We start from the raw sequence: 115011 nt of genomic DNA, 5'->3' as shown, positions 1-115011 counted from the left end.
GGGCGGTTGGATCCGCAGCTGGCTTGTCTTTGGCTGCGGCCAGTTCCGTCTGCTGCGCGGCTTCAGTGGCCTTCCGCTGCGCTTCGATGCGCGGGTTCATATAGAGAAATTGCCAAGCCAGAACGATGAGCACGGAAAGGCCGATCGCGATCATATAATTGCGTTTGTTATCCATCATACTTTCCTGGAAGGGGGCGCGTTGGACCGCCCTTTTTTCGGTCTGGCTTCTATACGCTCGGTCAGAAGACTTGATAGCTGCGCAAATGGCGCGCTCAGAATGTCTCGCCGAGCGACAATCACATAGTCAAGTCCGGGCTGCATTGCAAACCCTGCTGACAAGCGAACAGCCTCTTTCAAACGCCGGCGCATTCTGTTGCGCTCGACGGCATTGCCATGCTTCTTGGTGACGGTAAAGCCGACGCGTGGCGCGGTGTGCGGTTCTCCACGGTCGAGAACTTCCATAAGGAAGAGTGGTCCTCGCCGTTTTTCGCCTGCGCGAACGGCAAGAAACTGCGGTCGGCTTTTCAGCCGCCCGACAGTTTTTTCGGATGTCTCAGACGTCATGCGCCCGGCTTTCGTAGCGGGCACATCGGGCCTTAGGCCGAAAGACGCTTGCGACCGCGTGCGCGGCGAGCTGTGATGACCTTGCGGCCACCCTTGGTTGCCATGCGTGCACGAAAGCCGTGACGGCGCTTGCGGACAAGCTTGGACGGTTGATAAGTACGCTTCATTTTTTTAATACCGCGGTGTGCGGCCCTTCTTGAAGTTGCATTGCTGCAAGAGCGTGGGTTGCTTGTTCAATCGGCGGTCGGCACGGCAAAAGCCGGCACAGTGGCCGAATGTGCGCGGCTTATACGGATTGAGGCCTCTTGAGTCAATCGGCAAGGCGGTGCGAATGTGCCGCAGGAACCCTGTATAGCCGGGCAATTGGAAATAATGTGGCGATACACTAAACTACGCCCTCAATTTGCCGTGAGTGCATGGCAGCCGAACGATATGATGGTGAACATTGATATGGAGCTGGGAGACTGCGATGCGTGACCACGAGCGCAACGGCGCGATCGCAAACGATGATCTTCCCGGCGGACAACCGAATTGGCTGAAAGGCCTTTCAGCAAAATTGCTGTGGCTGACCGTTGTCTTCGTCATGCTGGCGGAAGTCCTGTTCTTCCTGCCCTCTGTCGCCAATATGCGTCTTATGTGGCTGCATGACCGTCTGAATACGGCTGGCGCGGCAGGGGTCGTGATTGACGGCTTGCAGCCGCTGGAATTGCCCCGCAAGGTGCAGGATGATGCATTGATGGCGACCGGCACCAAAGCCATTGCACTGCGCACCGATGGCGCCTCCAAACTTTTGGCCATGGAGAATATGCCGCCTCAGGTGGATGCCAGCTACGATCTGACCGATGTTCCGCTTCTGGATTCCATGCGCGATGCGCTTGAAACGCTTCTGATTGGCGGAAATCGCATATTGCGCGTCTACGGTCCCGTCGGCGAGGGTGACGTCGAGGTCGAGCTCGTTCTGGAAGAGCGAAGCCTGCGCGATGCGATGCTTGTCTTTGCACGCCGCATCATTCTCATCTCTCTGGTCATTTCCATCATAACCGCCTTGCTCATCTATCTTGCAATCAACCGTATGCTGATCAGGCCGATGCGCAAACTGACGCGTAGCATGCAGACCTTTGCCGAAAACCCTGATGATCCGGCCAGCATCTTGAAGCCGGCGCGCGGCGGCGACGAACTGGCATTCGCCGGCCGCCATCTGGCCTCCATGCAGGAGCAATTGCAGCGCACGCTCAAACAGCAGAAGAACCTGGCGGATCTCGGCCTCGCCGTCTCCAAGATCAATCACGACATGCGCAACATTCTGGCATCTGCCCAATTGATGTCCGACCGTCTGGTGGATGTTGAAGACCCGATGGTGAAGTCCTTCGCGCCCAAGCTTCTGAGAACCATCGACCGCGCGGTCGGTTACACCAGCGAAGTACTCGCCTATGGTCAGGCGACCGAGGCGGAACCCCGGCGGCGCCTGTTTCCTCTGGTCAGTCTCACCCAGGAGGTGCGCGATATTCTGGCGGTCGATCCGGAGAGCGGTGTCGAGATTGTTGAAACCGTCGCCCACGACATCGAAGTGGATGCCGACAGCGAACAACTCTTCCGCATCGTCCACAATATCTGCCGCAATGCGGTACAGGCGCTGGTCAATTTTGCGCCCGGCCAGTTGGACGTCACGCGACGCATGACGATCTCTGCGCGGCGAATCGGCAGCGTGGTCTCGATCACCGTTGACGATAATGGTCCTGGAATGCCGCCGAAGGCACGCGAAAACCTGTTTGCAGCGTTTCGAGGATCGGCCCGGTCTGGCGGAACTGGTCTGGGGCTGGCGATTGCCCGCGAACTGGTGCTTGCCCATGGCGGTACGATCGCTTTGGTGGAAAAACCCGGACCCGGCACCATGTTTCGCATCGAAATTCCGGATCGGCCGGTCGTGCTGGACGATTGGCGTTTTCGCGCCTGAGCGGAAAATAGCCTTTGAATGCAAATGCGGAATCGGATTTCCGATGCGCATCGTCGATTTTTTTTGAATTTCACTTGCATTCAACTCTGTGACGCTTTAGAGGATCGCCACGCCGCCGGAAATGACCGGCTCGGCACGCACCCGTAGCTCAGCTGGATAGAGCACCAGACTACGAATCTGGGGGTCAGGAGTTCGAATCTCTTCGGGTGCGCCATTTCTTTTTTCCAAACCAGAAAAATGACAGCTGTGTTAAGGCGCGCCCGACCTTCGCATCTTATCGATAAGGCGCTTGCGCGGTGAAGATTGGCGCGACACGGGCACCAGGCCTGTGGGGCGATTCTGACTTGATAAAACAGGCTACAAATCGCGGCGCCCCATGAGTCAGGGCGCGCAGAAGGATTTGTAGAGCACTTCAATCACATTGCGTGCCGGCTCGCTCTCTATCCGGTACCAGATTGTCTGGCCATCGCGGCGGCCCGCGATAATGCGGTCCCGGCGCAGCAGCGAGAGGTGTTGCGACACAGTCGAATCACGAATGCCGAGAAATTCAGCCAATTGGCCGACAGATCTCTCGCCTTCGATGAGCTGACACAAGATGAGGAGACGGTGGCGGTTGGCGAGTGCCTTCAGGAGCTCGCTCGCGTCGTCTGCCGCGACTTGCATGGAATCTGGATTGACGTTCATTGATACGAATATGCGTTGATTTGAAGTTCTGGTCAACTGCATGTCAATGACGGACGGATAGGTCGAAGGTACCAGAGGGAGAAATCAGCCTGCAAAAAGGATATCCATGCTCAGCAGTGCTGCCAACAGGCACCACGTCAACCATTTGCGCTCAGCCGGGTTTCCCGAATCGTCTCGCAAGGCTGTGCAGCAACCGCAGCGACCTATATGCTGATCGCTGAATATTGGCATAAAGAGCGACCACTGCCGGGCACCTGCGCCGAATGCAGCGAAAGAAATTGAAATGCGTTTCGCGTCCAATCTAGTCTTCTTGTCCGTGATGAGCCTGGCTGTGTGCGCCTGCGGCGGCCGCCCCGTTGGCGTCATGGAGCCCCTTGGAAGCTCGATCGAGGGAACGTCCAAGGTCCACCTGATTGCGGCAACCACGCGAGCACCGGCTGACGACAAGGCAATCCTCTTCTCAGGCGAACGCGGAAGCGGCCTGATGGCCGACGCAATCACGGTCTCCATTCCGCCAGATGCCAACCGCAAGATCGGCGAAGTCCAGTGGCCAAAGAAATTGCCGCCCGATCCGCAAAAGGAATTCGCGACCCTTTCTGTCAAACCGATGACATCTGAAGCCGATGCCAAAGCCTGGTATAGGCAGAATTCCACCGATACCCGTCGCGTTCTGGTGTTCGTCCATGGTTTCAACAACCGCTACGAAGATGCAGTCTATCGCTTCGCCCAGATCATCCATGACAGTCGCTTCGATGCAGCCCCCGTCCTTTTCACATGGCCCTCGCGTGCCAGCATTTTCGACTACAATTACGACAAGGAAAGCACCAATTACTCGCGCGACGCGCTGGAGGATCTGTTGCGCCAGATCGTTGAGGACAAGTCGGTGAGCGATGTCACAGTCATGGCCCATTCGATGGGAACCTGGCTTGCTGTCGAAGCTTTGCGGCAGATGGCCATCCGCGACGGCTCGCTGTCGCGCAAGATCTCCAACGTGATTCTCGCCGCGCCGGATCTCGATGTCGACGTTTTCGGGCAGCAATATGCGGCAATGGCGGCGGCAGAATATGTGCCTCATTTCACGCTGTTCGTATCCCGAGACGATCGGGCCCTCACGCTCTCCCGGCGCATTTCCGGTAACATTGACCGCCTGGGTCAGATCGATCCGAGCCAGGAGCCTTACCGCAGCCAGCTTGAAAATGCCGGCATTACGGTTCTCGATCTGACAAAGTTGAAATCAGGCGATCGGTTGAACCACGGCAAATTCGCAGAAAGTCCGGAAGTGGTGCGGTTGATTGGCGACCGCCTGATTGCCGGCCAGACAGTAACCGATAGCCAGGTTGGCTTGGGGGATGCCATTGGGGCGGTGACGATTGGAGCTGCCAGCACGGTTGGACAGGCCGCCAGCACCGTCATCAGCACGCCCATCATCATTTTCGACCCTACCACCCGCCGCAATTATGGCCGCCAGTGGGAGAGGCTTGGTGACAGCACAGCGGGCACAATTGGTTCCGTCGGTGACGGCTTGAGCGCCACCGCACAAAAATAGGCGGATCACGACTGCATTTGACAACAAATGCATTGGGCAATGGACGCTGCTCCTATATCAAAAGTGACAGCGAGACACCCTTGCCGGCGCGTGATTGCAAATCCTGTAAACGCGCCTCGGCCAGGCTGTCGGGATGCGCAGCAAATGCAAACGGGAAAGTGCAATATGCGTTGGAAACGGACCATTCAGCTCCTTGATGTTCATTGTGAAGGTGAGATCGGCAAAGTGGCGATCGGCGGCGTGCCAAAAATTCCAGGCGCAACCGTTGCCGAGCAGCTTCACTGGCTGAATACCGACCCCAAGGGACAAGAACTCAGGCGCTTTCTGGTGCTTGAACCGCGGGGTGCGCCGATCGGATCTGTAAACCTGCTCTTGCCGCCGAAACATCCAGACGCTGATGCCGCCTTCATCATCCTGCAGCCAGACCAGGCGCATGCCAGCTCCGGCTCCAATTCGATCTGCGTAACCACGGCATTGTTGGAAAGTGGCATCGTCGAGATGCGGGAGCCGGAAACGGAGGTGGTGCTCGAAACGGCAGCGGGGCTCGTTCGCGCTCTGGCCACCTGCAAGGACGGTCGTTGCGAGCGGGTCAAGCTCACCATGGTGCCATCCTTCGTGCACACCCTGGACCTGGAGCTCGATACACCTGAATGGGGTCGCATCAAGCTCGACATCTGCTATGGCGGCATCTTCTATGCACTGGTGGACGTGTCCCAGATCGGTACGACAATCGACAAGGCCAATGCCCGCCAGCTCGTGGAAGCAGGCATGACCTTGAAGACGATGATCAACAGGACGATCCCGGTCGTCCACCCGACCATTCCGGCTATCGAAGGCGTGGCCTATGTCATGTTTCGCGACATAGACCCTGATGGCGCGGTGCGAACCTGCACCACCATGTGGCCTGGTCGAGTGGATCGTTCTCCGTGTGGCACCGGTAACTCGGCCAACCTCGCAACCTTGTATGCGCGCGGAAAGGTGAAAGTCGGCGAGATACTGAAATCCAGATCGATCATTGGCTCGGAATTCGAGGTTGGCATTTCAGGGACCACCGAAATTGCGGGGAAAACGGCAGTGGTACCAACAATTTGCGGCCGAGGCTTTACGTTCGGTTTGCATCAATTGGCCCTGGACCCCTTCGATCCACTCGCTAATGGTTTCGCCCTGACGGATGTCTGGGGACCCTCTGCTGGCGGAATCGGCGACTAGCGCTTCACCTTGTCAGTTGACGAGCATGACGGCCTGAAGCGAGCTTTCGACGCTGGGCCGCGTGGCTCAACCATGGCTTCAACCGGGCCATAAGTCAGACATTAATAATACACTAATGACGCGACCGAATTCGACAGTTCGGTAAAATTGCATCTATTTGCTTCAGCCAATCTCAGCCTCCCTTTGATATTGATCGTGCCAAGAAGCATGAAAATCGGGGCTTTCCGTGCCGTCGCCACTGGTTGCATAGATCAGTCAACCGTCGACACGATGCGAAGGCCCACTCAACGGAGAGTGGCGATGACGATTTTGATTGTCGAAGATAATGCAACCAATGCAATGATCTTGAAGCGCATTGCGGAAAAGGTGACGGCAGAAGACGTGGTGGTCGAGCCTGATGCTGGTGTCGCTCTCAAACGCTGTCATGGTGAGCAGTTCAGCTTTCTGATTGTGGATCAGATCATGCCCGGCATGTCCGGTGTCCAGTTCATCAAAGCGGTACGCATGATTGGACGCTATGACGACGTGCCAATCGTAATGGTCACAGCCGACCACGAGCCCAAGCTGCGCGACGAAGCGATTGCGGCCGGTGTCAGGGATTTTCTGACGAAGCCCATCGATACAGTGGTCCTGCGCGCTATCCTGTCATCCCACCGGGATTGCGAGGAAACGCTTGTCCGCTCTGCCTGAGTTCAAGCAAGGGATGGTCGCGATGAACAAAATCATAATTGCTGCACTGATATCCGCAACGGTCTGGACGGCGCCATCCCATGCGCTGGACGTCCCCACCGGCGATGTCATTTTGACGGTCAAGGGTGCGGTCGGCGAAACCAATCACGGGTCGCAAGCTGTCTTCGACCGAGAAATGCTGGAGGCTCTCGACGGGCGCGTGGCGAAGATGGAGACGCCTTGGACGACGGGACAGGTCGAGTTTTCAGGTCCCTATCTGCGCGCGGTTCTCAATGCCGCCGGGGCCAAGGGTTCCTACCTCATCATACGCGCTCTCAATGACTATTCGGCGCGAATTCCGATTGCGGACGCGGAAAAGCTGGACACCATTCTGGCCAGTCGGATGTTCGGCAAGGAAATGGTCGTGCGGGACAAGGGGCCTTTGATGTTGGTCTATCCATTTGATCAGGACAAGGCGCTCTACAACGAGAAGTACTTTGCCCGCTCTGTATGGCAGATCAAGGAAATCGAGGTCGCTGAGTGAAAACAATCGCACGAACCAGCGGTGACATCATTCGCAATGCAGGAAAGACCACACTTATCCTGCAAATACTGTCTGCTGTCCTGTTGTTCGTATTGCTGTTGCTGTTCATCGATATTTCCGGCCGCTTCCGCTATCTGCAAGACGGCATCCGCGAAAACGCGACCTGGTCCGTTTATCAGCTCGATCGCGAAGCGCGCACGCTCAATCACACTCTGGCGACTATCCGACACTTGCCGGAACCAACGCCGGTCGCTCTCAAAGAGCTTTCGACGCGCTACGACATTTTCTACTCGCGCACCAAGCTCGTGCAGGAATCGCGCTTCAGCGATTATTTTGCCAAGGACCCAAGCGTGCAGCGTCTGGTTGTCGAAATCAGAGCGCAGGTCTTGGCGCTTCAGCCCTTCTTCGACGGGATTGCGACTGGTCGCCAACCCAAGGCACAGGCTTTGGCCACCGTTCAGGAAGAGCTTGCACAGGTCAGTGCGCGCACCGAAGAGCTTCTTGTCTATACCAATACCCATTTGAGCGAGGATCGCGCCGAAAACAGGACAATGATACTCGAACTTGAAAAGACCTCGGCGATCATGCTTGCCTTGCTTATGAGTTCGGTGGTGTTCTTGGTCGTGACGCTTCGTCGCCAGTTGAAGTCTGTTCGTGCCGCGGGCCTCACTCTGGAGGAGATGGCCGGCGAACTGACGGTGGCATATGAGGCGGCGGATGCGGGAAACCAGGCAAAATCGCAATTCATGGCGACCATGAGCCATGAAATCCGCACACCGCTCAATGCCATCATCGGCATGTCGGAACTGATGGAATTCTACGATTTGCCGAATGAGGCGGCAGAGAGCGCGAAAACCATTCGCGCATCCGGCGAAGCATTGCTGGATGTTATCAATGAGATTCTCGACTATTCCAAGATTGAGCATGGAAAGCTGGAGCTGGAAGAACGCGCGGTCGACATAGGCAGTCTTGCGGAGGCCGCCGTCAGCATCGTCAGGGCGCGTGCCGATGAGCATGGCAACGCGGTCGTGCTGGACATTCCAGATAGTCTCCACGCAAGTTATGTACGAACAGACCCCACCCGCCTGCGCCAGGTGCTTCTCAATCTGTTGAGCAATGCGGTCAAATTCACCAACAAGGGCACCGTTACATTGCGGGTCAGGGAGTTCTATCGCGGCAGCGACCTGATGCTCCGTTTCGAGGTGGAAGATACGGGTATCGGCATCGATGAAACGGGTCTCGACAAGCTGTTCAAGCCATTTTCACAGGTCGATGCCAGCATCAGCCGTCGATACGGTGGTACCGGCCTTGGCCTGACGATTTGCAAGGAGATCATAGAGAAGCTGGGCGGCGAGCTCGGAGTGAGCAGCACAGTCGGAGTCGGCAGCATTTTCTGGTTCGAGCTGTCGGTCGTCGCGACCGACAGGGAGGCCGTCGGACGCGAAATTATGGCCGGTGAGCGCAGGGCCCAGATACCGCGCCGCAAGATCCTTCTCGTGGAAGACAATGCGGTTAACCAGAAAGTTGCGCTGAAATTCCTCGAGCGCCTCGGCCAGGATGTGACAGTCGCGAGCGACGGCGCGGAAGCCGTGGCACTCAGCGAAACGGACGTCTTTGATCTGATCTTTATGGATATGCAAATGCCTGTTCTGGATGGCATTGAAGCAACGCGCCGGATCATCGCTCGAGGCGGACCGTCGAGCAAGGCCGCGATCATTGCCATGACTGCCAACGCCTCCGATGACGATCGCCGTCGCTGTGCCGACGCGGGTATGGTGGCATTCGAGTCCAAGCCCGTGACTATGGATCGCCTCAGAAGCGTGATCGTCACATTCTCAACCGAATTCGGAATGGCAGAAAGATACGTATCTGAGCCATTAAAAGAGGAGGGTAATGCAATAGTTGAGCAGTCATTGGAGCCAGTGCCGCGTTCTCTGGCAGACCTCCCGGAATTTGCAGGCCTCGATGAAATGCGCCAGAACGAACTCGTCGATGCGCTCGGCAAGGACGTCTTCAACGAACTGGTCGAGTCCTTCTTCGCCGATGCCGTGGTCCTGTTGAAGCAACTGGAGCGCGCCCTTGCGTCCAACGATACGGCAACAATCGATCTCGCTTTGCACACCATAAAGGGCGCCGCCATCAATGTCGGCCTGAATGGCATTGCCGGCAAGGCTCATGAACTTCGATCCGTCGAGCCAACGGAATCGGACCTGCGCGAACTGAACGATGAAATTGAAGCGCTCAAATACAAGCTTGTAGCTTGAAAGACACGGAGAAAGTCATGCGTATCCTGGTGGTTGACGATAACAACACCAACCTCAAGCTGCTCACCCGGCTCGTTGCAAAGCTCGACAATTGCGAGGCACTGCCGTTCGATAGCCCGGACGCCGTGCTCTCCGCGCTGCCGGAACTGGATTTCGATGTTGCAATCATCGATTTCCGCTTGCCGGTCTATAATGGCGTCGAGCTCTACACCGAAATTGCGCGCTTTGAGAAATACGCAGACACGCCCGTCATTTTCGTCACCGCAGACACGGACATGACCACCCGTATGGAGGCTCTCAACGCAGGTGCGATCGACTTCCTGACGAAGCCGGTTAATCCGGTTGAGTTTCAGACACGTGTGCAAAATATTGTCAGCCTGACAGAGGCACGTCGTAAGCTGGCCGACCAGTCGGAATGGTTGCGGCGCGAAGTTGATAAGGCCATTTACCAGCTTCGCGAACGTGAGCAGGAGATCATTCACCGATTGACACTCGCTGCCGGTTACAAGGATCCCGGTATGGCGCGTCATACGATGCGCGTTGCTGCCTATTCGGAAGCGATCGCTCGCGAGCTCGGTTTGCCTGAAATTCTATGCACGGATATCCGTCTGGCCGCCCCCATGCATGACATCGGCAAGGTCGCAGTACCGGACACCGTGCTGCTCAAACAGGGCAAGTTGACGGAAGCGGAATATCGCCAGATGCAGACCCACTCGCAGATCGGTGGAGACATTCTTGCGCGTTCCCATAACTCTCTGCTTGAACTGGCCTCCGAAATTGCCGCCACTCACCATGAGCGTTGGGATGGGCAGGGATATCCCAACAGGCTCGCCGGGTCTGACATACCTTTGGTTGGCCGCATCGTGAGTATTGCCGATAGTTTCGACGCTTTGACCACAGAGCGCCCCTATAAGTCGGCATGGTCCTTTGAGCGCACGGTCGCACATATTATCGGACGAGGCGGTTCGCAGTTCGATCCGGATTGTGTTGCCGCATTTCAGCGGGCACTTCCGCGTTTCCAGGACATTATGGAAGAGGATCGTCAGGAGCGATTGCGTGAAATGGCAGCCGGCGAAGCCCGGATTGCCACCGAAAAAGTCGCCTGATCTGCCTTCGGCAGTTTGCCTCTGGGAAATGACATGGTATCGACGGCGGCTGAACACCGCGTCTGGAGCCGTCCACCATGAAAAGCCTGAAGATTCGCCGCCCCGATGATTGGCATCTGCATTTGCGCGATGGTGCCATGCTTGAAGGGGTCGTGGGCGATACCAGTCGCGATTTCGCCCGCGCGATCATCATGCCCAATCTTGTGCCGCCGGTGGTGACAACAGCCGATGCCATCGCCTATCGCGATCGCATCCTGAAGGCCACGCCGAGCGGTGACAGCTTCACGCCGTTGATGACGCTTTATCTGACAGAGCAGACTGATCCCGACGACGTTGAAAAGGGCAAGGCGAGCGGTCTCGTTACTGCCGTCAAGCTCTATCCCGCGGGTGCGACGACCAATTCCCACGGCGGCGTCAGAGACATCGAAAAGGCCATGCCAGTTCTGGAGCGTATGGCGAAGATCGGTCTTCCGCTGTGCGTCCATGGAGAGGTCACGACGCCCGAGATCGACATTTTCGACCGTGAGGCGGTATTCATCGAAACCGTTCTGGATCCTCTCCGCCGGCGCTTGCCGGAACTGAAAGTGACCATGGAACATGTAACCACCGCCGATGGTGTGGATTACATAAGCTCCGCGAGTGGCAACCTTGCCGGTACCATCACCACCCATCACCTCATCATCAACCGCAACGCAATCCTGGTTGGCGGCATCAAGCCGCATTACTACTGCCTGCCAGTCGCCAAGCGCGAGAACCACCGTCTGGCGCTGCGCAAAGCGGCAACATCTGGCGATGTGCGTTTCTTCCTCGGGACAGACTCAGCACCTCATGTCGATCCACTCAAGGAATGTGCCTGCGGTTGCGCCGGCATCTACACTTCGATCAACACGATGAGCTGCCTGGCGCATGTGTTCGAGCAGGAATCGGCACTCGACAAGCTCGAGGCCTTTGCCTCTCTCAACGGTCCGGCCTGGTATGGCTTGCCCGCCAACGAAGAGATGATATCGCTGGTGAAAGGTGACGAACCGGTTTCCTTTCCTGCCAGGATTGAAACTGGAGACGGCACAGTGACAGTGTTCGACCCCATGTTTCCGCTTCATTGGCAGGTCCAGCGCTAAAACCGTAACTTCCTGAAAAGCAGCACCCAGTCTGGTAACGTCCGCCAAGATGGTGTGGATGCTTGTTGTGTTTTGCTTTTTGCTGGCTTGCACCGGTGAACTGCGTTTGCGTCGCTTCGCGATTGTCCGCCAGCGGCACCTTTAAAAAATGACGTATGGCACGCGATGATGCGCCTTGGTGTCCGGATCTCAAAATAGAGGCCGGAAACGGAAGGCGCAACCTTGTAGGGATGTCTGATGCACCCCGCTCTCGCCCGTTTCACGGCACGCTTGTAGCGGCCGCGAAGGTCGCTGCCCTTGGGCTCCTTTTGGATAAATCCAATTCAAAAACCTGCCCGCTCTCGACTATTTTCAATGGCCTGCAGCCCCAATTCTGGGGATCTCCAAGCCTATGATTTCACATGAAAAAACAGAGAATCGTCTCGTCGTGATTCACTGCGGAGGAGGGTGTGTCGTAGCTGCTTCGTAAGTATTAAATAGATCAATATAATTAAAAATATATTAAATCTTAATACAAAATAAAATTGCGGAAATTTACCATGGTTTATGTTTTGTTAATAAGCTATTGTGCAAAGGAAGAAATCTGTGGATAACCAAAAAATAGAGGAAATTACCTCGAGTATATTTTTTGGAGTTCCTGAAAATGAGTCGAATAGTTAATTTTTGCGTCGAAAGACAATTTATAAAAAGTGTTGTTGTCAAAAAAGTCGCCGTTATACTCTTGTCGACGGCTTTCGTGACAGTAGTCTCAGCCGTTCAACCTGCTTTCATCGATAGTTCCGCCTACGCGGCGCAAAACAGCAAGAAGCAGACCGGTGCGGGTCAGCAGGGTCACGGCAACACTCCCCAGCAGGGTAGTTCGAAGAACACCGAAGAGAAGAAGAGCGGTCCAGGCTCATCCGGCCCTGGCCAAGGAGATCACGGCAGCAAGCCCGGCCGGGGCAAGTCGCATGACGAAGGTTCGAAGAGCGGTCAGCCAGGCGAGGGGCACAAGAACGATAAAGGCAAGGGCGACAAGGGCGGCAGTCACAAGTCTGACAAAGGCAAGTTCGGCGGCCACAAGGACGCAAAGTCAGGTCACCACAAAGGCGGAAAGACGCACGAGAAGTGGTCTGGCTCGAAAGACAAGAAGACAGGCGGCAAGCACCATGGCTCCAAGCACCAAGCTGGGAAAGACAAGAAGCATGGCCCTAAATTCGGTCACGACAAGCATGGTTCGAAGCACGACAAAAAGAAGCATGGTCGCAAGGACGGTCACAAGGGCGGCAAGTGGGACCACAAGCATCACGGCAAGCATCATGGGCACAAGCCGCATAAGCCCACCGATCCGGTGACGCCGACCACACCGACCACACCGACCACACCATCCACGCCTTCCACGCCGACTAAGCCATCAAAGCCGGTGCCGTCTGTCTTGGGTGACCTCAACCAGCGTGATCACAACAATGACAACTGCGGCACATTGGTCGAAATCCTGAGGGGAGCGGTCTGCAGCGTCGGTGCATGACGAAGAAATTCTAGGGGAAGATAGGCCCAGCATGGGCCTACCATCTCGGGGGGGCGAGGCGTCGCGTTGGTCACTTGCAGGTATTGCGTATGTGACAATCAACGCGGCGCCTTGCGTTTTCAGTTTACATGCCGCCAGAGTTCATCAATTGCGGTAACAGGCCGGCAAGTCCGATCAGGATCAGATAGATTGCCACGACATAGTTTAACAGACGCGGAACTATCAGGATCAGAATACCGGCGACCAGAGCGATCAGCGGCTGAATGGCGAGATAGGTTTGCATGCAAAGTCTCCTCAGGCTGGATTGATGGGGGAGCCGGGAAGGGTCGGTTCAGCGGACCGGACCTTTTCGAAGGCAGCACGCAACTCGGTTTCCTTCGATGTGTCGAGATTGGTTCGGATGATGCGGCCGCCATGCGCTGACAGCTTGTCGATCACTTTGTCGGATGCTGCCCGATCCGCAAGGATGAACAGGGCGGCCTGTCCAGGCTGCAGCACTCCAGCCACCTCCTTCATGAAATCGTCCTTGATGCCGTAATCGGTCATGGCGCCCGCCAAGGCGCCAGCACCGGCGCCCGCTGCGACACCAATCAACGGGTTAAAGAACAGGATGCCGGCAAGAAGTCCCCAGAACGCCCCGCCGGACGCACCAATGCTCCACATGGACACCATCTGGTGCAGCTTGATCTCGCCCTTATCGTCGGCTTCCGCGACAACCGCATCTTTGATGTCGACAAGATATTCTTTCGCCAGACCGTAAAGGGTCTTGCGGGCCTCCTCGGCCTTTTGGTCATTGGGGTAACCGATAACAATAAGTTCGGACATGGCCGTCTCCATTTCGGTATGTTTTAGGATAGGGGAACTTGATACTGATGTGGTTGGTTCCGCCGTACGGTAAAAGAGCCTCAATATTAATTCTTGTTCATATGGTATGCGAACATTTGCGCACTGCGGCAGGGTGCGCTCCGACGCTGGCCAGTTTCCTCAGTTACTGCTATTGCGCAGGAAAGCAGGAACGAAGCCACAGGAGCGATGCGATGATCCAGACCACTTTTTCCGAGCCCACCGTCATGGCAGAACTGATGGCAAAGATGCTGTGGGAAATCGGGGCGGTGCATTTCGCTGCCGACAAGCCCTATAAGCTGGCCTCCGGCATGGCGAGCCCGGTCTATATCGATTGCCGCAAACTGATTTCCTATCCCCGCATTCGCTCAGCCATCATGGATTTCGCCGCTGCCAAGGTCATGCGCGATGCCGGTTTTGAAAAATTCGATGTGGTCGCCGGTGGCGAAACGGCGGGAATTCCCTTTGCAGCCTTTCTTGCTGAACGTCTCGGCCTGCCGATGATCTACGTGCGCAAAGCGCCCAAGGGTCACGGTCGCAATGCCCAGATTGAAGGCCAAATGCCTGAAGGCGCGCGCGTCCTGGTGATTGAGGATCTGACAACAGCCGGTGGCAGCATGTTCAAGTTCATCGATGCGATCCGGGCAGCCGGTGGCATTGTCGATCATGGCATTGCACTCTTCTACTACGGCATATTTCCCGAAGCCGAGGCACGCTTTGAAGGCGGCAAGGTCACGCTTCATCATATTGCCACCTGGCGGAATGTCTTGGCCGTTGCCCGCGACCAGGAGCTGTTTGACGCCGGAACCTTGGCTGAGGTTGAGGCTTTTCTTGATGCGCCTTTGGCGTGGTCCGGGCGAAACGGCGGCGTCGCGGAACTCGCTTTGTAAGGGTGGAATTCCTGCGCCGCTTGGTTTAAATCGATTGAAAGCGCGATAGTCTTTTGGCTGTCGTCAGAAAACTGGGAGGCCTAAATGATCCTGAGCTGTGGCGAAGCCCTTATCGACATGCTGCCGCGTGAGACAACCAAAGGTGAGGCGGGTTTTGCGCCTTACGCAGGTGGTGCCGTGTTCAATACCGCGATTGCTCTTGGACGACTGGGCATCCCCTCTGGTTTCTTCTGCGGTCTGTCGGACGATATGATGGGAGATATCCTGCGCAAGTCGCTGACAGAAAGCGGCGTCGATCACAGCTACTGTGCCACGTCATCGCGCCCGACCACAATCGCCTTCGTCAAACTCGTCGACGGACAGGCAACCTATGCATTCTATGATGAGAACACGGCGCTGCGCATGATCACTGAGAACGATCTTCCTGCGCTGGGAGACGACTGCGAAGCCTTGCATTTCGGTGCGATCAGTCTCATTCCCGAGCCGTGCGGCTCAACCTATGAGGCGTTGATGGCACGCGAGCACAAAAAGCGCGTGATCTCGCTCGATCCCAACATCCGCCCAGGCTTTATCAAGGACAAGGTGGCCCACATGGCCCGCATCAAGCGCATGAGCGCCATGTCCGATATCGTCAAATTCTCGGATGAGGATCTGGACTGGTTCGAGATGGAAGGCGACGTCGAGACGCTCGCGGCCTACTGGCTAAAGGCTGGTGCCAAGCTTGTAATCATCACGCGCGGTGCCGATGGCGCAACCGGCTATACGGAGCGCTTTAGCACGACGGTGAAGAGCGAACGCGTCGAGGTCGTGGATACCGTTGGGGCAGGAGACACTTTCGATGCCGGCATCCTGGCGTCCTTCAAGCTTCAGGGGCTTCTCACCAAGGAAAAAATTGCGACGCTTGATGAAGATGCCGTCCGCAAGGCGTTTGCCTTCGGTGCCAAGATCGCTGCCGTTACCGTATCGCGCGCCGGTGCCAATCCACCATGGGCGTCAGAAGTCGGTCTTTGAAACGGATCGTAACAGCCCCGATCACTGCCTTGTAGACAACAAGCGTCACCTCATGTGAGGAGACGCTTGCTGGGGCATCTTATCTCAGGTTTTCGCTCCGAGCAGTGCCTTAACAAGTCCGGCTGTCGAGCTGTCATGTCCGTCAGTATTCTGCTTACCCTCAACAACCGGTAACAGCCCTGTCGCCAGTTCCTTGCCCAATTCGACGCCCCACTGGTCGAATGAGTTTATGTTGAACAGCACGCCCTCAACGAAAACACGGTGCTCATAAAGTGCGATCAGTCGACCGAGCGCAAAAGGTGTGAGCTTGTCGTAGACGAATGTGATCGAAGGGCGGTTGCCTTCGAAGACGCGATGCGGCGCGATGTGGTCGGCCTTTGCTTCGGCCATGCCCTTGTCGGTCAATTGTGCCTTGGCCTCTTCAAGCGTACGGCCCTTCATCAGCGCCTGCGATTGCGCCAGGCAATTGGACATCAGCAATTCATGTTGGTGGCGCAATTCGGGCTCGAAACCGTTTGCGGCGATCATGAACTCTGCCGGAATGATATCCGTGCCCTGATGGATCAACTGATAGAATGCATGCTGTCCATTTGTGCCCGGCTCGCCCCAGACCACAGGTCCGGTGGGGCCATCGACCGGCTTGCTGTCAATCGTCACGCTCTTGCCGTTCGATTCCATATCGAGTTGCTGAAGATAGGCCGGAAAACGGGACAAGCGCTGATCGTAAGGCAGGATCGCACGCGTCGGATAGTCAAGCACGACACGGTGATAATAGCCGAGAAGTCCGAGCAGCATCGGCAGGTTTTCGCGCACGGGAGTTTCGACGAAATGCCGGTCCATCGCATGCGCTCCTTCGAGGAAGGAAACGAAGTTTTCAGGCCCGACTGCGAGCATCAGGGGCAGACCTATTGCCGACCAGATTGAATATCGACCGCCCACCCAATCCCAGAAACCGAACACGCGCTCGGAGGCAATACCGAAGGCTGCAACCTTCTCAAGCGCCGTTGAAACGGCGGCAAAATGTGCACCGACCGCGTCTTCTCCCAACGCATCGGCGATAAAGCCACGGGCGGCCTGCGCATTGGTCATGGTTTCGATGGTGGTGAAGGTCTTGGAAGCCACGATAAAGAGTGTTGTTTCAGCATCGAGCAGCTTCAGAGTGTCTGCAATATGAGCGCCATCGATATTGGAGACGAAATGCAGGCGTGGCCCGTCGTGGAAAGGTGCAAGCGCCAGCGTGGCCATGGCCGGCCCCAGGTCCGAGCCGCCAATGCCGATATTCACCACATCGGTGACTTTCTTGCCAGTGGCGCCTTTCAGCGTGCCGCTGCGAATGCCCTTGGCAAAAGTGGTCATCGCCGCAAGCACGGCGTTGACGTCCGGCATCACGTCTTTGCCGTCCACGAATACGGGCGTATTGGACCGATTTCGAAGAGCCGTATGCAGAACGGCACGGTCTTCGGTAAAGTTGATGGCGTCACCGGCAAACATCCGGTCGCGTTTTTCTACAACGCCGCCATTGGCCGCAAGCTTTTCAAGCAGCGCCATGATGTCGTCATTCACGGCGCATTTCGAATAATCCATCAGCAGATCATCGAAACGCACGCTGAAGCGCGAAAATCGCTTGCTATCCGAGTTGAATGCAGCACGGATATCCGTGGCCGCACTCGTATGAACAGTGGATTTTAGCTCTTTGGCGACCGGGTTCATGCGAAGCCCTCCGGGTTTGAAAACGGTTGGGCTAACTATTCTCTTTGATTGTGGCAAATCAAGCCGATGCCGCAAAAAAGGAAATGTGCACCAATGTATCCCTCCTAGCCGCGCAGGTCCTTTCGAAGGATCTTGCCGACATTGGTCTTTGGCAACTCATCCCGGAATTCAATATGCCTTGGGCGTTTGTAATTGGTGAGATGAACTGCACAATGGGCCTTGATCTCGGCTTCTGTAATCGCCTGGTCTTTTTTAACAACGAAAAGTTTGACAGCCTCGCCGGAATGCTCGTCCGGCACGCCGACTGCTGCGCATTCAAGGACGCCGGGATGCATGGCCACGACCTCTTCGATCTCGTTCGGATACACGTTGAAACCCGACACCAAGATCATATCCTTCTTTCGATCGACGATCGTGACATAGCCGCGCTCATCCATAAGGCCCATATCGCCCGACCGGAAGAAGCCGTCATCGCTCATCACGCGGGCTGTTTCTTCAGGTTTCTGCCAATATCCGGCCATTACCTGCGGGCCGCGGATGCAGATTTCACCGATTTCGCCAATGGGCAGCGTTTCTCCTGCTTCACCGCGGATCTCGATGTCGGTGGATGGCAGAGGCAGGCCTATCGTACCTGAGAACTCCTTGCTGTCGAGCCGGTTGACGGTTGCAACCGGTGACGTTTCAGACAATCCGTATCCTTCGGTGATGACACAGCCGGTCTTTTCGAACCAGCGATCAGCAACGGGGCGCTGCACAGCCATGCCGCCGCCAAGCACCAGAAGCATCGAGGAGAAGTCGATGTCGTCGAAGGCTTTATTGTTCATCAGCGCGTTGAAAAGCGTGTTCAGTCCGGGAAACACATGAGCCTTGTGCTGTTTCAATTCGGTAATGAAACCGGGAATGTCGCGCGGATTGGCGATCAGAATGTTATGGGCACCAAGGAGTACGCCCATGAGCGAGTTCACCGTCAAGGCAAAGATGTGATAGAGCGGCAATGCGCAGACAAATGTCAGCACTTCCGGTCTCTGCCGTCTGGTGAATACTTCTTCAAGCCAGATCTTGATCTGCAGGGCGTTTGAAATCAGGTTCCCATGCGTCAGGGCTGCCCCTTTGGAGACGCCTGTGGTGCCACCGGTATATTGAAGAAAGGCCACATCGTCGGCTTGGATAGGCACGCGGTTGAGAGAGCCCTTGCTACCCTTCTCAAGCGCTTGGTTAAAGCTGATATGGCCCGGAATTGACCATTTCGGCACCAGCTTTTTCACATGCCGCACGACCAAGTTGACAATAAGCCCTTTCAGGCCAAGCATGTCGCCCATGGTGGCAACGACCACATGTTTCACGGAGGTTTCTGCGACGACCTGTTGGACGGTATAGGCAAAATTTTCCAGAACGAAAATTGCCGTCGCACCGGAATCGATCAACTGGTGCTTGAGTTCGCGAGGCGTATAGAGCGGATTGACGTTGACGACGATCAGCCCCGCGCGAAGGATGCCGTAGACGATCACCGGGTTTTGCAGAATATTGGGCAGCATGACCGCAACGCGGTCGCCCTTTTCAAGCCCCAGTGCCTGCAGCCAGGCACCGATATGGGCTGACTTTTCTTCCATTTCCTGAAAGGTCAGGTCTTTTCCCATGCTGGAAAAGGCAATGCGCTCAGCATTGATGCGGCAGCCTTCTTCAAAGAATTCTCTGAGCGAAGCATGGGGCAGGGGAGGAATTTCGGGTGCCACGCTCTTGGGATAAGAGGACAGCCAAATTTTCTCTTCGGCACGGCCACTCGGTCGGTTCGACAAGTCAGTCATGAAATTCCTCCACGCTTGGTGTGCCGGCAATCCTGTTCCTCGTCGAGGGACAGTGAAAGCTCCTCCCGGTCAACCCCAGATTATGCCTTTGGTTCGTAGGTTCAACATATTACGTCCAATTTTTACCTTAACGTAAACGTAATGCAATTATTCATCGGCATATCCGGCTGTCAAGGCACCAACTTTTAACGCTACGTTCATTGCCCTTGCCGAGACATAATTGCTGATTTAATTGAACTGGGAGGATAGGGGCCGCGGTATTGCCGCAAACAACTTGATTGCGAGGTAATGGATGTCGGGAAAACCGGTACTGGTAGTCGGCGGAGCAGGTTATATTGGCTCCCACACCTGCCTCCAATTGTCGACCAGAGGCTATCTCCCGATTGTCTATGACAACCTCTCCAACGGCCATGGTGAGTTCGTCCGGTGGGGTCCGTTGGAAGAGGGCGATATTCGGGATCGCGCTCGTCTGGATGAAGTGATTGCAAGATACAAGCCGGAAGCGATCATGCATTTCGCTGCGCTGATCGAGGTGGGCGAGTCGGTAAAGGAACCTGTTTCCTTCTACGAGAACAATGTCATCGGGTCGCTGACGCTATTGTCCGCCGCACAGGCTGCGGGGATCAAGGCGTTTGTTTTCTCTTCGACCTGTGCCACTTATGGGGTGCCCGAGCGCATGCCGCTCGACGAAAACCATGCTCAGGCGCCAATCAATCCATACGGCAAGACCAAATGGATCATCGAGCAGGCGCTCAAGGATTATGATCTCTACACCGGCTTTCGCTCGGTCATCCTCCGATATTTCAACGCCGCAGGCGCCGATTTTGACGGTCGCATCGGTGAGTGGCACACACCGGAAACCCATGCGATTCCCTTGGCTATAGATGCCGCCCTTGGCAGGCGCGATGGCTTCAAGATCTTCGGCACTGACTACGACACGCGTGATGGCACATGCGTGCGCGATTACATTCACGTGATGGATCTAGCCGATGCGCATGTGAGGGCCGTCGACTATCTGCTGGACGGAGGCGATTCGGTCGCACTCAATCTCGGCACTGGCACAGGTACGACAGTCAAGGAACTGCTCGACACGATTGGCGAAGTCTCAGGCAAACCGTTTCCGGTCGCCTATGCCGATCGTCGCCCCGGCGATTCCCCCGCCTTGGTCGCGGATAACGAGAAGGCACGAGAGATTCTTGGTTGGTCTCCGCAGCGAACTCTCGAAGAGATCATCCAGACAGCCTGGGCCTGGCATTCCAAATCCAATTTCCCCATCTGACCCTCAACCTAAATCCGTTTTTCAAGGCGCGCTGAGACTTGGTTTCAGCACGCCAATGTTATAGAGAGCGCCCATCTGGTCGCTTTTGTTTGCCTTGGCTTGCAAAACACTCGGGTTTGAAACGCGACGGATGGCGCGGACACTCTCGGCCGGAGCGAGCTTGCAGTGATTTTGGCATCGAACTGGATTTGGCAATGCGTATAGCGATTATCGGCACCGGCTATGTGGGCCTCGTTTCGGGCGTCTGCTTCTCGGAACTGGGACATCACGTCGTTTGCATCGACAAGGTCGAGGACAAGATCAAAAGTCTGAACGCCGGTGAAGTGCCGATTTTCGAGCCGGGTCTCGATGCCATGATCGCCAGCAATGTCGATGCGGGCCGCCTGTCGTTCACCACCGACCTGGCGCAGCCGGTCGCTGATGCCGATGTCGTTTTCATTGCAGTGGGCACACCATCGCGCAAAAGCGATGGTCATGCCGATCTGAGCTATGTTTTTGCGGCTGCGCGTGAGATCGCAAATGCTGCTCGCGGCTTCACCGTTGTTGTCACCAAGTCCACGGTTCCTGTCGGCACCGGCGACGAACTGGAACGGGTGATAGCTGAAGCCAATCCAGATGCCGATATCGCTGTTGTCTCCAATCCGGAGTTCCTGCGCGAGGGCGCTGCCATCGACGACTTCATGGAGCCTGACCGCGTCGTCATCGGCATGAATGACGAACGTGCGCGCCCGTTGATGCTGGAGATCTACAAGCCGCTGGACGCCGCCCGGCACCCGGTGCTTGTGACCTCGCGCCGCACAGCCGAACTCACCAAATATGCTGCAAACGCGTTTCTGGCGCTGAAACTCGCCTATATCAACGAAATCGCGGATCTGTGCGAGCAGGTCGGTGCCAATGTGCAGGATGTGTCTCGCGGCATGGGCCTGGACAGCCGCATCGGCCAGAAGTTTCTCAATGCAGGCCCGGGCTATGGCGGTTCCTGCTTTCCGAAAGACACACTGGCGCTGGTCAAGACCGCCCAGGACCACATGGCTCCGATCCGCTTGATCGAGACGATCGTCGGCATCAATGAGACCCGCAAGCGCGCAATGGCCCGCAAGGTGGAACTCGCCGTAGGTGGCGACCTGCGTGGCAAGATCGTCGGCATTCTTGGTCTTACCTTCAAGCCAGACACTGACGACATCAGAGAATCTCCGGCGCTCGCCATCATCCAGGCTTTGCTGGACAAGGGCGCGCGTCTGAAAGCCTATGATCCCGAAGGCATGCCGCAGGCTCGGACATTACTGCCAGACCTCGATTACCGCGAAAGCGTAGACGCGGTTTCAGAAGGCGCCGATGCCCTGGTGATCATCACCGAGTGGCAACATTTCAGGAATCTGGATTTCGCAGCTCTCAAGCAGCGCATGAACGCGCCGGTGCTCGTGGATCTTCGCAACGTCTACAATGCCAAAGATATTGAAGCCCAAGGCTTTGCCTATTACAGCGTAGGCCGCGCAGATTGAGCGCGCATGTGGCCAATCGGGTGCCGGATGCTGATACTGCCAGTGATTGAAAAGGATATACCGTGAGCAAGACTGCACTTATTACCGGTGTCACCGGACAGGACGGTGCCTATCTGGCAGAATTGCTGTTGGACAAGGGCTATACCGTGCACGGTATCAAGCGCCGCTCATCTTCCTTCAACACCGGGCGCATCGAGCATATTTATCAGGACCCGCACGAGAAGAACCAGCGCTTCAAGCTTCATTATGGCGATTTGACGGACTCCACCAATCTCATCCGCATCGTCCAGGAATGCCAGCCGGACGAGATCTATAATCTCGCCGCGCAGTCGCATGTCGCGGTGTCCTTTGAGACCCCGGAATATACAGCCAACTCCGATGCGATCGGCGCATTGCGCCTGCTCGAAGCGATCCGCATTCTCAAGCTTGAGAAGAAGACACGATTCTATCAGGCCTCCACATCCGAACTCTACGGCCTTGTGCAGGAAGTGCCGCAGAGCGAGACGACACCTTTCTATCCGCGTAGTCCCTATGCTGCAGCCAAGCTCTATGCCTACTGGATCACGGTCAACTACCGCGAGGCCTATGGAATGCATGCCTCCAACGGCATTCTTTTCAATCATGAGAGCCCGCTGCGCGGTGAAACCTTTGTGACCCGTAAAATCACCCGTGCTGTCGCCGCCATCCAGCTTGGCAAGCAGGAAAAACTCTATCTCGGCAATCTCGATGCCAAGCGCGACTGGGGCCATGCGCGTGAATATGTTCGCGGCATGTGGATGATGACGCAGCAGGATGTCGCCGACGATTATGTGCTGGCCACCGGCGAAACAACTGAAGTTCGCCAATTTGTGCAATGGGCCTTCGAAGATGTGGGTATTCATCTGGAATGGCGCGGCGAGGGCATTGAGGAAAAAGGTTTCGACACGGCCACCGGCGAATGCAGGGTCGAGGTCGATCCACGCTACTTCCGTCCGACTGAAGTGGATCTCTTGATCGGCAATCCCGCCAAGGCGCAGCAGAAGCTCGGCTGGAAACATGAGACAAGTGTTCGCGATCTTTGCCGCGAGATGGTCACAGAAGATCTCAAGGTCATGCAGACCGCCACCGTGATGAAAGAAGCCTGATCATGTATGCACTGACCGGCAAGAAGGTTTGGGTGGCCGGTCATCGCGGCATGGTCGGTGCAGCAATCGTTCGCCGTCTGGCAACCGAAGGCTGTACAGTGTTGACCGCAACGCGGGCCGAACTGGATCTGACCCGTCAGGATGCCGTTGAAGCGTGGATGCAGAAAAACCGGCCTGACGCCGTATTTCTTGCGGCAGCCAAGGTTGGTGGCATCTTGGCCAACGACACCTATCCCGCCGATTTTCTCTACGACAACCTCATTCTTGAAGCCAATATTATCCAGGCGGCCCATAAGGTCGGCGTGGAAAAGCTGCTTTTCCTTGGATCGTCCTGCATTTACCCGAAATTTGCCGACCAGCCGATTACCGAGCATGCTCTTCTGACAGGTTCGCTGGAACCCACCAATGAATGGTATGCGATCGCCAAGATAGCAGGCATCAAACTTTGCCAGGCCTTTCGGCGCCAGCATGGCCGTGACTTCATTTCCGCCATGCCAACCAATCTCTATGGCCCCGGTGATAATTTCGATCTGAAATCCAGCCATGTCATGCCGGCGTTGATCCGCAAGGCTCATGACGCGAAGGCGGCAGGTGCCTCTGAGATCACGGTCTGGGGAACCGGCACCCCAAGGCGTGAATTCCTGCATGTCGATGACTGCGCGGATGCGCTGGTTCATCTCATGAAGACCTATTCCGACGACAGCCATGTCAATGTCGGGTCCGGCGAGGATATCACCATCCTCGACCTGACGAAGCTTGTTTGCGAAGTGGTAGGGTTCACGGGCAAAATCGTCCACGACCTGTCGAAGCCCGATGGCACGCCACGCAAGTTGATGAGTGCAGCGAAACTCCGATCCATGGGCTGGTCGCCAAAGATTGCGCTGAAGGACGGCGTTGCGAGCGCCTATGCATCATTCCTTGCAGGCGAATTCGCAGAGCGAAGTCAGGGTGCTGCCTGATTTAAAGCTGACCGGGCGTCTGGTGCGGCGCCGTGGACTCTTTCTCTCCCTCGAATTCCTTCACGATACCGAAAAAGCTTCGCATGAACCTTTCCATGATGCCGATGGAGCGGTCCACCTCTTCATCGCTGGGCAGGTCCTTGTTCGCGGAAGATCGACGGCTGTTCGCGCCAGGCTTGCCCGCCTCCAGAGCAGCCACGCGATCTTCCAGCATATCCAGCTGTTCCTCATAGGCGGCTCGCTCATCTGCCGCCATCCGGCAGATGAGGTTGCCGTCCTTTTCCTGGCATAATGACATGGCACCGGTGCGTGTATCCAGCCGCACCAGGCCGTTGTCGATGCGTTCAAGCGCAAAGCGGCCGTCCGCCGCGGTCTCCTCCGCAAATGAGGTCATCGGCAAAAGCAGCGTGGAAAAAACAATCGATGATAGGGCTCGCATGGAACGTCTCCTCGGCTGATGATAAAACAGTCTCGTTGCGGCTGGGCGTGGACAGCCGGATCGTTTCTGGTTAAGCGCTGACCATTAAGAATGAGGGATAGCGCCTGATGTCAAAGACAATATACAAGATCGTGCCGCAGGAATTGTGGCAGAAGGCTCGTTCTGAAGGTGTCTTCAAGGGTGCATCCATTGATCTGCAGGATGGCTACATCCATTTTTCCACGGCAAGACAAGCAGTCGAGACCGCCAAACTCCATTTCGCCGGTCAATCGGGTTTGCTGCTGGTCGCTGTCGAGGTGGATCGACTGGGTGACGCGCTACGCTTCGAGCCATCGCGCGGGGGCGATCTCTTCCCGCATCTCTTTGCCGATCTTCCAATGGACGCCATTCTTTGGGAAAAGCCTTTGCCATTGGGTGCTGACGGCAGTCACCAGTTTCCGGAGATGCCGGCATGATGGATCTGTTCAAGTCTGTTGGTCGCAAAGCCCTCTTTCTGTTCGATGCCGAGACGGCACACGGCATGTCAATCGCTGCCTTGAAAACCGGTATGATGCCGTCATGCGCTCCACGCATCGATCAACGTCTGTCCGTCAGTGTCGCCGGCCTCACCTTCGCCAATCCGCTTGGCATGGCAGCTGGCTATGACAAGAATGCAGATGTGCCCGATGCACTGTTGAAGCTCGGCTTTGGGTTTACAGAGGTCGGAACACTGACGCCAAAGCCGCAGTCTGGAAATCCCAAACCACGTATTTTCCGCCTTGTTGACGATGAAGGCGTGATCAACCGCCTTGGCTTCAATAACGAGGGCCACGCAGCTGCTCTTCACCGCCTTCAAGCGCGTGACAAATCCGGGATCGTCGGGGTCAACATTGGTGCCAATAAGGAAAGCGAAGATCGCATTGCCGACTATGTAACCGGAATCCAGGCTTTCTACAGTGTCGCGAGCTACTTCACCGCCAATATTTCATCGCCCAATACGCCCGGCCTGCGGGATCTCCAGGGCCGCGAAAGTCTTGCCGTTCTTCTGAAGGCCGTTCTTGACGCGCGCGATCAAGAAGCCGCAAAGGCCGGCGTCCGCAAACCGGTGTTCTTGAAGGTTGCGCCCGACCTGACCGACGAGGGGCTGGACGACATAGCGGCCGAAGCCCTCAGTCATGACCTTGATGGCCTCATTGTCTCCAACACCACGCTTGCGCGCGAAGGTGTCAGCGACCAGCGGCTCGCATCCGAGGCTGGTGGCCTGTCCGGAAAACCGTTGTTCCACAAGTCGACAGCCGTGCTTGCCCGCATGCGCAAGCGCGTCGGTCCCGACATGCCAATCATCGGTGTGGGCGGTGTCTCGTCCGCCGAGACGGCGCTCGAGAAGATCAAGGCCGGCGCCGATCTCGTACAACTTTATTCCTGCATGGTCTATGAAGGGCCGGGGCTGGCGGCCAGGATCCTGAAGGATATGTCAACCACACTTGACGAGGCCGGAATGACATCGGTCTCGGAATTGCGCGACACAAGGCTCAATCACTGGTTGGCAGAAAAGGTCTGATTGAGCTTGCGCGGCACCCGGATCAGCAAGAAAAGCCCACGCAGCGCGAGGAAAAGGTTGAGTGACAGCCAAAGCCCGTGATTGGCAAACAGCGGCACCAGAATGGCGAGTGCCAGCAGGTAGCCGGCAAAGGCAGCGATCATCATGTTTCGCATGTCCTTCGACCAGGTGGCGCCGATGAATATTCCGTCCATCTGAAAGGCAAGCGCTCCCGTCAATGCAGTGAGTGCTGCCCAGGGCAGATATTCATACGCGGCTATCCTCACGGGCGCGGCGGTCGTCATCAGATCGATCACTGCATCGCCAAACATCAGGAAGAAGCCGGTGGTGATCGCTGCCAGGCCGAAAGACCAGATCCCTGTGAGCTTCAGTGCGCGGTCAAAAGCGGGCCTGTAATTTGCCCCGATGGCCCGTCCGCTGATCTGCTCTGCCGCATTGGCAAATCCGTCCAGATAATAACCGGCGACCAGGAAGATATTCATCAGCACGGCATTGGCCGCCAGGACCACGGGTCCGAAACTGGTGCCGATCCGTGTCATCAGTGTGAATGCCGCCAGCAAGGTGAATGAACGGATCAGAATATCGCGATTGATTGCAAAAAGAGCTTTCAGCTTGGCAGCATCGACGATCTCCGCAAATGAAGGGCGTTGGACTGTACGAAACTGCGACAGTACGATCAAAACCCCCGCGATTGCTGCCACCCCCTCACCGATCAACGTCCCCCATGCCACCCCGGCAATGCCCCAGTCGAGTACGAGGCCAAGATAGATCGATAGCACGATATTGGTTCCGTTGAGCAGTGCTTGCAGTAGCAGCCCAATCGTGCCCTGACCCCGGCCCAGTACGAAGCCAAGAATGGTAAAGTTCGCAAGTGTAAGAGGACCTGCCATGATGCGGATGGAGAAATAGATCGATGTTGCAACTGCAACCGAACCTTCAGGCCCCATCATCCATAGGCCCGCCGACAACAGCAATGGCGAGAGCGCCAGTATGAAAAGCCCTAGCGAAACAGACAGTGCCATGGACCGCCAGAATACGATCTGCTGTTCATGCGCGTCACGTCGCCCGTAAGCCTGCGCCACCAGGGCGGTGGTCGAGGCGCGCAGGAAGTTCAGGCTGGCAAATAAAAGGTCGAACAGGGCCGCACCGATAGCAAGGCCAGCAAGGGCAGCGGCGCTCCCGGATCGCCCGACGACAGCTGTGTCCGTCAGGCCCAGGAGTGGTGTGGTCAGAAATCCGAATGTCATCGGCACCGCGATGGACAGCACAAGCCGATGCGTAACCTCAAAAGCGCCATCGGTGCGCGCGGGCGCTTGGTTGTCCATGCCTGTGACCTGTCCGGTTTGGGTGAGGAGAATCGTTTAGCCGGACAGAACCATTGCCCAATAGGGGCGGTTTGAGGAAGAGGGATTCTGTGCAACTGCCACGCCCAGCCCCCGATAGTTGCCGAGCATGTTCTCCAGATGCTTCGGCGAGCGCCGCCACGCCTCAAACGCGGCCGCCGCATCGGCCTGCCCGACCGCAATGTTCTCGGCTGCGGGAAGGGGAACTCCCGACGCATTCATGCGGCGCGAAAAGCTGTCGCTTAAACCGATCAGGTGGCTCATCTTGCCCGCGCTTGCCATTCGTTTGGCCTGATGAAGGGCGGCAGTCTGTGCCGAGCGATTTGCCGATACAGGGGCAAGTCCCTTGCTGGCGCGCAATGCATTGATGAGATCAAGCGACGCTGCCGTCTCGTCACGGGATGGACCGTCATTGGTGCTCAACAGATCGGTGGTCGTGCAGCCTGCAAGCAGGCCGCCTGCAGCCGTAGCAAACAAAACGATCAGACTCCGACGGTTCATGTTGATGCTCATGCTAACGCCGCGAAGATACGAGCCGCAGAATGATGAACACCGGAATGACCACTGTTGCACCCAGAAGCAGATAATCGCCAAACCGGCCAAGCGCGTCGAAACCGCGATACCACAGCTCTGCAAAGAAGTCGCGGATACCATTGATCAGGTCTATGGGATAAACGCCGAATATCGACATCAGGAAGCCGACAATCAGCGACACCACCAGCAATTTCAACAGGGTGCGGCCTGGCGTATCGCCCAGGAACCGGTTCACGCGCTCGGACATTGGCATTCTCCTTTGCCATCACATAGGCGGCGCAACGCACACGCGCAAGCACCAGGTTCGGAGCTACAAACGAGGGCTCGTGCGAATATGAGCAAAAATGACCCTTGTCTTTTATCTGCGTATCGGTCAAGACCGCGCACCCTCTCGGAATTTTCTCATGCACGCGATGCAATTCTCCTCCGGCGATGTCGTCATCGACCGCCGTTTCGACTACGCTAGAATGTTGGACGACAATGGAGATTCTGCGGCCGCAGCCGATCTCATGGAACAGGCGCTGGAGATGGCGCCCCTATGGACGGCGGGTTGGCTCAATCTGGCGCACTACCGTGAAAAGGCTGGCGATAAGGGCGGAGCCATTGCGGCCCTGCAGCATCTGCTGGCCTTGGATCAAGAGGATATCTTTGCAGCCAAATTGAAGCTCGCCCTGTTGGGTGCAGTTGAGGTGCCGGACCAGCCTCCAACGGCTTATGTCGAAGCCTTGTTCGACGATTACGCGGAACGCTTCGAAGATGCGCTTGTCGAAAAGCTCGATTACAGCATCCCGGAAAAGCTTGGCGCCCTTCTGGAGCGCACGGTTCCGTCCAGTATCCCTTTTGTGCTTGCCGTCGACCTCGGTTGCGGCACCGGTTTGTTGGGTCCGGAAATTCGCGGAAAGGTGGATCGCCTCGAGGGTTTCGATCTCTCCGCCAACATGCTGGCGAAGGCCGAAGAAAAGGCGATATACGATCATCTCGGGCAGGCAGATCTCACTCAAGATGCCGCGCAATCAGGCCTCTTCAATGACGTATTGCCGGAGTTTCGTGCATCTCTTGCCTGCGCCGCAGACGTGATGATTTATCTTGGCAATCTGGAGGCAGCCTTTGAATTGGTGATGCGTCTGACGTCGCCGTGTGCCGTCTTCGCTTTTTCAGTGGAAGACTCGGGTGCGGACGAGGGCTTCGATCTAGCGCCTTCTTTGCGCTATCGGCATTCCAAACCCTATGTCGAGACATTGCTCGGGCAATTCGGCTTTGAAACCTTGGCAACCGAGCGCACGGCCATTCGCAAGGATGGCGGCGAAGACGTGCCTGGCATACTCTTTGTTGCACGAAAACACGCCTGAATGTACGGAAGTTGCGAATTTTCAATAGGTCAACATTGCTGACATATTGCCCTTGCCTTATAATGGAATTGCGCTCATCCTGATGCCAGAATTGGTCGCTTTAACAGGGTTGGAGACGGCGGATATGGCAAATATGAGCGTTGCAGGTCTGTGGAACAAAAACCCGGCCAAGCACACAGCACTCGAAGACATTCAGGGTATCGTTTCCGGTAGTATGATCGCGGCTCTCGGCCTGTTCATGCTCGGCAAGGTCGGCCTCGTGACCAGCGGAACGGCCGGATTGGCATTCCTGCTGCATTATTGGGGTGGCTGGGGATTCGGTCTACTATTCTTCATCTTGAATCTTCCATTCTATATTCTCTCCTACATGCGTGTTGGCTTGGACTTCACAGTGAAGACATTCGTGGCGATCGGCCTGACGTCTGTGCTTGTGGAACTGCAGAACCGCTTTATCGATATTCAGTTTCTGAACCCGGCCTGGGGTGCATTTCTGGGCGGCTTGTTGATCGGTTTCGGCCTGCTTGCACTTTATCGTCATCGGGCAAGTCTGGGCGGCATCGGCATCCTTGCCGTCTTCCTGCAGGATCGCTTCGGCATTCGCGCCGGTCTTGTGCAACTGGCTTTCGATCTCGTCATCATGATGCTGGCATTTGCAGTCGTCAGTCCCGTCATCGTCATGTATTCGATCCTGGGCGCCGTCGTGCTGAACATCTTTCTGGCCATCAATCACCGTTCGGATCGCTATATCGCGCTGCGCTAATGTTGGGTCCAGCGCAAGTGGTGTTGTCGACCAGATGACTTGACGCATTGAGCACTGCGCATCATGAACAGGCAAAGCGTCGGTTCGTCCGCCGCGTTCAATTATCGAAGGGGTATATTGATGGCATCGAAGCTGGGATTTGCAGATCTCTGGTCATCCAAGTCCGACCGTCATTCGGTTGCCGAAGATGCTCAAGGTCTGATCGCCGGCTGTATGATGGCCTCACTTGGCGTCCTGCTTTTATCCAGCGCCGGTCTCCTGACGGGCGGCACCGCAGGTGTGGCCTTTCTTCTGCATTATGCCACAGGCTTTGCTTTCGGTCCGATATTCTTCCTCGTCAATCTGCCCTTTTATTACCTCGCCTTCCGTCGTTTCGGTCTCGGCTTTACCCTGAAAACATTCGCCGCAATCGCTTTCACCTCTTTCCTCACGGAGGCGGTTCCGCGCGCTATCGGCATCAGCCACATCGATCCGCTGGTCGCTGCAGTCTTCGGCGGATTGTTGATCGGAACCGGCTTGCTGGTACTCTTTCGCCATAAGGCAAGCCTTGGCGGCTTCGGCATTCTGGCGCTCTACCTGCAGGACCGGTTAGGTTGGAGAGCCGGCTTTTCGCAGCTCTTCTTTGACAGTCTGGTGCTGATTGGGTCCTTCTTTGTCGCCAGCCCCTTCATCATTTTCTGCTCTGTCATTGGTGCGGTGGTCTTGAACATCACACTCGCCATCAACCACCGCAAGGACCGCTACATCGCGATGTAGTGGCCCTCGCAACGTAAAGTTTTGTAGGTTGCGCCGATAGATGGCGGGTTGTGCAAAATCATTTGCTGGCAATAGAGCTTCTCTTTCGGATCAACTGCACTAACTTGGAGCGGTGAACACTGATGAGGCCCATCTCTCCAATCTCCCTGTCCCCTTCCTCCGCTGGTTCGCGGAAAAGGGGTGGCACCCGCGCGCCCATCAGCTGGAATTGCTGCAACGTGCCGGTCGCGGCGAAAGCACGCTTCTGATTGCCCCAACCGGTGCCGGCAAGACGCTGGCCGGGTTCCTGCCGTCCTTAACCGATCTTGCCCGCCGTGGTCGCAAGAAACCCGGCACCGCCTTCACCGGCATTCACACGCTCTACATCTCCCCGCTAAAGGCGCTCGCGGTCGATATCGAGCGTAACCTCATGAAGCCGGTGGAGGAAATGGGGCTGCCTCTCACAATCGAGAATCGTACCGGCGATACCCCGCAGCACAAACGCCAGCGCCAGAAGCTGGCGCCCCCTGATATTCTGCTCACCACGCCTGAACAGGTGGCGCTCTTGCTCGCCAACGGAGAGGCGCAACGCTTCTTCAAGGACCTGAAATTCGTCATCTTCGACGAGTTGCATTCGCTGGTCACCTCCAAGCGCGGCCAGCTATTGTCATTGGCGCTGGCGCGTCTTCGCCGTCACGCGCCTGACCTGCAAACGATTGGACTGTCGGCGACAGTTGCCGATCCACCGGATCTGCAACGATGGCTGGTCGCGCAGCCTCCTGAAGGCGAGGCGCTGTCCGGTCTCGTGACCGTTGATGGAGGCGCCAAGCCCGATATCACCATCCTTCAGACAGAAGATCGCGTGCCTTGGTCTGGCCACTCAGCCCAATACGCCATGCCGGAGCTTTATGAGGTGCTGAAGGGGTTTCAGACCACGCTGATCTTTGTCAACACGCGCTCTCAGGCAGAGCGGCTGTTTCAGGAGCTGTGGACCATCAACGACGATAATCTGCCCATAGCGCTCCATCATGGCTCGCTGGATGTGGGGCAGCGCCGCAAGGTCGAGGCCGCCATGGCGGAAAACAGGCTGCGCGCCGTCGTTGCCACGTCTACGCTCGATCTCGGAATCGACTGGGGCGATGTCGATCTGGTTGTGCATGTCGGTGCGCCGAAGGGGGCCTCGCGTCTGGCCCAGCGCATCGGTCGCGCCAATCACCGTATGGACGAACCCAGCCGCGCCATTCTCGTACCGGCCAATCGTTTCGAAGTCATGGAATGTCAGGCAGCGCTCGATGCCAATTACCTCGGCGCTCAGGACACGCCGCCGGTGGGCGAGGGCGCGCTTGATGTTTTGGCCCAGCATGTGCTCGGCATGGCCTGCGCCGAACCATTCGGTGCGGATGAACTCTTTGCCGAGGTCACCTCTGCGTCACCCTATTACGCGCTGCCGCGCATCACCTTTGACCGCATTGTCGATTTCGTCGCAACCGGCGGCTATGCGCTTAGAACCTATGAGCGATATGCGCGCATCCGCTTGAACAATGAGGGTCGCTGGCGCGTCTCCAATCCGCAGGTCGCACAACAATACCGGTTGAACCTTGGCACCATCGTCGAGATGCCGATGCTCAATGTCCGGCTGGTCAAGCGTAATCATCTGGGCTCGATCGGTCGCGGCGGCATGACGCTCGGAAAGGTGGAGGAGTATTTCCTCGAGCAGTTGTCGCAAGGCGACACCTTTCTGTTCTCCGGCAAGGTGTTGCGCTTTGAGGGCATCCGCGAAAACGAGTGCCTCGTCTCCAACGTCTTCTCGCAGGATCCGAAGATCCCGGCCTATGCCGGCGGCAAGTTCCCGCTTTCCACCTATCTTGCAGATCAAGTGCGCGCCATGCTGGATGATCCGACCCGCTGGCCGACATTACCCGAGCAGGTGCGCGACTGGCTGTCGATCCAGAAGGAAAAATCCGTTCTCCCCAAACGTGGGGAACTGTTGATCGAAACCTTCCCACGCTCCCAACGCTTCTATCTCGTCGCCTATCCCTTCGAGGGTCGCCTTGCGCACCAGACGCTCGGGATGCTGCTAACCCGTCGTCTCGAGCGCATGGGTGCAAAGCCAGCAGGTTTCGTGGCCACGGATTACTCACTTGCCATCTGGGGGCTGGAAGACATGGGCGCCATGATCGCATCCGGGCGCCTCGGTCTATCGGAACTCTTCGATGAAGACATGCTGGGAGACGATCTGGAGGCCTGGCTGAATGAAAGCTGGATGCTGAAACGCACCTTTCGCACCTGTGCCGTCATTGCCGGGCTGATTGAGAAGCGCCATCCGGGCAAGGAAAAGTCCGGTCGTCAGGTCACAGTCTCCGCCGATCTCATTTACGACGTATTGCGAAGCCATGAGCCCGATCACATCCTGTTGCAGGCGACGCGTGAGGATGCGGCAACGGGCCTGTTGGATATCGGCCGCCTCGGCGATATGCTGTCACGAATCAAGGGTCATATCACCCATAAGCGGCTGGATCACATTTCCCCGCTGGCTGTGCCCATCTTGCTGGAAATCGGCAAGGAGACTGTCATGGGTGACGCACAGGATGCCGTGCTGGCCGAGGCTGCAGAAGATCTGATCGCCGAAGCCATGGCGTGATTGAAGTGATTGAGATTGCCGTATGAAGGACGACGCATGAACCGAATGGCGCTTGCGCAAAAGGAAATTCCCACATCCGGGACCGATAGCGTCGAGATTGTCTTCAATGGCGTGTCGGCGATCTGCGATCCTTTCGGCGCGCTGTTCTTTCCAGAGCAGAGCCTCCTTCTAGTCTCGGACCTGCATCTCGAAAAAGGTGCAGCCTTCGCCCGGAGGGGCCAGCTTTTGCCGCCCTACGACACGCTGGCGACATTGCGCCTTCTGGAGACAGTCATCGCGCGCTACGATCCGCAGATCGTTGTCAGCCTGGGCGACAATTTCCACGACCGCAAGGGCTCAGCGCTTTTACCCGATGTCTTTCGTACAATGATCCAGGCCATGGCCCGCGGACGCGAATGGGTCTGGATCGCTGGCAATCACGATCCCGATGGAACCGTCGATCTGCCGGGAGTCTCGGTTGAGGAACTTGCCTATGCCGGCCTCGTCTTCCGCCATGAGCCATCACGGACTGCGCTGCCCGGCGAGATCTCGGGGCATCTGCATCCGTCAGCCACCGTGCGCCGCAGCGGAAAATCCGTGCGGCGCCCCTGTTTCGCAACGGATGGCGCCCGCTTGATCATGCCATCTTTCGGCGTGTTGACCGGTGGCCTGGATTTGCGCCACAAGGCGTTCACGGGACTGTTTAATCGCCATGGACTGATTGCCCATTTGCTGGGCAGAGACCGGATCTATTCGGTCCGCTTTGCCAACCTTCTGGGGTGAGCTTCAGTCCTTGCGAAACAACAGGCTGGCACCCCAGCCGGTGACAAGCGCTATCATCACGGCCATCAAGCCGTAAAGAAACGGACGCTCGTGGGCCGCTTCCGAGATCGCATCTTCCAACCCGGTCTTGACCACTCTGAGCGGCAGGTCCTTCTGGGTGACGAACTGGCCGCTCTTGAACAGATAAGCGCGCACCACATGGACACCGTTGGGAATATTGGCGGGCAGCCGCAGTGTGGCCCGGAACAGGTTGGAGCTGACAAACCGCACGCCGTTGGACTGGTCCTGATAAAGACCATGCGCCTGCATCAGCCGCCGATAGGCATTGCGGAAGTTGCCGATATTCGCGCCGCCCGAGAAATATCCAGTCGGCGACAGCGCCAGATGATCGATGCCAAGCCCCAGCGAGTTGAGTGTGGAAGCAGGTGCGATATCGTCGACCAGACGCGTACTGGCCAGCGAATAGGATTCCGGAGTCCGCTCGAAGGTCATTGACTGACGGTTGACCCAAATGCCGAAGAACCGCTCCTTGCGTCGCACGGTCGCTTCCGTGCGGGGACCTTCCAGCGTCACGATGATATCGTATTGCCCGATCGCCAGAAGTAGGCTGTCGGTATTCGTCAGTGATCCGAAAACAGTGAGGTCTGCACCGCGAAAGTCGGAAGTGATGGCAATTTCGTTTGTCGACGTTCCTATGTCGAGCTGCTCTTCACCTGCCACCTGTGGTGTCAGCGCAAAAGGCACCTGCGCCATTGCTGGCAGGGAAAGCGGCAGGAGTACCAGCAGGGTGAGAACAGCCATCCGCATCAGTTTGCAAAGCCTCCCACCGCCACGGAGAAGAGATCGTCCGGTGTCAGCACCAGCGCGATTGCCAGCCTTGTTCCGACAGCAAGCACCAGAAGTCCAAGAAGTGCGCGAAGTTGCTCGCCGCGCAGCTTCTGCCCCACACGCACGCCGTATTGCGCACCGACGACGCTTGCCACCATCAGCATCAGGGCCAGTACGATATCGACGGAATAATTGGTTGCTGCTTGAGCAACCGTCGTGAATGCACTCACGAAGATGATCTGGAACAGCGATGTGCCGACCACCACACCGGTCGGTATGCGCAGCAGATAGATCATGGCGGGCACGAGAATGAAGCCGCCGCCGATACCCATCGGGGTGAGTGCGCCGATGCAGAAACCCAGCGCTATGATCGGAAGCACGCTCAGATAGATCTTCGATTTCTTGAAGCGCATCTTGAAGGGCAGGCGGTGCACCCAGCTGTGCTGTCCGGGTCGTCGTGGCGCAGGCGCCTCATTACGGGCTGCACGGCGAAGCGCTCTTACACTTTCCACAAGCATCAAGGTACCGATCGAGCCAAGCAGCACGACATAGAGCAGCGAGATGAACAGATCGATCTGGCCCAGCCGACGAAGCAAAGAAAACAGCCAAACGCCTGCCGAAGCGCCGCATAAGCCGCCCGCCAATAGAACGCATCCGAGTTTGATATCGAGCGTCCCTCGCCGGAAATGCGTCATTGCACCGGACACAGAAGAGGCGACAACCTGATTGGCGCCAGTGGCGACCGCAACGATGGGTGGAATATTGTAGAAAATCAGCAGCGGGGTGATCAGAAATCCGCCGCCGACACCGAACATGCCCGATAGGAAACCGACAGCTGCGCCCATGCCGAGGATGATGAAAATATTCACCGACAATTCTGCAATCGGCAGGTAGATTGTCACTGTGGGACCTCAAGAATGCGACAGTCTCTGCATGAAGCGAGACTTGTCGCGGCATAAATGAACGCCGCCCGTCACGGGCTGGTGGCTGACGCATCCAAGCCATTGGCGATGTTCGGCTTGGAGCTTATTTTTCTTGCGCTCGCAGGTGCGGCAAGTCAATTCGCAACCGCGTAATAGCTGGGCTTTTTACCGCTTTTGTGACGGGCCGTGTTATTTGTTGCGCGCCAAAAGCTCTTTCACCAGGGCATCGTCGATTTCACCCGTCGGTTTCTGGCCAACCGAAGTCTGGAATGCCTTGATCGCGGATACCGTCTTTGCGCCAATGACGCCATCAGCCGTACCGGCATTGAAGCCGTTCTTGTTGAGGATCGCCTGAACGTTCTGGATCGCTTTTTTCATGTCGATGGAGCCGGTCGATGTGCCTTTTCCAACCCACTCGTCAGGCACATTCACGGCATTGGCATCGACATCCAGCGGCTTGGGCTTCCAGGCTTCCACCGCCGCCTTGGCCTTGGAAAGCTGCTCAGGCGTCAGGGCTCTCGCCACTTCTTCCTGTTTTTGCGCCGCGTCCTTGTCGCCATCCTTGGCTGCAATCGCAAACCACTTGTAGGAGTCTTCAAAGCTCTGTGGCACGCCATTGCCGCGCGCATAGAGGATGGCCAGGTTGAACTGGCTGTCCGGTACCCCGTGTTCGGCGGCCTGGATAAACCATTCAGAAGCGCGACCGTAATCCTGCGTGCCTGCCGCGCCGGACGCAAACAGCACGGCAAGATTGTGCATGGCTGCGGCATTGCCCTGTGCTGCAGCCAGTTCGTAATATTCCATGGCCTTGTTGAGGTCCTGCTGGACGCCTGTGCCCTTTTCGTAAAGATTCGCAACGCGGTACTGCGCCGGTGCAAAACCCTTGTCGGCTGACAATCCGTACCAGCGGGCTGCTTCCTTGAGATCGGCGTCAACGCCACGGCCTTCAGTGTAACGCGCGCCGATTTCAAAAAGCGCCAGCGGGTCGCCTTCAGCGGCTGCCTTGGAAAGGGAAGCAGGAGAAATGGCGGCCGGTACTTCATAAGCTGCAGCAGCTGGCGTGGCCTGAGCTGCGTTGGTGCCCTCGTCCGTTACGGCCTCATCCGGCGTCACATTGCGGATCGGCGCGGCATCGGTCCCTGTCGCAGGCGCTGCAGGCGTTTCCAATGTATCCATCGGCGCACCGGGCGTTGAAGCCTCCTCTGTCGACAGCTCCTCATCCAGTGGGGTGAGTGGTGCAAGTGGCGCAACGTTCTCAATCGCAGGGTCGCTGGAAACCGGAGCGTCAGCGGTCACTTCAGGCGTGGCAGCAGCACCGACCGCGGACGCATCATCGGTGACAGGCGATGTGGTTTCGATGGCAGGCGGGTTTTCATTGCCTTGTGTCAGTGTCCGGACCAGAGGCATGGACATGACAGCCAGTAGAACCGCGCCTGCTGCGAGTAGAATGGGCCGGCGATAGCGCGAAAACGCGGAGGCCCCGTCCTTGGCAGCCTTGGATCCACCGCTTGTCGATTGTGTGTTGCCGGCATCCTGCGCTGCCGCCTGCGCCGCGCGGCGGGCCGCAGCAATATAGTCTGTGCGCTCGCCGTCAGCGGGCGCCGCGATGTCGGCGCCATTGCCCATCTTGCTGGCGCGCACACGCTCAAGGATCTTGCGAACGTCAGGTGCGCCGGTACCGGGCTCTAGAAGTTCATTGGCGTCGTCGTCCGGAATAATGCCAACCGGATCGATCGTCGGCGTCGGATCAAGCACCTGACGCGTCGCAGGCTCAGAAGGCTGTTTTTTCTGACCCGGGATGAGCTTCTTGCCAAGGCCGGCCAGAAGGCTCGGCTTGGAGGCTTTGTGCTCGGTGGCATAAGCTGTCACGTCCAGTTCGGCCACGAGATCCGGCTCTGATCGGTCAGCATCATTGCCAAACAACGGCGGCAAGTCGGTCGGCGCGTCCAGAAGGTCATCTTCACCGGTATAGGCAAATTGCTGTGCTGGCGGCGCTTCGCGAACAATATTTGGGGCCGTCTCGGCATAGCGTGCCGGTGGCTCGTCCGCATCATGATGCAGGCTGTCCAGCCGATCAGCGATCTGCAGCAAGGTATCTTGCAGCGAATCGAAGGTCTTTTGCGTGCGATGTTCGTTGTCGCGGCTCAGATCTTCCAGATGACGCAGATTGTCGGCGAGTGCCGTAATGGTTTCAAGCTGTGGTGCAGAGACACCGCCTTGCATGCCATTGCGGGAGAAATTCTCCATCACGGCTTCGGCGGCCTGCCGGGCGGCTTCAATGATGTATTCGTCGCTGGTCGCGACATAGTCTTCGAGCCTGGAAATGCGCTCGGTGACTTCGCCATCCACCGCAGGGGCCGACATCTGCGATACATTGCCGATCAAACCGGAAAGATGAGCGATCTGCTCTTCAAGTCCGCGCAGCGAGACGGTGTCGGCGGCAGGCGCACGTGACGTTTCATCCAGCCGTTCGGCAATCATCGCCAGCCGTTCATCAAGAGTGCGCAAGGCACGGTCATCGATGGCAGGTGCGGGCGCCGGCTGTTCAATTTCGCCGATCATGCGGGCAAGATGGTCCAGGCGGTCGGCAAGACTGTTGCTCACGGTTCCCTGGTCGAGCGCATCGATCTTGCGCGAGATATCCAGCAGATGATCAGTCAGGTCTGGCTGCGGAAACGGCTGTTGCTGTTGCTCGATCAGCTGGGAGAGTTGGTCCAGCCGCTCTTCCAGATTGCTGGCCGTGCGGGCGCTGGCCATCTCTTCGATACGGTTCGAAAGCGCTTCCAGCCGACCGACGATCTCGTCGGTGGGCTCACTCTGCAAAGCGCTTGCCGCTGAGATATGGCCGATTTGAGCACCAATGCTGGCAATCCTGTCTTCCAGCCGTTCGATCACTCTGGGGTCGACGGAAGGTGGCGGTGTACGGTTATTGCTTGCCGCAATCGCGCGGGTAATTTCGTCCAGCCGCAGATCGAGCCCGGCGAACTGCTCTTGAAGCGCGCGCTCGTTCGGATCCATATGGCTGCCGATGTGCTCAAGCGCTGTGGCAACAGCAATCAACTTGTCTTCCAGCGCGCGGATGGCGCGGCTGTCGCCCATCGACGTCAACTGTCCCTTGATCTCTTCCAGCCGGTCGAAAAGCTGGACAATTTCCTGACGCAGCCAGCTCTCATCCTTCTGGCTTTGCCCGAGATCCTCCAGGCGATCCTCGACGCCTGTCCAGCGCTGCTCGATACCGCGTACGGAGTCTTCGCGTGCCAGACCGTCCATCAGCGAGCGCAACTCGTCGAATTCAGCCCGCAGATTGTCGCCCACCGGCGTCTTCTGTTGTCCAAGGTGATCGATGCTCTTTGCAAGCCGAGCAATGTCGGCCCGCATTTCCTCACCAAAATGGCGGTCACCGGCGATACTCTTCAGGCCCTGGATCTCAGCGCGCAGTGTATCGAGTTCGCGGGATACGCCTTGCGAGATGTCGTGTTTCAGATCCTGCCGCAAGCCAAGCAGCGCTTCTGTGATTTCGCTCACAAGCGCTTTTGACTCGACAGCCGCCCGCTCGATCGGGCGTGGTGCCGGCATCGGCGTGCGGTCCCGCAGGCGAACACGGTCGGCTGGCGCAGCAGGTTGCTGGCGGCTCGCCTCCAATGCGCGCTGACGCTCACGGATTTCGGCAAGCGGATCCGCGCGGCGGGAACGCTCCGGCGAAGCCGGTCGGCTGCGCTCTGCAGGTGCCGAATTCTCCGACATACTCCAGTCACGACGTGTCTCAGCCTGCTGGCGTGTGTCACGCGCTGTTGATGACATCAGCCCTTCGATCCTCGCCTCCAGCCCCTCGATGGTCCGGCTCAGCGCGTCCAGTGACGAAGCTTCTGCATGGCGGGGCGGTGTGGATCGAGATCCGTTCATATTCTTGCTCTTGCTCGCTGTGACATTGCCTGGCGCTGATCGGCACCAGGCTGGCGTGCTTTCAGACTTTGCGATGCAAGCTTCACGGGGTCTCAAGCGGTTGCGGTTCACCGGAAAGGCAAGCACTGGCTGCCTGGGGTGGTCGCAAAGATCGACTCGTTTGAATGCATCACGTTTCGATCCCGAGAATTGTCGAAACGTGGTAAACAAGCCGTTAACTGGAATGAATTTTTTTTAACGATTTCTCATGTATCTGTATTTTGACAATGCGGATGAACCTTGGGCGAGGAGAACTGCGGGCCGTAAACAAAAATAGAGGGGAGGAATTGTTTGACGTTTACGCGCACGTCAATATTTTATATAAGCATCGCAGGGAGCCGGTTCGGTCCGGCAAAAGTCTCGGAGGAAGATATCCATGCCTGTTTACAAGGCCCCGGTAAATGATACGCTCTTTGTTTTGAATGATGTGCTCGGTCTCGACCGCTATCACAACCTTCCTGGCTTCGAAGATGCCACCCCGGACATGATCGAAGCGATCATCGGGGAAGCGGCGAAGGTAGCAGAAGAACAACTGTTCCCGATCAACCTTTCCGGTGATCAGGAAGGCTGCAAGCGCAGCGACGATGGCACGGTCAGTGTGCCGTCTGGCTTCAAGGAAGCGTATGACGCCTATTGCCAGGGCGGCTGGATAGGCCTTGCAGTTCCGTCGGAATTCGGCGGCCAGGGCCTGCCCTACACGCTGCATGCCGCGGTTGGCGAATACATGTCGTCCTCCAATATGGCGTTGATGATGTATCCGGGTCTCACCCAGGGCGCTATCGCTGCCATTCTGGTCCACGGTTCTGACGAGCAAAAGGCAACCTATCTGCCGAAGATGGTCGAGGGCACATGGTCTGGCACCATGAACCTCACCGAACCCCATTGTGGCACCGATCTCGGCCTGCTTCGCACCAAGGCGGTCCCGCAGGCAGATGGTTCCTACAAGCTCTCCGGCCAGAAGATCTTTATCTCTGCCGGCGAACACTCCATGACCGACAACATCATTCATCTGGTCTTGGCTCGCATCGAAGGCGCTCCGGAGGGAACCAAGGGTATCTCGCTTTTCATCGTGCCGAAATTTATGGTCGGCGAAGATGGTTCGCTCGGCGAGCGCAATACCGTCACGTGCGGTGCGCTTGAGCACAAGATGGGCATCCACGGCAATGCCACCTGCGTGATGAATTATGACGATGCCACCGGCTACCTGATCGGTGCCGAGAACAAGGGTCTCTCGGCCATGTTCGTGATGATGAACGAGGCGCGTCTCGGTGTCGGCCTGCAAGGTCTTTCAATTTCCGAGGCCGCCTATCAGAGCGCTGTCGTCTATGCTCGCGAGCGTATCCAGGGGCGCTCGCTGTCTGGTGCCAAGGAGCCTGACAAGAAAGCCGATCCGATCGTCGTGCATCCCGATATCCGCCGCACGTTGATGACCATCCGGGCGTTCAATGAGGCTGGTCGCGCCTTCCTGCTCTGGACGGCTCTGCAGTCCGACATTGCGCATCGCTCCACCGACGAGGCAGACCGCCAGACGGCCGACGATCTTCTCGGCCTCATGACACCGATCCTGAAAGGTGTGTTGACCGACAAGGGCTTCGACAATGCAGTGATGGCCCAGCAGGTCTTTGGTGGTCACGGCTACATCGAAGAACACGGGATGAGCCAGTATGTTCGCGATGCCCGCATCGCCATGATCTATGAGGGTGCAAACGGTATTCAGGCGCTTGATCTTGTCGGACGCAAACTTGGCATGCATGGCGGTCGCGCCGTCATGGCCCTGTTCAAGGAAATCGGAGATTTCTGCGAGGAAAACCGCGAAGATGAAGCCTTGGTGCTCTACACCAAGAGCTTGAAGAAGGGCCTGAACGACCTTCAGGCATCCACCATGTGGTTTATGCAGAACGCCATGGCCAAGCCCGACAATGCCGGTGCCGGTTCCACCGACTACATGCATCTCTTCGGTCTCGTCGTCCTCGGCTATATGTGGGCGAAGATGGCAAAATCCGCGAACGCTGCGCTGGCAAACGGTGCTGGCGATGCCGCTTACTACAACAACAAGCTTCTCACCGGAAAATTCTTCATGGAGCGTCTGCTGCCCGAAACGGCACTACGCAAGACGCGCATCGAAGCCGGTGCAGACACCATGATGGACATGGCGGCGGAGGCGTTTTGATCCTCGTTGTCTCCCCGCCGGGGGAGACGAGCAAGAAATGAAATTCCGGCGCCCCGAGCGCTGAAGGGAGAGAAACCAATGACAGACGTCTTCATTTACGATCACGTGCGCACGCCTCGCGGGCGCGGCAAGAAGGATGGTTCGTTGCACGAGGTGCCGTCCGTGCGTCTCGCCGCCAAGACCCTCGAGGCGCTTCGTGACCGCAACGGCCTCGACACCGCAAACGTCGACGACATCATCATGGGTTGCGTCGATCCGGTCATGGATGCCGGCGCTGTGATCCCCAAGGCTGCAGCTTTTGAGGCCGGATATTCCAACAAGGCACCTGGCATGCAGATCTCGCGCTTCTGTGCGTCGGGCCTCGATGCCGTCAATTTCGCTGCCGGCAAGGTCATGGCCGGCTCCGACGAAATCGTTATTGCCGGTGGTGTCGAATCCATGTCGCGCGTTGGCATGGGCATGTCGGGCGGCTCCTGGTACATGGATCCATCGGTCAACTTCCCGGCCTATTTCATGCCGCAGGGCGTCTCTGCCGATTTGATTGCGACCAAATACGGATTTTCCCGCGATGATGTCGATGTCTACGCTGTCGAAAGCCAGAAGCGCGCGGGACATGCCTGGGAAAAGGGCTATTTCGATAAATCGGTGATTCCGGTCAAGGATCAGAACGGCCTGACAATCCTTGCCAAAGACGAGCATATGCGCCCATCCACCGACATGCAGTCGCTGGCTGGCCTCAATCCGTCTTTTCAGATGCCGGGTGAAATGGGCGGCTTCGAAGCTGTCGGCATCATGGCCCATCCGGAAATCGAGAAGATCAACTATGTCCATCACGCCGGTAATTCCTCCGGCATCGTCGATGGCGCAGCTGCCGTCCTGGTCGGCTCCAAGGCCGGCGGCGAAACCATGGGGCTGAAGCCCCGTGCCCGCATCCGCGCGTTCACCAATATCGGCTCCGATCCGGCGCTCATGCTGACGGGGCCCGTCGACGTCACCGAAAAGCTGCTCGCCAAGACCGGCATGAAGATCTCCGACATCGATCTTTTCGAACTCAACGAGGCATTTGCCGCCGTCGTGCTTCGCTTCATGCAGGCCTTTGAAGTCGATCATTCGAAGATGAACGTCAACGGCGGCGCAATCGCCATGGGCCATCCGCTCGGTGCCACCGGCGCGATGATCCTCGGTACCGTGCTTGACGAGCTGGAACGCCGCGATCTGAACACCGCTCTGGTCACGCTCTGCATCGGTGCCGGCATGGGCACCGCGACGGTGATTGAGAGGGTTTGAAGATGAGTTTCAACACCGGCACGATCGAGGATGAGTACACTCATATCACCGAACATTGGTCGCCAAGGGTGATCGCCGATGTCAATGGCCAGAGCCTCAAGCTCGCCAAGGTCAAAGACCAGTTGACCTGGCATTCGCACAGTGAAGAGGACGAACTGTTCCTGATATGGAAGGGTGAACTGACCATCGAATATCGCGACCGCCCATCAGTTCATCTGAAGTCCGGCGATTTTCATGTTGTGCCGAAGGGAGTCGAACACAATCCGGTTGCGTTAGAGGAATGCTGGATCATGCTCTTTGAGCCGTCCGAAACGAAGCATACCGGCGATGTCGTGGTCGAGAAGACCAAGTCACTTGACGCACAGCGCAGCCACTTGTCGGCCTGATCGGAGAGGAAACACAATGACCTACACCAACTTCAAAGTCGAAACCGATGCCGACGGGATTGCGCTCGTCACCTGGGACATGCCCGAGAAATCGATGAACGTCTTTACCGTCGATGTTATGGACGAGATCGAGGCGATCGTTGATGCCACAGTCGCTGACGAAGCCGTCAAGGGCGTCGTCTTCACCTCCGGCAAGAAAACCTTCTCCGGCGGTGCCGACCTCACGATGATCAAGGGAATGTTCTCGATGATTGGTGAGGAAAAGGCGAAGGATCCGGCGGGCGCGGTGCAGAAGCTCTTCGATGCCGCCGGTCGCATGAACTGGCTGTGGCGCAAGATCGAGACCAACGGCAAGCCGTGGGTTTCCGCCATCAACGGCACCTGCATGGGCGGTGCATTTGAGTTGTCTCTCGCCTGCCACGGTCGTGTGGCCTCAAATCATAAATCGGTCAAGATGGCGCTGCCAGAGGTCAAGGTCGGCATTTTTCCAGGCGCTGGCGGTACCCAGCGCGTGCCGCGTCTGGCCGATGCCCAGTCTGCTCTCCAGATGATGACCACCGGCCAGTCGCTCACACCGGCGCGCGCCAAGGCCATGAACCTCGTTCATCAGGTTGTGGAACCCGACCAGCTTATTCCGGCTGCAAAGCAGATGATCAAGGACGGCCTGAAGCCTGTTGCCCCATGGGACGAGAAGGGCTTCAAGGCACCCGGCGGCGGCATCTGGACGCCGCAGGCAGCGCAGCTTTGGCCGGCAGCACCGGCCATCCTGCGTCGCGAAAGTGCCGGCAATTATCCAGCAGCGCTTGCCATTTTGAAATGTGTCTATGAAGGTCTGCAGGTTCCATTCGATACGGGGCTCAGAATCGAACAGCGTTATTTCACCGAAATCCTTCAGACCACCGAAGCCTTCTCGATGATACGTTCGCTGTTCGTGTCCATGCAGGAACTGGCAAAGGGTGCTCGCCGTCCGGCTGGCGTCGAAAAAACCGAATTCAAGCATATCGGCGTCGTCGGCGCGGGCTTCATGGGCGCCTCAATCGCCTATGTGACCGCCGCTGCCGGTATTCCCGTTACCCTGATCGATCGCGACATGGAAGCAGCCGGCAAGGGCAAGACCGTGTCCGAAGGCCTGGTGGCCGGTGCCATTGGTAAGGGGCGCTTAACCAAGGAGGATGGTGAGAAGCTGCTATCTCTCATTACGCCATCAGACGACTATGCCTCTCTCTCCAGTGCCGATCTGGTCATTGAGGCCGTATTCGAAGACCGCAAGGTCAAGAAGGGCGTCATCGAAGCGGTTGAGGCCGTGTTGCCGGAGACGTCGATCTTTGCCTCCAACACCTCCACCCTGCCGATCACGGGCCTTGCCGAAAATTCCAAACGGCCTGAGCAGTTCATCGGCGTGCACTTCTTCTCACCGGTCGAAAAGATGATGCTGACGGAAGTGATCCTCGGGGAACAGACAGGCGACAAGGCTTTGGCGGTTGCGCTCGACTATGTCGCGGCGATCAAGAAGACACCGATCGTCGTCAACGATACCCGTGGCTTTTATGTCAATCGCTGCGTCTTCCGCTATATCAACGAAGCCTATGACATGCTGATCGAGGGAGTGCCTCCGGTCATGATTGAAAATGCCGCCAAGTTCGCCGGCATGCCTGTAGGTCCTCTCTCTCTAAACGACGAGGTGGCGATCGACCTGTCCTACAAGATCATGAAGGCATCCATTGCCGATCTCGGCCCCAAATCGGTCAAGCCTGAACACATGGCGCTGGTCGAAAAAATGGTCGATGTTCTGTGCCGCCTTGGCCGCAAAAACGCCAAGGGCTTCTATGACTACCCGCCCAAGCCGGCGAAAAAGTCGCTTTGGCCAGACCTGAAGGATTTGTATCCGCAGAAGGACCCGGATGAGGTCGATATGACCGTCATCAAGCAGCGTCTGCTTGCCACGATCGCGCTGGAGGCAGCCCGTACTGTCGAAGAAGGCATTGTAACTGACCCGCGAGAAGCCGATGTCGGTTCCATCCTGGGCTTCGGCTTTGCACCTTACACCGGTGGTACGCTGTCTTATATCGACGGAATGGGCGTCAAAACCTTCGTCGAAATGTGCGAAAAGCTGGCCGCCGCTTACGGAGACCACTTCAAGCCGACCCCGCTTCTCGTGGAAATGGCCGCCAATGGCGAAACCTTCTACGAGCGCTTCAACCCCTACGCCGAAGAACAAAAGGCCGCATAAAGCCGGCGCTTTATCCGTCGGGGGGAAACTATGAGATACAGCGCCTCGGCCAATGGTTGAGGCGCTGTTTTTCTATGCGCGTCATGCACGATCTGTCGAATGCGGTCTGCAGCACTGAAGAGGTATCTACGGCTGGCTCAGGAACATGTGAAAAAGCCCGCCTGGTAAGGGCGGGCTTTCCGATCAGTTGAGTTGTCTGTCAGCGGGATCAGAATTCTTCCCAGTCCTGCGCTGCTGCGGCCGAGGCCCCACCGCGTGCCGGTGCCGGGCGGGAGGCCATGGCGGGCCTGCCTGATGCGGCCGGATGGCTTGGCGTGGCCATGGTGCGTGCCACCTGGCTCAAGACCGCAGACTGAGCCGATGCCCTTCCGTCCAGTGTAAACTGAGAGACGAGATCGCGAAGTTTTGCAGCTTCGCTTGCAAGGGCAGCCGATGCGGCGTTGGATTCTTCCACCATTGCCGCATTCTGCTGCGTGGTCTGGTCCATCGCGTTGACGGCCTGGTTGACTTCCAGAAGGCCGGTCGACTGTTCGCGCGCCGATATGGCGATCGAGTCCATATGGGTGTTGATCTCGGAAATGAACGAACCGATGGTTGTCAGCGCCTCGCTGGCCTTGCGCACCAGATCCACACCGCTTGCCACTTCCTCGGATGAGTTATGGATAAGCTGCTTGATTTCCTTGGCTGCAGTCGCGGAGCGCTGGGCCAGTTCACGTACTTCCTGTGCCACAACCGCGAAGCCCTTGCCGGCATCGCCAGCACGCGCAGCTTCCACGCCCGCATTCAGCGCCAGAAGGTTGGTCTGGAAAGCAATCTCGTCGATCACACCGATGATGTTGGAAATCTGCTGCGAGCTGCCTTCGATCTTGCGCATGGCTTCTTCTGCCTGCGCAACCACTGCGGAAGACTCTGTTGCCGAACTGTTGGCGCGGGATGCAACACCGCGCGCTTCTTCTGTTCGTTTGGTCGAGTTGGACACATTCGCCGTGATTTCCTCAACAGCAGCAGCCGTCTCTTCCAGGGAAGCGGCCTGCTGCTCGGTCCTGCGCGACAGATCATCGGTGCTGGCGGCAATTTCGCGTGTTCCGGTTTCCATGGTCGAGATGCTGTCGCTGATCGAGGTCATGGTCGTGCCGAGCTGCTTGACCGACTGATTGAAGTCGTGGCGCAGCGCTTCGAATTCAGACGAGAATGCCTCGTTAAGCTGAATCGACAGATCGCCGGCTGCAAGACGCTTGAGGCCCTGTGCCAGACCTGACGTTGCCTGGCGCAGCCGTTCTGCGGCGTCAGCTTCTGCCTTTTCCTGGGTGGCGACACGGTCGGCTTCCGCATGCTTGCGCGCTTCCTCCGCCTCAGCTTCCAGTCGCTTGTTGGCAACAGCAGCCTCGCGGAACACGCCCATCGATTCAGACATCCTGCCGATTTCGTCCTTGCCACCCTTGTCGATTTGAATGTCGAGGTCCCCATCGGCGAGGCGCGCGGTCGCATCGGCAAGCTTGAAAAGCGGTCGGGAAATCAGCTGGAAGTTCAAGAAGCCCATCAGGCCTGCAACAATCGCAACCACAATTGAGGCGAGTAGTGAGATCACTTCCACGCCATGGAGCGCAGCGCGTTGATCTGTGGCAGCCTGCGAAGCGAATTGTTGAACGTCGGATGTGACGTCACCAATCTTTGTCGCGAAATCGGAGAGCAGCTCATTGCCTTCTCCGGTCACTTCAAGCGTTCTGGCAAGCTCGACAGTTTCTGGGGCGCGCATCAATTCGATCTGTCGACCGGCCACTGAGGTACGCCATTCCTGCACCGGCACAATGGCTTCCTTCAATTTCTCCAGATCCTGAGGTGCCCCGGCTGCATAAAGCGCCTCGAGCTTGGTCATGTGCTCGTCCAGCTTAGCGCCGCTCGCGTCGAAAGCCTTTACGAAATCGCGGTCACCCGTCAGAAGAAAATTCTTCAAGGCCAGATTGCTGGCATTGACCGCATCCGTGAGGACGCCCGTCTCAGCCTGCAGCTCGACATAGGCGAGGTTTTTCTCGACGAATTGAGTGGCAGTGACCGCGCGCGTGTAGATCAGGCCACAGGTTCCGATCGCGATTGTGGCGAGAATGCCGAATGCGGCGAAACCTTTCGTGCTCACGGAGACATTCTTAAGCATGTAGCTCCCTTTCGTATTGTGCTGCATGGCAGCCAAATTTCTATTCCGCGGGGACACCTATTCATGCAGATTGACCGTGCATCGTGAGGTGCGCTCGCTGATGGTCACATTCCCAACGAGGCCCGGCGCTGAAGTTCCGTGAGGTTCATTTCAACCGTGACCGCGCCAATCTTCTTTGCGCCAGTATCGTCGGTTAGAGTGAAGTTTGCCTGAGCACGCCAGATATTGGCCTCGTCGTCCCATTCCGGATCGTCGAGGAAGATGGCATCGTTTGAGACATCGAAAGTCTTCTGGAATTTTGCTTCGTCGCCCTGCCAGAAGTCGCTTGTGATCGAGCTTTGGCCGACATTGAGGCCATTTTGGTCCATCACGAAGATTTCGGCATAAAGTCCGAGCGAACGTCCCTGCATGCGGGCGAGATAGATGGAAAGTGGGTTGGAAAGTGTCGCCGCGATCAAGGGCTTGTCCGAGCTTTCGCGCTCCGTCTTCCATTGCGTGTCAAGCTGGTCAATTTGCGCCTGATCAAGCTTGGTAAGTCGCTTGTTCTGCGCTTCAATCGAAATACGCACGATGTCGGTATCCACCCATTGGCGGATTTTCGAGATCACAGCCGGCGTCATCAAAGCCTTCATATCGGGAGCTGGCGTTTCCGCCGTTGCCACTCCGGCCTGCAACAACAGTGCAGCTGCCGAGAGCGAAATTGTGAATTTACCCATTTTCATCTCCTTGCCTCCCCTCTAAATTTAGAGGGTATTTTTTAAGATTGTATAAATGTAAATTTACGCTTCCATTAGCATCGAGTGACGCACAGTCTGCGCGTCTGCATGCTTGTACCGTTTGGAGGAAGCGGCGCGCCCAAATTGCCAGTTCGCGACACTAACCTACGGTGATGGTACTGGGCTCGCCCTGAGGCTCCTGATCCAGCAAACGACTGGCCGAAACGAAAACATTAGAATATTCTTTATGACGTATATGATAATGAAATCTTAATCGGGCAATCGAGACCGGTTCCCGTCTGGACGCTATCCCCTTATCTGTACCTGCGGAAATGACATTTGCCTCTCTGCAAGAGCTCTTCGCGCTGGAAAACTGCACGCGGGTATGCGGGCATGCATACATCTCTTCCTTGAAATTACGACTTTGGTGTATAGTGCCGCTGAAGGGTTCTGTTCGTGGCCTCTTTTGCGAACTTGGACCCCGGCTCTTGGGAGGGAGCTTTTTCATGACCACACTGACGATTATCATCGCCGATGACCATCCGCTGTTCCGCGGGGCACTTCGGCAAGCCGTGAGCGGAATGGAAGCTCCGCAAACCATTATCGAAGCGGGGGATTTTGAGGCGGCCCGCAAGGCAGCGACCGATCACCCTGATGCTGATGTCTTGCTTCTGGATCTGGCCATGCCCGGCGTGAGTGGCTTCTCGGGACTGATGTCCCTGCGCGCCGAGTTTAACAGTTTGCCCATCGTCATCGTGTCGGCCAGCGATGACCAGACCACCATACGCCGTGCTCTTGAGTTGGGTGCTTCAGGCTTCATCTCCAAGTCGTCCGGCATTGACGACATCAGAGCCGCCATTCAGGTCGTGCTGCAAGGCGATATCTGGACACCGCAATTCTATCACGGCGGTCAGGAGCACGATCCGGATGTCGCAGATCTCATCAGTCGTTTGCGAACCCTCACCCCGCAGCAGGGCAGGGTTCTGTCCATGCTCGGTGAAGGCCTTCTCAACAAGCAGATCGCCTATGAACTTGGCGTTTCAGAAGCCACGATCAAGGCGCATGTGTCGGCCATTCTGCTCAAGTTGAAGGTTGATAGCCGGACCCAGGCGGTCATCCAGCTAGGCAAAATCAACATGGCGATGGTTGCTTAAGAGAAGATCGAGCCAAAAATTGACCTTATAGTGCGGCGTAGAGGATTTTATTCCTTTACTCATCGGGAAGCCTTGGCTAATCTGCGCAAACCTTTTGGAATTGGACTTGATAAAGGTTGTTCGGGTTCTGGGATTTGCGCTGCCATGTTTTCGCACGATAAGATCTGGAATGCCATTGATAGGCTCGCCGAAAGCCGTCAGCTTTCGCCGTCCGGGCTTGCCCGTCGTGCAGGCCTCGATCCAACGGCTTTCAACAAGTCCAAACGGATCGCCTCTGACGGGCGCATGCGTTGGCCATCGACAGAATCGATAGCCAAGGTTCTGGAGGCAACGGGTGCCAGCATTGAACAGTTCATGCAGTTGATTCGGGATGGCGGCCCCGATCCGGTGCCCGGTGGAGCCTTTCCACCGCAACCGGGTTCCATTCCCTTGCTGGGATTTGCTCAGGCCGGCGCTGGAGGCTTTTTCGACGATGGTGGTTTCCCCGCCGGACAGGGCTGGGATCTGGTCGAATTCCCGGCCTCGCCGGAGCGCAAGGTCGGTGTTTATGCCCTGGAAGTCCAGGGCGACAGCATGCTTCCATTATATCGCGATGGTGATGTTTTGATCGTGGAGCCCGCCGCTCAGGTTCGGCGCGGCGACCGTGTGGTGGTCAAGACGACCGGCGGTGAGGTCATGGCAAAGATCCTGTCGCGACAGACCGCAAAGGCAATCGAACTCACCTCGCTCAACCCCGAACATCCACTGCGCCATTTCGAGTTGTCGGATGTCGAGTGGGTCGCCAGAATTATCTGGGCGAGCCAATAGGACTGTTTGCCTATGCACCCGGTCGTCACATTGCTGTGCGGAATGGCAGCCCTGTCGATCATCGCCTTGTTGATTGTCGCCGCGCCGGATTCGCAAACATCTGGTGTCTCGGTGGCAACTGATCGGGAATTGTCAGAAGCCGCGCAACCTGAACCATTTGTCATCGAAAACCGCGCAGTCCGTCTGGTCAGCCCCAAACGCTTTGCGTCTCCACTGGCGACAGATCTTGAAAATCTGGAGCGCGTTGCCCCGAGAGAACCCTTCACGCGACCGCATGAGCGCAAGGAACGGGTCAAGGTCGTCCTGTTGTCGCGGCCGCGCAGTCTGGCAGCCGGCCTGATTTCGGTGAAGGGTCGCAAGGTGCGGTTCCGTGATGTCGAGCCAACGGATGTCGAGCGGCAATGTGCAACTGAGGGCGGTGACGTCTGGCCTTGTGGCATGGTGGCGCTGACCCACCAGCGTATGCTGTTGCGCAGTCGCTCCGTCTCCTGTGAGCACGACGGTGCCGACTGGCAAGGCGTGCTCGTCACGACGTGCAACATTGGCGATATCGATATCGGCGCTTGGCTGGCCAAACACGGTTGGGCCGAGGTTACGCCTGGAACGTCGCTTGAGGAATTGGCAGACGAGGCCAGAACAGCGCGACGTGGGCTCTACGGTAGCGATCCCCGATAGGCATGCGCCATCGGGCCACCTTGAACGGGTGAAATTGAGTGCCTACTCTATTCCCACTGCCTGATGCATGACGAGGATATTGCGAAATGAAAGAACAGATCACCCATCACGATGCGCTGATCTTTGTTATGGTAATGGCGTCTGCCGTCGATAATGCCATGGCCGAGCGTGAGCTTGAGCGCATTGGTCAACTGGTCGAGTCGCTGCCGGTCTTTGCCAGTTTCGACAAGCAGGACCTGATTTCGGCCTCCAGGCGTTGCGCAGAAATTCTGTCCGGGACCGAAGGTCTTGAGATCGCGCTTGAGACCATTCGCGACGCCCTGCCCAAGCGCCTGCGGGACACGGCCTATGCGCTTGCCGTGGACGTCATGGCCATCGATGCGGCGATCTTGCCTGAAGAAATCCGCCTGTTGCAGATGCTGCGCGACCGTCTGGAGCTCGACAAACTGACCTGTGCAGCCATCGAACGCAGCGCGATTGCCCGCTACCGCAGATCCTGACCTGCTGTCGCGTCGGCGCGCTCTCCATACAGCCCATAAGGGAAGTAGCGCAGATAGATGTCCTGCAAGCGACCCTTGCGCGATAGCGTCGAAAGAGCGCTGTCGATTGCCTGCCGCAAGGTAGCGTCGTCGTCGCGGACCATAACGGTCAGTCCTTCGCCCAGAAACCGCTCGGAGAAATAGGGGGCGCCAAACAGTTCGCAGCAGGATTCTGAGGACTTGCTGTTGACCCAGAACGACAATTGCTGAGCATCGGCAAATGCCGCGCCAATCTCGCCTTTGCGCAGGCCATCGAGAAGACTGCCCCGGTTCTCGTACAAGCTGGCTTTCATGCGCGGGAAAAAGGAAGACAGCATTGCTTGATGCGCTGTGCCCTCGACCACGCCGACCGTCTGGCCGTTCAACGCCCTGATATCTTCGCCCTTTCCCTTGGTCGCCTTGTTGCGCACAAACCGCGCCGGCAGCATCATATACGGGCGCGAAAAATCGAACTTGCGTCTGAGTGCCTCGGTGACGGAGATGCCGGCGATCACGGCTTCTCCCTGACCGGATTCCAGCGCCTCTTCCAGGTCCGAAAAGGCGAGTGCCTGGATCTGGCACTTGGCCTCAATGTTCAGTTCAGCACAGATTTCCCGAATAAGATCGACGTGAAATCCAGACAATCGTCCGGTCTGGTCCGCAAAGTTGAAGGGTGGAAAGTCCGTTGAAGTCAGGACCCGAAATCGCACCAGATTAGACAGATCCGGCCTCGGTAGCCGTTCCCGGCTATCGAAAAGCATGGGCATCGGCGCTGTGTCGATCTGGGCTGCCATCGCGGCATGTGTAGCCGCGCCGGGCGTCAGAAGCGTAGCTATTTGAAACAGCCCCCCTGAAACTAGGGATGTATATTTCAACCGCATCACTATCATCCGTTGTGGGGAAATCGGGGACGTCATCTGCCTGGATGACGGTTATCAGAATAGTGCGTTCAGGGGAATATGCTGATCATACGGCAGGTCCTGGAAAGACGCGGCACGGCAGCGATGTCCGTGGTCGCGATGCGCTGGGGGATTCCCTTGAGCCTGTCTACGATCCGTTTGGCGAACAGCATGTATTCAGACGCATCGGTATAGGCAAGCCGACGATTGCCAAGGCGGCCGAACTCGCACGGCGTCGCGGCACGACGATCGAGCAGGAATTGCTATGTGAATTAGGCATTCAGGAAGCGGCCTATTACGAGGCCTTGGCGCGCGATGCCGGCCTTGCCTATGTCGATGCCGTTTCGCCTTCCAATGTCTCCGACATCCGTGGTCTCGATACCCAGTTGATCACGCCGCAATATCTGCGCGTCTTTCATCCCCAGGCTTCGACTGTGACGGCGATTGTGCCGGAAGCACGCAAGATGGACCATCTGATCGGTCGCTTGAGAGAATTGCCCCAACTCGCCGATCTGCTCGTTGTCACCCGTCCCTCCAGCTTGCGCCGTGCGGTCTGGCAGGCAGGTGAGAAGAGACGAGTGGCCGCTGCCGTCTCACACCTGTTCGAGGAGCGTCCCAAATTCTCGGCGCGGATTGTCATGAGCGGGGGGCAGGGTTTCTGGCTAGGGTTGTGCTTGAGCGCTATTGTCACCGCCTCCATGCTGGCAAGCAGCATCGTTTTAAATGTGCTGCATTCCACCTTCTCGCTGCTCTACTTTTCGGCCCTTTGTCTGCGTATTGCGTCGCTTGGCCACGCCATGCGCCAGGTCGGCGCGGCACCGACAAGCGCTGAAGAAGTGTTGCCGACCTATACCGTGATGGTTGCCCTTTACCGCGAAGCGGCCGTTGCCCCGCAGCTGCTGAGGGCACTGGACCGGCTCGACTGGCCGAAGTCGCGGCTGGATATAAAACTGCTTTGCGAGGCGGATGACCTAGAAACCATTGAGGCCCTGAAGGCCCTCAAACCTGGCCGGCAGTATGAGATCGTCGAGGTGCCCGATTTCGGACCGCGCACAAAGCCGAAGGCCTTGAGCTACGCATTGTGCGCCGCGCGCGGTCGCTATATTGTTGTCTATGATGCCGAGGATAGGCCGCATCGCGGCCAATTGAAGGAAGCCCATGCGCGCTTTACTGCGCTGCCTGAGGATCTGGCATGTCTGCAAGCGCCATTGATCATCACAAATGGCAATCGCTGCTTCTTAAGCGCGCTGTTTGCCTTGGAATATGCAGCGCAGTTTCGTGGTCTTCTCCCCTTTCTAGCGCGTCTCCGCATGCCCATCCCCCTGGGCGGGACGTCGAATCATTTCCGCACGGATATTCTGCGCCGCATCGGCGGCTGGGATCCCTTCAATGTGACCGAGGATGCGGACCTCGGCATGCGCCTGCACCGTCTTGGCTACCGTACCGGTGTGCTCAGACATCACACGCTTGAGGATGCGCCGGTAGACCTGTCGGTTTGGATGCGCCAACGTACCCGTTGGTTCAAGGGATGGCTGCAGACATGGCTGGTTGTCACGCGGGACAATCGGGAAGCAAGGGCGGAGATGGGCTGGAAGGGCTTTGTCGTATTTCAGTTGCTGTTCGGTGGTGTGATCGTATCCGCATTGCTCCATCCGGCTCTCGTCGTCGCACTGATCCAATCTTGCATGTTCATGCTTGAAACGCCGAAGCCGCCGATCAGCGCGCTTCAGATTATTCTGATCGTTGTCGATCTTCTCAACGTCATGGGATCTTATGCGGTGTTCATCGCACTCGGTGTCTCACCCATGATGCCGCAGGAAAAACAACGAATCGGCATGCGATGGATTGGTGTCCCGGTCTACTGGATGATGATCACCATCGCTGCCTGGCGCGCCGTGTTTGAACTCAGGCGCAATCCGTTCTTCTGGCACAAGACACCCCATTCGCCGGCAGCACAGGAACAAGTGCGTCGCCAGAGATGGTGGAGCCGGAGATGGAAGCCAAGACTTTGGAGCGGGTGAAGGGAATCGAACCCTCGTATTCAGCTTGGGAAGCTGCTGCTCTACCATTGAGCTACACCCGCGATGAGACTTCATTACCAGCAAGCGACGGCAGCCAGCAAGCGCAAAAACGAAGGCTCAGCCTGCGCGGAAATGCTTGGAGAGCTTCAGGCCCTGCGCCTGATAGTTCGACCCGAGCCCGGTGCCATAAAGCCCTTCCGGCTTTTCCTGCATGTCCTCATAAACCAGCCGGCCGATAATCTGGCCATGCTCGAGAATGAAGGGGACTTCGTGGCTGCGCACTTCCAGTACAGCACGGCTTCCGGCACCGCCGGCGCCCGCATGTCCAAAGCCCGGGTCGAAGAAGCCGGCATAGTGCACGCGGAACTCACCCACCAGCGGGTCGTATGGCGTCATTTCAGCAGCATAAAGGGGAGGCACATGCACAGCCTCGTTGGAAACGAGAATATAGAACTCGTCCGGATCGAGGATCAGTTCGCGGCTGCCGCGGTTATAGATCGGTTCCCAGAAGTCGAGAATGTCGTGGGCGGCTTTCCGGTCAACATCTATCACAGAAGTGTGGTGCTTGCCCCGATAGCCGATCAGACCGTCAGGGCTGGAGCCGGTCAGGTCGATCGAAAGCGCAATGCCACCGCCGGAGACATTGGGCACATCACTGGCAACAAGCGTTTCAGCGGAATGCAGGTCCAGCAATTGCGCTTCTGACAGCAAGGCGTGCCCGACACGAAAGCGGATCTGCGACAGGCGTGAGCCGCGTCGAACGATGATCGGGAATGTCCGCGGCGAAATCTCCAGATAGAGCGGCCCTTTATAGCCGGCCGGCACCTTGTCGAACTCCTGGGCCCGGTCGACCATGACGCGGGTAAAGATGTCCAGGCGACCAGTGGAACTCTTGGGGTTCGCCGACGCCGAAATATCCTCTGGAAGCTCAAGGCTTTCCATCAGCGGAACGATGTAGACGCAGCCGGTTTCCAGCACCGCTCCGTTCTCAAGGTCGATCTCGTGAAGGGTCAGCCGCTCAAGCTTCTCGGCAACGGTGCAGCCGGGGCCCGGCATGAAACTGGCGCGCACGCGGATAGCTTTCGAGCCAAGGCGCAGATCGAGGCTGGCTGGCTGTATCTGGTCGCTGTCGAGTGTGTCCTGGCTTTTCAGCTGACCTTCAGCGAAGAGCGCCTTGATGGCGCGGTCGGCCAGAATGCCTGATTTCCTAGTCATGTCGTCGTTCCTGTTTGGCGAGACAAAATCAAAAGCGGAGAATTGACGCAAGTCACCAACCGGCGTATTAGGCCCTTATCCCGTGGTGATTTGGCCGGTCGGCTTGCAGCCACGTTAAACAAATGGCTAAAAAGACCGGGTATGAAACCGGTCTGCTTTTGCGACCGGTTTTTTTTGTTTGAAAGGCACGTGGCATGAGCAAGAAATGGCGCCCGGCAACGCAACTTGTCCATGGAGGAACACTCCGCTCGCAATACGGTGAGGTATCGGAAGCAATCTTCCTGACCCAGGGCTTCGTCTACGACAATTCCGCCGCCGCAGAGGCGCGCTTCAAGGGCGAGGACGACGGTTTTATCTACGCCCGTTACGGCAGCCCGACCAATGATATGTTTGAAAAGCGCATGTGCATGCTGGAAGGTGCCGAAGATGCGCGCGCCACGGCATCGGGCATGGCCGCAATCACGGCTGCGATCATGTGTCAGCTGAAAACGGGCGACCACATCGTTGCTGCTCGCGCCCTGTTCGGTTCGTGCCGCTGGGTGGTCGAGACGCTCGCCCCTCGCTATGGCATCGACTGCACACTGGTCGATGGTCGCGATCTCGCAAAATGGGAAGAGGCGATCCGCCCCAATACAAAGGTCTTCTTCCTCGAAAGCCCGACCAATCCGACACTGGAAGTGGTTGATATTGCAGCCGTGGCAAGACTGGCCGATCAGGCAGGCGCGACACTGGTTGTCGACAATGTCTTTGCAACTCCGCTGTTCCAGAAGCCTTTGGAACTGGGTGCACATGTCGTCGTCTACTCCGCAACCAAGCATATCGATGGTCAGGGTCGTTGTCTGGGAGGCGTCGTTCTGTCCAACAAGGAATGGATCGACGAAAACCTGCATGACTATTTCCGTCATAGCGGTCCCGCCATGTCTCCGTTCAATGCATGGACATTGCTGAAGGGCATTGAGACGCTGCCTCTGCGGGTAAAGCAGCAGACGGAGAATGCGGCAAGGATCGCCGACCTGCTCGCCGACAGCGGCAAGGTGGCCCGTGTCATTTATCCGGGACGCGCCGATCATCCTCAGGCCAGCATCATTGCAAAGCAGATGACGGGCGGATCGACGCTCGTTGCCTTCGAAATGAAGGGCGGCAAGGATGCGGCCTTCGCCTTGCAGGACGCATTGGACGTGGTGACCATCTCCAACAATCTTGGCGATGCCAAGAGCCTGATCACCCATCCGGCAACCACCACGCACAAGAACCTCAGTGACGAAGCGCGTGCGGAGCTGGGCATAACCGATGGCACCGTCCGGTTGTCCTGCGGTATCGAGGATGGCGACGATCTGCTCGAGGACTTCGCCCGGGCATTGGATGTCGTGAAGGCCTGACCTCTGTCACGCTACCGATAATTGTCGCGTGGATGCCCAGAAATAATCTGTAACAAAGGCTGTGGAGCGTGCATGCGCCACAGCCTTTTATTGACGTTAACGTCAGGCTGTAGAATATGGTTAACGAACTGATTGGAGGTTTGGCGAATGTATCGAGCCCTGACGAGGGACATAGAGGTGAGTGTCGAGCCGTATTATCTGGAGGAGCAATCCGATCCGGGTGACGACCGCTATGTCTGGGGCTATCGTGTCGTCATATCAAACCATTCCGACAAGCCGGTGAGACTGATCAACCGTTACTGGAATATCACCGATCAAAACGGGCAGGTGGACGAGGTTCGCGGCCCGGGGGTCGTCGGTGAACAGCCCCAGCTCGATCCTGGAGCATCCTACGAATACCAGTCGGGATGCCCGCTGGATACGCCATCAGGCATGATGTTCGGTCATTATCAGATGCAGACAGAGGACGGCGAACGTTTCAATGTCGCCATCCCCGCATTTTCGCTCGATAGCCCGGGTCTGGCCCGCGTCCTGAACTAACCGACGTGGCTGTCGAAGCTCAGGCGTTTTCCAGCTCATCGGGCTCGTAGCGATAGGTGGTCGAGCAGAACTCGCAGGTCACCGCAATCCTGCCCTCTTCCTGGCTTGCCTCGATATCTTCGGGTGTAAAGCCCTGGAGTACGCCCTTGATTTTCTCGCGTGAACAGCTGCAACGGTCGTGAACTTCCTGCGGCGGGAAAACCCTCACGCCACGCTCGTGGAACAGACGGAATAGCAGTCTCTCGACGCCGATCAGCGGATCGGTCAACTCGTCGGCATCGACGGTCTCGACCAGCATGCGTGCTTCCGACCATGCATCATCATCAGCAAGATCCAGATCGCGGTCATCGCCGTCTCCACCGTGAAGGTCGGGCTGGCGCATCCGCTCCGGTGCATCGGGTAAAAATTGCACGATGACGCCTCCCGCACGCCAGGCATGGCGAGGGTTTCCGTCCTCGTCCCGGTCATATAGCTCAGCGGCGCCCAGTCGCACACGCGTCGGGATCTGTTCCGACTGGCGGAAATAGACGCCGGCAATGTCTTCCAGCGTTGATCCGTCGAGCGGGACGATGCCCTGGTAAGGGGTCATGTAGTTGCCCTGGTCGATGGTAAAGGCAAGAACGCCGGCACCGAGCAGCTGTTCAGGTGAGCCTTCGCCTTTGGCAACAGCCGCAGCCACGGCGTCGGCATCGAAGCGCGCATAGGCACGAACATTTTCGGGCGTGGAGAAATCCGCAACCAGAAGATCGACTGGACCGTCGCTCTTGGTCTGCACCGTGAACTTGCCCTGAAATTTGAGCGACGTGCCGATGAGAACGGTCAGAACCATCATTTCCGCGAGCAGCCGTGCGACTGCCGGCGGATAATCATGCCGGTCGAGAATGGTGTTTAACAGTGGGCCGAGTTGAACCGCGCGCCCGCGCACGTCGAGCCCTTCGATTTGAAACGGAACAACCCGGTCATCGCCGGCGAAACCGAATTCGCCGAGCTCTGTGGATGTGTCAGACATTGTGGCAGCTCCTTCGCGCAAGCGCGCTTGAGATGGCGGGGCCTTCGCCCCCAGTTACCGCACAAATGGTCAGAATACTGCAAAAGGTCAAGTATCGAGGGGAGGCGGGGCCTCCCCTTTTTCAGGATATCAGAATGCGCCGAGGCACCAGGCAAGGATGGACTTCTGTGCATGCAGGCGATTTTCCGCCTCGTCAAAGACGACCGACTGCGGTCCGTCAATCACGTCGTCTGTCACCTCTTCGCCGCGGTGGGCGGGCAGGCAATGCATGAACAGCGCATCCTTTTGCGCACGCGCCATCAAGGCCTTGTTGACCTGATACGGCTGGAACACGTTGTGGCCACGCGCCTTGTGTTCCAGGTTCATCGAAACCCAGGTATCGGTGATCACGGCATCAACATCCGCAACAGCCCTCTCTGCATCATGGGTCAGCATGATCTCGCCACCATTGTCGCGCGCCCAGTTGAGGATCTTGTCATCGGGTTCTGAGCCCATCGGCACGGCCATGTTCATGCGGTAGCCAAACCGGGCAGAGCCTTCCACGAGCGAATGCAGCACATTATTGCCGTCACCGGTCCATGCGAGCGTTTTGCCAGAGATTGGCCCGCGATGCTCCTCGAAGGTCATGATGTCGGCCATGATCTGGCAAGGATGGGTCATATCCGTCAGGGCGTTGATCACCGGCACTGTGGCATGCTCGGCCATTTCCAGCAGGCGCGAATGGTCGGTGGTGCGGATCATGATGGCGTCGACATAACGCGACAGCACCTTGGCTGTATCGCCAATGGTTTCGGCGCGACCGAGCTGCATTTCGGTGCCGGACAGGAACAGTGTCTCCCCACCGAGTTGGCGCATGCCCACATCGAAGGACACGCGGGTGCGGGTGGACGGTTTCTCGAAAATCATCGCCAGCATCTTGCCGGCTAGAGGCTTGTCGTCCGTGCCGGCCTTGGTCGCGCTTTTGCGCGCCATGGCGTCGTCAAGGATGGAGCGCAGTTCGCTGGCCGAAACGGCCGAGAGATCGAGAAAATGCTTTGGAGATGCCATTCTATCTTACCTGTCAGCCGTGAAGGCTTGTCTTGTGATCCTGTGTGTGGAGTGTTTCGGCAGCCTGTTCCAGGCGAGCCAATCCTTCGCGTGCTTCTTCGGCCGTCGTCGTCAACGGTGGCAGCAGCCGGATGACGTTTTCGCCGGCTGGAACGCCGAGCAGATGCGCCGAGCGCATCGCATGCAAAAGATCAGCGGAAGGCACGCGTGCCTTGACGCCCAGCATCAAGCCTTCGCCGCGCACTTCCTCGATCACATCGGGGAAGCGATCCTTCAGCGCGGCAAGTCCCTGGCGGAACACGAGGGCAACGTCCCGGACATGCTGAAGAAAATCATCTTCCAGAATAACGTCCAGGACAGCGTTGCCGACCGCCATGCCCATTGGATTGCCGCCATAAGTGGATCCGTGTGTGCCGGCCGTCATTCCGGAAGCGGCCTCTTCGGTTGCAAGGCACGCGCCGAGCGGGAACCCGCCGCCAATACCCTTGGCAACCGCCATGATGTCTGGCGTGATGCCCGCCCATTCATGGGCAAACAGCTTGCCGGTACGGCCAACACCGCACTGCACTTCATCAAGCATCAGCAAAAGGCCGTGCTCATCGCAAAGTGCGCGCAATTCCCGCAGGAAGGCGTTGGACGCGAGGCGAATACCGCCTTCGCCCTGCAACGGTTCAAGCAGGATGCCAGCCGTCTCCTCGGTGATCGCAGCCTTCACAGCTTCGATGTCGCCGAACGCAACCTGATCGAAGCCGGGAGCCTTGGGGCCGAAGCCTTCCAGATACTTTTCCTGACCACCAGCCGCAATCGTCGCGATCGTCCGGCCGTGAAACGCGCCCTCAAAGGTAATGATGTGGAAGCGTTCTGGGTTGCCCTTGGCAAAATGGTAACGACGCGCGGTCTTGATCGCGCATTCCAGAGCTTCTGCGCCGGAATTGGTAAAGAACACGCGGTCGGCAAATGTTGCAGCCGTCAGACGCTCGGCAAGCTTTTCCTGGCCCGGAATGTCGTAGAGATTGGAAAGGTGCCAAACCTTGTCCGCCTGCTCTTTTAAGGCGCTCACCAGATGAGGATGCGCATGGCCGAGTGAGTTCACCGCGACGCCGGCGGCAAAGTCGAGATAGCGCTCGCCGTCTTCGGTGATCAGCCAGACACCCTCGCCGCGTTCGAAGCGCAACGGAGCGCGATTATAGGTCTGATAGAGCGGGGAGGCCTCGGCCATTGCGCTTGACTCCTTCGACAGGCACGGAAGATACGGGTTTCGCTGATTGGCGGGTGTTACGAAGTCTAAAAATCAAAAATGCCGCCTTGCGGCGGCTCGCGCACTATCTTCATTTCGGACCCCCATGTCAATAAATCACCGCAATTGCGGGACTTTTTAGCACGGTGCCGTCGCAGCCACGCTTTAGTAGGCGATAGTGGTATTTTAGCCTGTGGACAGCAAGTTGGGGAAAACTATGAAATCGATTCGCGATGATTCCGGCGACTCTTGTCACGGAGTCAGGCTCACACTAGGTTAATGATCAATTACTAGACTGCATGCGGCGGAACTAGTCACCGACAATATCGAGGCATATTTTTTGTTTCGGAGTCTTCCGAGGCAGCGGTGAAGGATTCGGCCTCGGAATGCGCTACAGGCGGAGATATTTGGCATGAATTGGACTGATGAGCGCGTTGAAAGGCTGACGAAGTTGTGGGCCGAAGGTCTCAGCGCAAGCCAGATCGCGGCACAACTAGGCGGCGTCAGTCGAAACGCTGTCATTGGCAAGGTACACCGACTTTGTTTGCCCGGTCGCGCCAAGGCTGGCGGCTCCTCGTCTGCCTCTCGCGCGCCAAAGCGTCCGGCGCCAACGACAGCGCGGCCGCAAAGCTTTCAGCCACGTGTAGCCACGCGCTCGGCCGCCCGTCCTGCCGGCACAACCGTGTCACAGGATGAAATCGATGCTGGTGGCGAAGAGGAGCGTGCAGTCGTTCCGGTGCCATCCAATGTCGTGGTGCCGATTTCGCGTCGTCTTGCCCTCACGGAACTCACCGATCGCACCTGCAAATGGCCGATTGGCGATCCGATGACTGATGAGTTTCATTTCTGCGGCTGCGAGGCATCGGATAACGCACCTTACTGCACCTACCACTCGAAACTGGCTTATCAGCCAGTCAATGACCGCAGGCGCTCATCCGCGCAAAAGCAATCGCTTCCCAGCCGATAAAGATCATGAGATGAGGCCCCGCAAGGGGCCTTTTTTATGTAGTAAGTAAAAAGCCCACCGCCTGGCTGGGCAATGGGCTGAAACAGCGGTAGCAACCGCCAGCATGGGTCGGTAACCTGTCAGGCCTCCATGGAATATCCAGCGCCGCGCACGGTGCGGATCACGTCCTGCATGTTGGAAAAATTAAGCGCCTTGCGTAGCCGGCCGACATGCACGTCCACGGTACGCTCGTCCACATAGATGTCATGCCCCCACACACCGTCCAGAAGCTGTGAACGCGAATAGACACGCCCGGGCGATGCCATCAGGAATTCCAGCAGACGAAACTCGGTCGGTCCAAGTCGAACTTCACGGCTCTTGCGGTGAACACGATGCGTTTCGCGGTCGAGTTCGATGTCGCCGCAACGCAGAACGCTGGACAGCACTTCTGGCCGCGCCCTACGCAGCATGGCTTTTACCCGTGCCATCAGTTCCGGTGTGGAGAAGGGCTTGACCACGTAGTCGTCTGCACCTGTCGCCAATCCGCGTATGCGTTCGCTTTCCTCGCCGCGTGCCGTCAACATGATGATCGGCAGCCGTTCTGTTTCCGGGCGAACCCGAAGGCGGCGGCAAAGTTCGATCCCCGACACGCCGGGCAACATCCAGTCAAGGATCAGGAGATCAGGAACCCGTTCCTGCATGCGTATTTCGGCCTCGTCGCCCCGAAGGATCGTCTCGACTTCATAGCCCTCAGATTCCAGATTGTAACGCAGGAGGACGCTCAGCGCCTCCTCGTCTTCAACCACAGCTATTTTCGGCGCCATCTAGTGTCTCACTTCAAGTGCTTATTCCGCGACCGCACTGACATCGGTCGTCGTATCGTCCTTGGGACGGTCACCTTCCGGCTGCGTACCGGTGGTCATGTAATAGATGGTCTCTGCGATATTGGTCGCGTGGTCACCCACTCGCTCGATATTCTTGGCGCAGAACAGCAGATGCGTGCAGGTCGTGATATTGCGCGGATCTTCCATCATGTAGGTCAAAAGCTCGCGAAACAGCGAGGTGTAGATGGCGTCGATCTCTTCGTCGCGGTCACGGATGATCTTGGCCTTTTCCGCAGAACGGGTGGTGTAGACATCCAGAACATCGGTCAGCTGTTCGAGTGCGAGTTCGGAGAGATGTTCCAGTCCGCGCGCCAGCTTGCGGGGAACGCCGGTGCCCTGAACGGCCATCACGCGCTTTGCATTGTTCTTGCCCATGTCACCAACGCGTTCCAGATCGCTGGCGATTCGCAGCGCACCGATGATTTCGCGCAGGTCGGCTGCGACCGGCTGGCGACGAGCTATGGTGATGATGGCCTTGTCACCGATTTCGCGCTCGGCATTGTCCATCACCACGTCGTCAGAAATCACCTTCTGGGCAAGGGCGGCGTCGGAATTGACCAATGCGCGGACCGAGTCACCGACCATCTGTTCGGCAAGGCCCCCCATCTCGGAGATGCGCCGGATCAGATATTTAAGGTCTTCATCGAAAGCGGATAGAATATGGGTCGATGGCATTTGAGGTATCCTCGAAATTGGCTTCAGCGCGGATGAAACGGGATATCAGCCGAAGCGGCCCATGATGTAATCCTGCGTGCGCTGATCATCCGGATTGGTGAACATCTTGTCTGTGTCGTTTTCTTCAACGAGTACGCCAAGATGGAACATGGCGGTGCGCTGCGAGACACGCGCGGCCTGCTGCATCGAGTGCGTCACGATCACGATCGTGTAATTGGCGCGCAGCTCGTGGATGAGTTCTTCAACCTTGGCCGTCGCAATCGGATCGAGCGCCGAACAGGGTTCATCCATCAGAATGACTTCCGGGCTGACCGCTACTGCGCGCGCGATGCACAGGCGCTGTTGCTGACCACCGGAAAGGCCGGTGCCTGGCTCCTGAAGGCGATCCTTCACTTCGTTCCAGAGGCCGGCCTTCTGCAGGCTTGTCTCGACGATCTGGTCCAGGTCGGCCTTGCCCTTGGCGAGCCCGTGGATGCGCGGACCATAAGAGATGTTTTCATAGATCGACTTCGGAAAGGGGTTCGGCTTCTGGAACACCATGCCCACACGGGCGCGCAGTTCCACCACGTCGATCGAAGGATCGTAGATATCCAGCTCGTCGAGTGTGATCTTGCCGGACACGCGGCAATTTTCGATCGTGTCATTCATGCGGTTCAAGCAGCGCAGAAAGGTCGACTTTCCGCAGCCGGACGGGCCGATCAGGGCAGTCACCGTATTTTCGCGAACATTCAGGTTCACGTCGAAAAGCGCACGTTTCTCGCCGTAGTAAACCGACACATCCTTGCCGATCATCTTGTAGGTTTTATCGTTCATTTTCTGATCGACCGCCTTTTCCAAAGCTGTTTCCGACATCATGTTCATTGTTCTATTCCTTCTACCAGCGACGTTCAAAGCGCCGCCGTAGCAGAATGGCACCGACATTCATGACAAGCAGGAACAGGAGCAGAATGATGATAGCTCCGGACGTCCGCTCGACAAAGGCGCGTTCAGCTTCGTTGGCCCACATGTAGATCTGTACGGGGAGCGCTGTTGCAGGCTCCATGGGAGAGGTTGGATAATCTGCCACGAACGCCACCATGCCGATCAGCAGAAGCGGAGCGGTTTCACCGAGTGCCTGGGCAAGGCCGATGATCGTGCCGGTCAAGATGCCGGGCGCGGCAAGTGGCAGCACATGGTGGAAAACCATCTGCATTTTCGAGGCCCCAAGCCCCAGTGCTGCGGCACGGATCGATGGTGGGACAGCCTTCAGCGCGGCGCGTGTCGCGATGATGATGGTCGGCAGTGTCATCAGGGTCAGCACCAGGCCGCCGACCAGCGAGGCCGAGCGTGGCAGGCCCATGAAATTGATGAAGACCGCAAGACCGAGCAGACCGAAGACGATGGAGGGCACAGCCGCCAGATTGTTGATATTCACTTCAATCAGGTCGGTGAACTTGTTCTTCGGTGCGAATTCTTCAAGGTAGATCGAAGCCGCCACGCCGATAGGCAGAGCCAGAACCAGTACGATCACCATCATGTAGAATGATCCGATCAGGGCCACACCCATGCCGGCAGCCTCGGGGCGGCTCGATGCGCCGTTGACGAAAATGCCGGTGTTGAATTTCGACGTCAGCGCGCCGGAACTCTTGAGCTGATCCATCCAGCCAAGCTGCTGGTCGGAGACCTTGCGGCTGCTCTCATCGACACTGAGATCGATCTGGCCCTTATAGGCGGAGTCGATATCTGCAGCGGCGAGGAAAGTCACATCGACTGTTTTCCCGATTAACGACGGATCGGCCATCACCATGTCGCGCAATTGTACGCGGGAGCTGTCGGAGATCATCTGGCCGGCAGCGCGCACCGCACTCTTGTCGTCGGGATTGATCCCCACTGCCTTGACCAGTGCATCGCGCGCGAGCGCTGGATAATTGGCCATCAACAGCACGCGTGGATTGCTTGCGGCCTGGTTGCGTGGGTCCAGGACCTTCTGGCTGAACTCGACCGGAAGCGTGATCGAGGTTTGCGCAAAGGCAGTATATCCGTTTGATATGACTGTGTAGAGCAGGGCAAACAGGCACAGCACACCAATGGCAATCGCCAGCACACCGTAGAGACGGAACCGGCGTTCGGCAGCATAGCGGCGCTTCAAGCCGATATCGCGGCCCCCGGCACGCGCAACCGCATTGGGAAGGGCCGTTGCGGAAGAGGTGATATCGGTCATTCGTACTGCTCCCGGTATTTGCGCACGATATAAAGCGCATAGATGTTCAGGCAGAGTGTCATCACAAACAGGGTGATGCCGAGTGCGAAGGCCACCAGCGTCTGTGGCGAATTGAACTCGAGGTCGCCGGTCAACTGGTTGACGATCTTGACGGTCACCGTCGTCATCGGCTCGAACGGATCGAATTGCATGCGGGCGGCAACACCGGCGGCCAGAACAACGATCATGGTTTCGCCAATGGCACGCGATGCGGTCAAGAGCAGAGCGCCGACCACGCCGGGCAGAGCTGCCGGCATGATCACCTTGCGCATGGTCTCAGACCGCGTGGCACCAAGGCCAAGCGAACCGTCCCGCAGAGAACGCGGAACCGCGGTGATAATGTCATCCGACAGCGACGAGACGAAGGGAATGAGCATGATGCCCATGACCAGGCCTGCGGTCAGAACGCTCTGGCTTTCGATGAAGTTGGAATAATTGCCTGTTACAAGCCCGTTCAGCTCGGTCGAAAGATCGCGCAGAAACGGGCCAACGGTCGCAAGGGCAAAGAAACCGTAGACGATGGTCGGAATGCCGGCCAACAGCTCCAGGAGCGGCTTGGCAATCGAGCGCACATGGCGACTGGCATATTCAGCCATATAGATCGCAGCGAAGAGGCCGACGGGAACCGCAAACAGCATGGCCACAAGCGCAATATAGAGCGTACCAGCCAGAAGCGGGATCAGGCCAAACTGGCCCTCGGCTCCACCGGAGCCGGCAGCAGCGAAGCGCGGGTCCCATACGGTGCCGAAAAAGAAGTTGAGAGGCGACACATCGCGGAAGAAGTGAAGGGCCTCGGTCAGCATCGACATCACGATCCCGACAGTGGTCAAAATGGCAATGGAGGACGCAATGACCAGAGCCGCCAGCATGGCGCTCTCGACCCTGTTACGGGCGCGGAAACGCGGCTTGATCATCCGCAATGCGCCAAGTGCCCCGGCAATCGAGACCAGCAATACCACAACGGTCATGGCCAGTCGCGAGGTTGCCGAATAGCTGTTCAATTCCTGGGCGGCCGTGATCATGTAGGGTTCGGGTGCGCCTGCAAGCGGAACACCCTTGGAAGCGAGCAGATCGCGGGCCTGATCGGGGGATTGCTGGAGCTGGGCAGATTCATCCGAATTGAGAAGCTGCATACCCTCGGCAATCGAGCGGATCATGCCATAGCTCAAGCCACGATTGGCTTCGGGTTGTGCCTTTACCTCTGCGGGAAAGGAGCCGCGCACCGCATTTTCAATGATCACAGGGCTTGCGGTCAACCAGATGGCAAGAACCAGCAATGCCGGGATCATCGCAGCGATAGCAGCAAAAGAGCCGTAATATCCGTAGCGGGAGTGAAGTTTCGAAGGCGTACCGCCGGCGAGAGCTGTTGCTCTCGAACGCCCCACGACATAAGAAACGATCCCTATAACAATAAGGACTAGAAGTATCAGCGAGGTGCTCATCGAACTCTCCGGCAAAATTACAGTCTGCGCCTGCCCTTGAGGGCCGGATGGCTTACCCCATCCTGGAGACGGTCATGTCGGCGCACCATGATGGCGCGCCGACACTCAATTGGCTGAATTACATACCAGCAACGGTGTCCTGAAGCGCAGCGCGCTCAGCATCGGGAGCAGGAACCAGACCGTAGGCAGCGAGCGGGCCGTCTGGGCCGATCATCTGCTCGGAGGTGAAGAACTCAACATATTCCTTCAGGCCCGGAATTACGCCGAGGTGAGCCTTCTTGACGTAGAACTGCAGCGGACGCGAAACCGGATATTCGCCGGTAGAGATGGTCTCAACCGAAGGGACAACGCCGCTCATGGTGGCGACCTTCAGCTTGTCAGCATTGTTTTCGTAGAAGGACAGGCCGAACACGCCGAGACCGGTCTTGTTGGCGTCGATGCGAGCGAGTGTCTCGGTGTAGTCGCCGTCGATGTCGACAGCCTTGCCGTCCTTGCGAACTGCAATGCAGGCCTTGCCGGCAGCCTTGTCGTCGCCCAGAGCAGCCTTGATCACGTCAAGAGCGCCTGTTTCTTCGCAGCCCTTTGCCAGAACCTTTTCTTCGAACACTTCGCGGGTGCCGTGCTTTTCGCCAGGGATGTAGGCAGCGATTTCAGCGTCTGGCAGGGAAGAGTTTACTTCCGACCACTTTGTGTAAGGGTTGTCGACCAGCTTGCCGTCAACGACAACCTGAGCAGCGAGAGCCTTGTAAAGGTCAGAAGGCTCGAGAGCGAGGTCGGGCATGGACTTGTCGGCAGCAAAGACGATGCCGTCATAGCCGAACTGGACTTCCTGGATTTCGGTTACGCCAGCCGCCTTACAGGCTTCGACTTCCGAATCCTTGATCTTGCGCGAAGCATTGGCGATATCGATTGTGTCTTCACCAACGCCCTTGCAGAATTCTTTCAGGCCGGCAGAAGAGCCGCCCGATTCAACAACAGGTGTCTTGAAGTCAGGGAAGGTTTCGCCGAAGTTTTCAGCGACGATTTTTGCATACGGCAGAACCGTGGAGGAACCAGCAACCTGGACCTGATCACGTGCAGCAGCGGCGCCAGCAAAGGCGACGGAGGCTACCAGCGCTGCGACGGAAAGTTTCAGAACGTTCATAATATTCTCCCGTGAATGGGCTTGTGTGTGGATGCGACCTAGCACGGCGCTCACTAACACCGCGGTTCGACAGGGACTTAGTACCCCTCGTTCCGCCACCCTTTTATGTCACTTTCGTGAAACATTTGTGACATGTTAAGCAGCTGAAAAATATGAACATAATATCTGTTTTGGTGCCAAGTATTGCAGTTGTATGTCAAAATCGCACGGTAAACTCGGCACCCTTGCCCTCTTCGGATTTCACAACCAGCCTTGCGCGATGGCGGGTGAGGATATGTTTGACGATGGCAAGGCCAAGACCTGTCCCTTTTTTAGAGCGGCTGTCGGTCACGCTGACCCTGTAGAAACGCTCCGTCAGACGCGGCAAATGCTCTGCCGGAATACCCGGACCGTGGTCGACAATGCTCACCTCGACAGGCTGGCCGTCCTCGTTGCGGACATAGACATCGACCGTTTCGCCATCCTGGCCGTATTTGCAGGCATTCTCGATCAGGTTCTCGAACACCTGCACCAACTCGTCGCGGTCGCCCGTTACCTCCACTTTGCTCTGCGGCATGTGAAGGCGGATCTCGACGCCCAGATCGGAGGCAAGCGGGGCAAGCGAATCGCGCACATGACCAAGCATGGGCACGAGATCGACGGTCTCATCCGGGGCGATATGTGCCTTGAGCTCAAGACGCGATAGCGACAGGAGGTCGTCGACAAGCCGGCTCATCCGGTTGGCCTGTTCCAGCATGATGCCAAAGAACCGCTCATGCGCCTTGGCGTCGTTCTTGGCAGGCCCCATCAGTGTTTCCAGGAAGCCTCGAAGCGATGCCAGAGGCGTGCGCAGCTCATGGCTGGCATTGGCAACGAAATCGCTGCGCATACGCTCCAGGCGGCGCAGTTCGGAAATGTCGCGGAAAGACAGAAGATAGAGAGGCGGCTGTGGTGCCTCATCGGCCGGCAGTTCGGCCTGGGCAACCCGCACCACATAAACCCGCTCGGACGGCAAGCGCTCGGAATGCTCGATCTGGTTCGGCTCTCCCGTGGCGATCGTTTCGCGGACCATGTCTAGAATGCCGGGTGATCTGAAACGCGTCGAGATGTGAAGATTGGCGGCAATCATGCCGAATGCCTTTTCGGCGGCCGGGTTCTGGGCTGCAATATTGCCGTCTGCGCGCAGGATAAGGATCGGCTGGTCCAGCGCTGCGATAAGACTGCGTGCCAATGGTGTAGCGTCGCGTACCGGTTGTTCCGCCGTGCGTTCAAGCCTTTCGGGCACCGTCTCGTTGTGAGATCGCCCGCCCGCCCTGACAAGGGCGACGATCAGGGTCAATGCCCATAGAACCGAGGCAACGAGAGGATCGATTTCGCTGAGCACCGCCGCCACCAGCGCGGCACAAGCCATCAGCAGGAAGGCCCAGGGACTGCGCAGCCTGTCTGCCAGAATGCGCCAGATGGAGGAATGATCGTTCAAGTCTACCTCGCGGAACAATTCGAGCCATGATGTCTTAGACAATGGCTGATAATCCACTTTCATGACAGATGTGCAGGCCCGCTATCCCCGTAAACTAGGCAGGGCGGCACAGCACTGGATATCATCAAATGCTTGAATGGAAACCGGGAATGGTGTGCTCTTCGCCGATATGGTGATATGCCGCCGCCGGATGCGCCACCGACAACAAAAAAGGAAACATCATGGGTGAAGAAAAGAAGGATCGCTCGGTCGAGCTCGTACTCGATGGAGAACATCGGGTCTTCGATATCGATGATCCGAAACTGCCCAAATGGATTGACGATGTCGCTCTCGCCTCGGATGACTATCCCTACGACAAGAAGATGAAGAAGGACGATTACGAGAAGGAGCTGGAAGCCTTGCAGTGTGAACTGGTCAAGGTGCAGATGTGGCAGCAGGCGACCGGTGCGCGCGTCATGGCGATATTCGAGGGCCGCGACGCAGCAGGCAAGGGCGGCACCATCAATGCCACGCGGTCCTATATGAACCCGCGCTATGCCCGCATTGTAGCACTACCCAAGCCGACCGAGACCGAGAGCACCCAATGGTATTTCCAGCGTTATATCGCGCATTTCCCAAGTGCCGGTGAATTCGTGATGTTCGACCGGTCCTGGTATAATCGCGCTGGCGTCGAACCGGTCATGGGCTTTTGTACCGACGAGCAATATGAGCGCTTTTTGCAGGAGGCGCCGGCCTTCGAAAAGATGATCGTCCACGAAGGCATTCACCTGTTCAAGTTCTGGCTCAATATCGGTCGCGAAATGCAGATCGAGCGTTTTCACGACCGACGGCACGATCCGTTGAGGGTGTGGAAACTGTCGCCGATGGATATCGCCTCACTCACCAAGTGGGATGATTACACGGAAAAGCGCGACCGCATGTTCAAGGAGACTCATACCGACCACGCACCCTGGACGGTGGTAAAGTCGAACGACAAACGCCGCGCACGCCTCAATGTCATTCGCCATATCCTGAAGAACCTGGATTATGACGGTAAGGACAACAAGGTCATCGGCGACTACGACGACAAGGTGATCAGTCGCGGTCCCCGGCAGTAGTCGAGTGCCGGTCGGGCGCGGTGGAGTTCATCTCGCCCGACAGTGCGCGTATCTTCAATTGCCCGGCAAAATACGGATCGAATAGAGATCGACCCCTTTGCCCCCTCCGATGAGATCTGAATTGATCAGAAGCTGGCCGGCACTTGCGGGCGCTATGGCTCGGTCGAAGGATACTTTCAAAAGGATATCCATCTGATCCGGATTGACGGTGAAACGGTGGCGCGCGCAACGGCCCATCCGCCCGAAGTCGCATTCCACCGCAATTGTTTCCGGCTTTTCTCCGGCAGCGCGCATGGTGAGTGCGATTGTCGATGTCTTGCCCGCCATTTCCCTGAGGATATTCACCGGTACGGGAATGGAGACATTGCCAGCGGTGCCAGGATCGCTGGACACCAGATGAACGGCATTGCCGTCGCCTGTTTCCACCAGATCGATCTTGGCGCGTGCATCCGCCGTCGCCGCCGACATCTGGTCCGCATTGAAAATCTCGATCCAGTCATCTGAAAAGCCCTGTTGTGGGCCCGGTGCGCCCGGATTGCTTTCTCCAGAGTAATCCTCTTCCTGGACGGTGGGCGGCGGATTTGGCACGCTGGTATCGCGCTCCGCAGCGCTCTTGAACACGTCAGCGCTATAGAGCCACCATGCTCCGATACCGACTGCAGCAAACAGCGTGGCGAAGACGAACATGCGGGAGAATATTCTTGACCGCCCTTTTGGCTGGCGAACGGCACGCTCGGGCGGCACATCTAGGCGCGCTGCCTTCGGGCGACGGGCATGGCTTGCCTCGTTGAGCGGCGGCGGTGCCTCGCCAAGACGCGTGTCTCGTTCGGCGCGCAGGTCGGAGAAGTCGCCATCGGCGGCATTTTGGGCAGGCTGGTGGCGGATCGGCTCTATTGTGGGGTCCTGGCGCGGCGGGGCGGGGGTGCGCGGCGCCTCCGGCTGGGCCGCAGCAAAGGCAGGCTCTTGTCGCGCAGCCGTCGACGACGCGGCCGGAGCCGATGGCGCTTGCGCAGGAGCCACCGGTGTTTGAGCAGGGGGCGCTGCAACGGTGGAGGCCTCGAGGTCGAGCCGCACTCGCTCTTCCTGCTCCACCGTATGGATCACGGCCTCGAGCTTGTGGCGCTGTTCATCGATGACCTGCTCGTCGGTGATGTTTTGCTTGCGCAAACCGGCTTCCAGAGCTTGCCGCGCTGACTGGTAGATGCGCGCACGCATTTCCGCGCTTGCGCGATCGGAGCGCTCCAATGCGGTTCTGATGGCCGTTTCCAATCCGCTCACGTTAGTCAAACTCCTGCTGGGCGCATCCGCACAGGCGGCCACGCGACACTTCGAATTCGGTAGCCTCTGGATAGCTGATCCGCAAGCCTTGCGCCGTTTCTGCAGCAATAAACCCGGCAATTTTGCGATGCATGGTCCATCACCCCTCATATTTTCCGTAAATGCGCCACTGTTTCAGGGGGGAGGGGCGAAATTGAAAGGCATGGCTTCGCGTCAAAACGTCTTCCACCGAGGGTGATGATCTGCTAGCAATTGACGTTATCGTAAACGTAAGAATTTCGGGAGGAGACCCATGTCGCTGCCATCCGTGCTGAAGGACAAGTTAAGGCTGCCCGTGGTGGCATCGCCCCTGTTCATCATTTCCCATCCAGAACTGACACTTGCCCAGTGCAAGGCCGGTGTGGTCGGAGCCTTTCCGGCACTCAATGCCCGTCCAGAAAGCCAGCTTGATGAATGGCTCGCCATGATCACCGAGGATCTGGCCGCCCACGATGCAGCCAACCCCGACAGGCCTGCAGCGCCCTTTGCCGTGAACCAGATCGTCCACACCTCTAACAAGCGTCTCGAACACGACTTGATGATGTGTGTGAAATACAAGGTCCCGATTGTCATCTCCTCGCTCGGTGCCGTGCCGGAGGTGAATGCCGCCGTCCACTCCTATGGCGGCATCGTGCTCCACGACGTGATCAATAACCGCCATGCCAATTCGGCCATCCGCAAGGGCGCCGATGGCCTCATCGCCGTGGCAACCGGGGCAGGCGGCCATGCTGGAACGCTCTCACCCTTTGCGCTGGTTCAGGAAATCCGTGAGTGGTTCGATGGCCCGCTGCTCTTGGCCGGCGCCATTGCCACCGGCGATGCAGTTCTCGCGGCGCAGGCCATGGGTGCCGACATGGCCTATATCGGGACGCCCTTTATAGCGACCGATGAAGCCCGCGCAGCCGATGCCTACAAGCAGGCTATCGTCGATGCCCATGCCACAGATATCGTCTACTCCAACTACTTCACCGGCATTCATGGCAATTATCTGAAGGGTTCGATTGCCGCTTCCGGCATGGATCCCGACAATCTGCCGGTGGCCGATCCCTCCAAGATGGATTTCGACAAGGCGACAACGGGTGCCAAGGCCTGGAAGGACATCTGGGGTGCAGGTCAGGGCGTCGGTGCGGTCAACGCAGTGGAGCCGGTCTCTGCCCTGGTCGACCGGCTGGAGGCCCAATACAACGCGGCCAGGTCCAGGCTTTCTCTTTAAGCCGCAATGGGGGGCGGCTGCACGGTCTGTCGAAAAACCAAAGCCACCCCGAATTCCCGGCTTGAATTTCCGGCGCGATCCCTGTATCAGCGCCTCACCAACGCGAACCGGTCACCGGTTTGCCGATGCCGCTTTAGCTCAGGTGGTAGAGCACATCATTCGTAATGATGGGGTCGCAGGTTCGAGTCCTGCAAGCGGCACCACTTCTTCCATTGTCCATACCGAAGACATAGGTAACATCGCGTACCTGAGACATGGGTGACAACCTCGTGCCGAACATGCGCCGAGATAAATCCATGCAGATGCAGTCACGCATTCCGCGCGCTGCATTCCGCCGGTGTTTCGCCTCACCCCACCTTGACGAAATGTCCGTCATCCACTTCCCGATACCTGGCTCTCGGCGGCACATATCCGATCGGGCGAATGGGGCTCTTCAGGTCGTCGATCGCCGCGTTGCGCTTCAGGTTGCGTCGGGCGGGATCGGGGACCGGCACTGCAGCGATGAGTTTGCGCGTGTAGTCGTGCTGCGGATTGCCGAAGATGGCGGCGCGCGGGCCGATCTCCACGATTTCGCCGAGATACATGACGGCCACCCGGTGGCTGACCCGTTCCACCACCGCCATGTCATGACTGATAAACAGGAACGCAATCTTGAATTCTTCCTGCAGGTCCATCAGCAGATTGCAAACCTGGGCCTTGATGGAAACATCAAGTGCAGACACGCTTTCATCGGCAATGATCACCTTCGGATCGAGTGACAGGGTGCGGGCAATGGCGATGCGCTGACGCTGACCACCGGAAAACTCGTGCGGATAGCGGTTCATCATCGAGGCAGACAGGCCCACGCGGTTCAAAAGATCGGCGGTCTTTTCCCGCGCGTCTGCCTGCGATCCAAGCTTGTGCTTGAGAAAGGGTTCGGCGATCGCCTGCCCCACTGTCATGCGCGGGTTGAGACTGGAATAGGGATCCTGAAACACCATCTGCACGCTTTTGCGCATGGCGCGGATATCAGGCCCAGAAAGAGCGCGCACATCATAGCCGTTGAGCTGGATTTCGCCGCCGACCGGCTCCACCAGCCGGGCGATGGAGCGACCGGTCGTCGATTTTCCGCAGCCGGATTCACCCACGAGCGATAGTGTCTCCCCCTGGAACACGTCGAAGGACACATCTTCCACCGCGTGCACGGCGCCGGTCTTGCGGTTGAACAGACCGCCACGGATGTCGAAGCGGGTCACAAGGTTCTTCACCGACAGGATCGGCGTCTTGCCCCGCCCCACGGTATTTTCCATCGGTTGCGGCGGCGTGGTCACACCGCTTTGCATGTCGATCACGGGAAAGCGCAGCGGCAGAGCTTGTCCATCCATCGAGCCAAGTTTCGGCACAGAAGCGAGCAGCGCCCTCGTGTAGACATGGTGTCCGTTGGCGAAGATCTCCGATGTCGGACCTTCTTCCACCAGATCTCCGCGCAGCATTACCACGGTGCGGTCGGCGATCTCGGCCACCACGCCCATGTCGTGGGTTATGAAGAGCACTGCCATGCCTTCTTCCTGCTGCAACTCCTTGATCAGATCGAGGATCTGTCCCTGAATGGTGACGTCCAGAGCGGTGGTCGGTTCGTCGGCGATCAAAAGCTTTGGTCTGGAGGCAAGCGCCATGGCAATCATCACGCGCTGACGCATGCCGCCGGAAAACTGGTGCGGATATTCGTCAAAGCGTGTACCGGCGTTTGGAATGCGAACCTTTTCCAGAAGGCGCACCGTCTCGGCGCGGGCCTCGGTGCGCGACAGCCCCTTGTGCCGCGTCAGCACCTCCGAGATTTGCCGACCAATGGTGAAGATCGGATTGAGGCTCGTCATCGGCTCTTGAAAGATCATGGCGATCTCGTTGCCGCGCACCGCCTGCATGTCTTTTTCCGAAAGCGCTGTCAGGTCGCGCCCGTTCAATATCACGCGACCGTCTATGCGGCTCGACTCCGCGGCCAGCAATCGCAGGATCGACAGCGAGGTCACGCTTTTGCCCGACCCGCTCTCTCCCACAATAGCCACGGTTTCTCCCGGCATCACCCTGAAGGAGATGTCGCGAACGACCGTGCGCCATTCGCCGTCGACTTTGAAGGACGTGGTCAATCCCTCAACGGAGAGAACGGGTTCGGCTGAAGGTGTATCCTGCATGGCGGTCACTTTGCTTGTCGCGGGCATCTCCGGGGAGCGGCCAGCCTGTCGTCAGGTTGTTTAAGGGGGGTGGCGAAGGATGCCGATGCGATGCCCTCGGCAATCCGCTTCGCTTCGAGTTCGGCAATTTTCGTGTCGATTTCCCGACGGTCGATCATGCCATGCGGGTTGAGCCGCGTCGGCATGGTGTCGGCGATATAGACGAAGCGCTCCTGCGCGACCGCATAGAGCCTGCGCAGTTCGACGAGCGGTTCGGCATGGTCGTCGACCCTGAGATCGAGCCAGGGATAGTCCTGATCACGATGGATCTTGAGCGCGGCCGACTGGCGCCCGCGTCTGTCGCCACCCTCCGCCTCGCCGGCGTCCATTGCCATCAGCAGACGCTCGGCGAAAGGAAGCTCGGCATTCGCCTGGTATGCATCAAGCGTTGCCTCAATCACCTGCGGTCCCACCAGCATATTGCCTGCAACGGAGACGTCCTGAGACACAATATGTCCTGCCCAGTCCATGCAGAGTTCACCCGTAAAGGCATGATTATGGCCCTGTGCATCGATCAGGTGCAGTTGTCTTTGTGCGGAGCCATCGTCACGAGAGGTCAGGCGACAGAGGATTTCGGTGAGTTGGTAGCCGCGGTCGAGCAATTCCAACCCGTCAATGCCGTAGGTCGGATTGATGAATGCCTGAGTGGCGATTGCGCCAATCCCGCCGCGAATATGGGACACGACAGCGCCGGCCGCAAAGAAACGGCTGGCGACAGCGATACCCAGATAACCGCTTGCAGGATCTCGTGCGACAATCGACCAGGTCATGACCTATCTCCCGATGGCATAGGCCTGCATCAGGCGCGGCGTTGCCGCCGCCCGCATCAGGCCGTTCTCGTCCCGACGTGCTGCCGTCAGTCGTCCCACTGTCCACGGCTCCGCAGGCGCCAGTTTGTGGCCCCGGGCCGCAAGTTCGGCCAGCACTGCCTCTCCAATATTCTTCTCGATCATAACATTGCCCGGCTCGCGTGTGCGCGGATAAAAGGAGCCCGGAAAGTGCATGGTGTGGAACAACGGCATGTCGATGGCCGCCTGCAGGTTCTGACGATGATGCACATAGCGCAGGAAGAATGACAGCTGCCATTGATCCTGCTGGTCGCCGCCCGGTGTACCGAAGGAGAGCGTCGGGCGACCCTCGAACAATGCCAGTGACGGTGTGAGAGTTGTCCGGGGCCGCATGCCGGGCTTCAAGGATGTCGGAAGACCTTCCTTCAGCCAGAACATCTGGGCGCGGGAATTGAGACAGAAACCAAGGCCCGGAACGATCGGTGACGATTGCAACCAGCCGCCGGACGGCGTCACCGACACCATATTGCCTTCCTTGTCGATCACGTCGATATGCACGGTATCGCCGCGCTTTTCGGTGAGATGCGACATGGTGGGCTCGTAGACGGCCCCTTGCTCCATGCCATTGAGCATATCCATTGTCGTATCGTACTGGGCTTCAAAGCCGGGCAGTTTGCCGGGCAGCAGATCCATCGATGCCGTCTTGCCGATCAGCTTGCGCCGTTCGTCATTATAGGCGTCCGACAGCAGCGTATCGAGCGGAACCGTCGAGAATTTCGGATCGCCGTAATAGACTTCGCGGTCGGCATAGGCGAGCTTCATGGCTTCCACCACGGTATGCACGAAATCCGCGCCGCACGGGTCCATCGCCGCGATATCGAAACCCTTCAAGAGAGCGAGTGACTGGAGGAGAACCGGGCCTTGCCCCCAGGGCTGTTGCTTGGCAACGGTCCAGCCGTGATAGTCATATGTGGCCGGCTCCTCGATGGTTGCCTGCCAGCCAGCCATGTCGTCAGCCGTCAGCACGCCCTTGTGCTTGGTTCCGCTGGCATCCATCACTTCGGCGGTCTGCAGGTAGTCGTCGATCGCCTCGGCCACAAAGCCTCGATAAAAAGCGTCGCGTGCCTTTTCGATCTGCGCTTCACGACCGGACACACTTTCAGCCTCGGCAATCACCCGCTTCCAGGTGTCCGCGAGCACGGGGTTGCAAAACAGGCTTTCGGCCTCCGGTGCCTTGCCGCCCGGCAGCCAGGTGGCATGCGATGTTGGCCATTCCTTTTCGAAGAAGTCTGCCAGTCCCTTGATGGTCGCAGAGACGCGCGGTAGCGTCGGGTGACCGTGTTCGAGATAATGGATCGCCGGCTCCAGCACGTCGCGCACGCTCATGCGGCCATAGTCGCGCAGCATTAGCATCCAGCCGTCAAAGGCACCCGGGATCACCGTTGCAAGCAGGCCGTCGCCCGGAATGATCTTGATGCCTTCACGCGTATAATGCTCGATGGTGGCACCGGCCGGTGCCGGACCCTGCGCGCAGATCACCTCGACCTTCTTGGTCTTGGCCGAATAGATGATCGCCGGCATGTCGCCGCCCGGGCCGTTCAGATGTGGCTCGAGAACCTGCAGCACGAAACCCGTGGCAACGGCTGCATCAAACGCATTGCCGCCTTTTTCGAGCAGGCTCATGCCGACAGCTGATGCAATCCAGTGGGTCGATGTGACGACGCCGACAGTGCCGAGAATTTCCGGACGGGTAGTGAATTCAGACATGCAAATTATACCTTTCAGGCGGGAATGTCAGGTTTCGCGCGGATCGAGCGCATCGCGCAGACCGTCACCAAGAAGATTGAAGCCGATCACGACGAGAAAGATCGCGATGCCGGGGAACATGGCCATCCAGGGCGCCTGGGTCAGGAAGTTCTTGGCGACGTTCAGCATCGAGCCCCAGGAGGGGGCCGGCGGCTGCTGCCCGAGACCGAGAAAGGAAAGACTGGCTTCGGCAATGATTGCGGTCGCCACCGTGAGCGTGGCCTGCACGATGATCGGCGCCACGATATTGGGCAGCACATAACGTGTCATGATCTCGAAATGGTTGAGCCCGATGGCGCGTGCACCCTCGATATAGTCTTCCGTTTTAACCGTAATCACCTGGCCACGGGTTAGCCGAATGAAGACCGGCATGGCCGAAAGCCCGATGGCGATCATCGCGTTCATCAGGCTTGGCCCGAGAAAGGCTGCAAGCGCGATGGCCATGACGAGGAAGGGCAGGGCCAGAAATGCTTCGGTGATGCGCGAGATCACGACATCCACCCACCCACCGAAATAGCCGGCCAGCAGACCGAAAGGCACGCCAGTGACGATCGCGATGGCGACCGATATCGTGCCTGCCATCAGCGAGGCCTGCGCCCCCCAGATCATACGTGAGAGAATGTCACGGCCAAGTTCATCGGTTCCCATCAGATATTGGGCATTCGGTGCCTTGCGAATGGCGCCCCAGCTTGCGGCCAGCGGATCGTCCACGGGCAGCAGCGGAGCGAGAACGGCGATCGCCGTGAAGAAAAGGATGATGGCAAAGCCGAGGATCGCGCTTGGATTGCGCTTCAGCTTTTTCCACACACGGCTTTCGCGGCGATCTTCGGCCTCCACGGCAACGGATGTATCGGCGGCACTCATAGCGAAGCCCTCAGACGTGGGTTGAGAAGGACATAGAGAATGTCGGCAACGAGGTTCATCAGGATGAATCCGATGGCGGTGCAAAGCACGATGCCCTGGACCACCGCATAATCGCGGTTGAAAACGGCGTCGACGATCAGCTTGCCAAATCCTGGAATGGTAAAGATCTGCTCGGTCAGCACCGCCCCGGCCAGCAATTCTCCAAACATCAGAGCGCTGAGTGTCACGATCGGCAGCAGGGCATTGCGGAATGCGTGGGAGAGCACGACCTCGCGCCAGGAAAGCCCCTTGGCACGCGCTGTTCGAATGTAATCGGAGCGCAGAACCGTCAGCATGGCGGAGCGTGTGTGCCGCATCAAAGTGGCAGCCAGGGCCGAGCCCAGCACGAAGGACGGCATCAACATGGTTTCGATCGAGCGAATTGGGTCGACGAATGGCGATTCATAACCTGAAGCCGGCAGCCAGCCGAGGTTCACCGACACCAGCAGGATCAGCATGATGCCAAGCCAGAAATTCGGAATGGAGAGCCCCGACAAAGCCACGAAATTGGCGATGTAGTCGATGACCGAGCCCTTTTTGACTGCCGCCAGAATGCCGGTCGGAACACCGATCACGAAGGCAAAGACCATCGACATGAAAGCCAGCTGGATCGTCACCGGCAGCTTTTGCCCGATCAATTCCAGCACCGGCTGGTTGGTGCGCAGCGATATGCCGAGGTCGCCACGCAGGGCGTCCAGCAACCAGTTCCAATATTGCAGCAGGATCGGGTCATTGAGATGATACTTCGCTCTCAATGCTTCCAGCAATTCGGGCGAGCGATCCTCGCCCGCGAGCGCCAGAACAGGATCTCCCGGCAGCAGCTTTTGCAGCGAAAACACGAAGATCGATATGATCAGCAGCGTCGGTATCGCAACCAGCAGGCGCTTTCCGATGTAGACGGGCATTTCGGCGCTCTTTCTTTGGAAATTGGAGTGCCGCGCGGGTTGTCCCGCGCGGCAGGGTAAGCAAGATCAGTCTTCTTTCTTCATTCCGACCACGCGGATCATACCGTCGGGCGACGGAACGAAGCCGGTGATCTTCTTGTTGAGTGCCCAGATCCAGGACTGGTGGCCCATATAGATGATCGGCAGGTCGTCATCGAGGATCACCTGAGCTGCGTCGTATTTCTCCTTGCGCGCCGCCTCATCATTTGTAGAGCGTGCGGCATTCAGCAACTCATCGACCTTCGGGTTGCAGTAATGCGTGTCGTTGATGCCGCCATTGCAGGTGACGAACTGATGGATGTTGCCGTCAGGATCGACACGGCCGGACCAATCCGAGCGGCTCAGTTCATAGTTACCAGCCGTCTGTTCAGACAGAAGTGTCGCAAACTCGGTCGACTTCAGGCTCACATTGAAGCCAGCTTCAGCCACCATGGACTGGACGATCTGCATCATCTGCTGCGCGACCGGATTGTTCGGGATCTGCATCTCGACATCGACTGTCTCGACGCCAGCTTCCTTCATCAATTCTTTCGCCTTGGCAATGTCGCGGGCCGGAACCGGAAGATCCTTGTCATACCAGGGGCTCGATGGAGGGAAGGGTTGGTTGCCGGCAACGGCGGTTCCCTCATAGACGATATTCATCAACGCATCGCGGTCGATGGCCAGCGAAAAGGCCTGACGCAGACGCTTGTCCTTACCCATCGGGCTGTCGGCCTTTGCTCCGTTGCCCACATTGACGTAAATGCCCATATTGCCGATGTTGACCACCGCTTCATAGGCAAGGTTTGGATCGTCCTTGACGGACTGGGCGTCGCTCGCTGCCAGACGCTCGATCATGTCGAGGTCGCCGGAACGCAGGTTAGCCAGACGAACGGTCGTGTCCGGGATCGGCAAATATGTAACCTTGTCGATGAAGACATTGTCGGCGTCCCAGTAGTCGGCAAATTTCTCCAGGACGATACGGTCCTGTTGAACCCGCTCCGCAAACTTGAACGGGCCTGCGCAGACCGGATGCTCGCCGAAGTTGGCGCCAAGTTCTTCTGCGGCCTTGGGCGAAACCATCATTCCCGCACGGTCGGAAAGCTGGGCAAGCAGAGTTGCGTCCGGCTGTTTCAGGGTAAAGGTGACTTCCAGCGGGCCGGTCGCTTCGACCTTGTCGATGGAGGAAAGCTCGCTCTTGCGACGGGATACATCGAGCGTCATGTTGCGGTTGATCGTGTAGACCACGGCATCGGCATTGAATTCGGTTTCGTCCTGAAACTTGACGCCGTCGCGCAGTTCCATTGTCAGCACCTTGCCATCGTCAGACCACGTCCACGAGGTCGCGAGCTGCGGAACGATCTTCAATTCTGGTGTCACGTCCACGAGCTTGTCGCACATGGCGGTGTAGACGATGCGACCGACAAAGGTGCGCGATTGTGCGGGGTCCAGCACGTCGGCATCGCTCTGAAGGCCGATCTTGAGTTCGGCGGCGGAGAGAGGCATGGCAAACAGCGTTGTTGCCAGCAGCGCGGTCGTAAGTCGGGTCAATGTTTTCATAGTATTGATCTTCCTCTGATGGTTTCGGGTTTCGTCGCTTAACCGGTTATGAGTCCGGCTTTTCGGGAGCCGCCCCGCAGGGGCGGGAAACGTGGTCGGCAAACTCAGGAGGCCTCGGCAACTGTCTCCGGGCCTAAATGGTCCATGGATGTTTGACGGATAAGTCGTTCTTGCAGCATCAACAGGTGCATGCGCATGCATTCGCCGGCCCGTGCCGGATCGCGCGCGGCAATGGCTTCAATGAGGGCGGCATGCTGCGCGTTGGAATGGGCCATGGTGCCGCTGATCGAGCGGGCGCGCTCACGGATGGTCTGCCACGCATCGTCCTGGCGCACACGGTTCACGACATCGAAGATTGAGAGAAACAGCTGGTTTCCTGCGGCCAGGGCGATCTGGCGGTGCAACGCCCCGTCCCACAACTCCTTGGCGTCGGCGTCGTCGCTCTCGGTAATCTTGCGCGCAAGCTCACGCATCCGCTCGATATCCGAGGCCTTGGCCCGCATCGCGGCCAGTTGGGCGATCTGGGGTTCGATCCGCAGTCGAACTTCCATGATTTCCATGAAGTCGGTGCCGGCCACGATATTGTCGACATGATTGCCCCAATCGCTGGGCTTCTGCCCGAGATAGGTGCCCGAACCCTGCTTGCGCCAGATCAGACCTTCGGCCTCCAGCACTTCCAGAGCGCGTCGCACGGCACGTCGGCTGATGCCGAGCTTGTCTGAAAGGGTTCGTTCGGTCGGAAGCTTTCCATCGTTTCCGAATTCGCCCTGGTGCAACACGTCGCGAAGCTTTTCCAGCGCGTAATTGGAGTTCTCGGTTTGTGGCATGAAGCTCCCCAAAGGTTCGCACCAATTTCTAATTGGTTCAAAGAAGACAAAATGAGCGGGCACGTCAAGCTGGTTTTTTGAGCAATCATTCTTTTGCTGATAATTTATGCAGCGGTTGTGGTCGGAATTTTCAACTCGCGCCGTTTGGCAGTCCTCGATGAACGGAACAATCCGCTCCCCTTGAGACTTAGCTCTTTGACACTCAAGCAACCGCGAAACCGGCTGCTGATGCCCCACCGGCCAGCGTTATGCTGGCCAAGTGCCACACGGGCCTTCGCGCCGTAAGGCACGCAGCAAATGACGACCATTTGCTTGCCGTGCTTTTGTTCTTTAGGTTTTGCACTGCACGCAAATCACGATCAAATCAGGAAAAGGAAAGTCGATGACGGAACGGGACGCGCCTCGCGCGGACAGCCTCAGAAGCCTTCACGCCGATATGCCGGTCAATGCAACGCTGCACATATGGCTGAAAGCCGTGGCACCGGAAGCTCCTGGATCAATCTCCCTGATCAGCCAGAACGGCAAGTTCGGCGATGTGATGGCGACCAATCACGAGGAATATGAATTCCGCATCTATCACGTCTTCGGTGGCGGCCATATCGAGCTGCAATATGACCAGGATACCACATCCATCTCTGTGGCATACTGGTTTACACCGACGGATGTTCTGGAAACGGGCATCACCGTGTTGCACACCAATACGGGCAATGCGCCGCCGGAGCTGGTCGACGGGTACCATTTTCGCCCACCTTTCGGCTGGATGAACGATCCCAATGGTTTCGGCCGCTTCGGCGGTCGCCCCCATCTCTTCTACCAGCATTATTCCCACGGTCTGCAATGGAACAACATGCATTGGGGCCATGCGGTGTCGTCGGATTATCTGCGCTGGCGTCACCTGCCGATCTTCCTGTTTCCGTCGGAAGCCCTGCGCGCCCGTCCGGACAAGCGCGGTGGTGCATTTTCCGGATCGGCCATTCCCTTGGCCAATGGTCCCGGCATTCGCGTCTTCTTCACGGAGCAGGAAAAAGGCCGCGAGCCCGAGCCGGAAATCCAGATGACGGCGGTTTCGCCGGATCTCTTCAGCGCCGGTCATGCGGAAATGCTGCTGGGAGAACGTCCGAAGAACGAGGGTCTCACCAGCGATTTTCGCGATCCTTATGTGTTCAAGGGGCCGGATGGCCTGTGGAAGATGCTGCTTGGCAGCCAGAGCGATCAGGGGGGTGTCATCCTCCTCTACGATACCGAGGATATGACGGCTGCAAGCGGCTGGACCTATCGTGGCAAGCTGCTGGTGGAAAAGCGCTATGAGACAACGGCGATCGAGTGCCCGTGTCTCTTGCCGCTGGATGGTCATGCCACCGATCCCAGCACGCGCTGGGTTTTGATCTATGGATTGATGACCAGCGAAGACAAGGTGACGGGGCGCAAGAACCTGACAATGGCAGATGTCGGCTGGTTCGACGGACAGACCTTCACGATGGAAAGCGAGAAAGAGCTCGATTTCGGCACGGATAATTATGCCTTCCAGGCCTTTCGTGATGGCGATTCCGCCGTGGGTATCGGCTGGCTCGCGAACTGGGCCGATACAGGACCGGCTGTCGATTTCCCAACCGCAATGACGCTGCCAAGGCTGCTGCAATTCTCTGATGGCGTGTTACGCACACCGCCCATCGGCGCTGCTGAAAGTCTTCGCAGTCACATCCTCGACCGCACGCGTCTCGCGGCCGGCGACTTTGTCACTTTCGTCAATGGCGGGATTGAACTGCTGTTCGAACTCAATGAACCGGGCGCGCACTTCACGCTTGAGTTCGACCATCCAACAGTCGATCTCTCCGTCGTGTTGAACGATGAAGGCCTGTCCATTGTCCACAAGCAGGGCGACAAGCCTTCGCCGTCCTACATTGCAGCGCGCGCCAAACCCAAGCGCATCCGGATTTTCCTGGATTATGGATCCATCGAGGTCTTTGCCGATCACGGACGCTGGACAGGGACCAAGCGCATCGACGGTTTCGAGCCCGTTCGATCGGCGCGCCTGAAATCCGACCCCGGCGTTGTCTCTCACGCCACCATCTGGGCGCTGAGGCTTTAGAGGTCGAAACGAGCCGCTATGTGGCAAGCCGACCGCATTGCGGTCGGCTTTCGGTTCCCAGGCTTGACTTTGCGTGTTCGCGCCAGAGCAATCAGGTCTCCAGCGAGGGGCTTGGCTTGCGAAGGCTTTCTTCTGAAAGTTCAATAATCGGGCGAGGTGCTTCTGCCGTATTGGGCACCCATTCCTCATAGCTCGCCTTGGGCATCGTCGCTGGCTGGCCGCTGCGCCCGGTCCGGGCCACATTGAGCTGGCCTGAAAGAATGGCGACTTCTGCCTTGAGCTGATTGATTTCCGCCCGAAGTCCTTCATTGGTCGTGCGAAGCTGGCGTATCTCGTCCTTGTCGCCGAAGGCACGGTGATCGAGGTCGCGCTTTGCAGCTTCGTATTCCCGCTCCCGTTTGATGCGCAGATTTTCAGCATCCCGCATACGGGTATTGAATTCGCTCGCCTGCAACTGCAATTCCCGCCTCGCACCCTCGTCTTCGGCCGTTTCACTGCGCAAGCTTGCCAGTTCGTTGGCCAGACGCTCGGCGCGGAGCGTCGCGGTCGCAAGCTCTGACTTGCTTTCCTTCAACTCGTTGCGCAGGCCCTGCAATTCGTCTTCGGCCGACTTTGACCGGGCACGTGCGGTCACCAGTAGTTTTTCCACCAGTTCGGCTTTCGACGCCGTCGCTTCCTGACGTGTCGTCAACTGCGCGATTTCAACGGATGACGCACTACGGAGATTTTCCAGTTCGGACTGGGCACGCTTGAGCTTGTCGACGGTAAACGAGATCTCCTGGCGAAGGCCCATCGCCTCGGTCGAAATCGACCGCGTCTGATTTTCTTGATCGGCCAGCCGCTTTTTCAGCTCTGTGCGCTCTTCTGTGAGGCGCGCAAGGTCGCGCGTTTGCGTTTCCGACTCCCGACGCGATGTCTCCGACAGCACCTGATGCGCGGTGCGCTCGTTCTCGTATTTTTCACGCAGGTTCAGGATTTCGCGATTGCGTTGATCCAGATCCTGATGCGCCCGCTTCATCAAGGCCGCAGCATTGTCGTATTGCGAAACACGCTCATCCAGTTCGCGACTGACATCACTCAGTCGTTTCTGTGTCAATTCGAGGTCGCGGGCATTGGCGTCGTAAAGCGTCTGAAGCTGAACGCTCCTTTCCCGCAATTCGTCAAGCTCGAGCTTGATCTGGCTGTTGTCGTATTTGAGCTCTTTGTTTTCCGAAGAAAGCTGGTTGTTTTCCGTTTCAAGCCGGCTGCGGGTCGTCGTCTCGTATTCGAGTAATGACGTTATGCGCGCGCGCTCGCTCTTCAGTCCTGAGAGTTCATCTATGGCAAGGCCATGTTCGCGAAGAAGTGTCGCAATGCGCTCCTGCAAGCCGCCAAGACCTGAAAGCAGATCCTGCGAAGACATCTCGCTTTCAGCAATCACTGCACCAAACGAATGAAATGTCTCTAGATCTGATCTTGCGGAATAGGCGCCGCCTGTCGTGTCAGCATTCGGTTTGCCGGAATCGTCCGTACGGCGGAAAAACCCCATGACCATTCGCCCCTCGCTCCTGTGTCAATGTTTAGGTAATATTACGAATATTGAATATCTCTTCTAATATTATCTGGGTCGTCAAAATGAAGACGTCTCATCATCATGATGATGTACGCGCCCAGGTTTTGCGTCAAAGAAACTTTTTCCTATGGATGTATTTTGCACAGGAATGTACGCATCTGGATGCTTTTGAAATATGTGAAATGCGCATATTTCTTCTTGCGTAGTAGAATAGCCGATCAGGTTCCAGCTCGCCGTGGATACAAATATTATAAATTGATATCTAATTTAGTTAGGCTGATATGGCGGCTCAAATAGATTGCGAGAGGTGTAGAACAGGCAGCGGCCACACGCAAAACAGTGCAGCCGCTGGTGTTGGATATTAGGCCGCTTTGACGATCTCGACGAGTTCGACCTCGAACACGAGATCCTGACCCGCAAGCGGATGATTGGCATCGACGGTCACCGTTTCGTCGGCAACTTCCGTTACCACAACGGTGACAGGCGTACCGGTTGCACTCTGGGCCTGAAGCTGAAGGCCAGGCTCAAGCGATACTTCAGGCGCAATGGCAGCACGCGGAACAGTCTGAACGCGGTTGGGATCTCGCTGACCATAGGCATCGTCAGCGGGTACTGTGACAGTCTGCTTGGCACCGAGTTCCATGCCATCGATTTCGCGATCAAGGCCGGAAATGATCTGGCCGGAACCGACTTGGAACTGCAACGGGTCACGCCCGCGTGAACTGTCGAACGTCGTGCCGTCCGTCAGGCTACCGATATAATGAATGCGGACGGTGTCACCGGATTTGGCTTGTGTCATCGTCTTTTCCTTGTGGCTGGAATGGAGAGTTGTGGTCGCCACGACATGCCTGACGTGGCGTCGGATGAATTTGCACCTCTCGAGGCACAAGCACTGTCAATTTAGGCAGTCGTGTCCGTGATTGCAAATTACGGGCTATTTTTGCCGCTTGTTTCACTCGGCGGCAGTGCGCTTAAGTCCGGATAATTGGGTGAGATAGGCCCTCAGCGCTGCTGGCCGCACCGGCTTGTGTTGGATGGCGATATTGTGCTTTTCCGCCTCGCTTCGGACATCCTGCGTGCGGTCCGCCGTAATCAGAAGCGCCGGTATGTCCTGTTTGTAATGGGCTCGCAAACGCAAGATCGCACCGATTCCGCTGCCGTCCCCCAGATGGTAATCGGCAATGACCACATCGGGCGGTGACGAGCGTCCCTCGAAATATTGATCCAGTGCTTCCACAGATGCCGCACAATCCACGCTGCATCCCCATCCCGAAATCAAAAGCTTCATGCCCTCCAGGATCTTTTCCTCGTTGTCTATGCAAACAACGCGAAAGCCCTTCAGCGATTGCGGCAGGCGGTCCGTCACGGGCTTGTCTGCGCCGCCGGCTTGCACGGGCATGCTCTGATCGAGTGGCATGTGAATGCGGAACGTCGTGCCCTTTCCCGGCGTGGAGGATAGCTTCACCGGGTGGTTGAGCACACGCGAAATGCGATCCACGATGGATAGACCGAGCCCAAGTCCCGAGGCAGTCTTTACCCCCTCATCCAGACGCGCGAACTCTTTGAACACAGTCCGGAACTTCGACGAGGGAATGCCAATGCCGGAATCCATCACCTGAATGATAACGCTTTTTCCATCCCGACGCGCGCCAACCAGCACGCGGCCCTCAGGCGTGTATTTGATGGCATTGGAAACCAGGTTCTGGATCAGTCGACGCAAAAGATTGGGGTCGGATCGCACGCTGAGGGAGGTCGGCATGACCACGAGTTTGAGGTTCTTCTCGCGCGCAATGGGCTGGAAATCGGTTTCGATCCGTTCCAGCAATTGCTGCAGCGGCACTGTCGCCAATCGCGGCTTCATGGCGCCGGTATCGAGCCGCGAAATATCGAGAACAGCGCCCAGGATGGTTTCTACCGACTCCAGCGCTGAATCGATATTGCGCACCAGCGCGCTGTCGTCCGATACGCCCAGCCGCTCCACCAGAGATGAGGAATAGAGACGCGCCGCGTTGAGTGGCTGGAGAATATCGTGGCCGGCAGCCGCAAAGAAACGTGTCTTGCCAATATTGGCTTCATCGGCAGATGCCCTTGCCTCGGCCAGGGCATGGTTGACCAATGTCAGTTCGGCTGTGCGCTCGCTCACACGCTGTTCCAGTGTCTCATTCGCCTGCTTCAGCGCCTGGTCCGCCGCAACCTGCGAGGAAATGTCGGTGAAGGTGGCAACGATGCCCCTGTCCGGCATGGCGTTGGAGCGTACCTCGACAATCCGCGCGCCGTTACCAAGCGACAGCCGGAAAGGCTTGTCGAACTTCTGGAACGTCTGCAGGATTTGCGCTTCCTCCTTGCTGTCCAGGTCGCCACGGGCAGACAGGATTGCCAGAATATCCGTGAGTGGAAAACCGACTTGCCCAACATGCTCGGGCAGATCCAGCAGACTGCGGAACCGACGGTTCCAGATCGTCATGCAGTGGTTGGCATCGAACACGGCAATGCCCTGATCCATCTGCGACAACGCGGTGTGCATCATATCCTGGTTGTACTGCAGCGCTTCGCTGGCCTGATCGAGCAACCAGGCGGTATCGGCGGAGGTGTCTTCCGCCTTTTGCAAGATGAGTGACAGCACGAGACGCGCCGATGACGATCCGATGGCGCTGCCGAGTAATTGCTCGGAGAAATGGATCAGCGCCATATCGGCGGCCATGTCATCGTCCAGCCGCCGTCCGCTGGCCTGCTCATAGCTGCGCATCGAACGTTGCATGCGTTCATCGCCGAGATAACGCGCGATAGCTGCCTTCAGATCGCCGACACTCACCCGCGTTTTCCACCCGCGTGCGGCAAGTTGCGAGCGCGGGTGTCGTTTCACGAAGATACCCGCCTGTATCCGCTCCACCGGTCGCGGATTGCGGCTGAGCGACCCGAGCACAAAGGCAGCTGTGTTGATGATCAGGCTCAAAAGCGTGGCGTTGACGAAAGGATCGGATCCCTCAGCATCAAAAAGGCCGGTTCCCGGAAAGAGGAAAGACAGGACAGCCGAAGCCACATGGGTGTTGTTGTCCGTTCCGAAACTGGGAAGAAACAGCAGGTAGCACCACACGAAGAAGCCAGTGGAAAGCCCGGCGATCGCACCCCTGGCATTGGCCCGACGCCAGATCAGACCTCCGATCAGCGAAGGCGCGATCTGGGCAATGGCCGCGAAGGACAAGAGGCCGATGGACGCAAGGCCCGACGTGCTGTCAGCGGAACGATAATAGGCATAGCCCAGAAGCATGATGGCAAAGATCGCCGTGCGGCGGATCTGCAGGAGCGGGCGGGCGAAATCGGATCGATGGCTGTGTTTGCCGATCAGCTTTTGCCTGAGGAAGACCGGCAGCACGATGTCATTCGAGACCATGATCGAAAGTGCGACCGAGGCAACGATCACCATGGCCGTCGCCGCTGAAAAGCCGCCGAGAAAGGTGATCAGCGAAATGAACGGCATTTCCGCATGGAGTGGCAAGGACAGCACGTAAAGGTCCGCATCGCCTCCGCCGCCAAAGGTCAGAATTCCGCTGATTGCAGCCGGCAGAACGAATATATTGATCGCCACGAGATAAAGCGGAAGCAATATGCCGGCCAGGCGCAGTTCCTGTGGCGTGCGGTTCTCCACCACCGTCACATGAAACTGTCGGGGCAGCATCACGACGGCAAAGGCGGAAAGGGCAATCAGCAGCACCCACCGGCTGATTGGTGTCTCATGCGAAAGTGCTGACATCACTTCCGTGGAAGCGCTCGCCTTGGCCAGAAGGTCCGACACCCCGTCGAACAGTCCAAACAGCACGAACATGCCGAGCGTCCAGAAGGCGAGCAGCTTGACGACCGATTCCATTGCAATGGCCAGGATCAGGCCGTCCTGATGCTCCGTGGCGTCGGTGTGTCGCGTACCGAAGATGACTGCAAAGCACGCAAGCGAAAGCGCAACCACCAGCGGCAGGTCGATAAAATAGAGGTTGCCGGTGCCAATCCCGTATTCGGATGGATCGACCATCGCCGAAACGGAGGATGAGATCGCCTTCAGTTGCAGGGCGATATACGGAATGGTCCCGACCAGCGAGATCAGCGTCACCAGCATGCCCACGATCGGGTTCTTGCCGTAGCGAGCGGCAATGAAATCGGCACCCGAAATCAGCTTTTCAGCCTTGGCCACCTCGATCAGGCGTCGAAGAAACGGCATCCCCAGCGTAAACACCAGAATGGGGCCGATATAGATGCCGGTAAATTCCAGTCCGCGTTCCGCCGCCAGTCCCACACCGCCGAAATAGGTCCACGACGTGCAGTAGATGGCCAGACTCAGCGCATAGACGATCGGCCGTCCCTTGGCCGGCACACCACTGAGGCGTGTGCGCCTGTCGCCATAGCTTGCCACTGCAAATAGCAGCAACAGATAGGCAACGGCAGACGAGATGATGATCCATCCTGGAAGCACGCGCCCTCCCTCGCAACGGCAATCCAACTCTGCGTCAGTCTATGGCAAATGTAATCTATTGAAAATCGCTGCTGTCTTCTCCTAAAGTCGAAATAAAACAGCATGCGCGAGGCGCGAAATTCCACCTTCCATTCTCTGTCGGGCATATTAGGATGCTGACATGTCGCAGCGGCATCGCGCGGCCAGCATATTCCAATGGGGACACAGAAAATGTTGAATGAGTTCAAAACTTTTATCGCCCGCGGCAATGTCATGGATCTGGCCGTCGGCGTCATCATCGGCGGTGCCTTCGGCCTGATCGTTACCTCGCTCGTCAATGATATCATCATGCCGCTTGTCGGCGTCATCTTCGGCGGGTTCGACTTTTCCAATTACTTCCTGCCCTTGTCGGCCAATGTCACCGCCGCGACCCTTGAGGCAGCCCGCGAGCAGGGTGCTGTGTTTGCCTATGGCAACTTCATCACGGTGCTGATCAACTTCCTCATCCTCGCCTGGATCATCTTCCTGCTCGTCAAGGGTGTGAACAAGATGCGCGGATCGCTGGACAAGAAGGAAATGGAAACGGCAAAGGCAGCGCCACCTCCGGCCGACATCATGCTGCTCACCGAAATTCGTGATCTTTTGAAAACCCGCTAGCTCAAACACGTCGTCCCGGCTCGGCTTGGTGTCGAGCCGGATCATCACCAGAATCGATCAGTCTCTCACGCTTTGTCATAGGATTTTCCGGGCAATCTCGGCTATGAGGTGCCAAACGGAGATCCTGTCCCTGATGACCATCCTCGAAAGCCTGAGCCCCCGCGCCCTTGCCGCACCCGAAAGCGGCATTGTCGAAATCATGAATTATGCCCGTGGACGCGATGGCCTGTTGCCGCTCTGGGCAGGCGAGGGGGATTTGCCGAGCCCGGATTTCATCAATCGCGCGGCGGCCGACGCACTGATCGGCGGCGAGACATTCTACACATGGCAGCGCGGTATTCCCGAGCTGCGCGAGGCTCTGTCGCGCTACTACGCCCGCCATTTTGGCCAGACACTCTCGCCCGACCATTTCTATGTCACGGGCTCTGGCATGCAGGCGATAGCACTTTCCGTCCAGGCACTCGCCGCACCCGGCGACGAGATGATTTATCTCACCCCGACATGGCCCAATATCGTCGCTGCCATCGAATTGGCCGGCGTCCATTCGCGCGCTGTGCCGCTTGAATTCCACGATGGCCGCTGGAACCTCGATATCGCCAAACTGGAAAGCACAATCACGCCAAAGACCAGGGCGTTGTTCATCAACTCGCCGTCCAATCCAACCGGCTGGACCGCGACGAGGGAAGATCTGCAGGCGATTCTTGATCTGGCCCGCAAGCATGGCCTCTGGATCATGGCGGATGAGATCTACGCGCTCTATTCTTACGGATCTGCCACGCGCGCCTCGTCCTTCATGGACATCAAGGACGAGGACGACCGCATCCTTTTTACCAATTCCTTTTCCAAGAACTGGTCCATGACCGGTTGGCGAGTTGGCTGGATCGTGGCGCCGCCGGAAACCGGGCAGGTGCTGGAAAACCTGATTCAGTATGCAACGTCAGGTGTCGCCCAGTTCATGCAGCGCGGTGCCGTTGCCGCTCTCGACCATGGCGACGAGTTCATTCAGGCCAATATTGAGCGCGCCCGGACATCGCGCGACATTCTCTGCGACGCCCTGATTGCCACCAACCGTGTCGAAACACTGAAACCGGAAGGGGCCATTTACGCCTTCCTGAAGATCGACGGCGTGACAGACAGCCGCCGGGCGGCATTGGATATCGTTGACAAGACTGGCGTCGGGCTGGCACCTGGAACCGCCTTTGGTTTCGGTGGCGAAGAGTTTTTGAGAGCCTGCTTCCTGCGTAATCCTCTCCAGATCGAGGATGCAGCCGAGAGGCTGAGCCGCTACGTTTTGGCGCTGTGACAGGGCGCTGCGCGACGACAGTACGATGGTCGATAAAATTTGAAGTTTGTTGTCAACTGCATGGTAACTTTAGTTCGAGTTAAGTCAGTAAAAACAGATAGATAATCGTCTTCAATAAAGATTGCGAAAGACCCCTGTGGTGTGATCCCGCTGTTATGCAAAAAGCGGGAGCAGGGACATGGCGATACTCGTGACAGGCGGCGCCGGATATATCGGCAGCCACATGGTATGGGCGCTTCTGGATCAGGGACACGACGTGGTCGTCGTCGACAGGTTGTCGACGGGCTTCCGCTGGGCAGTGGCGCCGAAGGCGCGCTTCTACAAGGGCGATATCGGCGATAGCTCCGCTCTCAAGCAGATCTTTGCTGAAAACGCGATTGATGCGGTCATCCACTTTGCCGGTTCCGTCGTCGTGCCGGATTCCGTCAGCGATCCGCTGGACTATTACGACAACAACACAGGCAATACCCGTGTGCTGCTGTCTGCAATGGTCGAGGCGGGCGTTACCAGGATCATCTTCTCATCGACCGCCGCCGTTTATGGCACCCCTGCACACACCAGGCCCATTCGCGAGACGGAAACCCCGCGCCCGGAAAATCCCTACGGGCAGTCGAAACTCATGACGGAATTCATGCTGCGCGATGCCGCCAACGCCTATGACCTGCGCTACGTGGCTCTTCGCTATTTCAACGTCGCCGGTGCCGATCCGAAGGGGCGTACGGGTCAGTCCACCCGCAATGCCACGCACCTGATCAAGGTCGCCTGCGAAACGGCCCTCGGGGAACGGGAAAAGATCAGCGTCTATGGCACCGATTATGCGACCCCGGATGGAACCGGTGTGCGCGACTATATCCATGTCAGTGATCTGGTTGCCGCCCATCTGGATGCGCTGGCCTATCTGCAGTCCGGTGGCGAGCCACTGATCGCCAATTGCGGCTACGGGCAGGGCTTTTCTGTCCTTGACGTGCTGCATGCGGTGGAGCGCGCATCCGGCAACAGCATTCGCATAGACTATGCGCCGCGCCGGCCCGGTGATGCTGCATTCGTGGTCGCCGACGCAACGCTTGCCCGCACGAAACTTGGATGGGTGCCGGTTCATGGAAATCTGGATTTCATCGTGAATTCGGCACTGGAATGGCAGCGCGGACTGAGTGGCGCTGAACTTCAGGATATTGCCATGCTTCAGCGCAAACTGGCAGCAAGCGCCTTCTGATTTGATGACAATGGTTTTGGCATTCTGTGCGGCCCGGCTTCCAATTGCCGGGCCGTTACACGTTTGGCGTCAAGTTTGACAACAGCTTCGCCTTGTAACCTGCATTTCTAATAGGCCAATAGCAGGCAAGGTTTGATGGCGTTTGAAAGCAGTACCATAGCGCAGGGCGGTCCCGAGCGGTCGCTCGTGAATGTGATCCGTAGGGTGACGGCATGAAGGCGGTTATCCTGGCGGGCGGACTCGGCTCGCGTATTGCTGAGGAAACGCATCTCAAGCCAAAGCCGATGATCGAGATCGGCGGACGACCGATCCTCTGGCATATCATGAAGCTCTACCACCATCACGGTATCCGCGATTTCATCATCTGCTGTGGTTTTAGGGGCTATTTCATCAAGGAATATTTCGCCAATTACGGCCTGCATATGTCGGACATCACCTTCGATCTGGCAGAAAACCGTTTGCAGTTTCACCGCCAAAGTGCGGAGAACTGGCGTGTGACACTGGTCGACACCGGCGAGACTGCAATGACCGGCGGACGTCTCAGGCGTGTCGCCTCCTACCTCAGGGACGAGGAAGCCTTTTGCTTCACCTATGGCGATGGCGTCAGCAATGTCGACATTGGCGAGACAATTCGCTTCCACAAGAGCCATGGCAAACTGGCGACAGTCACCGCAGTCCACCCGCCAGCCCGCTTCGGCGCGCTCAAGCTGGACGGTGACAGCGTTGAGGGCTTTGTCGAAAAGCCGGAAGGCGAAGGCGGCTTTATCAATGGCGGTTTCTTCGTCCTCTCGCCCAAGGTGATCGAACGCATTCCAGACGATGAGGCCAGCTGGGAAGGCGAGCCCCTGACCGGAATAGCTCGCGATGGCGAGCTAAAGGCCTTTTTCCACAAAGGTTTTTGGCAGCCCATGGATACGCTGCGCGACAAGAACCATCTGGAAAGTCTCTGGCAATCAGGCAACCCGCCTTGGAAGACGTGGTGAGCATGTCGGATACCGGCTTCTGGCGTGGCAAACGCGTTCTCCTCACAGGGCATACCGGCTTCAAGGGAAGCTGGCTCGGTCTGTGGCTGAAGGAGATCGGCGCCCAGGTGTCCGGGCTCTCGCTTGCACCGGACACCGATCCATCGCTCTATCAACTGCTTGATGGCAACCCGACAGATGAACGTGGCATCTGCGACATCCGCGACCGTGACGCGGTGGGAAAGCGCGTCAGGGCTACGCATCCGCAGATCGTCTTCCATCTGGCAGCCCAGCCGCTGGTGCGCGCAGGGTATCGCGATCCAGTCGGCACCTATGAAACCAATGTGCAAGGCACAGCAAACCTTCTTGATGCCCTTCGCGATGTGGCGGATCTGCGCTCTATCGTGGTGGTGACGACCGATAAGGTCTATGAAAATCCGGAAAACGGACAGGCATTCGTCGAGACGGATCCGCTCGGCGGCCATGATCCCTACAGCGCCAGCAAGGCAGCCGCCGAGATCGTTACGGCAAGCTACCGTTCCTCCTTCTTCGCTGCTCGCAATATTGGCGTCGCCACCGCGCGCGCCGGCAACGTGATCGGGGGCGGAGATTGGGCAGACGATCGGCTGATCCCGGATGCGATCAGGGCCTGGAGCAAAGGCGCGAAACTGGCAGTTCGCCGTCCAGCAGCCATACGTCCCTGGCAACATGTGCTGGAGCCGCTATACGGTTACATGCTGCTGGCCGAGCGCCTCTGGCATGAACCGCATTCCACCCGAGCCATGAATTTCGGCCCCGATCACGCTTCGGCGGCAAGCGTCGGCGATGTTTTGGAACTGGCACGCAACGCTTATGGCGCGGGCGACGTCGATCTGAGCGACGTAGAGGAAGGACCGCATGAGGCCGGTTATCTCATGCTCGATTCCACCAGGGCGACACGGGAACTGGGATATCACCCACGCTGGAACCTCGATGAAACACTGCTGAAAACGATGGATTGGTATCGCGGCTTGGCCAAGGGCGAGAAGGCGATGGATCTTTGTCTCAAGGATATCGCCGCTTACAACGCGACCTTGAAAACGATGGAGCGCCGTGCGGTATGAGCAAGCGGTTTGACATCATCGAAACGGCGATCGAAGGCGTGTTTATCCTCAAGCGCGCGCGCTTGGCCGATGAGCGCGGCTTCCTGACGCGCCTGTTCTCGCCGACCGATCTGTGCGATGCTGGCTGGGTCGGAACCGTTGAGCAGATCAACGAAACCGGTACCCGCTTTCAAGGCACCGTGCGGGGTATGCATTTCCAGAATCCGCCCTTTACCGAGATCAAGCTCGTCACCTGCACGGCAGGCGCAATTCTGGATGTCGCCGTCGATCTGCGTAAGGGATCGCCGACATTTCTCAAGCACACTGCAGTTGAATTGAGCGCCGACAATGATTGCTCTTTGCTCATCCCGAACGGCTGCGCGCATGGCTTTCAAGCACTCACCGACAATGTCCGCATGATCTACGCCCATTCAGCACCCTATAGCGCCGAGGCTGAAGGCGGGTTGCATTGTGAAGATCCGGCACTCGGTATCGAATGGCCGCTGCCGGTTGCCAATCTTTCGGCTCGCGACGCATCCCATGCTCCCCTCGGATCTGATTATGTGGGGATCGCCGCATGAAGTGCCGTCATTGCCAGTCCGGGCGCATGCGCCCTTTTCTCGATCTCGGTACTGCTCCGCCGTCCAACTCCTATGTGCGGGCGGAGGATCTGGCCGCACCTGATACCTGGTATCCGCTGGTCATCCGGGTTTGCGATGACTGCCTGTTGGTGCAGACGGAAGACTTCGCCGCGCGCGAAACCTTCTTCTCCGAGAATTACGCCTATTTCAGTTCCTTTTCATCCTCGTGGCTCGCCCATGCAAAGACCTATGTCGCCGATATGGTGCAGCGGTTCGAACTTGGAACCGATGCCCGCGTCGTCGAGATTGCGGCCAATGACGGCTATCTGCTGCAATTCGTCAAGGAACGCGGCATCGCCTGCCTTGGTGTTGAACCGACGGCCAGCACAGCCGCCGCCGCGCGTGAAAAAGGTCTAGAAATCCGTGAGGAGTTCTTCGGTCTTGCGCTTGCCGAGTCTCTTGCTGCCGAGGGTTGGTCCGCCGACCTGATGGCTGCCAATAATGTTCTGGCCCATGTTCCCGACATCAACGATTTCGTCGCCGGCTTTGCCCATCTTTTGAAGCCCGAAGGTGTGGCGACATTCGAGTTTCCGCATCTTTTGAACATGGTCTCGGAGGCACAGTTCGATACCGCCTATCATGAGCACTATTCGTATCTTTCGCTTCTGGCTGTTGAACGCATCCTGGCAGGCAATGGGTTGACCGTCTTCGATGTCGAGACGACGCCCTGGCATGGCGGAAGCCTCAGGGTATTTGCATGCCGCACCGACCATGCGGCGCATCAGACAACGGACCGCGTTCCGGCCCTGCTGAAACGTGAGGAAGAAGCGGGCATGTGCGATCCCGCTTTCTACGCCGGCTTCCAGGCCGAGGCACAGCGTGTGCGCAACGCGTTTCTGGAGTTCTTGATTGACTGCCAGCGCGAGGGCCTGTCGGTCGCAGCCTACGGAGCCGCCGCCAAGGGCAACACACTTCTCAACTTCGCAGGTGTGAAGAGAGATTTACTGTCCTTCGCCGTGGACAAGAATCCTGCAAAGCAGGGCATGTATCTGCCCGGCAGCCGAATTCCCATCCTCTCCGAAGAGGCGCTGAAAACGCAAAAACCGCAAAGGGTGGTGATATTGCCATGGAATCTGCAAAGCGAAATCAAGCAACAGCTTTCGTATATAGCCGATTGGGGTGGGATGTTCGTGACGGCGATACCGAGATTGACGGTGCATGCCTGACGAATGAGATGAACGATCCCGAGAAGGCAGGGCAGGGGCTCCCTGCCAAGGTTAAGGTCATGCAGCCGGATACGGTCGCAAAGTCGAAATAATCCGCTCAAAGCGCCGCGTCGCGGCCGGAGCTTGCCCAGAGAAGGGCCAGAACGGAGAACCCAGATGGCAGCCATCAAGCCGAGACTTACGATCTGCGTACCGTCGCGCAATCGCCAGTATTACTTCCAGAAGACCATCGAGGGTCTGCTGCGCCGCGCCCCGGAAGGCGTTGAATTTGTCTTCGCCGACAATTCTGACGATCCCTCCGTGATGAATGATTATATGGCCGAGCTGAAGAACGATCCGCGCATCGTTTATCTGCCGTCCGAGGATCGCGTACTCTCGATGATCGATAACTGGGAGCGCACGCTCGAAGCCGCAACGGGCGCGTGGGTCAGCATCATTGGCGACGACGACTTCATCGATCCCAAACTTGCCGACCTGCTCGATCGGATCCTTGCGGTCAATCCAGAGATCGAAGCCTTCGCATGGGGCGTGATTTCCTACACATGGCCCGGCGACAATCCAAACCTGACCAATGTTTTTGTGCCCTACAACAGCTTCACCGTCAAAGTGCCGCGGGATGAACCATATAAGCGCATGTTCGGCTGGGTCGGCGCGCGCACGGTACCGACCTCCGGTTACTCCCTCTATCATTCGGCCTATAGCCGGTCACTGCTCGATAAGATCAAGGCCGTTACAGGAAAATTCTTCGAGAATCCGATGGTCGACTATGACATCGCGATGAAAGCCATCACGATCGCCAAGCATTTCGCCTATTGCCAGCGTCCCATTTCCATCATGGGCAGTTGCCCCGAAAGCAATTCTTACGCCGTATCCAGGCTGTCCGTGGCGAAGCAGAGAAGCGCTCAGTTCTTCGGAGAGGTCGGGCGAAATACTGACGAGGACATCGATCAAAACGACTTTCCCTTCACGTCGGATCACGGTGTGACAGCGGCAATCGCGATCGTGCAGCAGTGGTACAAGTCAAAATACGATGGCCATTACAGCGGCTGGGAAATCGAGTTTACCAAGACCTGTGCGCGCAACACCGAAGGCTTCGCAGACCGCGAGGAATTTGACACCGTGAAAGCCAATTACGACGATGCGTTTTCGCGCTGGAAAGGTGGCAAATTTCTCAAGTTTTTCAAACCGGAATTCCGCGATCGCATGCAGGGTCTGCTGGTTACCGGATCGAGCGACGACGGCATCTACCTGAGAAGCGACATTGCCGGCATTAAAACGCCGGAGCAACTCTACGACATCATCGAATCGATTACTCCGTCGCTGGACATGGTGGAAGTCGCTGCGGATGGATTGAAGTATCCTTGGGAGCAAACCGTCCAGCAGGTGGGGAGGCAGTCCCGTACACTGGTCGATGCCCCGGCACGCGTGGCCTGATGCGGTCATTCACAGAGACAGTCGCGCAGGGTGATTGATTTGGAATGAACAAGCGAGCGGGGACACCGCGCTCGCTTGTGACCTTTGAGGCTATGCATCAACAGCCCGAGCGATCAATCTCGATGTAATAGCAATAGATATTGTCATTGCTCGCTGCGCCGCGCTCACCAAGGACTAGGCGAGTTTCACCGTCGACCAGCGACTTGTTAAGGGGATATTTATGCCATCCGCCAAAGCCCATCGTTCTGTTCATCATGATGGCGGAGGCGTTGTTTGACAGGACGTAACCCAGCACCTTCTTGACGCCGGTCTTTGAAAACAGCCACTCAATCAGGGCGCGCCCGGCAATCTGAAGCAATTTAGGGTGTCCGCCGCGCTCTCCGCGCATGGCATTGTCCAGCATCACATCATCTGCCGTCAGATCCTTGAAGCCAAAATGCCCGATCATGTCGTCCCCGGCATAGATCAGGAACATGAGTTGGGTTGGCGTCTTGAAGACGACTTGATTCAGCCAGGTCTTGGTGCGTTCCGGCGTTGCGGTAAACTGGGTCAGGAAGAACTGCATATTGGCGTTTCGCCAGTCTGTCAGCTTGCCAATTACCTGTTCATTTTCGAGATGCTTTCGGGTCAGTGGCACCAGTTTCCCGATGACACTACCTGCATCATCGCAAAGTGTGATCACGAGCGACTGTCTGTCGTCAATGATGTCCTGAATAAAGGATAGGACGTGCTGCTCGGGTGCGTTCTTATTCAACGTCATCCACCGACAGAACATCCCCTTGATCGACACTCTTCTTCAGCCGCTTGCCAATCAGTAGGTCGACCTTATCCGGGGCAAGCCCGGTCCCGGGACGCTTGGCGTCGAGATCATATGATGTGAGCATATGCCCGGCAGGTAGGGCCTTCGCCGTCACAATACTGCGCCTCATCTTGGGGATCTGCGCGCGCTCGGTCTCGTCCAGGATGCGTCCGGCACCACCCAGGGCCCGATGAACGGTATTGCAGGCGTCGATCATGCGTTTCATGTCTTCCGGTTCGGTCGCCATCTGGTTATCCATACCGATGCGGCTGCTGTCCAATGTGAAGTGCTTTTCAATGACACATGCGCCAAGCGCAATCGACGCGGCCGGAATTTCGCTACCCATGGAGTGGTCTGAATAACCGATTGGGTAAGCTGGGAATTCGGCTCTGAGGCCAAGAATGTTGTTCAGGCGAATAGCCTCGGGCGGTGCAGGATAAACCGACGTGCAATGCAAGATGATGATGTCAGTATTGCCCGCCGTCTCGATCGTGCGCACAGCGGTTATGATCTCGTCCAGTGTGCCCATTCCGGTCGACAGAACAAGCGGCACATCAAGCGTCGCAAGGTAGGCTAGATACGGAAGATTGTTCAACTCCATCGAGGCAATCTTGATGAAAGGAACATTGCAGTCGCGTGCCAGAAAATCGGCCTCGGCGCGGGAATAGGGCGTCGATGCGAAATCGATACCGACTTCACTGCAATAGTCGGCCAACTGCTTCAGTTCCGAATTGTCCAGGGAGAACTTGGTGACGATGCGCTTGGTGATCGCGTTCTGTTTGTAATAGCTATCGGCATAGAGCGATTCGGAGCTCCAGGACTGAAACTTGACGCAGTCGCAGCCGGCCTCCTTGGCCTGATCGATCATGGAGCGGGCTATGCCAATATCACCAAAGTGGCTGGTATTCAGCTCCGCAATAAAATACGGAGCAAGGTAGTCGCCGATCACCCGTCCGCTGCGTAGTTTCACTGTCGACATTGGTCACTCACCGCTTACTGGTCGATTGCCTCAACGATCATTTCCGAGAGGAAAAGCTCGCGGTTCAAGAATGGTGTTTGGTCTTCCAGCGGGCGTCGCACAAAACGGCGGTCAACCACGCTGCGGGCATGTCCGAGCTCGATATATTCCTGATCCTCGCGACCGCGAATTTCGCAAAGCGTCGGTCCGTCGCGTTTCAGCAGATCGGCAATTCCCTCTTGCAACATGTCCGGACTGTCAATCGCGATATAATCGAGGTCGAAGCAGGTGGCCACTTTGGAAAAATCCGGGCAACTGACGCCATTTGCTGGATCAGTGCCGATGATGCGTTTCCGGAACAAGTCCTGCTGTCGCCGACGGATGATCGAATAGACGTTATTGTTGATCACGATGATCTTGATCGGAAGCTTGTGATAGCGGATCGTTTCCATCTCTTGCAGGTTCATCATGATCGAGCCATCGCCAATGACGGCAATCACAGGTCCGGGCTTGGCGAAGTATGCGCCAATTGCGGCCGGCAAGGCAAATCCCATGGCACCCTGCATGGCTGGATGCACGCAGTCCATGCCTTCCGCGAATCGCACATTGCTGGGCAGAATCACCTCGTTCAACCCTGAATCCGTTACCAGTGCCGCAGAGGCCGGCAGCATGTCGGACAGGCAATGCGCAAGTTCGTACAGATCGACCTTTTCCGGATCCTTGAACTCGGGTTCGACCCCGGAGAAAATTGCTTTCCAATGCTGGCACTTTTCGACCCATTCCGTCGGGACCATATGCGGCTCGTACTGGTTGATGTCCTCCAGGAACGCCGCAAGGTCAGAATGGACCAATTGGTCGATACGGATGGTATCCTTGGTGTGTTCTATGGCGTCGATGTCGACAACAATCGTCTTGGCATCGCGTGCAAACTTGCAAAATTCCGTGCCCGTTACCAGCGAGGTCAGACGGCATCCAAGCACCAGAACAAGATCCGCGTTCTGCACTGCGAAGTTTCCAGCCCTTGAACAACCCATCGCACCGACCGAGCCAATGGAGAGAGCATCGGCGCTTCCAAAGGTGTCGGGTGCGGAAGGTGCATAGGTAACGGGAATATTCCACCGCTTTGCAAACTGCTTCAACTTGGCCTCGGAGCCGCTGGACCGCACGCCACTGCCAATCAGCAGAGTGGGGCGGTTCGCCTTTGCAAGGGCGCCGGCCACCGCGTCAATCGTCTCGCGCGATGCCTTCGGTGGTTCTTTGATATCTAACGTTGCCGAGGCAGAAAGTGCGTCTACATCAATCTGGGCGCTTTGCAGATCAAGAGGCACATCGATCCAGACCGGTCCCTTGCGTCCCGAATTCGCCAACATTAGCGCCTGGTCCATAGCCTCGACAATCTCGTCGGCGGAGGTGATCATACGCGCATATTTCGTGATCGGCTGAACGATGGAGATGATGTCGGCCTCTTGCTGGCCGTAGGTTCGAAGCGGAATGCCGGTAAAGCGCGTGGTTTCCTTCAGCGTATTCTGCCCCGAGATGAAAATGCACGGAATGCCATCCTGCCATGCGGAAAGAACACCGGTAACGGCATTTGTGGATGCACATCCCGTGGACACCAGACATGCGCCAACCCCACCTGTGCGATAGGCATAGGCGGTTGCTGCATAGGATGCGGATTGCTCATGATGAACAGGTACCGGCGTCAGCTGCGGGTGTTTGGCCAGCGCGTCAGTCAAAAACAGCGCGCCGCGTCCTGTCACCAGAAACACATGTCCGATTCCGATCTGCGCAAGGCGCTGCATTATGTAGTCGGCAACTCTCATGGCAATCGTCAATCTTCCTAGGTCTTGGGTTTGAAGCGATCCAGAACGGCTGGCAAGGCAACAACGAGATCGCCGCTGCAGGCGGGTTCACCATTGACGAAGCTCTCAACCGATCCAGATGCAATGCCGCGCTTGAACGACCGAAGTGTCGCCTCGATCTGCAGCACGTCACCGGGCACGACCTTACGCTTGAATTTCACATTGTTGATGGAGATGAAATTCGTCTTCATCCCCTTGTATTCGTCCATGCACAGAAAGGACATGATGAAGGTCTGTGTCAGGGATTCGATCTGCACGAAGCCCGGCACATTCGGTTCGTCATCGAAATGGCCCGGGAAAAACCACTCATTATAGGTGAAGCACTTGATCGCGGATGCGCTCTTGCCGGGATCGACTGCGGTGATCCGATCGATCAGCAGAACCGGATAGCGGTTTCGCTGGTGGCGAAGGATCCCGTTGATATCGAAAGCGGGCATGGAACTGTCACTCATGCCGCAGGCTCTATGACAACGTCATACTTTGCAAGAATGGTCTTGCCGACTTCGTAGCTGGAAAAGTCGATTATATCGTCGATTTCCATCTCGATCGAAAACGCGTCTTCGAGAGCGGCCATCAGCGCCATATGTCCTACGCTATCCCACGCCTCGACTTCCTGATACTTTGCTGTTGGCAGTTCGTCCGCGTTGATCATGAATGTATCAACAAAGGCGGTATCGTATTTTTCCTTGTTGCTCATATCTTGTTATCCTTGTTGTCAGTCTTTGGGGGAGCGTGAATTGAAAAATGCGCCTGCCTTTGCGGCAACCGGATATCCGGTGCATCGGGCGATCAGTTCATGCCATATTGACGATTCTCGAAAGTTCCTCAACCAGATTGTGCCCGTCCCAGATTGCGCCCATATCGAGCGCCTTGCCCACCGGCACGACGCGATCAATGCCTGACATTCCCTGGTCGATCACGAAGTTGACCAGCTTGTCTCGGTCGATCCCGAAACAGGTGATTGTTTGATAGCGCTCGGTGACGATGTCTGTAAGGCAGTCGAAACTGTCGGTCACATGTTCGAAAAAGGTGCCGTATTGGCCCCGATATTTGTCGATATCCAAGGGCAACTCACTGAGTAATATGCGATAGACAAGGTTCTCATGTCTGATGCATGTCTCGGTGTCGAGGTTGGCCGCAGTCCGGCAAAGATGGGCGAACTTGTCCAATGCATGGATTGGCGCCAAAGTGTATTTCCGACGCAAATGGTCGACCATGGCAGACCAGAAACGCTGCTGCGCGGCGGCGACATCCGCTTGCCCGTCAGCTATCCAGATAACCAGATGCGGCGATGAACATGCGTTTTGGTCCATGAGGAAGACATCATTGAAAAAGCCCTGGGTCAATTGCGCAATGGCTTTGTCATCAGCGGCAAGAACATGTTCGACATTCAGCATGCAAAGTGAATATCGATCTGCGAATGCAATATCGACGCAGCGTGGATGTGTGGGCATTGTCTTGAGATGGGAGACGGTGGCATCACCGCCCCAGATGAGACGTGCCTGACATCTGGCCGAGAGTTGGGCCGTAATGTCGTCATTCCGCGGATAGGTCACCAACCGGTTCATGCTGGCCACCTGTTTGTGGGTGGGAATCGCGAAAAGGCGCGTGATCTCCTTGCAGATCACGTCCACCTGCTCGAAGTCTCTATCGGGTATCCTGACGATATTCGCATTGCCGGCCAGCAGACCAAACGCGAACGAATAGGCAAAATTGACCGGCACATTGGCCGGCGCGATATGCAGGATCAGTCCGCGTCCAAGCCGCGCGTGGGCTGTATCGAAATCACGTGCAAGACGCGCGAGATTGGCCGTGCGGCACCAATATCCAAATGCGGCAATATCCGGATATTGCCTGGCTTCGGGCAATGCGAGCAGTGCTTTCGACAATGCGGAAAGAAAGACCGTGGCGGCTTCGGAATACGGCCTTTGTGGCCGCGTGACCAAACTGTCGAGCGGTCCGCCGACGCGGATATTGATGGGCAATTGTGCGATCTCATTCATATGTATCGCTACAGCCTCTGACCTCAGCCTTGGCAACGCGGCCGGCTATCGAGAAGTATTTGCCCTGGCGCCCGCAGGGGCAGTCGTCCTCGCCCTCGATCTGTCCCATATCCTCAGTCAGCAGCGCATGGCCGGGATAGCTTCTCGGAATCATCGACAGAACCTCGATGACGCCTTGTTCTCTGTGACGGGCGACACTGAAATCCTGCGGATTGCGGACAATGACATCGGCGTAAACAGGTGCATGCAGATGTCCGGCCTCGCACTCCATGAAGATCGATCCGGTCTGCTCGACCATTCCGTAGTAGTTCACAACCCGGCCGATCCCGGCACAATCCTGCATCGCCGCGTTGAATGCAGCACTGTCGACTGCCTGATCCTGCAGTTTCTTCCAGCCGCCACCATGCAACAGAATGCCCTTGTCGATAGCAAGGCGTTTCCCCATCGCCTTCAGGTTCATGTAGAAGTGCTGCCAGATCATGAAGGTGAAGCCGAACAGAAATATCGGTTGACCGGCATGGCGCTCCAGGAAGGAGTCGATGGCGATCATGTCCAGATTCATCTCCGCATCGAGGGCATAGGTTACATCCTGACCAAACATGGAGAAACCGAGTATCCCCGAACCGCGTGCCGAAAAGGCATTTCGATCACGAAGGACACTCGGTGAATCGATAACCAGCATCGGCAATCGCTTCTTTCCCAGCAGTTCGGTCATCAGGCGTGCCAGGATCTTGCTTTGCAGCGACGCCGTTTCCCGGTCCAGGAATATTCGTGATACCTGCTGCCCCGTTGTCCCCGAAGAGGTCATGGTCTTGAAGACCTGATCCTTGGGCACACTCAGAAGATCGAATTCCTTGAACATGCGAACCGGAATAAAGGGGATGTCCTGCAAGTGTTCGACTGGTTTTTCAGGGTCTGTCGTCAGTTTCAACATGCGATCATAGGGCTCGCATTGCTGCCGATGCCAGTCCGTGAGCGCGCGCAAGGCCTCACCAAGAGTGTCGGTCTTCTGACGAGCCGGCATCCCATAGGGTTCCAGATCCAGCCAATGGGTATAATCGGGTGACATCATGCCAGAACGCCTTTCGCGCGGGTATCCAGCAAGCCATATTGAACCTTGCCAGACTCCGCGCGAGGCAAGTCGGCGAGATCGAAGACCGAAATGGCTGTCGGGCTGATTTTCAGGTCAGTCGCCAAGCTCGTCTTGATCTGCTTGGCGGCGTCAACCGTTGCTTGCAGCAGATAGATAGACAGATGGTCATCTTTTCCCGCGCAAGCCACATCGAAGCCCGCGTCCTGCAAACGGCTTTCCACATCCTGCAAGTTGATGCGATTGCCGAAAATCTTCAAAAACCGTTTCAGCCGCCCAACTATGTAATAATCGCCCTCGTCATCCCGCTTTGCGATATCACCTGTTCTAAGCATGCCATTGAAGTCATCGCCCCTGCCTAGATCTGCATGGCCTTCGGCATATCCCATCGAAACATTGGCTCCACGATAGATCAGTTCACCGGCAGTATCGGTTTCATCGATGACAGCGCCGTGGTCATCTTCGAGCGAAAATTCACCACCTGGAATAGGCTTGCCGATGCAACCTGCCTTTGCATAAGCCATATCGGCGGCAAGATAGGACATCCGGGCCGTTGCCTCGGTTTGTCCGTACATGCTGAAAAACCGCATGCCCTTGTCAGCACAATGACTGGCAAACTCCTGTGTCAGCTCCTTGTCCATCCGCCCGCCGGCTTGCGTCATGGTGCGCAGGCTTGGCAGCTCCATGCGTCGGAATCGCAGCTTCTTCAGCATTTCATAGTGGTACGGAACGCCGGAGAAGTAAGAGCAGCTGGAAGCCTCCATGAAGTCCCAGAAGGCCCGATCAAACAGCGTCTTGCTGGTAACGGCGATCGTGCTGCCGGCAAGAATGTGGCTGTGTATGACAGACAGACCGTAGGAATAGGTTGGCGGCAAGCTGGTAATGGCGATATCGTCAGGCGTGATGTCGAGATAGCTGCAGATCGACCGGGCATTACTGCTAACGTTGGCGCGGGAGAGCCGTACAAAGCGAGGACTGCCGGTACTTCCCGACGTTGCCAGCAAGAGCGCAAGGTTATCATGGATTATGTAGTGCTCCGATGACCGCAACGCCAGCAATTGATACCCGGAATGGGACATGACGACGGAGCTATCGGCAAATTCGCTGGCGCGGCTTTCTGGAAGCCAGATGAAATGCGGCTGATAAACGTCTGCCAGATGATGCAGCTGTGCCATCGGCAGGCTTGCGCTGATCATCATCGGGACGGCCCCGGTTTTCGCAAGCGCCACATAACCCGCAAGGCCACCCGCATCATTGTCGCATAGGCAAATCACCAGACGATGTGCAGTATCTCCAAAACCCGGACACCGGCAAATCGCATCGAGATCCTGCGGGCGGACATAGGTGCCGTCGCTCATCTTCAGCAAAGGTCGGTCCTGATACCTTGTATCGATGTCAGCGAAGATATCGCTTATGTCCGCGGTGGTCATCACTGCAAGCTTCTCGTTCTCCTCAAGGTGATCTCATGACGGTGCGCCATGGCTCCTCTTGGTGAAAAATTGAAAACGCCTCCTGCCTGGCAGATGACGGTTCCATTATTTGGTGCGCCGTAGAAATCCATCCGGCGAAACTGTGATCTGCAGTTTGTTTTCGATCGATTTGTCGATTTCGAAATCGCCATTCTGTGCCAGATAGGCATGCACTGCGGTCTTGGGATTGTTGCCCTTGCCCCAAGGGCGATCAGCAGAGAGATGTTCAGGTGCATCCTCCACAATTGTGTCACTGACAATGCAGTAATTGCCGACCGTCACGAGCGGCGCATATGCTTCAAGCTCTCGCAAGACATGGTCATGCGTGTGATTGGAATCGAGGCAGACCATGATGCTGTTGTAGTCCGCAGCAAATGCACGCACCTGATCGACGATAGACGTGTCGATGCTGGAGCCTTCAAGCATGTGTATGCGGGGGGACATTGCATGTGCTTCAATTGCACTGCGGTTGTGTGGCCTGATCTCGATGTCGACTGCCAGAACCTTGCGCTTTGGCACCCGTGGATCAAGCCGTTCGCCATTCTCGAACGCATCGCAATAGTCCAGCAGTGCCAGCATGGACGCGTTGGAAATCAGCGACCCGCCATGGGCAATGCCGGTCTCGATAATGAGATCCGGACGCACGTCCCAGATGATTTCCTGGAAAGCGAGGATGTCTTGGGGAAATTGTATGATCGGACGCCCGAGCGCACGGAAATTATAGGTGTATCTGTGCTTTGCAGAGGCAAGATTCCACTCGAGTGACTGTTGCTGGAAATCCTTGTCCGCGCCAAGTCCAGCAATGTTTTCCCTGACCTCGTCCTGGAATTCTTTGTGCATCCGGTGGTTCTCACTCATTTCGTTTCGCAGAGACCGCGCAACCAGGGTTTTCACACCCCGGTTGGTCTCCGGATCACGCCTATCCTTGGACATGTCCAAGCAGACCAAATTCACCTAACGGTCTAGGTTGTCATCCTTGAGTGAGGCTTGTGGTGGGCGCTTCGGCAAAGCGCCCACCGTTTCAGGCAGCCGAACCCTTCAACTGGTTATGCTTGCGTTGGTTTGCCGCATCGACAAGTTCTCGGACCACCGCCGCCACACGCGCGATATCGGCGTCGGTCATGTCGTGATAGCTCGGCAGGTTGATCGCGCGGGTGGGGATATCCCATGCATGGACGTTATCCGGGCGCGGGGTAAACATCGGCAGGCTGGAGAGCGGGTGGAAGAACACGCGGGCGTCGATATTGGCCGCGGAAAATGCCGCCTGGATGACTTCGCGCTCGATGCCAAGCGAGCGGTCGAACACAGCTGTCGGCATCCATGCGCCATTCACGGTGCCTGAAGGTTCCGGGTTCAGCTGCACACCTTCGATAGCGTCGATATGGTCGCGATAGCGTCCGAAAATCGCGCGCTTGCGTGCGATCAGCGCATCGATCCGCTCCATCTGGCCGCAGCCGATGGCCGCCTGGACATTCGACATCTTGTATTTGTAGCCCACCATATCGGGCCAGAACTGCTTGGTCTGCGCTTTCGCCCGGCCGTGATTGCTGAGCGTCAGAACATGGTTGAAGAGCGCCTCGTCATTGGTGACGAACATGCCGCCTTCGCCGGTGGTCACGGTCTTGGTGCCATGAAAGGAAAAAGTGCCGAAGGCCCCACGCGCGCCTGCGCGTCGACCGTCCCTGAAGGCCGAACCGATGGCTTCGGCTGCGTCTTCGATCACCGGAATGTTGTGGCGGCTGGCAATGGCTTCCAGCGCATTCATATCGCAGAGATTTCCGTAGATATGCGTGGCGATGATCGCGCGTGTTCGCGGTGTAATCGCCTGTTCCACCTTGGTCGGATCCAGACACCAGCTGACAGGATCGATATCCACCATCACCGGCGTCGCGCCCAGATGATGGATCGGTGCCGCCGTCGCGATCCAGTTCGTGTCGGCCAGGATCACTTCGTCGCCGGGTCCGATGCCAAGGGCGGCCAGCCCCATATGCATGGCGCCGGTGCAGCTGGATGTCGCAATCGCAAAACCGGTGCCGATATGCGTGCGGAACAGGTCTTCGAAGCGAATGATGTAGTCGTAGCACTTGGCGCCCCAGCCGGTCGCTGCGGCATCGGCGGCATAGCGCGTCTCAAGCTCCGTGATGGAGGGCTTTGTATAGAGAATGCGCTCTGGCGCTCTGGCGTTCATGTCAGCGAACCTGATCGCGCTCGGCTTCCGATATCTGGCTCTTGCCAGTCACGACGAAGACCGGTGCAATGATCGAGCGCATAACATTATAGAACTCCTGCGCTGTCTTGGCATTGCCGATAAAGCGATCCACCAGCAGGAGCGAACCATGCAGGCCACGACGCTTGTCGTCCGGCAATTGCGGGTAATATTGCGGCCTGAACAGCGCAATAAGCTGCTCGCCGCCTGGCATCTTCTGCAAGGCAGCATGATAAGACCGGCACTTGATCTCAAACGCTGTGCGGTCGTGTTCCAGCATGCAATCGAAAACACAGGCGCGCACAAAGGCTTCGTTAAAGCCGTTCCAGGCGCTGCCGAGTTCGGCAAGAACGCGTGCCTGCACTTCGGCGATGGCAGCGGTCAATCCGATGCCGCCATCCAGCGGAAATCCTTCAAGCGCGGAGCGGACGGGCACGGGCGTATACGGCTTGATGCTGGCCGCCGACATTGGCCGGTTGGCAAGGGCAAGCCCATTGGCAAACAGCACAACCCGCGCTGCCCATTCATAGCGTGGCACGGTCGTCAGCCAGCTGGATGCCACTTCCGCAGAGCGGATCGTCTCGATCAGGCTTTTTTTCAAGGCCCCGTGAAACAGACCAAACGGCATTTTCGGCGTCTGGTTGCCATCGGTCCACTGGAAGAAGGCATCCAGCATCTTGGCCTTGTCCATCATGGAGAAATGATGGGTCACCGGCACCGGAACATTGGCTTTGATCTCGCGTGAGGCATCGTTGGAGATCGCAAAGGCGTTCCACCCAATGGCATCCGCCTCCGGATAGGTCGCTTCCACATATTCGATTGCCTCCGGCATGTCGGGCTCAAGCATATCGTCGGGATAGACCAGCGTAACCCAGTCACCGGTTGCAGCGGCAATCGTGCCCAGCCAGAATTGGCCTGCTGTAATTTCAGGCGGAGCGGGCGGCAGGATCAGCAACCGCGGGTCGTTCTCAGCCAGTTCGTAAAGCGCAGCAGCTTCAGCGCAGGTATCGCCAAACGGCGCCACGATCACCTGAATGTCTGTCCCCGCTTTCTTGAGCAGCTGTTTTGCCAGATAATCGGGTGGCGAAAAGCCGGGTTCGACAGGAATGCACACGGAAAGCTTCGGCATGATCGGCCTCATGGTTTTGCCTGTCGCGAAAGGTTGCACAGACGGTCTCGCACGCACCGGCGGCCACATTTGTGGCGTGGGCGCAATTCGGGTTCTTGATCCCATGTAGCGGTCAAAACTGGAGCGAGGCTTAGCTCCGGATGGCCTGATCTGTCGTCACAGCCAATGTTTGCTATCGCTTCCCGGTAGGTGCGAAGTTCTGTAAATCCGGACGCGCGCTGTCAACGTCATAGAGCGCCTTTTGCGCCTCGAAATAATTGCGCGTGCGGCTGATAGCCGGGTCATCGTTCGACGGTAGAATGAAGAGATTGAACCGGTCGGATGACGTGAATTCCTGGGTAAACCGGATCGAGAGGCCCGTATAATCTGCCGAATAGTCTTTCAGCCGGCGCGCCGCGGCCAGCAGGTCCTTGAGGTCTTTCCATCCGGTGCACTCGATCAGCAGTTCCAGTGCTTTCAATATGGCGGCATGCGCCGCACGACCATCGACACTCTCGGGCGCAACGAGTTTCATTCTCAACGAATTGATCGAACCGTCCTGATTGCCTTTGGCGATGAAAAACAGGGAGCCATGGCTTTCCTCGTCCTCTCCCTTGTCGAAGCTCAGTTCGGAGGTGCATTCGTAGCTATCGTCGTTGACCGGGCTCCCGTGCCACCCGGAATTGGGAAATCCCGCATCGTTATACGCTCTGCACAACTCGGGTCCAATGCGTGGCATCTCCCGGGCAAAACCGCTCACCCCGTCACGGTCGACAGAAGCCATAATGTTTTCGGGCATGTTGAAGGTCTCAACCTTGACCGGCTTTCCTTTCAGCGGCGCGGGCGGCACCTCGGGTCTGATCGGGGCCTCGATAATCCATTGCAATCCCAGTTCTGCCATGATCAGGCGGAGGTTCCTGTGATCATTGGCGAGAAGGACGATCGTCGCGATGATAATGGTGAACGACAGAAAAACGGCGACAAAGACCGCCCCACCGGCGCTTTTGCGGTTTGGGGGAGAGCTTTTGGTCTCTTTGCTATGTCTCGCCGAAGGTTCGTCAGGCATCTATCTGTCAAAACATGGGAAGCTGAAGTATGTCAAAACGCTTTCGCCGAATTCTATGGTCTATTCTATAGGAAAGGGTGGTGATAATTAGAATTCAATTATAGATAAATTTAAGTATTGAATGCAGTCGTAATTCTCTCGAATAGACTATGTGGCGTCTATTTTCAGCAGAATGCAACCCGTCGCACAAGCAAAATCGGCCCCCGCAAAGTTTTGCAGGGGCCGATTTTGAAATGTCTGATTGTCCGCCGATCAGGTGCTCATGGCGCCTGGGCCGGGAATTGCACCCGGCGGGCACTTGCCCATGATGATCATGCCAAGCACTTCGTCCTTGGTCACGTCCTCGGTCTTGGCGCTTCCCACGACCAGACCGTTCTTCATCACAAACACGCGGTCGGCCAGATCGAACACGTCATGGATGTCGTGGCTGATCAGGAAAATGCCGATGCCATCGGTTTTCAACTGCTTGATCAGTTCTCCAACCTGCGCAGTTTCCTGCGGGCCAAGAGCTGCCGTCGGCTCGTCCATGATCAGGATGCGGGCATTGAACAGGATGGCGCGGGCGATTGCCACCGACTGGCGCTGACCGCCCGACAGGGCTTTGACCGGCTCCTTGAAACGCTTGAAGTTGGGGTTCAGGCGTCCCATCACTTCACGTGCCTTGGCCTCCATCGCCACGTCGTCCAGCGTGCCCCAGGGGGTCTGCAGTTCACGGCCGAGATAAAGGTTTGCGGCAGCGTCGACATTATCGGCAACGGCCAGCGTCTGGTAGATCGTTTCGATGCCATATTCCTTGGCATCGCGCGGATTGCGGATATCGGCGGCTTCCCCATTGATCCTGATATCGCCGCTGTCGCGCTTGTAGGCGCCGGAGAGAATCTTGATCAGGGTCGACTTGCCGGCACCGTTATGGCCAAGCAGGGCGACCACTTCACCGGGGAAGAGGTCGACGGATGCCTTTTCGACAGCGTGGATCCCGCCGAAGGCGATGGAAATGTCTTTCATTTCCACGAGGGGAGTGCGTTGCTCCATCATATTTGGAACTCCTGATTACTTGGCGCGAGCACGGTAGACGGTGTCGAGCCAGACGGCGAGAACGAGGACGACGCCAACGACGATACGTTGAAGCGGCGAGTCGATGCCGAGCAAGACCATGCCTGATTGTAGAGATTGCATGACCAGAGCACCCAGCATGGCGCCGGCAATTGTGCCGCTGCCGCCTGCAAGAGATGTGCCGCCGATCACGGCTGCCGCGATGGTATAGAGCTCATCCAGTTCGCCCTGGGCATTGGTTGCAGCGTTGAGGCGTGCGGTCGAGATTGCAGCGGCCACGGCGCACAGCATGCCCATGAGCGCAAAGATCTTGACGGTCACCCAGCGCGTTTTGATACCGGCCAGTTCTGCAGCTTCCGGATTGCCGCCGATGGCAAAGACGTAGCGGCCAAAGCGAAGACGCGTCGAGATGAAGGTCATCACCACGCCGATGCCGAGCGCGATCAGAACGGGAATGGCAATGCCGTGCGCGATAAACAATCCACCGTCCGGAGCGACGATGCCGTTTGCCTCGGCATAACGCCGGGCAATGGCCTTCGGCCAGGGATAGCTGTTGAACACCCATACAGCGCCAATCACGATGCCGCAGCCAAGAGCGACGAGGAAATACTCGGCCCAGAGCGGACGCAACGGAAAGCCGAAGCGATGACGTTGCTTGCGTGAATTGAGCAGCGCTGCAACGATTGCCACGCAGGCAATCACGCCGACGACCCAACTCGCGACTTCACCGATCGATCCGGTGGTTCCGCCGCCCATAAGCCGGAAGGTCGCGTCCATGGGGGCGACTGTTCGGCCGCTGGTCACGAACCATGTTCCGCCGCGCCAGACCAGCAGGCCGCCCAGCGTCACGATAAAGGATGGCACCGCCATATAGGCAATCACCGTGCCTTGCAGCATGCCGATCATGCCACCGACGGCCAGACCGCAGCCAAGCGTGATGATCCAGGTCAGCGGATTTTCAAAGCCCAGAAACTGCGGCAGGATCTCGGCCTGCATCACGCCCATGATCATGCCGGTAAAGCCCAGGATAGAGCCTACCGACAAATCGATATTGCGTGTCACGATGACAAGCACCATGCCGGTGGCCATCACCGATACGGACGCCGTCTGGACAGACAGGTTCCACAGATTGCGCGGTGTCAGAAACAACCCGCCCGTCATCAGGTCGAAGCCGACCCAGATCAGGAGCAAGGCACCGATCATGCCGAGCAGTCTCGTGTCGAGTTCCGTCGCGCGCACGAAGCGGGCAACAGGTCCACCGACCGAAGACTTGGGTTTTGTTGAAGAGACAGAAGTATTCATTTCGGCCATAGGATTGCCGTGCCCCACATGCTTGAACCGCCTTTGAGCCCCGTTCGGGTTGAATGGCTGGCGGTCCGAAAATCTCATAATGAGACGCTGTTGCGCCCTTGTCGGTTTCGGTGTCCCCTAGAGGAACATCCGAGCATCGCATTCGCACAGGCGCCGCAGCCTTTCTGGACTGCGGCGCCTGCCCGGAAAACCGGATTGAGGTCCGCTTAATCGCAGACGGAAACCGAGCCGGCCTTGACGCCCTGGCAGACTTCTTCCTTGGAGATCCAGCCTGCGTCGACAACGACGTCGAGATTGTCCTTGGTAATCGGAACTGGCTTCAGGAAGACCGACTTCATGGCAACGCCCTTCGGGCCACCGGAGAAGTCTTCAACGCCTGGAATTTCGTCCATGGTCTTGCCTTCGGCAAGCATCACGGCGATTTCGGCTGCGTTCTTGCCGAGTTCGCGTGCGTCCTTCCACACCGAAACCGTCTGTGTGCCGAGTGCAACGCGGTTAAGCGCAGCCTGGTCACCGTCCTGGCCCGATACTGGAACAGAACCGGCAAGGCCCTGAGCGGAAAGTGCCGCAACAACACCGCCGGCGGT

101 protein-coding genes, 3 tRNA genes and 1 riboswitch (2 of these 105 running past the window's edge) are annotated in these 115011 nt (G+C 57.4%); of the genes, 47 read left to right on the top strand and 57 right to left on the bottom strand.

The genetic code is table 11. The features are described 5' to 3' along the window. The 3 genes in view from yidC to rpmH are tightly spaced (at most 32 nt apart) and all read right to left on the bottom strand, a layout consistent with a single transcriptional unit that may run on beyond the window. A protein-coding gene (gene yidC / locus ACWPM9_RS18415; RefSeq protein ID WP_484756077.1) for a membrane protein insertase YidC crosses the window boundary here: on the bottom strand, positions 1-178 show its beginning. Its footprint begins 1694 nt before the window's first position; 178 of the gene's 1872 nt are visible here — the first part of the coding sequence; its start codon is at positions 176-178; its stop codon lies beyond the left edge, outside the window. Then, positions 175-564 carry a ribonuclease P protein component gene (gene rnpA, locus ACWPM9_RS18410; protein ID WP_428186090.1) on the bottom strand — a complete coding sequence of 130 codons (390 nt, stop codon included), beginning with the start codon at positions 562-564 and terminating at the stop codon, positions 175-177. Before rnpA ends, yidC begins: the two co-directional genes overlap by 4 nt. A gap of 32 nt (positions 565-596) precedes the next feature. Then, entirely contained in the window at positions 597-731 is a 135-nt protein-coding gene (rpmH, locus tag ACWPM9_RS18405) for a 50S ribosomal protein L34 (RefSeq protein WP_428186089.1), read from the bottom strand. A gap of 302 nt (positions 732-1033) precedes the next feature. Between rpmH and ACWPM9_RS18400 the strand changes: the two genes are divergently transcribed. Both ACWPM9_RS18400 and ACWPM9_RS18395 read left to right on the top strand, forming a co-directional pair. After that, complete coding sequence (locus ACWPM9_RS18400) at positions 1034-2518, top strand: ATP-binding protein (protein ID WP_428186088.1); 1485 nt, start codon at positions 1034-1036, stop codon at positions 2516-2518. A gap of 137 nt (positions 2519-2655) precedes the next feature. Then, a tRNA-Arg gene (locus tag ACWPM9_RS18395) sits at positions 2656-2732 on the top strand. Between the two features lie 167 nt (positions 2733-2899). On the opposite strand, the gene ACWPM9_RS18390 is transcribed toward ACWPM9_RS18395, so the two are convergent. Continuing rightward, on the bottom strand, positions 2900-3202 hold the full coding sequence (locus ACWPM9_RS18390; RefSeq protein WP_484756076.1) for an ArsR/SmtB family transcription factor: 303 nt from the start codon (positions 3200-3202) through the stop codon (positions 2900-2902). A gap of 277 nt (positions 3203-3479) precedes the next feature. Here ACWPM9_RS18390 and ACWPM9_RS18385 point away from each other — a divergent pair, with 277 nt between their 5' ends. The 8 genes from ACWPM9_RS18385 to ACWPM9_RS18350 all read left to right on the top strand — a co-directional run bounded on the left by ACWPM9_RS18385 (position 3480) and on the right by ACWPM9_RS18350 (position 13165). Next, positions 3480-4748, top strand: coding sequence for an alpha/beta hydrolase (locus ACWPM9_RS18385; RefSeq protein ID WP_484757677.1), 1269 nt, complete (start codon positions 3480-3482; stop codon positions 4746-4748). Positions 4749-4913: 165 nt separating this feature from the next. Beyond that, complete coding sequence (locus ACWPM9_RS18380; RefSeq protein ID WP_484756075.1) at positions 4914-5957, top strand: proline racemase family protein; 1044 nt, start codon at positions 4914-4916, stop codon at positions 5955-5957. Between the two features lie 300 nt (positions 5958-6257). Next, on the top strand, positions 6258-6647 hold the full coding sequence (locus ACWPM9_RS18375) for a response regulator (RefSeq protein ID WP_428186084.1): 390 nt from the start codon (positions 6258-6260) through the stop codon (positions 6645-6647). 22 nt (positions 6648-6669) lie between these two features. Continuing rightward, entirely contained in the window at positions 6670-7170 is a 501-nt protein-coding gene (locus tag ACWPM9_RS18370; protein WP_484756074.1) for a putative pterin-binding protein, read from the top strand. After that, positions 7167-9434, top strand: a complete 2268-nt coding sequence (locus ACWPM9_RS18365) for an ATP-binding protein (protein WP_484756073.1) — start codon at positions 7167-7169, stop codon at positions 9432-9434. Before ACWPM9_RS18370 ends, ACWPM9_RS18365 begins: the two co-directional genes overlap by 4 nt. Positions 9435-9451: 17 nt before the next feature. After that, positions 9452-10540 carry a response regulator gene (locus ACWPM9_RS18360; RefSeq protein WP_428186081.1) on the top strand — a complete coding sequence of 363 codons (1089 nt, stop codon included), beginning with the start codon at positions 9452-9454 and terminating at the stop codon, positions 10538-10540. A 77-nt stretch (positions 10541-10617) separates the two neighbouring features. After that, positions 10618-11658: a dihydroorotase gene (gene pyrC / locus ACWPM9_RS18355; protein ID WP_484756072.1), complete on the top strand. Its 1041-nt coding sequence runs from the start codon at positions 10618-10620 to the stop codon at positions 11656-11658. A gap of 628 nt (positions 11659-12286) precedes the next feature. Then, entirely contained in the window at positions 12287-13165 is an 879-nt protein-coding gene (locus ACWPM9_RS18350) for a hypothetical protein (RefSeq protein ID WP_484756071.1), read from the top strand. Positions 13166-13289: 124 nt separating this feature from the next. Here ACWPM9_RS18350 and ACWPM9_RS18345 read toward each other — a convergent pair whose 3' ends face one another. Continuing rightward, the gene (locus ACWPM9_RS18345; protein WP_428186078.1) at positions 13290-13448 is read right to left on the bottom strand and encodes a DUF3096 domain-containing protein; all 159 of its coding nucleotides are present in this window, start codon (positions 13446-13448) and stop codon (positions 13290-13292) included. Between the two features lie 11 nt (positions 13449-13459). After that, on the bottom strand, positions 13460-13990 hold the full coding sequence (locus ACWPM9_RS18340; RefSeq protein WP_484756070.1) for a DUF1269 domain-containing protein: 531 nt from the start codon (positions 13988-13990) through the stop codon (positions 13460-13462). 212 nt (positions 13991-14202) lie between these two features. Here ACWPM9_RS18340 and ACWPM9_RS18335 point away from each other — a divergent pair, with 212 nt between their 5' ends. Next, on the top strand, positions 14203-14898 hold the full coding sequence (locus ACWPM9_RS18335) for an orotate phosphoribosyltransferase (RefSeq protein WP_484756069.1): 696 nt from the start codon (positions 14203-14205) through the stop codon (positions 14896-14898). Positions 14899-14982: 84 nt separating this feature from the next. Then, on the top strand, positions 14983-15909 hold the full coding sequence (locus ACWPM9_RS18330) for a carbohydrate kinase family protein (protein WP_428186075.1): 927 nt from the start codon (positions 14983-14985) through the stop codon (positions 15907-15909). An 84-nt stretch (positions 15910-15993) separates the two neighbouring features. Here the strand turns inward: ACWPM9_RS18330 and pgi are convergent, their stop codons facing one another. Together pgi and ACWPM9_RS18320 are read right to left on the bottom strand one after the other, a co-directional pair. Next, positions 15994-17619 (bottom strand): glucose-6-phosphate isomerase, encoded by a 1626-nt coding sequence (gene pgi, locus ACWPM9_RS18325; RefSeq protein WP_484756068.1) that lies wholly within the window; start codon positions 17617-17619, stop codon positions 15994-15996. Between the two features lie 104 nt (positions 17620-17723). Continuing rightward, the gene (locus tag ACWPM9_RS18320; RefSeq protein WP_484756067.1) at positions 17724-19424 is read right to left on the bottom strand and encodes a long-chain-fatty-acid--CoA ligase; all 1701 of its coding nucleotides are present in this window, start codon (positions 19422-19424) and stop codon (positions 17724-17726) included. Between the two features lie 292 nt (positions 19425-19716). On the opposite strand from ACWPM9_RS18320, the gene galE (ACWPM9_RS18315) reads away from it, so the two are divergent. The 4 genes from galE (ACWPM9_RS18315) to fcl all read left to right on the top strand — a co-directional run bounded on the left by galE (ACWPM9_RS18315) (position 19717) and on the right by fcl (position 24288). Further along, positions 19717-20703: a UDP-glucose 4-epimerase GalE gene (gene galE / locus ACWPM9_RS18315; RefSeq protein WP_428186072.1), complete on the top strand. Its 987-nt coding sequence runs from the start codon at positions 19717-19719 to the stop codon at positions 20701-20703. Between the two features lie 194 nt (positions 20704-20897). Then, positions 20898-22205 carry a UDP-glucose dehydrogenase family protein gene (locus ACWPM9_RS18310; RefSeq protein ID WP_484756066.1) on the top strand — a complete coding sequence of 436 codons (1308 nt, stop codon included), beginning with the start codon at positions 20898-20900 and terminating at the stop codon, positions 22203-22205. A gap of 62 nt (positions 22206-22267) precedes the next feature. Then, positions 22268-23329, top strand: a complete 1062-nt coding sequence (gene gmd / locus ACWPM9_RS18305) for a GDP-mannose 4,6-dehydratase (RefSeq protein ID WP_484756065.1) — start codon at positions 22268-22270, stop codon at positions 23327-23329. 2 nt (positions 23330-23331) lie between these two features. Continuing rightward, positions 23332-24288 carry a GDP-L-fucose synthase gene (fcl, locus tag ACWPM9_RS18300; RefSeq protein ID WP_484756064.1) on the top strand — a complete coding sequence of 319 codons (957 nt, stop codon included), beginning with the start codon at positions 23332-23334 and terminating at the stop codon, positions 24286-24288. Between the two features lies 1 nt (position 24289). Here the strand turns inward: fcl and ACWPM9_RS18295 are convergent, their stop codons facing one another. Continuing rightward, positions 24290-24727, bottom strand: a complete 438-nt coding sequence (locus ACWPM9_RS18295) for a hypothetical protein (protein WP_428186068.1) — start codon at positions 24725-24727, stop codon at positions 24290-24292. Between the two features lie 107 nt (positions 24728-24834). Between ACWPM9_RS18295 and ACWPM9_RS18290 the strand changes: the two genes are divergently transcribed. Beyond that, positions 24835-25182: a DUF952 domain-containing protein gene (locus ACWPM9_RS18290; protein WP_484756063.1), complete on the top strand. Its 348-nt coding sequence runs from the start codon at positions 24835-24837 to the stop codon at positions 25180-25182. Continuing rightward, complete coding sequence (locus ACWPM9_RS18285) at positions 25179-26267, top strand: quinone-dependent dihydroorotate dehydrogenase (protein ID WP_484756062.1); 1089 nt, start codon at positions 25179-25181, stop codon at positions 26265-26267. The genes ACWPM9_RS18290 and ACWPM9_RS18285 overlap by 4 nt, the downstream gene beginning before the upstream one ends. On the opposite strand, the gene ACWPM9_RS18280 is transcribed toward ACWPM9_RS18285, so the two are convergent. Genes ACWPM9_RS18280 through ACWPM9_RS18270 form a run of 3 tightly spaced genes read right to left on the bottom strand, consistent with a single transcriptional unit; the run spans position 26243 to position 28391 of the window. After that, positions 26243-27592, bottom strand: a complete 1350-nt coding sequence (locus tag ACWPM9_RS18280) for an MATE family efflux transporter (RefSeq protein ID WP_484756061.1) — start codon at positions 27590-27592, stop codon at positions 26243-26245. The genes ACWPM9_RS18285 and ACWPM9_RS18280 overlap by 25 nt on opposite strands. 36 nt (positions 27593-27628) lie before the next feature. Beyond that, positions 27629-28111, bottom strand: a complete 483-nt coding sequence (locus tag ACWPM9_RS18275; protein WP_484756060.1) for a CAP domain-containing protein — start codon at positions 28109-28111, stop codon at positions 27629-27631. Between the two features lie 13 nt (positions 28112-28124). Then, positions 28125-28391 (bottom strand): DUF6460 domain-containing protein, encoded by a 267-nt coding sequence (locus ACWPM9_RS18270; protein ID WP_428186063.1) that lies wholly within the window; start codon positions 28389-28391, stop codon positions 28125-28127. Positions 28392-28548: 157 nt separating this feature from the next. Between ACWPM9_RS18270 and ACWPM9_RS18265 the strand changes: the two genes are divergently transcribed. The 5 genes from ACWPM9_RS18265 to pdeM all read left to right on the top strand — a co-directional run bounded on the left by ACWPM9_RS18265 (position 28549) and on the right by pdeM (position 34391). Then, complete coding sequence (locus ACWPM9_RS18265; protein ID WP_484756059.1) at positions 28549-29493, top strand: class I SAM-dependent methyltransferase; 945 nt, start codon at positions 28549-28551, stop codon at positions 29491-29493. Positions 29494-29617: 124 nt separating this feature from the next. After that, the gene (locus tag ACWPM9_RS18260) at positions 29618-30253 is read left to right on the top strand and encodes a YitT family protein (protein ID WP_428186061.1); all 636 of its coding nucleotides are present in this window, start codon (positions 29618-29620) and stop codon (positions 30251-30253) included. A 120-nt stretch (positions 30254-30373) separates the two neighbouring features. After that, positions 30374-31009, top strand: coding sequence for a YitT family protein (locus ACWPM9_RS18255; protein WP_428186060.1), 636 nt, complete (start codon positions 30374-30376; stop codon positions 31007-31009). Between the two features lie 112 nt (positions 31010-31121). Beyond that, complete coding sequence (locus ACWPM9_RS18250) at positions 31122-33629, top strand: ligase-associated DNA damage response DEXH box helicase (protein ID WP_484756058.1); 2508 nt, start codon at positions 31122-31124, stop codon at positions 33627-33629. A 36-nt stretch (positions 33630-33665) separates the two neighbouring features. Continuing rightward, positions 33666-34391 carry a ligase-associated DNA damage response endonuclease PdeM gene (gene pdeM, locus ACWPM9_RS18245; RefSeq protein ID WP_484756057.1) on the top strand — a complete coding sequence of 242 codons (726 nt, stop codon included), beginning with the start codon at positions 33666-33668 and terminating at the stop codon, positions 34389-34391. A gap of 3 nt (positions 34392-34394) precedes the next feature. Here the strand turns inward: pdeM and ACWPM9_RS18240 are convergent, their stop codons facing one another. From ACWPM9_RS18240 to ACWPM9_RS18230, 3 genes are all read right to left on the bottom strand, one after another. Further along, complete coding sequence (locus ACWPM9_RS18240; protein ID WP_428186058.1) at positions 34395-35198, bottom strand: TIGR02186 family protein; 804 nt, start codon at positions 35196-35198, stop codon at positions 34395-34397. Then, positions 35198-36121 carry a sulfite exporter TauE/SafE family protein gene (locus tag ACWPM9_RS18235; protein WP_428186057.1) on the bottom strand — a complete coding sequence of 308 codons (924 nt, stop codon included), beginning with the start codon at positions 36119-36121 and terminating at the stop codon, positions 35198-35200. The genes ACWPM9_RS18240 and ACWPM9_RS18235 overlap by 1 nt, the downstream gene beginning before the upstream one ends. A gap of 210 nt (positions 36122-36331) precedes the next feature. Continuing rightward, complete coding sequence (locus ACWPM9_RS18230; RefSeq protein WP_484756056.1) at positions 36332-40045, bottom strand: peptidoglycan-binding protein; 3714 nt, start codon at positions 40043-40045, stop codon at positions 36332-36334. 415 nt (positions 40046-40460) lie between these two features. On the opposite strand from ACWPM9_RS18230, the gene ACWPM9_RS18225 reads away from it, so the two are divergent. The 4 genes from ACWPM9_RS18225 to ACWPM9_RS18210 all read left to right on the top strand — a co-directional run bounded on the left by ACWPM9_RS18225 (position 40461) and on the right by ACWPM9_RS18210 (position 46157). Further along, positions 40461-42254: an acyl-CoA dehydrogenase C-terminal domain-containing protein gene (locus tag ACWPM9_RS18225; protein WP_484756055.1), complete on the top strand. Its 1794-nt coding sequence runs from the start codon at positions 40461-40463 to the stop codon at positions 42252-42254. A 78-nt stretch (positions 42255-42332) separates the two neighbouring features. Further along, positions 42333-43541, top strand: coding sequence for an acetyl-CoA C-acetyltransferase (locus ACWPM9_RS18220; RefSeq protein ID WP_484756054.1), 1209 nt, complete (start codon positions 42333-42335; stop codon positions 43539-43541). 2 nt (positions 43542-43543) lie between these two features. After that, complete coding sequence (locus ACWPM9_RS18215) at positions 43544-43927, top strand: cupin domain-containing protein (RefSeq protein WP_484756053.1); 384 nt, start codon at positions 43544-43546, stop codon at positions 43925-43927. A 16-nt stretch (positions 43928-43943) separates the two neighbouring features. Beyond that, positions 43944-46157: an FAD-dependent oxidoreductase gene (locus ACWPM9_RS18210; protein ID WP_484756052.1), complete on the top strand. Its 2214-nt coding sequence runs from the start codon at positions 43944-43946 to the stop codon at positions 46155-46157. Between the two features lie 208 nt (positions 46158-46365). Here ACWPM9_RS18210 and ACWPM9_RS18205 read toward each other — a convergent pair whose 3' ends face one another. Continuing rightward, positions 46366-48309, bottom strand: a complete 1944-nt coding sequence (locus ACWPM9_RS18205; RefSeq protein ID WP_484756051.1) for a methyl-accepting chemotaxis protein — start codon at positions 48307-48309, stop codon at positions 46366-46368. A gap of 104 nt (positions 48310-48413) precedes the next feature. Next, a complete protein-coding gene (locus ACWPM9_RS18200; RefSeq protein WP_428186050.1) occupies positions 48414-49025 on the bottom strand; it encodes a hypothetical protein in 612 nt (203 codons plus the stop codon). A gap of 506 nt (positions 49026-49531) precedes the next feature. On the opposite strand from ACWPM9_RS18200, the gene ACWPM9_RS18195 reads away from it, so the two are divergent. The 4 genes from ACWPM9_RS18195 (at position 49532) to ACWPM9_RS18180 (ending at position 52161) form a co-directional block, all read left to right on the top strand. Next, entirely contained in the window at positions 49532-50179 is a 648-nt protein-coding gene (locus ACWPM9_RS18195; RefSeq protein WP_428186049.1) for a response regulator, read from the top strand. Positions 50180-50323: 144 nt separating this feature from the next. Further along, positions 50324-50986, top strand: coding sequence for a S24 family peptidase (locus ACWPM9_RS18190; protein ID WP_428186048.1), 663 nt, complete (start codon positions 50324-50326; stop codon positions 50984-50986). A 12-nt stretch (positions 50987-50998) separates the two neighbouring features. Next, positions 50999-51661 (top strand): thermonuclease family protein, encoded by a 663-nt coding sequence (locus ACWPM9_RS18185; protein ID WP_484756050.1) that lies wholly within the window; start codon positions 50999-51001, stop codon positions 51659-51661. A gap of 86 nt (positions 51662-51747) precedes the next feature. Then, positions 51748-52161: a tellurite resistance TerB family protein gene (locus ACWPM9_RS18180; RefSeq protein WP_484756049.1), complete on the top strand. Its 414-nt coding sequence runs from the start codon at positions 51748-51750 to the stop codon at positions 52159-52161. Here the strand turns inward: ACWPM9_RS18180 and ACWPM9_RS18175 are convergent. Continuing rightward, positions 52146-53063: a transporter substrate-binding domain-containing protein gene (locus ACWPM9_RS18175; protein ID WP_484756048.1), complete on the bottom strand. Its 918-nt coding sequence runs from the start codon at positions 53061-53063 to the stop codon at positions 52146-52148. The genes ACWPM9_RS18180 and ACWPM9_RS18175 overlap by 16 nt on opposite strands. A 41-nt stretch (positions 53064-53104) precedes the next feature. Here ACWPM9_RS18175 and ACWPM9_RS18170 point away from each other — a divergent pair, with 41 nt between their 5' ends. Then, positions 53105-55099, top strand: coding sequence for a glycosyltransferase family 2 protein (locus tag ACWPM9_RS18170; protein WP_484756047.1), 1995 nt, complete (start codon positions 53105-53107; stop codon positions 55097-55099). Here the strand turns inward: ACWPM9_RS18170 and ACWPM9_RS18165 are convergent. Together ACWPM9_RS18165 and ACWPM9_RS18160 are read right to left on the bottom strand one after the other, a co-directional pair. Continuing rightward, positions 55088-55161: transfer RNA gene (locus ACWPM9_RS18165), tRNA-Gly, on the bottom strand. The two genes, ACWPM9_RS18170 and ACWPM9_RS18165, sit on opposite strands and share 12 nt — an antisense overlap. A 55-nt stretch (positions 55162-55216) precedes the next feature. Beyond that, positions 55217-56314 carry a 2'-deoxycytidine 5'-triphosphate deaminase gene (locus ACWPM9_RS18160; protein WP_484756046.1) on the bottom strand — a complete coding sequence of 366 codons (1098 nt, stop codon included), beginning with the start codon at positions 56312-56314 and terminating at the stop codon, positions 55217-55219. A gap of 72 nt (positions 56315-56386) precedes the next feature. Then, positions 56387-56465: riboswitch (SAM riboswitch) on the top strand. Between the two features lie 43 nt (positions 56466-56508). On the opposite strand from ACWPM9_RS18160, the gene ACWPM9_RS18155 reads away from it, so the two are divergent. Both ACWPM9_RS18155 and apaG read left to right on the top strand, forming a co-directional pair. Continuing rightward, the gene (locus ACWPM9_RS18155) at positions 56509-57693 is read left to right on the top strand and encodes an O-succinylhomoserine sulfhydrylase (protein WP_484756045.1); all 1185 of its coding nucleotides are present in this window, start codon (positions 56509-56511) and stop codon (positions 57691-57693) included. 147 nt (positions 57694-57840) lie between these two features. Beyond that, the gene (gene apaG / locus ACWPM9_RS18150; RefSeq protein ID WP_428186041.1) at positions 57841-58233 is read left to right on the top strand and encodes a Co2+/Mg2+ efflux protein ApaG; all 393 of its coding nucleotides are present in this window, start codon (positions 57841-57843) and stop codon (positions 58231-58233) included. 19 nt (positions 58234-58252) lie between these two features. Here apaG and ACWPM9_RS18145 read toward each other — a convergent pair whose 3' ends face one another. The 3 genes from ACWPM9_RS18145 to ACWPM9_RS18135 form a co-directional block, all read right to left on the bottom strand. Then, positions 58253-59242, bottom strand: a complete 990-nt coding sequence (locus ACWPM9_RS18145) for an Hsp33 family molecular chaperone (protein ID WP_484756044.1) — start codon at positions 59240-59242, stop codon at positions 58253-58255. Positions 59243-59371: 129 nt separating this feature from the next. After that, a complete protein-coding gene (gene argF / locus ACWPM9_RS18140) occupies positions 59372-60289 on the bottom strand; it encodes an ornithine carbamoyltransferase (protein WP_428186039.1) in 918 nt (305 codons plus the stop codon). A gap of 13 nt (positions 60290-60302) precedes the next feature. Then, positions 60303-61508 (bottom strand): aspartate aminotransferase family protein, encoded by a 1206-nt coding sequence (locus ACWPM9_RS18135; protein WP_428186038.1) that lies wholly within the window; start codon positions 61506-61508, stop codon positions 60303-60305. A gap of 430 nt (positions 61509-61938) precedes the next feature. Between ACWPM9_RS18135 and ACWPM9_RS18130 the strand changes: the two genes are divergently transcribed. Continuing rightward, complete coding sequence (locus ACWPM9_RS18130; RefSeq protein WP_484756043.1) at positions 61939-62493, top strand: GcrA family cell cycle regulator; 555 nt, start codon at positions 61939-61941, stop codon at positions 62491-62493. 119 nt (positions 62494-62612) lie between these two features. Here the strand turns inward: ACWPM9_RS18130 and phoB are convergent, their stop codons facing one another. From phoB to phoR, 7 genes are all read right to left on the bottom strand, one after another. Continuing rightward, complete coding sequence (gene phoB, locus ACWPM9_RS18125; protein ID WP_428186036.1) at positions 62613-63296, bottom strand: phosphate regulon transcriptional regulator PhoB; 684 nt, start codon at positions 63294-63296, stop codon at positions 62613-62615. A gap of 21 nt (positions 63297-63317) precedes the next feature. After that, positions 63318-64031: a phosphate signaling complex protein PhoU gene (gene phoU, locus ACWPM9_RS18120; protein WP_484756042.1), complete on the bottom strand. Its 714-nt coding sequence runs from the start codon at positions 64029-64031 to the stop codon at positions 63318-63320. A 45-nt stretch (positions 64032-64076) separates the two neighbouring features. Next, positions 64077-64892 (bottom strand): phosphate ABC transporter ATP-binding protein PstB, encoded by an 816-nt coding sequence (pstB, locus tag ACWPM9_RS18115; RefSeq protein WP_484756041.1) that lies wholly within the window; start codon positions 64890-64892, stop codon positions 64077-64079. Positions 64893-64905: 13 nt separating this feature from the next. After that, positions 64906-66231 carry a phosphate ABC transporter permease PstA gene (pstA, locus tag ACWPM9_RS18110; RefSeq protein WP_428186033.1) on the bottom strand — a complete coding sequence of 442 codons (1326 nt, stop codon included), beginning with the start codon at positions 66229-66231 and terminating at the stop codon, positions 64906-64908. Next, positions 66228-67712 (bottom strand): phosphate ABC transporter permease subunit PstC, encoded by a 1485-nt coding sequence (gene pstC, locus ACWPM9_RS18105; RefSeq protein ID WP_428186032.1) that lies wholly within the window; start codon positions 67710-67712, stop codon positions 66228-66230. The genes pstA and pstC overlap by 4 nt, the downstream gene beginning before the upstream one ends. A 118-nt stretch (positions 67713-67830) precedes the next feature. Further along, a complete protein-coding gene (locus ACWPM9_RS18100) occupies positions 67831-68856 on the bottom strand; it encodes a substrate-binding domain-containing protein (RefSeq protein ID WP_428186031.1) in 1026 nt (341 codons plus the stop codon). Between the two features lie 196 nt (positions 68857-69052). Further along, positions 69053-70357 (bottom strand): phosphate regulon sensor histidine kinase PhoR, encoded by a 1305-nt coding sequence (gene phoR / locus ACWPM9_RS18095; protein ID WP_484756040.1) that lies wholly within the window; start codon positions 70355-70357, stop codon positions 69053-69055. A 179-nt stretch (positions 70358-70536) separates the two neighbouring features. Here phoR and ppk2 point away from each other — a divergent pair, with 179 nt between their 5' ends. After that, positions 70537-71412, top strand: coding sequence for a polyphosphate kinase 2 (gene ppk2 / locus ACWPM9_RS18090; RefSeq protein WP_428186029.1), 876 nt, complete (start codon positions 70537-70539; stop codon positions 71410-71412). 54 nt (positions 71413-71466) lie between these two features. Here the strand turns inward: ppk2 and ACWPM9_RS18085 are convergent, their stop codons facing one another. Further along, a complete protein-coding gene (locus ACWPM9_RS18085) occupies positions 71467-72690 on the bottom strand; it encodes a hypothetical protein (protein WP_484756039.1) in 1224 nt (407 codons plus the stop codon). Between the two features lies 1 nt (position 72691). After that, positions 72692-72823: a hypothetical protein gene (locus ACWPM9_RS18080; RefSeq protein WP_484756038.1), complete on the bottom strand. Its 132-nt coding sequence runs from the start codon at positions 72821-72823 to the stop codon at positions 72692-72694. 159 nt (positions 72824-72982) lie between these two features. Here ACWPM9_RS18080 and ACWPM9_RS18075 point away from each other — a divergent pair, with 159 nt between their 5' ends. Continuing rightward, a complete protein-coding gene (locus ACWPM9_RS18075; protein ID WP_484756037.1) occupies positions 72983-73942 on the top strand; it encodes an NAD(P)H-dependent flavin oxidoreductase in 960 nt (319 codons plus the stop codon). A 127-nt stretch (positions 73943-74069) separates the two neighbouring features. Next, positions 74070-74145: transfer RNA gene (locus ACWPM9_RS18070), tRNA-Thr, on the top strand. A gap of 144 nt (positions 74146-74289) precedes the next feature. On the opposite strand, the gene ACWPM9_RS18065 is transcribed toward ACWPM9_RS18070, so the two are convergent. From ACWPM9_RS18065 to ACWPM9_RS18035, 7 genes are all read right to left on the bottom strand, one after another. Beyond that, positions 74290-76140, bottom strand: coding sequence for an ABC transporter ATP-binding protein (locus tag ACWPM9_RS18065; RefSeq protein WP_484756036.1), 1851 nt, complete (start codon positions 76138-76140; stop codon positions 74290-74292). Next, positions 76119-76922, bottom strand: a complete 804-nt coding sequence (locus ACWPM9_RS18060) for a DUF1028 domain-containing protein (protein ID WP_484756035.1) — start codon at positions 76920-76922, stop codon at positions 76119-76121. The genes ACWPM9_RS18065 and ACWPM9_RS18060 overlap by 22 nt, the downstream gene beginning before the upstream one ends. A 3-nt stretch (positions 76923-76925) precedes the next feature. Next, positions 76926-78707, bottom strand: coding sequence for a gamma-glutamyltransferase family protein (locus ACWPM9_RS18055; protein ID WP_484756034.1), 1782 nt, complete (start codon positions 78705-78707; stop codon positions 76926-76928). Positions 78708-78734: 27 nt separating this feature from the next. After that, the gene (locus tag ACWPM9_RS18050) at positions 78735-79610 is read right to left on the bottom strand and encodes an ABC transporter permease (RefSeq protein WP_484756033.1); all 876 of its coding nucleotides are present in this window, start codon (positions 79608-79610) and stop codon (positions 78735-78737) included. Continuing rightward, positions 79607-80554, bottom strand: a complete 948-nt coding sequence (locus ACWPM9_RS18045; protein WP_484756032.1) for an ABC transporter permease — start codon at positions 80552-80554, stop codon at positions 79607-79609. Before ACWPM9_RS18045 ends, ACWPM9_RS18050 begins: the two co-directional genes overlap by 4 nt. Before the next feature lie 66 nt (positions 80555-80620). After that, positions 80621-82132 (bottom strand): ABC transporter substrate-binding protein, encoded by a 1512-nt coding sequence (locus tag ACWPM9_RS18040; RefSeq protein WP_484756031.1) that lies wholly within the window; start codon positions 82130-82132, stop codon positions 80621-80623. A 104-nt stretch (positions 82133-82236) separates the two neighbouring features. Beyond that, a complete protein-coding gene (locus tag ACWPM9_RS18035) occupies positions 82237-82959 on the bottom strand; it encodes a FadR/GntR family transcriptional regulator (protein ID WP_428186020.1) in 723 nt (240 codons plus the stop codon). A gap of 382 nt (positions 82960-83341) precedes the next feature. Between ACWPM9_RS18035 and ACWPM9_RS18030 the strand changes: the two genes are divergently transcribed. Beyond that, entirely contained in the window at positions 83342-85048 is a 1707-nt protein-coding gene (locus ACWPM9_RS18030) for a glycoside hydrolase family protein (protein WP_484756030.1), read from the top strand. A 91-nt stretch (positions 85049-85139) separates the two neighbouring features. On the opposite strand, the gene ACWPM9_RS18025 is transcribed toward ACWPM9_RS18030, so the two are convergent. The 3 genes from ACWPM9_RS18025 to ACWPM9_RS18015 form a co-directional block, all read right to left on the bottom strand. After that, positions 85140-86582 carry a hypothetical protein gene (locus tag ACWPM9_RS18025; protein WP_484756029.1) on the bottom strand — a complete coding sequence of 481 codons (1443 nt, stop codon included), beginning with the start codon at positions 86580-86582 and terminating at the stop codon, positions 85140-85142. Between the two features lie 379 nt (positions 86583-86961). After that, positions 86962-87399, bottom strand: a complete 438-nt coding sequence (locus ACWPM9_RS18020) for an FKBP-type peptidyl-prolyl cis-trans isomerase (protein WP_484756028.1) — start codon at positions 87397-87399, stop codon at positions 86962-86964. A gap of 153 nt (positions 87400-87552) precedes the next feature. After that, complete coding sequence (locus ACWPM9_RS18015) at positions 87553-91062, bottom strand: hybrid sensor histidine kinase/response regulator (RefSeq protein ID WP_484756027.1); 3510 nt, start codon at positions 91060-91062, stop codon at positions 87553-87555. A 210-nt stretch (positions 91063-91272) separates the two neighbouring features. On the opposite strand from ACWPM9_RS18015, the gene mscL reads away from it, so the two are divergent. The 8 genes from mscL to ACWPM9_RS17975 all read left to right on the top strand — a co-directional run bounded on the left by mscL (position 91273) and on the right by ACWPM9_RS17975 (position 99499). Next, positions 91273-91698, top strand: coding sequence for a large conductance mechanosensitive channel protein MscL (gene mscL, locus ACWPM9_RS18010; protein ID WP_428186015.1), 426 nt, complete (start codon positions 91273-91275; stop codon positions 91696-91698). 133 nt (positions 91699-91831) lie between these two features. Further along, positions 91832-93001, top strand: coding sequence for a pyridoxal phosphate-dependent aminotransferase (locus ACWPM9_RS18005; protein ID WP_484756026.1), 1170 nt, complete (start codon positions 91832-91834; stop codon positions 92999-93001). A 178-nt stretch (positions 93002-93179) separates the two neighbouring features. After that, entirely contained in the window at positions 93180-94214 is a 1035-nt protein-coding gene (gene galE / locus ACWPM9_RS18000; protein WP_484756025.1) for a UDP-glucose 4-epimerase GalE, read from the top strand. A 212-nt stretch (positions 94215-94426) separates the two neighbouring features. After that, positions 94427-95197, top strand: a complete 771-nt coding sequence (gene rfbF / locus ACWPM9_RS17995; RefSeq protein WP_428186012.1) for a glucose-1-phosphate cytidylyltransferase — start codon at positions 94427-94429, stop codon at positions 95195-95197. A 2-nt stretch (positions 95198-95199) separates the two neighbouring features. Beyond that, positions 95200-96279, top strand: coding sequence for a CDP-glucose 4,6-dehydratase (gene rfbG, locus ACWPM9_RS17990; RefSeq protein ID WP_484756024.1), 1080 nt, complete (start codon positions 95200-95202; stop codon positions 96277-96279). Further along, positions 96276-96839, top strand: coding sequence for a dTDP-4-dehydrorhamnose 3,5-epimerase family protein (locus ACWPM9_RS17985; protein WP_484756023.1), 564 nt, complete (start codon positions 96276-96278; stop codon positions 96837-96839). Before rfbG ends, ACWPM9_RS17985 begins: the two co-directional genes overlap by 4 nt. Positions 96840-96865: 26 nt before the next feature. Then, positions 96866-98065 carry a methyltransferase domain-containing protein gene (locus ACWPM9_RS17980; RefSeq protein WP_484756022.1) on the top strand — a complete coding sequence of 400 codons (1200 nt, stop codon included), beginning with the start codon at positions 96866-96868 and terminating at the stop codon, positions 98063-98065. Between the two features lie 156 nt (positions 98066-98221). After that, entirely contained in the window at positions 98222-99499 is a 1278-nt protein-coding gene (locus ACWPM9_RS17975; protein ID WP_428186009.1) for a glycosyltransferase family 2 protein, read from the top strand. A 97-nt stretch (positions 99500-99596) separates the two neighbouring features. Here ACWPM9_RS17975 and ACWPM9_RS17970 read toward each other — a convergent pair whose 3' ends face one another. From ACWPM9_RS17970 to xylF, 15 genes are all read right to left on the bottom strand, one after another. After that, a complete protein-coding gene (locus ACWPM9_RS17970) occupies positions 99597-100259 on the bottom strand; it encodes a GNAT family N-acetyltransferase (RefSeq protein WP_484756021.1) in 663 nt (220 codons plus the stop codon). Next, the gene (locus tag ACWPM9_RS17965; RefSeq protein ID WP_484756020.1) at positions 100246-101277 is read right to left on the bottom strand and encodes an N-acetylneuraminate synthase family protein; all 1032 of its coding nucleotides are present in this window, start codon (positions 101275-101277) and stop codon (positions 100246-100248) included. The genes ACWPM9_RS17970 and ACWPM9_RS17965 overlap by 14 nt, the downstream gene beginning before the upstream one ends. Positions 101278-101291: 14 nt before the next feature. Continuing rightward, on the bottom strand, positions 101292-103079 hold the full coding sequence (locus ACWPM9_RS17960; RefSeq protein ID WP_484756019.1) for a thiamine pyrophosphate-binding protein: 1788 nt from the start codon (positions 103077-103079) through the stop codon (positions 101292-101294). 17 nt (positions 103080-103096) lie between these two features. Then, positions 103097-103570 (bottom strand): 3-hydroxyacyl-ACP dehydratase FabZ, encoded by a 474-nt coding sequence (gene fabZ, locus ACWPM9_RS17955; RefSeq protein ID WP_428186005.1) that lies wholly within the window; start codon positions 103568-103570, stop codon positions 103097-103099. Beyond that, the gene (locus ACWPM9_RS17950) at positions 103567-103815 is read right to left on the bottom strand and encodes an acyl carrier protein (RefSeq protein WP_428186004.1); all 249 of its coding nucleotides are present in this window, start codon (positions 103813-103815) and stop codon (positions 103567-103569) included. The genes fabZ and ACWPM9_RS17950 overlap by 4 nt, the downstream gene beginning before the upstream one ends. 97 nt (positions 103816-103912) lie before the next feature. After that, the gene (locus ACWPM9_RS17945; protein WP_484756018.1) at positions 103913-105121 is read right to left on the bottom strand and encodes an acyl-CoA reductase; all 1209 of its coding nucleotides are present in this window, start codon (positions 105119-105121) and stop codon (positions 103913-103915) included. Further along, entirely contained in the window at positions 105114-106193 is a 1080-nt protein-coding gene (locus ACWPM9_RS17940; RefSeq protein ID WP_484756017.1) for a LuxE/PaaK family acyltransferase, read from the bottom strand. The genes ACWPM9_RS17945 and ACWPM9_RS17940 overlap by 8 nt, the downstream gene beginning before the upstream one ends. Next, positions 106190-107641: an AMP-binding protein gene (locus ACWPM9_RS17935; RefSeq protein ID WP_484756016.1), complete on the bottom strand. Its 1452-nt coding sequence runs from the start codon at positions 107639-107641 to the stop codon at positions 106190-106192. Before ACWPM9_RS17935 ends, ACWPM9_RS17940 begins: the two co-directional genes overlap by 4 nt. A 105-nt stretch (positions 107642-107746) precedes the next feature. Next, positions 107747-108538 carry a cephalosporin hydroxylase family protein gene (locus tag ACWPM9_RS17930; RefSeq protein WP_484756015.1) on the bottom strand — a complete coding sequence of 264 codons (792 nt, stop codon included), beginning with the start codon at positions 108536-108538 and terminating at the stop codon, positions 107747-107749. A 163-nt stretch (positions 108539-108701) separates the two neighbouring features. Beyond that, a complete protein-coding gene (locus ACWPM9_RS17925) occupies positions 108702-109868 on the bottom strand; it encodes a DegT/DnrJ/EryC1/StrS family aminotransferase (RefSeq protein ID WP_484756014.1) in 1167 nt (388 codons plus the stop codon). Position 109869: 1 nt separating this feature from the next. Beyond that, entirely contained in the window at positions 109870-111015 is a 1146-nt protein-coding gene (locus ACWPM9_RS17920) for a glycosyltransferase family A protein (RefSeq protein WP_484756013.1), read from the bottom strand. A 172-nt stretch (positions 111016-111187) separates the two neighbouring features. Beyond that, complete coding sequence (locus ACWPM9_RS17915; RefSeq protein WP_428185998.1) at positions 111188-112060, bottom strand: DUF6030 family protein; 873 nt, start codon at positions 112058-112060, stop codon at positions 111188-111190. A gap of 252 nt (positions 112061-112312) precedes the next feature. Beyond that, complete coding sequence (locus ACWPM9_RS17910; RefSeq protein WP_428185997.1) at positions 112313-113095, bottom strand: ATP-binding cassette domain-containing protein; 783 nt, start codon at positions 113093-113095, stop codon at positions 112313-112315. 15 nt (positions 113096-113110) lie between these two features. After that, positions 113111-114424 (bottom strand): sugar ABC transporter permease, encoded by a 1314-nt coding sequence (locus ACWPM9_RS17905; protein WP_428185996.1) that lies wholly within the window; start codon positions 114422-114424, stop codon positions 113111-113113. Positions 114425-114630: 206 nt separating this feature from the next. Beyond that, positions 114631-115011: the 3' end of a D-xylose ABC transporter substrate-binding protein gene (xylF, locus tag ACWPM9_RS17900; RefSeq protein WP_428185995.1), read on the bottom strand. Its footprint extends 660 nt past the window's final position; the window shows 381 of its 1041 coding nt (coding positions 661-1041); its start codon lies off the right edge, out of view; its stop codon occupies positions 114631-114633.

The sequence above is a fragment of the Agrobacterium sp. H141 genome, from assembly GCF_057158725.1.
This window is presented reverse-complemented; position numbering and strand designations above follow the sequence as displayed.

What these genes read in the sequence shown, in the direction of transcription:
- rnpA (WP_428186090.1), bottom strand. Translation starts at nt 564, where the DNA reads ATGACGTCTGAGACATCCGAAAAAACTGTCGGGCGGCTGAAAAGCCGA.
- rpmH (WP_428186089.1), bottom strand. Translation starts at nt 731, where the DNA reads ATGAAGCGTACTTATCAACCGTCCAAGCTTGTCCGCAAGCGCCGTCAC.
- ACWPM9_RS18400 (WP_428186088.1), top strand. Translation starts at nt 1,034, where the DNA reads ATGCGTGACCACGAGCGCAACGGCGCGATCGCAAACGATGATCTTCCC.
- ACWPM9_RS18390 (WP_484756076.1), bottom strand. Translation starts at nt 3,202, where the DNA reads ATGAACGTCAATCCAGATTCCATGCAAGTCGCGGCAGACGACGCGAGC.
- ACWPM9_RS18380 (WP_484756075.1), top strand. Translation starts at nt 4,914, where the DNA reads ATGCGTTGGAAACGGACCATTCAGCTCCTTGATGTTCATTGTGAAGGT.
- ACWPM9_RS18375 (WP_428186084.1), top strand. Translation starts at nt 6,258, where the DNA reads ATGACGATTTTGATTGTCGAAGATAATGCAACCAATGCAATGATCTTG.
- ACWPM9_RS18370 (WP_484756074.1), top strand. Translation starts at nt 6,670, where the DNA reads ATGAACAAAATCATAATTGCTGCACTGATATCCGCAACGGTCTGGACG.
- ACWPM9_RS18360 (WP_428186081.1), top strand. Translation starts at nt 9,452, where the DNA reads ATGCGTATCCTGGTGGTTGACGATAACAACACCAACCTCAAGCTGCTC.
- pyrC (WP_484756072.1), top strand. Translation starts at nt 10,618, where the DNA reads ATGAAAAGCCTGAAGATTCGCCGCCCCGATGATTGGCATCTGCATTTG.
- ACWPM9_RS18345 (WP_428186078.1), bottom strand. Translation starts at nt 13,448, where the DNA reads ATGCAAACCTATCTCGCCATTCAGCCGCTGATCGCTCTGGTCGCCGGT.
- ACWPM9_RS18340 (WP_484756070.1), bottom strand. Translation starts at nt 13,990, where the DNA reads ATGTCCGAACTTATTGTTATCGGTTACCCCAATGACCAAAAGGCCGAG.
- ACWPM9_RS18335 (WP_484756069.1), top strand. Translation starts at nt 14,203, where the DNA reads ATGATCCAGACCACTTTTTCCGAGCCCACCGTCATGGCAGAACTGATG.
- ACWPM9_RS18330 (WP_428186075.1), top strand. Translation starts at nt 14,983, where the DNA reads ATGATCCTGAGCTGTGGCGAAGCCCTTATCGACATGCTGCCGCGTGAG.
- pgi (WP_484756068.1), bottom strand. Translation starts at nt 17,619, where the DNA reads ATGAACCCGGTCGCCAAAGAGCTAAAATCCACTGTTCATACGAGTGCG.
- ACWPM9_RS18320 (WP_484756067.1), bottom strand. Translation starts at nt 19,424, where the DNA reads ATGACTGACTTGTCGAACCGACCGAGTGGCCGTGCCGAAGAGAAAATT.
- galE (WP_428186072.1), top strand. Translation starts at nt 19,717, where the DNA reads ATGTCGGGAAAACCGGTACTGGTAGTCGGCGGAGCAGGTTATATTGGC.
- ACWPM9_RS18310 (WP_484756066.1), top strand. Translation starts at nt 20,898, where the DNA reads ATGCGTATAGCGATTATCGGCACCGGCTATGTGGGCCTCGTTTCGGGC.
- fcl (WP_484756064.1), top strand. Translation starts at nt 23,332, where the DNA reads ATGTATGCACTGACCGGCAAGAAGGTTTGGGTGGCCGGTCATCGCGGC.
- ACWPM9_RS18295 (WP_428186068.1), bottom strand. Translation starts at nt 24,727, where the DNA reads ATGCGAGCCCTATCATCGATTGTTTTTTCCACGCTGCTTTTGCCGATG.
- ACWPM9_RS18290 (WP_484756063.1), top strand. Translation starts at nt 24,835, where the DNA reads ATGTCAAAGACAATATACAAGATCGTGCCGCAGGAATTGTGGCAGAAG.
- ACWPM9_RS18285 (WP_484756062.1), top strand. Translation starts at nt 25,179, where the DNA reads ATGATGGATCTGTTCAAGTCTGTTGGTCGCAAAGCCCTCTTTCTGTTC.
- ACWPM9_RS18280 (WP_484756061.1), bottom strand. Translation starts at nt 27,592, where the DNA reads ATGGACAACCAAGCGCCCGCGCGCACCGATGGCGCTTTTGAGGTTACG.
- ACWPM9_RS18275 (WP_484756060.1), bottom strand. Translation starts at nt 28,111, where the DNA reads ATGAACCGTCGGAGTCTGATCGTTTTGTTTGCTACGGCTGCAGGCGGC.
- ACWPM9_RS18270 (WP_428186063.1), bottom strand. Translation starts at nt 28,391, where the DNA reads ATGTCCGAGCGCGTGAACCGGTTCCTGGGCGATACGCCAGGCCGCACC.
- ACWPM9_RS18265 (WP_484756059.1), top strand. Translation starts at nt 28,549, where the DNA reads ATGCACGCGATGCAATTCTCCTCCGGCGATGTCGTCATCGACCGCCGT.
- ACWPM9_RS18260 (WP_428186061.1), top strand. Translation starts at nt 29,618, where the DNA reads ATGGCAAATATGAGCGTTGCAGGTCTGTGGAACAAAAACCCGGCCAAG.
- ACWPM9_RS18255 (WP_428186060.1), top strand. Translation starts at nt 30,374, where the DNA reads ATGGCATCGAAGCTGGGATTTGCAGATCTCTGGTCATCCAAGTCCGAC.
- pdeM (WP_484756057.1), top strand. Translation starts at nt 33,666, where the DNA reads ATGAACCGAATGGCGCTTGCGCAAAAGGAAATTCCCACATCCGGGACC.
- ACWPM9_RS18240 (WP_428186058.1), bottom strand. Translation starts at nt 35,198, where the DNA reads ATGCGGATGGCTGTTCTCACCCTGCTGGTACTCCTGCCGCTTTCCCTG.
- ACWPM9_RS18230 (WP_484756056.1), bottom strand. Translation starts at nt 40,045, where the DNA reads ATGAACGGATCTCGATCCACACCGCCCCGCCATGCAGAAGCTTCGTCA.
- ACWPM9_RS18225 (WP_484756055.1), top strand. Translation starts at nt 40,461, where the DNA reads ATGCCTGTTTACAAGGCCCCGGTAAATGATACGCTCTTTGTTTTGAAT.
- ACWPM9_RS18220 (WP_484756054.1), top strand. Translation starts at nt 42,333, where the DNA reads ATGACAGACGTCTTCATTTACGATCACGTGCGCACGCCTCGCGGGCGC.
- ACWPM9_RS18215 (WP_484756053.1), top strand. Translation starts at nt 43,544, where the DNA reads ATGAGTTTCAACACCGGCACGATCGAGGATGAGTACACTCATATCACC.
- ACWPM9_RS18210 (WP_484756052.1), top strand. Translation starts at nt 43,944, where the DNA reads ATGACCTACACCAACTTCAAAGTCGAAACCGATGCCGACGGGATTGCG.
- ACWPM9_RS18205 (WP_484756051.1), bottom strand. Translation starts at nt 48,309, where the DNA reads ATGCTTAAGAATGTCTCCGTGAGCACGAAAGGTTTCGCCGCATTCGGC.
- ACWPM9_RS18200 (WP_428186050.1), bottom strand. Translation starts at nt 49,025, where the DNA reads ATGGGTAAATTCACAATTTCGCTCTCGGCAGCTGCACTGTTGTTGCAG.
- ACWPM9_RS18195 (WP_428186049.1), top strand. Translation starts at nt 49,532, where the DNA reads ATGACCACACTGACGATTATCATCGCCGATGACCATCCGCTGTTCCGC.
- ACWPM9_RS18190 (WP_428186048.1), top strand. Translation starts at nt 50,324, where the DNA reads ATGTTTTCGCACGATAAGATCTGGAATGCCATTGATAGGCTCGCCGAA.
- ACWPM9_RS18185 (WP_484756050.1), top strand. Translation starts at nt 50,999, where the DNA reads ATGCACCCGGTCGTCACATTGCTGTGCGGAATGGCAGCCCTGTCGATC.
- ACWPM9_RS18180 (WP_484756049.1), top strand. Translation starts at nt 51,748, where the DNA reads ATGAAAGAACAGATCACCCATCACGATGCGCTGATCTTTGTTATGGTA.
- ACWPM9_RS18170 (WP_484756047.1), top strand. Translation starts at nt 53,105, where the DNA reads ATGACGGTTATCAGAATAGTGCGTTCAGGGGAATATGCTGATCATACG.
- ACWPM9_RS18160 (WP_484756046.1), bottom strand. Translation starts at nt 56,314, where the DNA reads ATGACTAGGAAATCAGGCATTCTGGCCGACCGCGCCATCAAGGCGCTC.
- ACWPM9_RS18155 (WP_484756045.1), top strand. Translation starts at nt 56,509, where the DNA reads ATGAGCAAGAAATGGCGCCCGGCAACGCAACTTGTCCATGGAGGAACA.
- apaG (WP_428186041.1), top strand. Translation starts at nt 57,841, where the DNA reads ATGTATCGAGCCCTGACGAGGGACATAGAGGTGAGTGTCGAGCCGTAT.
- ACWPM9_RS18145 (WP_484756044.1), bottom strand. Translation starts at nt 59,242, where the DNA reads ATGTCTGACACATCCACAGAGCTCGGCGAATTCGGTTTCGCCGGCGAT.
- argF (WP_428186039.1), bottom strand. Translation starts at nt 60,289, where the DNA reads ATGGCATCTCCAAAGCATTTTCTCGATCTCTCGGCCGTTTCGGCCAGC.
- ACWPM9_RS18135 (WP_428186038.1), bottom strand. Translation starts at nt 61,508, where the DNA reads ATGGCCGAGGCCTCCCCGCTCTATCAGACCTATAATCGCGCTCCGTTG.
- ACWPM9_RS18130 (WP_484756043.1), top strand. Translation starts at nt 61,939, where the DNA reads ATGAATTGGACTGATGAGCGCGTTGAAAGGCTGACGAAGTTGTGGGCC.
- phoB (WP_428186036.1), bottom strand. Translation starts at nt 63,296, where the DNA reads ATGGCGCCGAAAATAGCTGTGGTTGAAGACGAGGAGGCGCTGAGCGTC.
- phoU (WP_484756042.1), bottom strand. Translation starts at nt 64,031, where the DNA reads ATGCCATCGACCCATATTCTATCCGCTTTCGATGAAGACCTTAAATAT.
- pstB (WP_484756041.1), bottom strand. Translation starts at nt 64,892, where the DNA reads ATGAACATGATGTCGGAAACAGCTTTGGAAAAGGCGGTCGATCAGAAA.
- pstA (WP_428186033.1), bottom strand. Translation starts at nt 66,231, where the DNA reads ATGACCGATATCACCTCTTCCGCAACGGCCCTTCCCAATGCGGTTGCG.
- pstC (WP_428186032.1), bottom strand. Translation starts at nt 67,712, where the DNA reads ATGAGCACCTCGCTGATACTTCTAGTCCTTATTGTTATAGGGATCGTT.
- ACWPM9_RS18100 (WP_428186031.1), bottom strand. Translation starts at nt 68,856, where the DNA reads ATGAACGTTCTGAAACTTTCCGTCGCAGCGCTGGTAGCCTCCGTCGCC.
- ppk2 (WP_428186029.1), top strand. Translation starts at nt 70,537, where the DNA reads ATGGGTGAAGAAAAGAAGGATCGCTCGGTCGAGCTCGTACTCGATGGA.
- ACWPM9_RS18080 (WP_484756038.1), bottom strand. Translation starts at nt 72,823, where the DNA reads ATGCATCGCAAAATTGCCGGGTTTATTGCTGCAGAAACGGCGCAAGGC.
- ACWPM9_RS18075 (WP_484756037.1), top strand. Translation starts at nt 72,983, where the DNA reads ATGTCGCTGCCATCCGTGCTGAAGGACAAGTTAAGGCTGCCCGTGGTG.
- ACWPM9_RS18065 (WP_484756036.1), bottom strand. Translation starts at nt 76,140, where the DNA reads ATGCCCGCGACAAGCAAAGTGACCGCCATGCAGGATACACCTTCAGCC.
- ACWPM9_RS18060 (WP_484756035.1), bottom strand. Translation starts at nt 76,922, where the DNA reads ATGACCTGGTCGATTGTCGCACGAGATCCTGCAAGCGGTTATCTGGGT.
- ACWPM9_RS18055 (WP_484756034.1), bottom strand. Translation starts at nt 78,707, where the DNA reads ATGTCTGAATTCACTACCCGTCCGGAAATTCTCGGCACTGTCGGCGTC.
- ACWPM9_RS18050 (WP_484756033.1), bottom strand. Translation starts at nt 79,610, where the DNA reads ATGAGTGCCGCCGATACATCCGTTGCCGTGGAGGCCGAAGATCGCCGC.
- ACWPM9_RS18045 (WP_484756032.1), bottom strand. Translation starts at nt 80,554, where the DNA reads ATGCCCGTCTACATCGGAAAGCGCCTGCTGGTTGCGATACCGACGCTG.
- ACWPM9_RS18040 (WP_484756031.1), bottom strand. Translation starts at nt 82,132, where the DNA reads ATGAAAACATTGACCCGACTTACGACCGCGCTGCTGGCAACAACGCTG.
- ACWPM9_RS18035 (WP_428186020.1), bottom strand. Translation starts at nt 82,959, where the DNA reads ATGCCACAAACCGAGAACTCCAATTACGCGCTGGAAAAGCTTCGCGAC.
- ACWPM9_RS18030 (WP_484756030.1), top strand. Translation starts at nt 83,342, where the DNA reads ATGACGGAACGGGACGCGCCTCGCGCGGACAGCCTCAGAAGCCTTCAC.
- ACWPM9_RS18025 (WP_484756029.1), bottom strand. Translation starts at nt 86,582, where the DNA reads ATGGTCATGGGGTTTTTCCGCCGTACGGACGATTCCGGCAAACCGAAT.
- ACWPM9_RS18020 (WP_484756028.1), bottom strand. Translation starts at nt 87,399, where the DNA reads ATGACACAAGCCAAATCCGGTGACACCGTCCGCATTCATTATATCGGT.
- mscL (WP_428186015.1), top strand. Translation starts at nt 91,273, where the DNA reads ATGTTGAATGAGTTCAAAACTTTTATCGCCCGCGGCAATGTCATGGAT.
- ACWPM9_RS18005 (WP_484756026.1), top strand. Translation starts at nt 91,832, where the DNA reads ATGACCATCCTCGAAAGCCTGAGCCCCCGCGCCCTTGCCGCACCCGAA.
- galE (WP_484756025.1), top strand. Translation starts at nt 93,180, where the DNA reads ATGGCGATACTCGTGACAGGCGGCGCCGGATATATCGGCAGCCACATG.
- rfbF (WP_428186012.1), top strand. Translation starts at nt 94,427, where the DNA reads ATGAAGGCGGTTATCCTGGCGGGCGGACTCGGCTCGCGTATTGCTGAG.
- rfbG (WP_484756024.1), top strand. Translation starts at nt 95,200, where the DNA reads ATGTCGGATACCGGCTTCTGGCGTGGCAAACGCGTTCTCCTCACAGGG.
- ACWPM9_RS17985 (WP_484756023.1), top strand. Translation starts at nt 96,276, where the DNA reads ATGAGCAAGCGGTTTGACATCATCGAAACGGCGATCGAAGGCGTGTTT.
- ACWPM9_RS17980 (WP_484756022.1), top strand. Translation starts at nt 96,866, where the DNA reads ATGCGCCCTTTTCTCGATCTCGGTACTGCTCCGCCGTCCAACTCCTAT.
- ACWPM9_RS17975 (WP_428186009.1), top strand. Translation starts at nt 98,222, where the DNA reads ATGGCAGCCATCAAGCCGAGACTTACGATCTGCGTACCGTCGCGCAAT.
- ACWPM9_RS17970 (WP_484756021.1), bottom strand. Translation starts at nt 100,259, where the DNA reads ATGACGTTGAATAAGAACGCACCCGAGCAGCACGTCCTATCCTTTATT.
- ACWPM9_RS17965 (WP_484756020.1), bottom strand. Translation starts at nt 101,277, where the DNA reads ATGTCGACAGTGAAACTACGCAGCGGACGGGTGATCGGCGACTACCTT.
- ACWPM9_RS17960 (WP_484756019.1), bottom strand. Translation starts at nt 103,079, where the DNA reads ATGAGAGTTGCCGACTACATAATGCAGCGCCTTGCGCAGATCGGAATC.
- fabZ (WP_428186005.1), bottom strand. Translation starts at nt 103,570, where the DNA reads ATGAGTGACAGTTCCATGCCCGCTTTCGATATCAACGGGATCCTTCGC.
- ACWPM9_RS17950 (WP_428186004.1), bottom strand. Translation starts at nt 103,815, where the DNA reads ATGAGCAACAAGGAAAAATACGATACCGCCTTTGTTGATACATTCATG.
- ACWPM9_RS17945 (WP_484756018.1), bottom strand. Translation starts at nt 105,121, where the DNA reads ATGAATGAGATCGCACAATTGCCCATCAATATCCGCGTCGGCGGACCG.
- ACWPM9_RS17940 (WP_484756017.1), bottom strand. Translation starts at nt 106,193, where the DNA reads ATGATGTCACCCGATTATACCCATTGGCTGGATCTGGAACCCTATGGG.
- ACWPM9_RS17935 (WP_484756016.1), bottom strand. Translation starts at nt 107,641, where the DNA reads ATGACCACCGCGGACATAAGCGATATCTTCGCTGACATCGATACAAGG.
- ACWPM9_RS17930 (WP_484756015.1), bottom strand. Translation starts at nt 108,538, where the DNA reads ATGAGTGAGAACCACCGGATGCACAAAGAATTCCAGGACGAGGTCAGG.
- ACWPM9_RS17925 (WP_484756014.1), bottom strand. Translation starts at nt 109,868, where the DNA reads ATGAACGCCAGAGCGCCAGAGCGCATTCTCTATACAAAGCCCTCCATC.
- ACWPM9_RS17920 (WP_484756013.1), bottom strand. Translation starts at nt 111,015, where the DNA reads ATGCCGAAGCTTTCCGTGTGCATTCCTGTCGAACCCGGCTTTTCGCCA.
- ACWPM9_RS17915 (WP_428185998.1), bottom strand. Translation starts at nt 112,060, where the DNA reads ATGCCTGACGAACCTTCGGCGAGACATAGCAAAGAGACCAAAAGCTCT.
- ACWPM9_RS17910 (WP_428185997.1), bottom strand. Translation starts at nt 113,095, where the DNA reads ATGATGGAGCAACGCACTCCCCTCGTGGAAATGAAAGACATTTCCATC.
- ACWPM9_RS17905 (WP_428185996.1), bottom strand. Translation starts at nt 114,424, where the DNA reads ATGGCCGAAATGAATACTTCTGTCTCTTCAACAAAACCCAAGTCTTCG.